Raw genomic sequence first — 113,859 nt, 5'->3', positions numbered from 1 at the left:
CGAGCTCGCCCGGCAGTACCCGGACGAGGTGCGGCCGATCTCGCGGGACCTGGTCCTCGCGGCCGTCGGCGGCATCAACGAGCTGATGCTGGCCCGGGTGGAGCGCGGCGAGGCCGAGCGGCTGCCGGAGGACGCCGGCGTCGCCGCGGACGTGCTGATCGGGTTGCTCGAACGGCGCTGAGGGATCAGCCGGTGGCGCGGACGACGTAGCGCCGCGCCGCCCAGTGCGTCTCCGGCTCGTCCACGGCCACGCTGTCGAGCACCTCGCCGCCCGCGGCGGTGACGATCTCGCGCACCCGGTCCTCGGGCAGCGCCGTCATGCGCATCGGCGCCGGGTAGTGCAGCACCGTCCGCTGCGCCCAGCAGACCAGCCAGGACGGCGCGAAGCGCCAGATCATCCCGCGCACGCTCCACAGCGGCCGCGTCGTGCAGTGCAGGAGAGCCACCCCGCCGGGCCGGAGCACGCGCACGAACTCGGCGAGGTAGGTCTCGAGCACCGGCCGCGGCAGGTGCTGGAGCACCCGCTCGGTGTAGACGAGGTCGAAGCTGCCGTCGGGGAACGCACGCAGGTCGGGGTCGGCCGAGAGTCGGAAGGAGCACCGCCCCTCGCTGCGGTCGAGGCTGCGCGCGGTGTCGAGCATCGGGGCCGAGACGTCCAGGCCGATCACCTCGTCGGCGTGCTGCGCGAGGGCCTGGCTGAGCCGGCCCGCCCCGCAGCCGAAGTCGAGCGCGCGGTCCCAGGTGGTCGGCAGGCCCAACCGGGCCAGGTGCTCCCGGGAGCGCTCGACGTCGCGCCGTCCGAGGGCGAGGAACTCCTCGGCGTCCCAGCGACCGCCGCGCTTGTCCTCCTCGACCAGGACCGCCCACAGCGGGTCCGCGGCGCCCAGCCGCGTCCAGTCCTGTCGCACCTGCTCGAAGCTCGTCCGGTCGGAACCCATGTGCCGCGCAACACCCCTCACCTGTTCGAGGGCGGACGCTACCGGCCGGTAACCGGCGCATCTAGGCTCCCGGGGGTTTGTCCACCCGAGGGAGTACGAGTGACCGCATCAGCCGGGCCCGAGGGCGGACCGGAGGGCCGCCCCCGAGCAGGCCCGATGCGGTCCTTCCCGTGCCTCGACGGCGCGCGGGCGATCGCCGCCTCCGCGGTCGTGCTCACCCACGCCGGCTTCTGGACCGGCAACTACACGCCCGACCTGCTGGGCCGGGTGCTCAACCGCGCCGAGGTCGGCGTCGCCATCTTCTTCGTGCTCTCCGGGTTCCTGCTGTCCCGCCCGATGTTCCGCGCCGCGGCCGAGGGACGCGACGCGCCCCGGGCCGCGGCCTACCTCTGGCGGCGGGCACTGCGGATCCTGCCCGCGTACTGGCTGGTCGTCGTCGCCGCGCTGCTCCTGCTGCCCGGCAACGCGGACGCCACGGCCGGCGACTGGCTCCGCCACCTGACGATGGTCCAGGTCTACGACGGCCGGTTCGCCGAGGGCTTGTCGCACACCTGGAGCCTGGCCACCGAGGTGGCCTTCTACCTGGTCCTCCCCCTGCTCGTCGCGGCGCTGCTGCGGCTGGCCGGGCGGGGTGTCTGGCGTCCGGGCCGGGTCCTCGCCCTGCTCGGGGTCGTGTCGGCGGCCGGACTGGCCTGGGTCTGGTGGGCGTCGGCGGCCGGTGGCGGGGCGGCCGAGCTGTGGCTGCCGGCCCACCTCGGCTGGTTCGCCGCGGGCATGGCGATGGCCGTCGTCAGCGTCTCCGACCGGGAGTGGGCCGTGGCCCGCCGGGCGCACGAGATCGGCGCCGACCTGTGGACCTGCTGGGCCGCGGCCGCCGCGCTGTTCCTGATCGCCGCGACCCCGGTCACCGGCCCGCCGGGGCTGGCGCCGTCCACCCCCGCCGAGGCGGTCACCGGCCACCTGCTCTACCTCGGCGTCGGGGCCCTGCTGGTCTGGCCGCTCGTCTTCGGCGACCAGCACGCCGGCCGCGCGCGACGCGTGCTGTCCAGCCGGCCCGTGGTGCGCCTCGGGGAGATCTCCTACGGGCTCTTCCTCTTCCACGTGCTGGTGCTGGTCGCCGGCTACCCCGCGCTCGGCATGCCGGAGTTCAGCGGCGACCTGGTGCTGGTCTTCACCGGCACCTGGCTCGGCGGCGTGCTGCTCGGCGGTCTGGTCTACGTGCTGCTCGAGCGCCCGATGCGCCGGTGGCGCACGGTGGTCCCGGAGCGCCCGCGGTCGGACAGCAGCGAGACGACGACGGCGGAGAGCGCGACCAGAATCAGCGTCTGACGCGCCGGCTCGCCCGCCGCGCCGGGGGCGAGCACCAGCAGCGGGCCCGAGGCCAGCACCGCGAGCGCGGCCACCACCCCGAGCGCCCCCGTGGCCCGTCCCCGGGTCAGCCGCCCGACGACGGTCACCGCGAGCACCGCCACCACGGCGACCGCGCCCACCAGGCCGCCGACGAGCACCACGCCCCCCACCGCCGCCGCGACGACCCACGCCCGGCCGCCGGGCCGGGCACCCGTCGCCGGCACGGCCCGCCGGACGGGGAGGACCGCCAGCCCGACGAGCACGAGGACCGCCACCAGGCCCGCGAGCAGCGCCCACCGGTAGGCGGTGCCGGGCGCGAAGTCCAGGTGCACCGCACCGGCCGCCCCCGCCGGGACGACGTACCCCTGCTGCCAGCCGTCGACCGTCCGGGGCTCCAGCACGGCACCGTCGAGCGTGGCCACCCAGCCGGCGTTGGCGTTCTCCGGCACCACCAGCAGGGCCGGCTCGCTGCGGGCCCCGACCTCGACGACGCGGTGCTCGGCGTCCCAGCGGCTGATCCCGGCCGCCTCCCGGCGGCCCGCCCCGCCCGCACCGGTCGACCTCTCGAGGGTCGCGGCGTCGACGGCGAAGGCGTCGGTAGCTGCCACGACCAGCCGGTGTTCGCCCGCAGCGAGCACCCCCGTCGACGTCCCGCCGCAGAGCTCGACCGGCACCGGCCGCAGGGCCCGCAGCTCGCCCACCGTCGTCCGCAGCCGGGTGCCGCGGGCCTCGCCGTCGACGGTGACCACCGGACCCTCGCCGCACGGCAGGTCGACCGCGGCGAACGGGTCGAGCGGCACGGCGCCCGGCACGACCAGTTCGGTGACGCCGACCCCCAACGTCGAGAAGGCCCGCGTCCAGGGGTCGAAGGAGGAGAACTCCGCCGGGAACGGGAAGGAGACGGTGAGCTCGTCGGTCACGATCGGCGGGAAGGTCGCGATGCCCTCCTCGTCCAGGACGAGCGTCTGCTCCAGCCAGCCGGCGTGCAGCCGCACCGCGCGGGGCACCGACGCCGCCGCGCCGGGCGAGGTCATGACGCGCACCGTGTCGAGGACCTGCAGCCCGGGCCACCGCATTGTCAGTGACGGCGAGGGGTCGTCGGCCGCGGCCGTCCAGGTGGTCGCCGCGTCCCGGTCGACGGCGGCCTGCGCGCCGGCGCGCGGGTCTGGCACGGCCGCGCTGCTGGCCGTGACGCGCAGACCGGTGACCGACTCCGGGCCGGCGGTCGTGGCGAGCAGCCGGTCGAGGGCCGGCCCGGGCCGGGGCACCGCGGTGACGGCGAGGTCGTAGCGCCCGGGGACGCCGACGGTGAAGGTCCGGTCGAGCCCGGTGGCCTCCTCCGCCCCGGTGACCAGCGCCGACCCGCAGCGAGGCGAGCCGTTCTCGTCGGCGACGCATCCCGACCCCGCGGGGTTGGCCGCGTCGAATGCGTAGGCCTCGACCGAACCGGGCATGGCCGGCGCCACGACCGACCGCCGCAGCTCCAGCCCCGGGACCCGGACCTCGGCCAGGCCGGCCGTGCTGCCGGGGTCCAGGGTCAGCCGCACCGTCCGCGTCGGTCCCGACGGCAGGGCCACCGCCTGCGGCCCGCCCCATCCCCGCAGGACGGCGGTGCGCTCCCCCGCGTCGGTCCGCACCCGCACGCGCACCGGTTCGTCGCCGGCGGCGGGTACGACCGCGATCGAGCGGACCTCCAGGACGGCGTCCGAGTCGACCTGCCACCACGGTGCCGACCGGTCCCCCGGCCGGGTCGCCGGCCGCCACGCGGTCGAGGCGTCGCCGTCGAGGGCGGCGAACGGCTGCTGGTCGGGCCGGATCGCGACGACGTTGTCGGCGTCGGCGCCCGAGCTCGAGGCGGTGACCGATCCGCCGTCGAACCGGACCACGCTCTCGGCCGCGTCCTGGGCGTCGAGCAGGTAGTCGCGGGCCGGCACGTCGAGGGTGAGCGGGGCATCGGCGGTCAGCCCGGCGGACTCGGCACCGGAGATGCGCCCGACGGTGCGTTCCCGCCGCACCAGCGCATCGCTCACCATCGCCGTGGCCTGCGGCTCGTCGTCCCCGGCCAGGAGCGCCGGCCGCCCGGTGAGCAGGCCACGCTCCTCGAGGGCCAGGACGCCGTCGGGGCCGCCGGCCACGGTGACGGCGTCGGCGAGCGGCGAGGTCCACGCCCGCGGGGCGACGTCCTCGACCGCGAAGATCTCGACCGCGGGCAGCTGCGGGGTGAGGTAGGAGTCCAGGGCCACGTCGAACAGCGAGGTCGCCGCCGGGAAGACCGGGCCGAACGTGGCGACCCGCGTGAGGCCGGGCGAGTCCTGCAGCGCGCGGTGCACCAGCAGCGGACGGGTCGCCCCGGCGACCCCCGCGTCGAGGTCGTTGCGGACGACGACGTGCGAGATGCCCGAGCGGGCGAGGAACCGGGTCAGGCCCGCCGATCCGGCGCCCTGCGAGAGCTGCTCCTCGACGGCGTCGAGCATGCGCACGTGCCCGGTCGGCGTGAAGGGGACGGCGTTGCGCACCTCCCACGGGCTGCTCGCCATCGCCTGCATCGGCTCGTCGCCGGTGCTCCCCCACGCGTAGGTGCCGAAGGCCGACGCCGGCAGCAGGAGGGCGCGGCCGTCGGGCTCGGTGCCGGCCAGCCAGTCGGCCGCCTCCTGCCAGTACCCCGGGACGGCCTCGTAGGAGTTCGGCGGCAGCAGCTGCCCGGCCGCCGGTGCGACCCCCGCGAGCAGAGCGACGGCCAGGACGGCACCGCCGGCCCGGGCCGAACCCTGTGTCAGGGGGCGGGCGTCCCGGGCACGCCGGACCAGGAGGGCCGCGAGGTGGGTCAGCGCCAGGGTCAGCGGGATCCGCAGGACGGGGTCGAACTTGTGTACGTTGCGCAACGGCGCGAGGACGCCGTCCAGGGCCGCGTTGACCGGGTCGGCGAGCAGGCCCTCGACCGTCGCGACGTGGCCGGCGGTGACCAGGCCCAGCCCGGCCAGCAGCCCGAGCACGAGCCAGCGCCGGTGCGGCAGGCCGCGCAGGGCGAGCGCGCCCAGGCCGGCGGCGGCGAGGACCACGGTGGCGAGCACCGGCAGGGTCTCGTAGGCCAGCGCCCAGCCGGCCGGCCACTTCGGCCCGGTGGGGGTGCCGAGGAACGCCACCCAGTGCGAGGTGCCGCGCAGGGCCTGCACGAGCTCGGTCTCGGCCGTCGTGGTCGCGGCCGACTCGATGTGGTCGAGGAACGGTGGGCTGTAGCGGCCGAGCAGCAGCAGCGGCCCGGCCCACCAGGCGGTGGCCAGCGCGACCGACGCCGTCCACCAGCCGATCAGCCGGCGCCGACGCGGGCCGGCGGGCCGGGTGAGGAGCCAGAGCCCGGCCAGGGGCAGCACCGCGGCCGTGGCGACGGCGTTCACGCCGCCGATGCAGAGGACGGCCAGCCCGGACAGGGCCGCCGCGCGGCGCGGCGACCCGCGGCGGGCGCCCGTCACCAGCGGGACGAGGACCCAGGGGGCCACGGCCATCGGCCAGACCTCGATCGACACCGCGCCGAGGCCGGTGAGCATGCGCGGGGCCAGCGCGTAGGCCACGCCGCCGAGCAGCCACGTGCCGGGCGTTCCGATGCCCAGCCGCCGGGCGAGCGCCACGAAACCGAGGAACGCGACGCAGAGGATCAGCGCCATCCAGAGCCGCTGGACCACCCACGCGGGCAGGCCCGCCGACTGCCCGAGCCCGAAGAAGGGCCCCATCGGGAACAGGTAGCCGTAGGCCTGGTTCTGCACCTGGCCGGCGAACCCCAGCGGCTCCCACATCTGCAGCGCCCGGCCCAGGAAGCCCCACGGGTCGACGGTCAGGTCGAGCTTGGTGTCGGCCACGACCCGGCCCGGCGCCTGGACGAGCGTCAGCGCCAGGAAGCCGAGGCAGACGGCGGCCAGCCGCGCGCGGTACGCCGCGGGGACGGCCGGACCGGCCGGCTCCGGACGCACGTCGGCCGCGCCGCCCCCCGGTGCGGGGGGCGGCGCGGCCGGCGCGCGGGCGGGGAGGAGCGCTGTGGTCAGGAGACCGGCACCGGCTGCCGTGCGGACGCGCCGGCGGCCGGGCGGTCGGTGTCACCGGCTCCTGCCCGGCGACCCACCAGGACGCCGCCGATCACCAGGAGCACGCCAAGACCCGCGAGCGAGAGCGGCACGGTCGTCTCGATCAGCACGATCTGCGACCGGGTGTCCTCCGCCCGCTCGACACCCTCGCGGGTGGTCTCCGCGGTGGCCGTGAAGGTGCCGGACAGCCAGGTGACGCCGGTGTTCCCCGCCGGCCCACGGAGCACGGTGACCGGCCGCTCCTCGGCGGTGACGATCACACCACTGGTCGGCTCGACCCAGAGAGTGCGGACGTTGCTGTACACGAACTCGCCGGCCACGGAGGTCTCGTCGGGCTCACCGGCCATGGCGCCGGGGATCTCCTCCTCGCGCACGACGGTCTCGGGGATCGTCTGCTCGAAGCGGTACACCTCGAGGCCGTCGATCTCCTCGACGGCGACGAACTCGGCGGTGAACGACGCGGCCGCGCTGAGGTTGAACAGCTCGTAGTCGCGCTGTTCGGTGTGGAACGGGAAGGTGAGGGTGAGCCCCTCGATCCGGGCCTCGGGGTACTTGTCGACGAAGGCCGCCGAGCAGTCGGGCGCGGACTCGGCGGTGCCGCGGTCGATGCAGGCGCGGTAGCTGCCCTCGTTGAGGATCGTGCCCTCGTCGTCCTCGATGACCGAGCCGAAGTTCCACACGGCTGTGTCGTCGTCGGCGTCCGGGTGCCCCGGCTGGCCTTCCACGGTCTGGTACACGGTGCCGGTCACGCCGTCGACCTCGGACATGGTCCCGAAGTCGAACATCGTGATGCCGGTGCCGTCGGCCTCGGGATACGCCGACTGGTCCAGGGGCAGCTTCACCAGCGACGGCGCCAGCACCAGGCGCACGGCGAGGGCGGCGACGAGGGCGAACGCACCCAGGCCCAGCAGGACGAAGCTGACGGTGCGTCCACGCATGCGGAGTTGCTCCTCGAAGTCGTGCGCGACGGCTTCTGCGGCGTCGCGGCCCCGACACCTTACTGGCGAGTAGGCGCCGCGCAAACAATGTCCGGTACCGATCGGTACCACGAATGGGTGAATTCCGCCTCCCGCTCGGATCCGACTGGTTCCGGTACCGGAACTCGCGGCTGACCAGCGGTGACTTCGCTCGGTGATCGAGCATTTCCCGAACGGGTGAATGATTTCCGGGCATCTCGGTACCCGGCGGTACTCTCCCGCGATGCCCATTCGGCCCCCGGCGATCGACGTCCTCTTCCTGAGCTGGCGGGACGCCTCGCACCCCGAGGGCGGCGGCTCCGAGCGCTACGTGCACCGGATGGCCGAGGGACTGGCCGCCCGCGGTCTCCGCGTGGAGCTGTTCTGCGCCGCCCACGACCGCGCCCCGGCCGAGGAGACCGTCCGCGGCGTCCGCGTCGTGCGCCGCGGCGGCCGGCTCGGCGTGTACGCCCGCGCCCTGATCCGCGTGGCCCTGCGGCGGCCCGGCGTCGTCGTCGACGTGCAGAACGGCCTGCCGTTCTTCAGCCGGCTGGTGTCCCGGTCGGTGGTCGTCCTCGTCCACCACGTGCACCGCGAGCAGTGGCCGATCGTGTTCGGCCGCATCGGCGGCGCGATCGGCTGGTGGATCGAGTCGGTGCTCTCGCCGCGGCTCTACCGCCGGTGCCGCTACGTGACCGTCTCGGGCTCCACCGCCGACGAACTGGTCGAGCTCGGGGTCGGGCGGGACCGCATCGCCATCGTGCCGAACGGCGTGGAGCCGGCCCCCGAGGTCGCCCACGGCCGGTCGGCGACGCCGCGCCTGGTGGTGCTCGGGCGGCTCGTGCCGCACAAGCGGGTGGAGCACGCGGTCGAGGTGCTCGCTCGGCTGCGCCCGCGCTGGCCGGAGCTGCGGCTCGACGTCGTCGGCGAGGGCTGGTGGGACGAGCGACTGCGGGAGCAGGTCGCCGAGCTCGGCGTCGTCGACGCCGTGACCTTCCACGGCTACGTCGACGAGCCGGTCAAGCACGGGCTCCTGGCCCGCGCCTGGGTGCACCTGTGCCCGTCGGTGAAGGAGGGCTGGGGTCTGGCCGTCAGCGAGGCCGGCAGCCACGGCGTCCCCACGGTGGGCTACCGGGCGGCGGGCGGGCTGCGCGAATCGGTGCTGGACGGCCGGACCGGCGTGCTCGTCGACGACCTCGACGAGCTGACCGCGGCCGTGGAGCGCCTGCTGGGCGATCCGGCCGGCCGGGAGGCGATGGGCGAGGCGGCGGAACGGCACGCCGCCTCGCTCACGTGGCCGGCGAGCGTCGAGGCGTTCGCGTCGACGGTGCTGCCGACCCTGCGGGGCTCAGCCGCGGTTGCCGTACCGGAGCACCTCGAGGGGCGCGGTGCCGGTGTCGGTGGTGCTGCTGCTCTGCTCGAGCGCGTTGTCCGGGTCGGCGATGGCCGAGGCCCCGGCGACCGCCGCGACGCCGAGCACGGCACCGACGGCGAGGGCGACCAGCGCTCCCATGAGCGACTTCATTCCTTGACCCGCTTTCCTCGAGGGCGACGACGAGCGGGAACCGTAGACGCCGATCTCATGATCCACAACGCCGAACCCACCACCGCACCGGCGGCCAGAGCGTGAGCGAGCACCACCGCTGTCACCCGAACGGGTGCCGGGCCGGCGGCGTCGACCGCCCCCGGGACGCGGTGCAGGACCAGGTCCGGACCGGTCACGACGGCGGGCAGCGCGGCGATCTCGGGGGGCACCGCCGGACCGGGGGTGCCGCGCTCGACGAGCACCCAGCCGACGCCCAGCCGGGCCAGCGCGGCCGGGTCGTCGACGGCGGCCCGGGCCGCCCGGGCGCGCCGGTCCTCGCCGGCGACGGTCAGCTCGCCGACGACGAGGGTGTCGTCGGTGACCACCGGCCGCGGCAGCCAGCGCGCCGCCGGGTCGAGCACGGTGCGGTCGTCGTTCCAGGCGAAGGCGCGGTAGGCGCCCAGCGGCAGCACGAGGACGTCGCCGGGCTGCGGATCGGCGGCGACGGCCGCGCGCACCCGGGCCCAGTCGTCCGGGTAGGTCACCGGCTGCAGCCGGCCGCCCACTCCCCAGGCCAGGTCGGGCACCGCCAGCAGCGGCAGCAGCAGCCCGGCGACGACGACGCCGGCCGCCGCGCCGCGTCCGGCGCGCTCCCGGGCCAGGGCGCCGAGCGAGCGCACCCCGAGCCCGGCGCCGACCGCGAGCGGCAGCGCCCACCAGGCGACCCACTTCTGCCCGTCGCGGAGCAGGCCGCCACCCGGCACGTGCGCGACGGTGACCTCGAGCAGGCCCGCGAGGCCCGGCAGCGTCCCCGCACAGCCCAGCAGCACGCCGACGCCGCCGAGCACGAGCAGTCCACGGGCCGGTCCGCGCAGCGGCCGGGTGGCCGCCCAGCCCGCGACGGCCAGGGCCACGAGCGCGACGGTCAGCACCGGCGCCATGACCGACGCGCGGCTCGGGGGGACGGCGCCGGCGTTCCAGATGCCGCCGGTGCCGAGCACCGACAGCACGCTCCCGCCCCAGTGCTCGGCGCGGGCCGCGAACGCCGCGACCCCGGTGGGATCGGACCCACCACCGGACGGGTGCAGCAGGCCGGCGGCCAGCCACGGCAGGGAGAGCACGAGGACGGCGACCAGCGCCCGCCCCGCGCGCCGGCCGAGCACCGCCAGCACCACCCCGGCGGCCAGCAGCGACCCGGTCGGCGAGAGGGCGGCCGGCGCGAGCGCCAGCACGAGGGCCGGCAGCGCCCGGGGCACGCCGTCGCGCACCCGCAGCGCGGCGCGGGCGATCCAGGGCAGGGCCGCGAAGGCCAGCAGGTGCGTCCAGTGGCCGAGCAGCAGGCGCTCGGCGAGGTACGGGCTCCAGCCGTAGACCAGGCCGGCGACCGCCGCGGCCGCCCCGCGCCGTCCGTCGGCTGCCGGCGGCACGAGCCGGGCCGCACCCAGGACGGCGGCGTAGACCAGCGCCAGGAGCACGGCCTTCTGCAGCAACTGGCCGGGCACGACCGCGGTGAGCACACCCATCACCGCGTCCACCGGCACGGCCCGCGGCAGGGTGCCGCCGAGGCCGAGGGCGTCGAGGTCGAGGTCCTGCCGGGGCACGAACACCATGTCGCGGAGCAGGACGTATCCCGGCGCCAGCGCCGGGCCCGTCACGACCAGCGCCACCACCAGGGCGAGCGCGCGCATCGGCCACGGCGCGGGCTCGGGCGCGGACCAGCGCGGCGTGCGGGGGGCCTGCGCCGCCCCGGCAGCCACCCCGGCAGCCACCGACCGTGCCACCTCGCCCTCCCCTCGCCCGCGGACCCCTCGGTGGCACAGCGGCACCGTCGGGCGACGGAAGCGTAGGTGGACGCCGTGGCAGAACCGGTCACCGTGCCGCCCACGGCCGCGCCGCCGTCCCCCGTCCGGGCGAGGATCGCGCCCGCTGCGGTGCTGTCGGTCACCCTCCTGGGCACCAACGCGCTGGCCTATGTCTTCACGATGCTGGCCGCGCGGCTCCTGGCCCCGGCGGCGTACGGCGAGCTCGCCGCGCTCATGGGCGTGCTGCTCGTCGGCGTCGTCCCGGCCACCGGTCTGCAGACCGCCGCCGCGCTGCACCTGGGCGCCCGCCGCGGCGCCGCTGGCGCCCTGCGGGAGGCGGACGTGCGGGCGCTGCACACGACGGCGCTGCTCGCGGCGCTCGCGGTCGGCGCGCTGGGGATCGCGGCGACCGCGCCGATCGTGCACCTGCTGCACCTGCCCGAGCCGGCCGCCGTCGGCTGGCTGGTGGCCCTGCTCGTGCCGCACACGGTCGTCGGCGGGTACGACGGCGTGCTGCAGGGCAGCGGCCGGTACGGCCGGCTGGCCGTCGTGACCGCCTGCTTCGGGGCCGCCAAGCTCGTCGGCGGCACCGCCGGCCTGGTCCTCGGCGGCTCGCCGACCACCGCGCTGGCCGGTATGGCCCTGGGCGCGACCGCGGGCGCCCTGCTCGGCTGGACCCTGTGCGGCCGCCCCGGCCTGGCCCGCGGCGTCGCGGCCCCCGCCCGCGCCGCGCTGCGCGCCTCCGGCGCCCTGCTCGGCTTCGTCCTGCTGCTCAACCTCGACGTGCTGCTGGCCCGGCACCACCTGCCCGGGCCGCTGGCCGGCGAGTACGCCGTGGCCGCGATCTTCGCCAAGGTGGCCTTCTGGCTGCCCCAGGGCATCGGAGTCGTGCTGCTCCCCCGGCTGGCCGACGCCGAGCACCGCCGTCGCCGGCTCGCGCGGGCGCTGGCGGTCGTGGCGGCGGCCGGCGCCCTGCTCACCCTGGCCACCGCCGCACTGGGGCCGCACGCGCTGCCTCTGGTCGGCGGGGAGGCGTACGGCGAGGCGCTCGGGTCGGCGTCGTGGCTGTTCGCCGCGCTCGGCACGCTGCTGGCGCTGGCCCAGCTGCTGCTCTACTCGGGCATCGCGGCCGCGGACCGCGCCGCGGTCCTTCTGGTGTGGACGGCGGCCGGCGCGGAAGTGGTGGTCGTCGGCGCGCTCGCCGCCGCCGGGCACCTCGCCGTCCTGACGCCCGTGCTCGTCGCGGGGGCGCTCGCGGCCCTCGTGGTCGTCGTGGGCCTGGTCCGGCTGGGCCTGCTGGGACGGTCACCCGGCCGGGGACTGTGATCGAGATCGACGACTAGCCGGCATCCCCCGCGGGCAGGACCCTGATCGAGCCCGTCCCCCGACGAGAGGAGCGCCGTCCATGGCGTCCGTCATCAACTACACGATCGCCACCGAGGCCGAGAAGAGCCCCGACTTCCGCCGGGTGCTCTGGACCGGCGAGTACACCCAGCTGGTGATCATGACGATCCCGCCGGGTGGGGAGATCGGCGAGGAGGTGCACCCCGACACCGACCAGATCCTCACCTTCGTCAGCGGCACCGGGAAGGCGATCGTCTCGGGCGCCGAGAAGGTCGTCGCGCAGGGCGACCTGGTCGTGGTGCCGGCGGGGAAGAAGCACAACTTCGTCAACACCGGCGAGAACCCGCTCATCCTCTACACCGTCTACGGCCCGCCGGAGCACGCCGACGGCGCGGTGCACAAGACCAAGGAGGAGGCCGACCGGCTGGAGGAGGAAGGCAAGGACGAGCCCCCGACCAGCTGAGGCGTCCGGGCCGGGCCGCCGTCGCGCGACGGCGGTTCCGGCTCGTCAGCGGCCTGTCGGGACGACCATCACCGGGCAGGGCGCGTGCAGCACGCAGTGCAGCGCGATCGAGCCGAGCAGCAGCTCCCGGACGGCGCCGTGCCCGCGCCCGCCCACCACGAGCAGCTCGGCCCCCTCGGCCTGGCGCACGAGCACCTCCCCGGCCACGCCCTCGACGGCCTGCACATCGACGGCCGGCGCGCCCGGGCCCGCGGCCTCCCGCGCCCGGGCCACCTCCTCCTCCGCCCCCCGCTGCGCGTCCTCCCGCAGCTGCTCGACCGGCGGGATGAACACCTCGTACGCGTCGCTCCAGTAGCTCTCCGGCGAGTACGCCGCGACGGCGGTGACCGCGGCGCCGAGCCGCCCGGCCTCGAGCAGCGCCCGCTCCAGGGCGTGCTGCGACGTCTCCGACCCGTCGAGTCCGACGACGACTCGCGGCGGGGTCAGCGCGGCCTCCGACCGGGGCCGCACCACGACGACCGGGCAGCGGGCGTGGGTCACGCAGTGCAGCGCCACCGAGCCGAATACGGTGCTGCGCACCGCGCCCCGGCCGCGGTTGCCGACGACGAGCAGGTCGGCGTCCTCCGACGCGAGCACCAGCTCCCGCCCCGCGCGGCCGGGCATGGCGACCACCTCCACCGCCACGTCGCTGCCGGCGGGAAGCTCGCCGCGCACCTCGTCGAGCACCGCCCCGGCCCGGGCCTCGGTGTCGGCGTGGACGGCTTCGATGTGCTGGGGGTCGATCAGGACGGGATCGCCCCAGTACACCTCCACCGGGAAGGCCGCCACGACGCGCAGCGACGCCCCCGCCCGGGCTGCGGCCGCCAGGGCCCACACCAGCGCGGCGCGACCGCCGGGTGATCCGTCGACCCCCACGACCACCCGCCCGCCGGCCAGCCCGTCGCCCGTCCCCGTCGGCATGCCCACGTCCGCTCCCTCGCCCCTCACCGGCCCGTTCCCCGGAGAGGCTGCCAAGATCGGTGCCGGCGCACAACCGTGCGCCCGACTGACGGCCCCCACGGCCGGGAGGGAGCACCCATGACCGTCGGCGGCCCGCACGTGCTGGTGGCCGTGGCGAGCCGGCACGGCGCCACGCGGGAGATCGGCGACTCGATCGCCCGGTGGCTGCCCGAGACCGCCGCCGGACGCCAGCTCGGGCTCTCCGCGGTGAGCCAGGCGATCGAGCATGCGTCGGATCCGTCCTCGTTCGACGCCGTCCTGGTCGGCAGCGCCGTCTACGCCGGCCGGTGGCTCGAGCCCGCCCGCGAGTACGTCGCCGCCCACGCCGCCGCGCTGCGCGAGCGGAAGGTCTGGCTGTTCTCCAGCGGCCCGATCGGCGAGCCGCCGTACCCGCCCGACGAGCCGCACGACGTGCGCCCGCTCGGCGACCTCGTCGGCGCCCGCGGCCACGCGGTGTTCCCGGGCCGCCTCGACCCGACGGTGCTGAGCTTCGGCGAGCGGGCCATGGTCACCGCGATGCGCGCGCCGCTGGGTGATTTCCGCGACTGGGAAGCCGTCCGTGCCTGGACGGAGGAGGTCGCCGCCGCCCTGGCGTGAACCGGCGCGGCGGGTGCGCCGGCTGCCACCATGGGCTCGTGTGCACCGTCGTCGTGCGCTGGTCCGACGGCCGGCCACCGCAGATCCTGGCCCTGCGCGACGAGTTGCTCACGCGTGAGTTCGACGACCCCGGACGGTGGTGGCCTGAGCTGCCGGACGTCGTCGGCGGTCGGGACCGCGTCGCAGGCGGTACGTGGTGCGCCACGTCCATCGGTACCGGGGCGACCGCGCTGGTGGTCAACCGGCCGCACAAGCAGCTCGCCGACCCCGGGGCGCCGAGCCGGGGCGTTCTCCCGCTGCTCGCGGTCGAGCACGGGGCGGACTGGCTCAGCCACGTCGAACTCGGCGGCATGGCGAGCTTCGCTCTGCTCCTGGCGACGCCGCACCGGGTCACCACCTGGGACTTCGACGGCCAGGACCTGGTGACGACGGAGCACCCGGAGGGAGTCCACATGCTGACCTCCGGCGGGGCCGAGAACCGCAAGGCGGATCTGCACCTCCAGGCCTTCGCAGAGTCCGGCTACCCGCACGGGTGGCGCGGGCTCGTCCAGAGTGGTGATCCGAAGGACGACCCGGCCGCACTCGTGGTCCGCCACGAGCTGGACGGTCTGGTGTTCGGCACCGTCTTCGGTGAGCTCATCGAGGCCGCGCCGGGTCGGCTGCGCCTGGAGTACAACCGGCAACCGTGGACGACGGAGCCGTGGCACGTCCTCGCGGCGGGGACGGGGCCTCCCTGACCTGCGACGGCGGCTGGCCCGGCCCCAGCGGGAACGGCTGCGGTCGGCCGGGGGTCACGCCGCTCCGAGAACCGCCAGCACCTGGCGGCGGATCTCGACGTCCTCCCGGGCGGTGACGACGACGGTGCGCGCCTCCGCGCCGGGGGCGGTGATGTCGCCGTCGGCGGTGGTGGCCCGGTTGCGCTCCGGGTCGACCGCCAGGCCGAGGTGGGCCAGCTCCGCGACCGCGGCCTCGCGCAGCTGCCACGAGTGCTCCCCGACTCCCCCGGTCATGACGAGCAGGTCGATCCCGCCGGTGGCGGCGGTCATGGCCGCGATCTCCCGGACCAGGCGGTGCACGTAGACGTCGAACGCCAGCGCGCAGTCGACGTCCCCGCGCGCCCGGCCGGCCAGCACCTCGCGCAGATCGCCGGAAGTGCCCGAGAGCCCCTTGAGCCCGGCGTGGTGCTCGAGGACGTCGGCGAGCTCCGGCTCCGGCACGTGCCCGTGCTCCAGCAGCCAGAGCACGAGGCCCGGGTCGACGGTGCCGGGCCGGGTGTTCATGACCAGCCCGGCCAGCGGGGTGAAGCCCATGGTGGTGTCGACCGAGACCCCGCCCCGGACGGCGGTCAGCGACGCCCCGGCCCCGAGGTGCGCCGAGACGATGCGCAGCTCGGCCGGCGGCCGGCCCACGATCTCGGCGGCCCGGCGCACCGCGTGGGCGTGGGACAGGCCGTGGAACCCGTACCGCCGCAGGCCCCACCGCTCGTTCCACTCGCGGGGCAGCGCGTAGGTGCGGGCGGCCGGCGGCAGGGCCGCGTGGAAGGCGGTGTCGAAGGCGGCCACGGTCGGCACGCCGGGCAGCAGGTCGCGCACAGCCCGGATGCCGGCCAGCGCCCGCGGGTTGTGCAGCGGCGCGAGGTGGCTGATCGAGTAGAGGTAGGCGACGAGCAGGTCGTCGACGAGCGCGGCCTCGGTGTGCCGCGGGCCGCCGTGCACCACCCGGTGCCCGACGGCGTCGACCGGGCCGCACGCGGCGAGCAACTCCTCCAGCGGGCCCAGCTGCCCCTCGCCCTGCCAGTGGTCCACGGTGGTGGCGGCGGTGACCGAACCGTCGGCGTCGGTGCGGGTGAGCTTCAGGCTGCTGGACCCCGTGTTGACGACGAGGACCCTCACGCCTCCGGCTCCCGCAGCGGGTCCGCCCCGGCGGTGACCGGACCGGCCTGCCCCGACTGTCCACTCCCACCCGACCACACCCAACCCCGGATCTCCGGCAGGTCCTCCCCGTGCGTGCGCACGTACTGGCGGTGCTCGGTGATCTGGTCGCGCAGCCGGTCGCGGGCGTGGGCGCCGATCGTGCGCAGCCGCGGCACCCGGTCGATGACGTCGATGGCCAGGTTGTAGCGGTCGATCCGGTTCATCACGCAGATGTCGAAGGGCGTCGTCGTCGTGCCCTCCTCCACGTACCCGCGCACGTGGAAGTTGTCGTGGTTGGTGCGCCGGTAGGTCAGCCGGTGGATCAGCCACGGGTAGCCGTGGTAGGCGAAGATCACCGGCTTGTCGCGGGTGAAGTAGGAGTCGAACTCGGCGTCGGACAGGCCGTGCGGGTGCTCCCGGTCGTCCTGGAGCCGCATCAGGTCGACCACGTTCACGAACCGGATCCGCAGGTCGGGGAAGTACCCGCGGAGGATCTCGACCGCCGCGAGCGTCTCCATCGTCGGCACGTCGCCGGCGCAGCCGAGCACCAGGTCGGGCTCGACGCCGTCGTCGGTGCTCGCCCACGGCCAGATCCCGATGCCCTTGGTGCAGTGCTCGACGGCCTCGTCGATCGCCAGGTACTGCAGCGCCGGCTGCTTGCCCGCCACGATCACGTTCACGTACTGCTGGGTGCGCAGGCAGTGGTCGGCGACCGACAGCAGCGTGTTCGCGTCCGGCGGCAGGTAGACCCGGATGACGTCGGCCTTCTTGTTGACCACGTGGTCGATGAAGCCCGGGTCCTGGTGGGAGAAGCCGTTGTGGTCCTGCCGCCAGACGTGTGAGGTCAGCAGGTAGTTCAGCGACGCGATCGGCCGCCGCCACGGGATGCCGTTGGTCGTCTTCAGCCACTTGGCGTGCTGGTTGAACATCGAGTCGACGACGTGGATGAACGCCTCGTAGCAGGAGAAGAACCCGTGCCGGCCGGTGAGCAGGTAGCCCTCGAGCCAGCCCTGGCAGGTGTGCTCGGACAGGATCTCCATGACCCGCCCGTCGGGCGCCAGGTGGTCGTCGCCGGGCAGCCGCTCGGCCGTCCACGCCCGGTCGGTGACCTCCAGGACGGCGCCGAGCCGGTTGGAGTTGTTCTCGTCGGGGGCGAAGACCCGGAAGGTCGCCATGTTCTCGCGCATCACGTCGCGCAGGAACGTGCCGAGCACGCGGGTCGCCTCCACCGCACCGGCGCCCGGCGACGGGACCGGCACGGCGTGCTCGCGGAAGTCGGGCATCCGCAGGGGGGTGAGCAGCTTGCCGCCGTTGGCGTGCGGGTTGGCGCTCATCCGCCGGTCCCCCGCCGGGTGCAGGTCGCGGACGGCGGGCACCGGGCGGCCCTCGGCGTCGAAGAGCTCCTCGGGGCGGTAGCTGCGCAGCCACTCCTCGAGCACCTTCCGGTGCCCGTCGTCCTCCCGGGCGTTCTTGAACGGCACCTGGTGCGCGCGCCAGGTGCCCTCCACCTGGACGCCGTCGACCACCCCCGGACCGGTCCAGCCCTTCGGGGAGGCGAGCACGATCATCGGCCAGCGCGGCCGCTCGATGACGCCGTCCTCCCGGGCGCGGCGCTGGGCCTCGGCGATCTCGTCGAGGCAGCGGTCGAGCACGGCCGCGAACTGCTGGTGCATCGTCTGCGGGTCGTCGCCCTCGACCAGGTAGGGCGTGTGGCCGTAGCCGCGCAGCAGGTCCAGCAGCTCCTCGCGAGGGATGCGGGCCAGCACCGTCGGGTTGGCGATCTTGTAGCCGTTGAGGTGCAGGATCGGCAGGACCGCGCCGTCGGTCCGCGGGTCGAGGAACTTGTTCGAGTGCCAGCCGGCGGCCAGCGGGCCGGTCTCGGCCTCCCCGTCGCCGACGACCGCCGCCACGACGAGGTCCGGGTTGTCGAGGGCCGCCCCGTAGGCGTGCGAGAGGGAGTAGCCCAGCTCCCCGCCCTCGTGGATGGAGCCGGGCGTCTCCGGGGCCACGTGGCTGGGGATGCCGCCGGGGAAGGAGAACTGGGTGAACAGCCGTCGCATCCCTGCCTCGTCCTGCGAGACGTCGGGGTAGGTCGTGCTGTAGCTGCCCTCCAGCCAGGAGGCCGCGACGGGACCGGGGCCGCCGTGCCCGGGGCCCATCACGTAGATCATGTCCAGGTCGCGCGCGGCGATGACCCGGTTGAGGTGCGCGTAGACGAAGTTCAGCCCGGGCGTCGTCCCCCAGTGGCCCAGCAGCCGGGGCTTAATGTGCTCGGGGAGCAGCGGCTCCCGCAGCAGCGGGTTGCCCATCAGGTAGATCTGGCCCACCGACAGGTAGTTGGCCGCCCGCCACCAGGCGTCGAGCGCCGTCAGTTCGTCGTCGGTGAGCGGGCCGTCCTGCGCTGACTTCCTCCGCATCTGCCGCACGCTAGCCGGTGCCGCAGGCCCGGGCGGTGCCCCGCTGCGTCAGCCGAAGCGGGCCTCCTCGACCGTCCAGCGGATGAACTGCCCCTGCGCCAGCGGTCGGTGCCGTAGTGCCAGCCGGCCGTGATCCTGCGCGGGATGCGCACGCCGTCGACCTCGAGCTCGCCGTGCACGGTCACGCCGAAGGGCTGCGGGCCGTAGGCGCCGTGGCCCAGCGGCCCCCAGCGCTGCAGCACCAGTTCGGTGAGCGCGCCGTCGGGACCGACGGTGACGGTCACCTCGTGCCGGTCCGTGCCGGTCTGCACGGTCGCGACGGCGCTGTGCGTGTCGTGCGAGCGCCAGCTGACCTCCGGACCGAGGGCGGCGGTCGGCAGCAGCAGGAGCAGCTCCCCGGCGTGCCGGCCGGCCGCGCTGCGGGTCACGTCGGCCCCGCTGCCCCGGAGGACCGGGACCCGCCCGAACAGCCGCCAGCGCATCTCACCCGAGCCCCGGGTCCACCGGTCGAAGCCGCGGACCGGCAGGCCGAGCGGCCGCGCGGTCGCCGCCCACACGAAGCCACCGCCGGCCGACAGGCGCTCGACGCCGGTGAACGGCGACCACCGGCCGAGCTTGATCTCCCCGCTCATGCGCAGCTCCACCGACCGGGCCAGCGGTGCGCCCTCGGCGATCGCGTGCATCAGCCACAGGCGCACGGGCTCCGGCAGACCCGACACGGCCGCGGAACCGAACACCGCCGGCTGCCCGCCGCCCTCGCCCAGGCGCACCCAGTCCCGCGCCACGTCGGGGGGAAGCCCGGCCGGCACGGTGCGGGCGGCGTCCGCGCGGTCCACGCCGCCGAGCATGGCACGCACCGACCCCCGGTTGCCCGCGGCCGGGAACGGGGACGCCAGACTCGTGACCATGACCGCTGCGCCGTCCCGCACCGTTCCCGCCGGCGGCGGCCAGAGCCGAGACCTGGTGGACGCGCTGCGCCGCGCCGGGATCGCGGACGTCGACGACTCGGGCCTGGCCCGGGCGCTGTACTCCTCCGACGCCTCGCTGTACCGGGTGCTGCCGCGCGCCGTGGTCCGGCCCCGGCACACCGACGAGATCGTCGCGACCCTCGAGGTCTGCCGCTCCCTGGGTGTGCCGCTCACCGCGCGCGGGGCGGGGACGTCGATCGCCGGCAACGCGGTCGGCCCCGGCGTCGTCGTCGACACCAGCCGGCACCTGCACCGGGTGCTCCGGATCGACGCCGAGGCCCGCACGGCGACGGTCGAACCCGGCCTCGTGCAGGCGGCCCTGCAGACCGCGGCCCGGCCGCACGGCCTGCGGTTCGGCCCCGACCCGAGCACGCACAACCGCTGCACGATCGGCGGGATGATCGGCAACAACGCCTGCGGCTCGCGGGCCCTGGGGTACGGCCGGACGTCGGACAACGTGGTCGGCCTCGACGTCGTCACCGGCACCGGGCAGCGGCTGCGGCTCGACGGCCCCCCGCCGGCCGGCACGCTCGACGACCTGCGCGCCCTGGTCGGACGCGAGCTCTCGACCATCCGCACCGAGCTGGGCCGCTTCGGCCGCCAGGTGTCGGGCTACTCGCTGGAGCACCTGCTGCCCGAGCGCGGGTTCGACGTCGCCCGGGCGCTGGTGGGCAGCGAGGGCACGCTCGCCCTGGTGCTCGGCGCGACGGTGCGGCTGGTCGCCGACGCCCCGTTCCGGGGGCTGGTGGTGCTCGGCTACCCGACGATGGCCGACGCGGCCGACGCCACCCCCGGCCTGCTCCCCCACGGCCCGACCGCGGTCGAGGGCCTGGACTCGCGCATCGTGCAGCGGCTGCGCGACGTGCCGGCGGCGACGGTGCCCGACCTGCCCCGCGGCGAGGGCTGGCTGATCGTCGAGCTGACCGGCGACAGCGTCGCCGAGGTGACGGCGAAGGCGCAGGGTGTGCTCGCCGACGCCGGGGCGCTGGACTCGCTGGTGGTCACCGACGTGGCCCAGGCCGCGGCGATCTGGCGGATCCGTGAGGACGGCGCGGGCCTGGCCGCGCGCACCAGCGACGGGCGCCCCGCGCACGCCGGCTGGGAGGACGCCGCCGTCCCGGTGGAGCAGCTCGGCGCCTACCTGCGCGAGTTCGAGGTGCTGCTGGCCGGGCACGGGCTGCAGGGCGTGCCGTACGGGCACTTCGGCGACGGCTGCATCCACGTCCGCATCGACTTCCCGTTCGGGGTCGATGCCCCCGACGGCGGCCGGGCCGCCTACCGGTCGTTCGTGGAGGACGCCGCCCGGCTGGTCGCGCGCTACGGCGGCTCGCTGTCGGGTGAGCACGGCGACGGCCGGGCGCGCAGCGAGCTGCTGCCGTTCATGTACTCCCCCGCCGCGATCGGGGCCTTCGCGCAGGTGAAGGCCCTGCTCGACCCGGACGACGTTCTCAACCCCGGGGTGCTGGTGCGGCCCGCGCCGCTGGACGCCGACGTGCGGGTCGCTGCCGCGCCGCGTCACCGCGAGCGGCTCGCGCTGGCCTACCCGCACGACGGCGGGGACTTCTCCGCCGCCGTCCACCGGTGCACCGGCGTCGGCAAGTGCCGGGCCGACCTGCAGAGCTCCGGTGGCGTGATGTGCCCCTCCTGGGTGGCCACCCGCGAGGAGAAGGACTCCACCCGCGGCCGGGCCCGCGTGCTGCAGGAGATGCTCGCGCCCGGCGGGCCGGTGAACGGGTGGCGGGCACCCGAGGTGCACGACGCCCTCGACCTCTGCCTGTCCTGCAAGGGCTGCTCGCGGGACTGCCCGACCGGTGTCGACATGGCGACCTACAAGGCGGAGGTGCTGCACCAGTCGTACCGCCGGCGGCTGCGGCCGCTGTCGCACTACACGCTGGGCCGGCTGCCGTTCTGGTCGGACCTCGCCGCCCGCGCCCCGAAGCTGGTCAACCGGGTGCTGGGTTCGGCGCTCGGCGGCCGGCTGGCCAAGGCCGGGGCCGGCATCGACCGGCGCCGCGAGGTGCCGCGCTTCGCCGCCCGCACGTTCCGCGAGGAGTGGGCGGCCCGGCCGTCGTTCCCGGCCGGCGGGGCCCCGGTGGCGCTGTGGGTCGACTCGTTCACCGACCACTTCGCCCCGCACGTCGCCTGGGCGGCGGCCCGGGTGCTCGAGGCGGCCGGCTACCGCGTGCACGTGCCCGGCGCCGACACCTGCTGCGGGCTGACGTGGATCACGACCGGCCAGCTCGATGCCGCGCGGCGGATCCTGTCCGGCACCGTCGAGTCGCTGGTCGCCGCCGCCGACGCCGGGTGGCCGATCGTCGGCGTGGAACCGTCGTGCACCGCCGTCCTGCGCGGTGAGGCCCTGGACCTGGTCGGCGGGCCGGCCGCCGAGCGGGTGGCGGCCGCGACGCGCACGCTGGCCGAGCTGCTCACCGCCACCCCGGGGTGGACGCCGCCGGACCTGACCGGCGTCGAGATCGTCGCCCAGCCGCACTGCCACCACGCCTCGGTGCTGGGCTGGTCGGCCGACGCCGCGCTGCTGGCCCGGGCGGGTGCGTCGGTGACCCGGCTCGGCGGCTGCTGCGGGCTGGCCGGCAACTGGGGCGTGGAGCGCGGGCACCACGACGTCTCGGTCGCGATCGCCGAGCAGCAGCTGCTCCCGGCGGTGCAGGACCTCGGGCCCGGTGCGGTCGTCCTGGCCGACGGCTTCTCCTGCCGCACCCAGCTCGACCAGCTGTCCGACCGGCAGGGACAGCACCTCGCCGAACTCCTGGCCGCCCGCCTCCCCTGACCGGCGAGATCTGCACACTCGCCCCCTTCAGCGCCCCGAAACGGGCCAGTGTGCAGATCTCGCCCGGGGGTGGTCTGCCACGATGCGGAGGTGGAGCTCGAGGAGACACTGCTGCCCGGGGTGGGCGTCCGGTACGAACTGACCACGCGCGCCGGGCAGGTCATCGGCATCGTCGTGCAGCGCGAGGGCGGCGCGGAGATCGTGGCCTACGACCGGCGCGACCCCGACCGCGCGCTCGGCGTCTTCCGGCTCAACCCCGAGGAGGCCGACGCGATCGCCGAGGTGCTGGGCGCGCCCCGGCTCACCCAGCGGTTCGCCGACCTCTCGCGCGAGGTGCCGGGGCTGCAGTCGGCCCGGTTCCCGATCCGCCCCGGGTCGCCGTTCGCCGACCGCCTGCTCGGCGACACCCGGGCCCGCACGCTGACCGGCTGCTCGATCGTGGCGATCGTGCGCGACGCCGACGTCGTCCCCTCCCCCACCCCGGCCGACGTGCTGCGCGCCGGTGACGTCCTCGTGGCGATCGGCTCCGGCCGCGGTCTCGAGCAGCTGGACCGGCGACTGTCCGGCGAGGACGAGGCGCCCCCGGCGTGAGCCACGTCGCCGCGCTGCTGGTCGAGCTGGGCCTGCTCTTCCTCGGCCTGTCGGTGCTCGGGCTGCTCGCCCGCCGGCTCGGGCTCTCGCCGATCCCGTTCGTGCTCGTCGCCGCGCTCACCCTCGGCGACGGCGGTCTGGTGCCGCTGACCACGGCCGAACCGTTCCTCACGGCGGCCGCCGAGATCGGCGTCGTCCTGCTCCTGCTGACTCTGGGCCTGGAGTTCTCCGCCGACGAGCTGTTCGGCTCGTTTCGCCGGCACGCGCCCTCGGGGGTGGTCGACCTGGTGCTGAACGCGCCGCCCGGGTTCGCCGCCGGGCTGCTCCTGGGGCTGCCGTGGGAGGGGGCGCTGGCGCTGGCCGGGATCACCTGGATCTCGTCGTCCGGGATCGTCGCGCGGCTGCTGGGCGACCTCGGCCGGCTGGCCAACCGCGAGACCCCCGCCGTCCTCTCGGTGCTCGTCCTCGAGGACCTCGCGATGGCCCTGTTCCTGCCGCTGCTCGTCGTCGCCCTCGCGGGAGGGGGACCGATCTCGGCGGCCGGCGGCGTCGCGCTGGCCGTCGGCGCGGTGGTGCTGGTGCTGGTCGCCGCGCAACGGCACGGGCACCGGCTGGGCCGGCTGCTCACCCACGACGACGACGAGCAGGTGCTCCTCCGCCTGGTGGGTCTGACCCTGCTCGTGGCGGGGCTGGCGCAGTCGGTCGGGGCCTCGGCAGCGGTCGGCGCGTTCCTCGTCGGGCTGGCCCTGCCCGCGTCCTTCGCCGACCGGGCGCGGACGATCCTCGGCCCGCTGCGCGACCTGTTCGCGGCCACGTTCTTCGTCGCGTTCGGCCTGAGCACCGATCCGGGCGCGATCCTGCCGGTGCTGCCCGCCGCGATCGCGCTGGCCCTGGTCACGACCGGCACGAAGATCGGCACCGGCTGGTACGCCGCACGGCGCGAGGGCGTGGCGGTCCCCGGCCGGCTGCGCGCGGGCACGGCGCTCGTGGCGCGGGGCGAGTTCTCGATCGTGATCGCCGGCCTGGCCGTCGCCGCCGGCATCCCGGAGGTGGGCCCGCTCGCGACCGGCTACGTGCTCCTGCTCGCCGTCACCGGGCCGCTGCTGACCCGGTTCGTCGATCCGCTGACGACCCGCTTCCGGCCCGCCGTCATCCCCTAGGCCGCCGCGTCGCCGTCGCGGCGGGCGATCGCAGCGGCCACGACGTGCGGGACCAGCGCCCCGGCGATGCGGGCGTAGCCGGCCGACGAGGGGTGGAACCGGTCCGCGGAGAACAGCGCCAGGTCGTCGGCGAACGCCCGGCCGATCAGCCCGCCGACGTCGGCGACCCGGGCGCCCGCGGCCTCGGCGGCCCGCGCCTGCCGCTGCTGGAGGAGCGCGCAGGCCGCCTGCACCGCCGGACGGAAGGCTGGCGGGACGAACGGCACCGCCGACATGTCCGGGGCCGGCACCACGACCACGTCCGCGCCACCGCGCCGCAGCGCGCTGACGGCGGACCCGAGGTCGGCGGCCGCGGCGTCGGCGGGGACGAAGCGGGCGAGGTCGTTGGCGCCGATCAGCACGAGGACGAGGTCTGCGGCCAGCGGCTCGGCCCGGCGCACCTGCGCCGACAGGTGGGCCGAGACCGCCCCGGGGACGGCGACGACGTGCAGGTCCACCGCGAACCCCTCGTCGGTCAGCGCGGCGGCGAGGCGTCGTCCGAGGGTGTCCTCGACCCGGTGCGCACCGGTGCCGTGGGCGATGGAGTCACCGAGGACGACGAAACGCAGTGGGGTCACGCCCCGTGCAACGCGCGGGGCTCAGCGGCCCTTCCAGACCGGCGCGCGCCGCTCGGCGAACGCCACCGACCCCTCCCGCGCGTCCTCCGAGACGAACACCGGTCCGATGATCTCCTGCTGGCGGTCCCATGCCTCGGCCGGCGCCCAGCTCGGCGCCTCCTGCACGATCCGCTTGGTGGCGGCGAGGGCGAGCGGACCGTTGGCCGCGATCGCCGTCGCCAGCTCCACGGCCGCCTCGAGGGCGCCGCCGTCGTCGACGACCCGGTTCACCAGCCCCATCGCCGCCGCCCGCTCGGCGTCGACCGGGTCGCCGGTCAGCAGCATCTCCAGCGCGAGTGCCCGGGGTACCCGCTGGGCGAGCAGCAGTGCCCCGCCCCCGGCGGCGACGAGGGACCGCTTCACCTCGGGGACGCCCATCCGCGCCGAGCGCCCGGCGACGACCAGGTCGCAGGCCAGCACGAGCTCGAATCCGCCGGCCAGTGCGCCCCCCTCGACGGCGGCCACCACCGGCTTCCGGGGCGGGGTGACGGTGATGCCGCACAGCCCGCGGCCCTCGATCGCCGGGGTCTCCCCGCGGAGGAACGCCTTGAGGTCCATGCCGGCGGAGAAGAACCCGCCGGCCCCGGTGAGCACGCCGGCCCGCAGCTCGTCGGATGCGTCGAGCTCGTCGACGGCCGCCGCCACCTGCTCGGCGACCGCGGCGTTCAGCGCGTTCTTCGCCTGCGGGCGGTTGATCGTGATGACCTGCACCGCACCGCGGCGCTCGACCAGGACCTCGTCGGCTGCGACCTCGTCCGGCACGTGCCCTCCTGGGGTGTGTGGTGGCGGGCCGGGCAACCGGTCGGTCGCCCGGCCCGGTGCGACTAGGCCTTCGGGCCGCCGGCGGCGTAGATCACCTGACCGGAGACGAACCCGGCCCCCTCGCTGACGAGGAACGAGACCAGGTGCGCGATGTCCTCGGGCTGGCCCACGCGCTGCACCGGGATCTCCTTGGCCGCGAACGCGATGAAGTCGTCGAACGCGATGCCCATGCGCTCGGCGGTCGCCTTGGTCATCTCGGTCTGGATGAAGCCCGGAGCGATCGCGTTCGCGGTGACGCCGAACTTGCCCAGCTCGATGGCGAGGGTCTTGGTGAACCCCTGCAGACCGGCCTTGGCGGTCGAGTAGTTGGCCTGCCCGCGGTTGCCCAGGGCGGAGACGCTGGACAGGTTGACGATCCGGCCGAACTTCGCGTCGATCATGTGCTTCTGAGCGGCGCGGCTCATGAGGAACGCCCCGCGCAGGTGCACGTTCATGACCGTGTCCCAGTCGGACTCGGTCATCTTGAACAGCATGTTGTCGCGGGTGACGCCGGCGTTGTTGACCAGCACGGTGGGCGCGCCGAGCTCGGCGGCGATCCGCTCCACGGCGGCCTCGACCTGACCGGCGTCGCTGACGTCGGCGCCGACGGCCAGCGCCCGGCCGCCGGCGGCCTCGATGGTCTCCACGGTGCCCTTCGCCGACGACTCGTCCAGGTCGAGGACGGCAACGGCGAAGCCGTCCTGGGCCAGCCGCACGGCGGTGGCGGCGCCGATGCCGCGGGCCGCTCCGGTCACGATGGCCACGCGGGCGCTTGCCTCGGTCATGGTCTTCCCTTCCCACAGAGTCCGGTGGTGCTCGCGCACCTCGCCCGACACGTTACGGGCGAGTAGCCGACGGCCGTCACGCGGCCGGGCGGCCGGGGCTCAGGGCCAGATCGACGCCACGATGATCAGCGCGACGGCGAGCTGCACAGCAGCGAGGACCAGGCTCGCCGGGTGGAACGCGACCTCGGTCACGTGCGAGCCCAGCTTCCCGGGGGTGATCAGGTCGAGCACCACGAAGGCGGCCGCCTGGAGCAGCACCCCGAGGACGCCGAACACCACCGTGTAGAGCAGCGCCTCGCCGAAGGCGCTGGTCGCGTTGGTCCAGATGCTGGCGAAGATGATCGCGCCCTGGCCGAGGAAGCCGGCCGCCAGCACGAGGCCCGCGTTGATCGAGCGCTGCTCGTGGATCTGCCGGCCCAGGTGCCCCGGCGTGAGCAGGTCGAGGGCGAAGAAGCCCAGCGTGAGCAGGGCGATGCCCACCCCCGTGTAGGCGACGGCGTAACCGATGCTCTCCAGCACGGGAGGACCTCCAGGGGCGGCGGGCGTGAACGGGCGTTTCGTGGTCTGACGGCCGTGCAAGGTCTACAGCACGCGACGCCCGCTCGTCACTCCGCCGCTCTGCGTCAGTGCTGGTCGGCCCCGGCGTCCCCGTGGTCACGCTCCCCGTGCCCGCGCTCCCCGTGCCCGGTCTCACCGTGCTCACCGCCCCGCCGCGGGTGGTGCAGCCGGCGGACCGACGCCAGCGCCGCCCGGCGGGCATGCATCCGGCGGCGGGCCCGCATGGTGCGGGGGGCCCGCGGCTCCTCGCGGAGGAGGGCGTCGAGCCAGTGCCCCCGCGGGTCGACGTCGACGATGAGCGCCTTCACCAGCAGGGTGAGCGGGATGGCCAGCAGCGCGCCGAGCGCGCCGAGCACCCAGCCCCAGAACAGCAGGGCGACGAACGTGACGGTCATCGACAGGCCCACCGAGTCGCCGACGAACCGCGGCTGGATCAGCGTCTGGACGACGAAGTTGAGCACCGAATAGACGATGACGACGGCGAGCAGTTCGCCCCAGCCACCGGCCAGCAGGCCGAGCAGCGCCGGAGGCAGCAGCCCGAGGACGAACCCGATGTTGGGCACGTAGTTCGTGATGAAGGACAGCAGGCCCCACAGCGCCGCGGCCGGGATGCCGATGATCTCCAGGGCGATCCAGTCACCGACGGCGACGATGGCGCCGAACACCGTGCTGACCAGCAGGTAGCTGCGCGTGCCCTGCGCGAACAGCGTCAGCGCGACCGGCAGGTGCGGGCGCTCGTCGCCCACCAGCGCCATGCGCCGTCCGAACCCGCTGGACTCGATCGTGATGAAGATCAGGGCCACGAGCAGCAGCACGAGCGTGCTCGCGGCGTCGGTGAGGCTGGCCAGCAGCCCGGTGGCCACTCCGACGACCTGGCTGTAATCGATCTGCGAGACCAGGTCCGACAGCTGACCGGAGACCAGCCCGGCGTCGTTGAGGTCGTTGACCACCGAGTTGATCAGTTCCTCGGCCGGTCCGGCGTAGTCGGGCAGCAGCGCCGCCATCTGCGCGACCGATGCGACCAGCAGCGCGACGAAGCCCAGCAGGACCGTCCACACCAGGACGAGCAGCACGGTGGTGGCCAGCCACCGGGGCACGCCCTTCCGGCGCAGCCAGCCCTGCACCGGCGCGAGCGCGATGACCACGACGAGGGCCAGGAACACGGGGGCGACCAGCCAGGCGATCTCGCGCAGGCCCGCGACGGCGATGGTGGCGGTGGCCAAGCCGACGAGCAGGAGCAGCCACCGCGGCAGCCCGCCGGCCGGCTGGCCGGCCAGACCCGGCGACAGCGCCGTCGCCCCCGAATCCGGGGACGGGGACGGGGCGGGGCTCACCGGCTCGGCAACGGGCTCGCCGTCGGCGGTCGCGACGGCAGGCTGCGGACGCGCGAGCGGGCGGGGACCGGTCTGCCCGGCTCCCGGCACGTCCGGTCGCACCGCCATGCTCGTCCCCCTCCCCCGTGCTGGCCCGTCCTACACCCGTCCGGTCGGTGCCGTGCGCGGCGTCCGCGCGGTCAGCCCGCTGTCGCGCGCCCGTCCAGCAGTTCGGTCATGACCGGCAGCCCGAAGAACTCCGCCGTCGCGCGGGCACTGGGTCCCCCGGCGTCGGGATCCGCGCCCGCCGCCAGCAGCCGCGTGACCGTTCCGGTCGACTGGCGGAACACCGCCGCGGCCAGCGCGGTCTGGCCCCGGTCGTTGACCCGAGCGTGGTCCGCGCCCCGGTCGAGCAGCGCGCCGACGGTGTCGGGGTGCCCGTGGTACGCGGCCAGGATCAGCAGCGTGTCGCCCTTGTCGTTGGTCAGGTTCACCGGCACGCCGGCGTCGACGTAGGCGGCGAGCTCGTCGGTGGCACCGCCGCGGGCGAGGTCGAAGACCCGCCCGGCCAGCTCGATGACGCCGGGGTCGATCGGTGCACCGGTCACCTCGCCAGCCTAGGCGCGGCGCCGCGTCGTGCCGGTCACCCTCGGGCGACCCGGTCGGTGAGCGCCAGCACGTGCTCCCACGCGTCGGCGCAGGCCTGCGCCCAGTCGCCGTACGCGCGGTCGAAGAAGGAGTGCGGCGCGCCGTCGTAGACCACCGCGTCGACCTCGGCGCCGGCACCGCGCATGGTCTCGGCGAGGGCGAGCTGGTCGGCGACCGGGGTGGCCGCGTCGGCGCCGGCGATGAGCATCACGGTGGGCAGGTGGGCGCGCTCCGCCGCCGTCCCGACGACGCCCGGCTTGCCGTAGAAGCCCGCGCAGCCGGCCAGGTCGAGGTCGCCGCCGCTCTGCCGCCACGACATGCTGCCCCCGAGGCAGAACCCGACGGTGACCACGGGCAGGTCCGGCTCGGTGCGCCCCCGCAGGTACTCGATTGCTGCGGCGAGGTCGATGTCGACCTGCTCGGGTTGGAGGGCCTCGACGTGCGGCCGGAACACGAAGTCCTCGCCCCGGACGCCGCCCTCGGCGACGCCCGCCGTCCGGCCGAAGTAGTCGATGGCCACCGTCGCCGCCCCGGTCTCGGCGAAGCGCTCGGCGAGGGCCACGTAGTACGGATGCAGCCCACGGACGTCGGGCAGCACGACGACACCGACGCGCGGCGTCCCGGACGGTGCGGCGTAGGCGGCGGTGAACTCGGTGCCGTCGGCCGAGGTCAGGGTGAGGACGCCGCGCTCGGCGACGTCCCCGCTGCGCGGCGGGGCGGGCGGCCGGCTGTCATGGTCGTGGCACATGCCCTCGTTCTACCGGGCGGACCCGGCGACGGCGACCGGCGGCCGCCCCCCGACGCTCAGCTGTCGGCGGCGGCGTCGGCCGGCCCGGGAGAGCCACCGAAGACCCCGGCGGCGACCTCCCGCCGGGCGTCGGCCAGCCACTGGTGCTGCTTGTCGGCCTGCGCGATCAGCCGCTCGAGCAGCGGCTCCTCGAGGCGGGGCTCGACGGTGGCGACCACCCGCAGCGTCTCGAAGCCGGCCCGCTTGGCCAGCACCGCGGTGGCGATGAACTCGAACTCCACCAGGTCGCTGAGCGGGGACCGGGAGATCAGGTGCCCGTTGAGCTTCGCCCGGGCGAGCTTCTCCCCGATCCAGGAGGCCACCTGCTTGTACTGGCGGACCGGGATGCCCAGCGCCGCCATGGACTGCCGCAGGGCGGCACGCTCCTCGCGGAGCTCCCCCAGCAGCTCCTCCAGGCGGGCCTCGAACGGGCTCCCCCGGTGCCGGCCGAGCATGCGGCCGACCAGCTCGATGCCACCGGTGGCGGCGGCGAGGTGGTCGTTGCAGTAGACGCCCAGCAGATCGGGATTGCGGAGGTCACCGGCTGCGGGCGACTCGGACACAGGGCCTCCAGGAGGACGACGACGGGACGACCGCCATTCTCCCCGGCCCGGCCCCGGGCCGCTCGGGACGCGGTCAGCCGCCGAAGGCCTGCTCGAACGCCTGCTCGAGCTGCGGCTCCGCCGGGCCGCTGAACCCGCACCCGTTGACGGTGCCGTCGGTCGCGGTGACGAGGTAGCGCTCGCCCTGCCGGAAGTCGACACCGTCGAGCGCGGCCGAGGTCTGCTGCGGGGGCACGGCCACGGTGACCAGGTCCGCGTCGCCACCGCGGTACCAGCGGTCCACGTCGAGGGTCACCTGGTCGGCGTCGATCGCGGTCACCGACCCGGCGAACGCGACCGGCATCTGGGCGAGGAACGCGACGTCGAACATCATGCAGGAGCCGGCCACGTCCGACGGGGGCAAGGACAGCGCGAGGACGGTCGGGTCCTGGTCCTGGCCGGGGACGACCCCGACGCGGTCGCTGCCGGTCAGTACCACGACGGCGCCCACCAGCGCGGCGACGAGCACGGCCGCCGCCGCGGCCGGGAGCAGCCACCGGCGGCGCCGGCGGGCGGCCAGCTCGTCGGTCGGGGCGTCGGTGTCGAGGGTCTGCAGCTCGGGTGCGTTCATGGCGCGCTCCACCAGTTCCTGAGCCCGCGGGCTCGTGACGGGGTCGACGGGACTCCCGGCGGGCGCCGGGTCGATCCGGGCCAGGCGGGCGCGCAGCTCGTCGTCCGACATGCCGCTCATCGCGCGCCACCTCCCCGTCTCGCCTGGTTCTGTCCGGACGGGTCGTCGTCCTTTCGCGCGGCCACCACATCCCTCAGCTTCTGCTTGGCCCGGTGCAGCCGGATGCTCACCGCGTTCGCGCTGATGCCGAGCACCAGCGCCAGCTCGCGTGGTGCGAGCTGCTCCCAGGCCCACAACCGCAGCAGCTCCCGGTCGGCGTCGGGCAGCGCTTCGAGCGCCTCGGCCAGGGCGGCGTCGTCGTCGCCGTCGTCGTCGTCGGCGTCGTCCCCCGGCCGGTGCTGCTGCGCCAGGCGCTGCACCACCCGCTCCTGTCGGACGGCGCTGCGCCGGCTGTTCGCCAGGCACCCGCGGGCCACCCCGTAGGCGTAGGGCAGGGGCAGCTCGGCCGGCACGTCGTCGAGGCGCCGCCAGAGCACCAGCAGCACGTCACCGAGCACGTCGTCGGCGGTGGCGGGATCGGTCCGCCGGCGCAGATACCGCTGGACCGGCTCGTACACCGCCGCGACCACCCCCTCGAAGCGGCGCCGCCGGTCCGCGTCGCTCTGGACAGCCGTCACGCGCACAGTGTGTCCGGCACGGGGCCGGATCTTTCGGTACCGCGACGGCGTGCCCGTCAGCCGGTCGGCGTCGCCTCCGCGGTCGACGTCGCGCTCGGGGTGCCGGCCTCCGTCGTCGACGCGGGGGCGCTCGTCGGCGCCGGGGAGGTGCTCGGGGCCGGGGTGGACGTGGCGGCGCCGGTGGTCGTCGCGGTCCCGGTCGAGCCCGACGAACCGTCGCCGTCGTCGGTGGTGCCGCCGCTGTCCGAGCCGGTCGGGCCGGCGGGATCGCCGTCGGTGATGGTCCCGTCGTCGGTGGTGGCCCCCGTCGCCGGGTCGTCGGCCTCGCCCGGCGGGCCGGCGTCCGTGCTCTCCTGCTGGACGACGTCGAGGATGCGCTTCTCGAACTCGGTCAGCCGGTCGCGCAGCTCGGCCAGCGGGATGCCCTCGATGCCTTCCCCGAACTCCTGGAGATCCGCCCAGATCTCGGCGAGCGCCCGCTGACCGTCCGCACCGAGCTCACCCGGGAGGCTCACGACCAGCTGCGTGGCCAGCGCGTAGGTCACGCACTCGACGCATGCGTAGTTGACCGCGGCCGAGAGGTTCTGCGGGACGACGACGTCGACCGAGCCGACCAGGAGGACGACCTGGAAGGCGACGGCGACCGTCTGGCAGTCGCGGCAGCTGGCCAGCGCGTAGGCCTCGTTGCGGTTGAGCGCGTCGTCGTCCTCGTCCACCCAGACGAGGGCGAACGTGACGTCGTAGAGCACCGAGCCGTCCTCGGTGTTGACCGCGAGCGCCTGGTTGTCGCCCTCCCCGGGCGCCGGGGGCCGGTCGAAGGGGAACACCCAGGTGGGCGCGGCGCCGTCGCCGCCGGTCGTGCCCTCGGTGCCCTCGGCGACCTGCTGGTCGGCCGGGACGAGGACCATCGCCAGCACCGGGCGGTCCGCGGTGGGCAGCGGGCCCGCGTCTGCCGGCCAGACCGTCGTCGCCGAGCCGAGGGAGCCCTCGGTGAGGGCGCTGCTGCTCGACGCGGGGACGGCGTCGAGGACCGTGCCGCCCTCCCAGGCGCGCACCGGGCGGTAGCGGTCGTCCGTCGGCCACCAGGCCCAGGCCAGACCCGCCACGAGCGCTGCCGCGAGGACGGCGGCCAGGGCCCGGCGGCCCGGACGCCCCTCCGTGCGGCGCGCCACGCCGGTCACCGCGCCCTTGACGAGGCGGACCACCACGTAGGCGAGGCCGAGGAACGGGACGACGACCGCCACCATGGCCAGCACGCGGGCCAGCGCGCCGAGGACGTCGCCGTCGTCGAACGCGGCACCGAGCAGGTCGGCCTGCTTCCCCAGCGCGGCCCACGCGGTGCCGAGCAGCCGCGGCAGGGACAGGACCACCAGCAGCAGCGACAGCGCCATCAGCGGTACCACGATCAGCACCCAGGCGATCACGACGACGCGCGCCCAGGTCTTCAGCGCGGTCGCCTCCGGCTGGTGCCAGTGCCCCGGGACGAGCCCCTTCAGGATCGGGCCGATGCGCTGGTAGAGATCGGGGACGCCGGTCAGGTCGGCGAGCACGTGGTACCCGTCGAAGCGCAGCAGCGGCAACAGCTGGCGGATCATCTGCAGGATCTGGGTTGCCACCAGGAGCAGCACCGCGTGCCAGCCGGTGAGCCACCAGACGCCGAACGAGGCGAGCACCACCAGCGCGTTGAAGTACAGGCCGCCCAGGTCGGTGCGCACCCGGCCGGCCCGGCCGAGGGTGTAGGAGTCGGTGACGTCGGTGTAGAAGGCCGGCCAGAAGAGGTAGAAGCCGAAGCCCATCGCACCGGGGGTCGAGCCGCCGTACCGGGCCGCTGCGGCGTGCCCGAACTCGTGGAAGCCGGCCGACAGGACGGTGAGGACGACGACGGCCAGGAACAGCGCCGGGTTCCCGAAGGCCTGCGCCGTCGCGGCCGCCAGCCCCTGCGAGAACAGCACCCAGGCCGAGACGGCGACGAAGGCCACGACCACGGGGACGACGATCAGCGGGCTGAACAGGACGGCGAACGGCGCGGTGATTCGCCGGGTGACGGCGGGATCGGTGACGACCCGGCGGAGCTTGAGGGCGAGCAGCGGGTTCGAGCGCCGGACCTCCGGCTCGGTCCCGTCGGCCCGGCGGAGCAGGCCCAGCGGGCGCAGGGACGCGTCGACCAGCTGACGCACGTCCTCCGGGCGCACCCCGCGCCCGGTCGCGGTGCTCACCTGCTCGGCGACCTCGGCGACGGTGCGCCGGTCGTCGACGGCGAGCAGCACCTGGTGCAGCAGCGGGGTCAGCGAGATGACCTGCCCGTCGCCCCGGCGGGCGAGCGCGGGCGGGCGCCGGTAGCCGGATCCGGGCACCTCGCCCAGCAACTGCACGCCGTCGGCGCGGACGAGGACGTCGGCGTCGGCCCCGGGTCCGGCGACGACCGGACCCGGGGCCTCCCCCGGGGTACTGGGTGGTGCGGTCACTCGGCGGCCGCCCGCATCACTGGGTGATGTCGGACTGCTGGTCGGCCGTCGCCGTGGCGTTCGCGTCGATGTCCTGCGTGATGATCGCGTCCTGCTGGCTGATCGCGGTGGCCTCGGAACCGACCGAGCCCACGTTGGCCGCGACGGCGGCGTCGATCGGCGCGGCCACGTTGGCGTTGGCCGCCACGGCGCCCGCGATCGGCGAGGCCAGGTCGAGGTCCGCCGCGAGGTCGACGTCGACGTTGAGCAGGTTGCCGTCGAGCATGCCGCCGGTGTCGGTGGGCAGGGCGCCCACCTCGGTGCTCGTGCCGTCGGTGCCCGTGCCGGCCGCCGCATCGGTGCTGCCGGTGGTGCCGTCGGCGGTGCCGGTGCCCACGGTGTCGTCGGACTGGTCGATGGTGCTGTCCTGGGGCGCGGTGGCCGTCGCCGCCCCGGTGATGCCCTGGTCGATGACCACGCCCTGGTCCGAGAGCGCCTGGGCGGTCGAATCGACCGACAGCACGTTGGCGCCGACGGCGGCGTCGATCGGGGCCGCGACGTTGGCGTTGGCCGCGACCGCGAGGTCGATGGGCGCCGCGGCGTCGAGGGCGATGTCGAGGTCGGCGTTGAGGTCGAGCAGGGAGATGACCTCCTTGTCCGGCAGCGCCGCGCCGGTCTCGGCGGCGAGCTCCTCGGGCGAGAGCGGTCGCAGTTCGTCGTTCTGGCTCACGGGTACCTCCTGGTCGGGGTCGCAGGCACCCCTTCCCGGTGATCCGCACCGGCAAACGAGCAGGTCCGGGGGCCACCCGATCGGGCGTCGCTCAGCGCAGGAGCAGGGCGACACCGACGCAGGCCGCCGCCCACAGCCCGCTGGCCAGCGTGCCGAGGATGAACCGCTCGGCGGCGGCGGGCGCACGCAGCTCGGCGTACCGCCCGAGACCCTTGACCGCGGCCAGCACGACCAGCCCCTCCGCGGAGCCGGCCAGCAGCGCCGCCGCGACGGTGGCGCGCTCGAGCACGCCGATCCAGGCGCCGCCGCGGAGGATGTCGGGGTCCTGCGGACCACCGGTCACCCCCACCGCCCGGGGGTCGGCCACGCGCAGCACCCCGGTCGCGACCGGGCCACCGGCGGCGATCGCGGCGAGGACGGCGGCCACGGCGGCCCCCTCGGCGAGCCCGTCGGACGCGTCCCCGCCGGCCCACGCCAGGGCACCGGCCACCGCGAGGAGCGCGGCGAGCCCGACCGCCCCCCAGGGCGTGCGCAGCCGTTCACCACGCGCGGTGAGGACCAGCCCGCCGGCCGCGGTGAGACCGAGGACCACCAGGACGGCGACGTTCATGCCGGCGCTCATGCGGCCTGCCCCGCGGCGCGGGCGAGCAGCCGGGCGGCCGTGGGGCGCAGCTCGCGCTCGAGCTCCCACAGGCCGGCAGCCAGCCGCTGCCCCACCGCCTGCCGGGAGATGCCGAGCTCGCCGGCGGCCTCGGCCTGGGTGCGCCCCGCGTCGACCAGGGCGATCGCCTCCCACGCCTGCTCGCTGCGGCGTTCGACGACCACCGCGAGGGCGCTGAGCACGGCCTGGGCGTCGCCGGCGTCGACCGGCACCGCCCCACGGACCGCCAGCCGGGTCGGCCGCTGCTTGGCCGCGTCGACCGCCCGCCGGGCACTGAGGAACGCCGGGCCCGCGCCGGCGCGGGTACTGGCGGGCAGCGGCGTCTGCACCGGCCCGGCCCCGACGCCGATGCTCCAGCCGCCGACCCGGACCAGCCGCAGGACGACGTCGACCACCTCGGCGGGGCCGGCGAGGACGCCCTGGAACTCGTCGCCCGCGGTGCGCTCGAAACCGAGCACCGCGGGAACGGTGGCGTTCAGGTCGCGGAGCACGTCGGCCACCCGGTCGGGCGTACGCCGGCTGGCCCGCTGGTCGACGGTCAACACGTACGGCACCCCGCAAGCCTGACAGCTTTCATGGACAGAAGCAAGGTTCAGAGCTTGTCGACTACCTCGGCGGGAAATCCGCCCGTCGCCACCGGCCCCCAGCGGGTCACGGTGATCCGCAGGAGGGACTTGCCCTGCCGGCTCATCGCCGCCCGGTACTCCGCCCAGTCGGGGTGCTCCCCGCTGATCGAGCGGTAGTAGTCGACGAGCGGCTCGAGCGCCTCGGGCAGGTCGAGCACCTCCGCCTCCCCGTCGACCTGCACCCAGGGCCCGTCCCACTCGGGCGAGAGCACGCACAGCGAGACCGCCGGGTCGCGGCGGGCGTTGGCGACCTTGGCGCGCTGCGGATACGTCGACACCACGATGCGCCCCTCCGGGTCGACGCCGCAGGTCACCGGGGAGAGTTGCGCGCCGCCATCGCGCCGACGGGTGAGCAGCACGGCCTGGTGGCGGGGGCGGAGGAACTCCAGCAGGGCGTCGCGGTCGACCCGGTCGGCGGTCGCTGTCTTCGGCATGGCACGACGCTACGACGCACCACCGACATGGGTGACGCGACGGGCGGAGATCCTTTCCCGGCCGGTCCGGCGGACGCTCGTGTGCTGAGATCGACCGCATGAGGCTCCGTCTTCCCGGTCGTTCCGCCGATCAGCCGGACGAGGCCGCCCCGAACCAGGCCGCTCAGAACGAGGCCGCCCCCGACCACACCGACTCGCGGCCGGGCCTCGAGCCGGGCGCCGAGGTCACGCAGGCACCGGCACCGACGACCGGCCGCGGCCCGAAGGTGCAGCGCGCCTCGCGCACGCTGGCGATGGCCTCGGCCCAGTTGCTCCTGATCGCCGCCGCGCTGTACCTGCTGTTCTGGGTCCTGGGCAAGCTCTGGTCGATCCTGCTGCCGATCGTGCTCGGCCTGCTGATCGCCACCGTGCTGTGGCCGGCGACCCGGTTCCTGCGCAACCACCGCTGGCCCCCGGCCCTGGCCGCGACCACCGTGCTGCTCGGCTTCATCGCCGCCTTCGCCGGCATCATCGCCGCCATCGCGCCGTCGGTGGCCGACCAGGTGACCGACCTCGCCGACGCGGCCACCGCGGCCCTGCAGGACGTGCAGCAGTGGCTGCAGGGCCCGCCGTTCAACCTGGGCGAGGACCAGATCGGCGATGCCGTCGACTCGGTCATCAACTCGATCCAGGGCAACGCCCAGAACATCGCCGGCTACGCCCTGACCGGCGCCTCGGCGGTGGGCAACAGCCTGATCAACCTGATCCTGGCGCTCGTGCTGGTCTTCTTCTTCCTGAAGGACGGCCCGCGCTGGGTCCCGTGGCTCTCGGCGCAGACCGGCCCGCGCGCCTCCCGGCACGTCGCGGCGCTGTCGTACAAGACCTGGGCGACGCTCTCGGAGTTCATCCGCCAGCAGGCCCTGGTCGGCTTCATCGACGCGTTCTTCATCGGCATCGGGCTGTGGATCCTCGGCGTCCCCCTGGTGATCCCGCTGGCCGTGCTGACCTTCTTCGGCGGGTTCGTCCCGATCATCGGTGCGTTCGTCGCCGGCGCCTTCGCGGTCCTGGTGGCGCTGGTGAGCAACGGCTTCACGACCGCGTTGATCGTGCTCGGGATCGTCGTCCTCGTGCAGCAGATCGAGGGCAACATCCTGCAGCCGATCATCCAGGGCCGGGGCTTCAACCTGCACGCGGCCGTGGTCATCCTCGCCGTCACGGCGGGCAGCAGCCTGGCCGGCATCACCGGGGCGTTCCTCAGCGTCCCGATCGCCGCGCTGATCGCCGTCGTCTACCGCTACGTGCGCGACGAGCTCGACGACCAGTCACCGGAGGTCGAGGACGACGGAACGCGGGCCCGGATCGAGGGCGACCGGTCGGGGGCGGAGCTCGTCCGCGAGCCGGCCGCCGTGCCACCCGACCGGCCCGCAGGCGACGAGGCGCCCCGCTGACCTCCGGCCGAAGGACGGCGGGAATGCGACGGCTCCCGCCGTGGCTGCACCGCACACATCCACTCTCCGAGGAGGACCGACCGTGGCCCAGCGACCGGAGGAGCTCGTCGAGCTGCTCCCCGAGGCCGAGCGCTTCCTGACCCGGGAGGCCGCCGTCGGCGAGCCGAGCGAGCGCCGGGGTCTGGTCCTGGTGCACGACCTCGCCGGCGAGTTCGACGCCGCCCATGCCGGCGCCATGGCCGGCGCCCACCTGCTGGCCAGCCTTCCGCACGAGACGATCGCGCGCTTCGACGTCGACAGCCTCGTCGACTACCGCGGGCACCGGCCGCGGATGACCTTCAACGGCGACCGGTACGTGTCGTTCAGCGCGCCGGAGATCCTGCTGTACGCGCTGGAGGACGACGCCGGCGAGCCGTTCCTGCTGCTGCACGGCGTCGAGCCCGACTTCGCCTGGGAGCGGTTCGTCGCGGCCGTGCGCGGGCTGGTGGACCGGCTCGGCGTCACGTCGCTGGTGGCCCTGCAGGCCATCCCCATGCCGGTCCCGCACACCCGCCCGGTCACGGTGACCGCGCACGCGACGCGTCGCCAGCTCATAGAGCCCTATCCCGTCTACTGGAGCGAGATGCGGATCCCCGGCAGCGTCGCCGCGCTGCTCGAGCTCCGCATGGGTGAGGCCGGCGTCGACGCCCTCGGGGTCGCGGCGCACGTCCCGCACTACCTCGCGCAGGCCACCTACCCGGCGGCGTCGATGACCCTGCTGGAGCACCTGGCGAAGCTGACCGGGCTGCACCTGCCGGTCGAGGCCCTGCGCGAGGCCGCCGAGGCCAACCGGACCGAGATCGACGAGCAGATCGCGGCGTCCCCCGAGAACACCGCCGTCGTGACCGCGCTCGAGCAGCAGTTCGACACGTTCACCGCCGCCCGGGAGGGCACCGGCCTGCTGAGCGAGACCGGCGAGGTGCCCAGCGCGGAGGAGATCGGCGCGGAGTTCGAGCGCTTCCTGGCCGACCAGGACCGCCGCCGCGATTGATCAGGCGAAGACGATCGTGCGGGGGCCCTCGACGATCACGCGGTCCTCGACGTGCCAGGTCACGGCCTGGGCGAGCACCTGGCGCTCCACGTAGCGGCCCACCCGGCGCATGTCCTCCACCGTGGCGCGGTGGTCCACGCGGGCGACCTCCTGCTCGATGATCGGCCCGGCGTCGAGCTCGGGCGTCACGTAGTGCGCCGTCGCGCCGATCAGCTTCACGCCGCGGTCGTGGGCCGCCTGGTACGGGTTCGCGCCGACGAACGCCGGCAGGAAGCTGTGGTGGATGTTGATCAGCCGCTCCGGGAACCGGCTGCAGAAGTCGGCCGAGACGATCTGCATGTAGCGGGCGAGCACCACCAGGTCGACGTCGCCGAGCAGGTCCAGCGCCCGCGCCTCGGCGTCGGCCTTCGTCGACGGCGTCACCGGGATGTGGTGGAAGGGGATCCCCGCGCCGCGGGCGACCGGCTCCAGGTCGAGGTGGTTGGAGACGACCATGGCGATCTCGGCGCGCAGGTCACCGGCGCGCACGCGGTAGATCAGCTCCTGGAGCACGTGGTCGGTCTTGCTGACGAACACCGCGAGGGTCGGGCGGTGCGCGGCGTCGGTCAGCCGCCAGGTCATCTGCCAGTCGGCGCCGAGTGCCGCCAGCCGCCGCTCCAGCTCGGGACGGCGCTGCGCGAGCCCCGCCAGCAGGAACTCCAGACGCAGCGTGAAGGTGCCGCCCGTCGGGTCCGACGAGTGCTGCTGGGAGTCGGTGATGTTGGCCCCGAGCTCGGCCATCAGTCCGCTGAGGACGGCGACGATCCCGGGCCGGTCGGGGCAGCGGACGACCAGCCGCCCGATGTCGGAGGAGGCAGGCGCGGACACGGTGGGACATCCTCCCAGACGCCCCTGCCCGCGATCAGGCCTCCGGCAGCTCCACCCGCCGGGCGCCCGCGACGTCGAACAGGTCGCCGTACTCCTCGACCCGGGCCAGCACCTCGTCGGTGGTGAACCGCAAGGTCGCCGGATCCGCCCCCTCGCGGACGGCGTCGACCTCGTCCCACCCGATCGGCGTCGACACCGTCGCCCCGTCCCGCGCGCGCAGCGAGTACGGCGCCACGGTGGTCTTCGCCGGGTTGTTCTGGCTCCAGTCGATGAGCACCTTGCCCGGCCGCAGCACCTTCTCCATGCGCCAGACGACGTCGTCGGGCGTCTGCGCCGAGAGCTCCTGGGCCAGCGCCTTCGCGTACCGGCTGGCGTGCTCCCGGTCGGCGGAGACGATCGGCGCGTAGACCTGCATGCCCTTCGAGCCGGAGGTCTTGACGACCGGGTCCAGCCCGTCGGCCTCCAGGCGCTCCCCCAGCCGCTCGGCGACGGCGCAGCACTCGGCCAGACCGGTCTCCGGTCCGGGGTCGAGGTCGAGCACCAGCAGGTCGGGCAGCTGCGGGACGCCGTCGTCGTCGACCTGCCACTGCGGCACGTGCAGCTCCAGCGCGGCGAGGTTCGCCGCCCACGCCAGGTCGGCGACCGACTCCAGCACGACCATGTCGAGCGTCTCCCGGCCGGTCGAGCTGCCGGGGCTGGGGATGGTCACCCGGCGGACCCAGGCGGGGGCGTGCCGCGCGCTGTTCTTCTCGAAGAAGGTCTGCCCGTCGACCCCGTCGGGCCACCGGGTGAACGTGACCGGCCGGCCGGCCAGGTGCGGGAGCAGGACCGGCGCGACGCGGACGTAGTAGTCGATCACCTGCGCCTTGGTGAACCCGACCTCGGGGAAGAGCACCTTGTCCAGGTTCGACACCGACAGTGTCCGCCCGTCGATCTCGACCCGCTGCTTGGCCGGGCTCACGACTCCATCACCACGTCGTCGGGTTCCAGGTCCTCGCGCACGCCGCGCCACGACGGGTGCCGCAGCCGCCCCTCCGCCGTCCAGACGGCGTAGGCGACCTCGCCGACCAGGTCCGGCTCCACCCAGTGCGCGTCGCGGGTCACCTCGCGCGGGAGCGTGCCCTCGAACGGTGAGGTCGCGCGCGAGGTGAGCATCCGCTTCAGGTCGGCGAGGTCCTGGTCGCTGAAACCCGTGCCCACGTGCCCGGCGTAGACCAGCCGCCCCTCGTCGTCGGGCACCCCGAACAGCAGCGACCCGATGCCCCCGGCCCGCCGCCCCTGGCCGGGCCGCCACCCGCCGACGACGACCGACTGGGTGCGGAAGTTCTTGACCTTGCGCCAGTCGGGGCCGCGCACGCCCGGCCGGTAGACCGAGTCCAGCCGCTTGGCGACGACGCCCTCGAGGCCGTTCTCCTGGCTGGCCGCGAGCACGTCGGCGCCCACCCCCGAGCCATTGCCCTCGAACCACGGCGTCGCCACCCAGCGGTGCCCGGCGATCCCCAGGGCGTCGAGCCGGGCCCGGCGCTGCGCGTACGGCACGGCGAGCAGGTCCTCCCCGTCCCAGGACAGCAGGTCGAACACCAGGTAGGTGACCGGGTTGGCGGCGGCCAGCCGCGCCACCTCCGGGCCGGTGCGGTGCATCCGGTTCTGCAGGGCGCCGAAGTCGGGGCGGCCCCGGTCGTCCATGGCCACGATCTCGCCGTCGACGACGGCGTCGTGCCCGGCCAGCGCGTCCGGCAGCCGCCCGAGCTCCGGGTACCGGACGGTGATGTCGGTGCCCTTCCGCGACGTGAGGGCCAGGTCGCCGCCGCGCACCGCGGCGACGGCGCGCACGCCGTCCCACTTGAACTCATAGCCCCACGCGGCGTCGTCCTCGGGCAGGTCGCCGCTCGCCGCGGCGAGCATCGGCAGGGGTGCCGGCGGCGGCTCGTCGGCCTCGGGCGGGCGCGTGGCGTCGAGCTTGCGGATGTTCCAGGCACCGTCGTCCACCGGGAACAGCGCGTAGCGGCCGGCGAGCCGTCGCCCGTCGAAGGCGACGATGATGTGCCGCTCGTCCCACTTCTCGGTGGCGTAGCGGCCGGCGTCCCAGAGGGTGACGTGCCCGCCGCCGTACTCGCCGGCGGCGATGGTGCCGCGGAACGACGCGTACTCGAGCGGGTGGTCCTCGGTCGGCACCGCCAGCCGGTTGGTGCCCTGCTCGAGCGGCGGCCCCTTGGGCACCGCCCAGCTTTTCAGGACGCCGTCGCGCTCCAGGCGCAGGTCCCAGTGCACCCGCTCCCCCGCCCCGCGCGGCGTGTGGTGCTCCTGGACGACGAAGGTGTCGTCGTCGCCGGCCGGGAGCGGGGTGCCCGCCTCCGGCACCGGCTCGGCGGTCCGTCCGGGGTCCCGCTTCGCGCGGTACTCGGCGAGCGGGTCCTCCCGCCGGGACGGCACGTCAGGCTCTGCGGCGGGCGCGCTTGGCGGGAGCCTTCTTCGCGGCCGGCTTCTCCGCCGTCGTCTTCTCCGCCGTCGCCGTCTTCTTCGCCGCCGTCGTCTTCTTCGCCGCGGCGGTCTTCGCCGCCGGCTTCGCGGCCGCCTTCTTCGCCGGGGCCTTCTTCGCGGCCGGCTTCTCCGCCGGCGCCTCGTCCTCCGCGGCGGAGTCGTCGGCACCGCCGCGGGCCCGCTCGACGCTGCGCCGCAGGGCGCTCATCAGGTCGACGACGGCGGCGCCCTCGTCGGCCACCTCGGGCACCTGCTGGACCTCGCCGCCGCTCTGCTTGGCCTCGAGCAGCGCGGTCATCGCCTCGCGGTAGTCGTCGCTGAACTCGCTCGCGTCGAACTCGCCGGTCATCGAGCTGATCAGCGCCTCGGCCATCTTCAGCTCCTGCGGCCGGACGCTGATGTCCTCGTCGAGGAAGGCGAAGTCGGGACGGCGGATCTCGTCGGGCCAGCGCATCGTGTGCAGCACCAGGACGCCGTCGCGGACCCGCAGCGCCGCGAGCGACTCCCGCTGGCGGATGGCGATCTTCGTGATCGCCACCTGGCCGGCGTTCTCCAGGGCCTCGCGCAGCAGCACGTAGGGCCGCGCGGCGGGACCGTCGGGCTCGAGGTAGTAGGTCTTCTCGAACATGATCGGGTCGATCTCGTCCTGCGCGACGAACTGCAGCACCTCGATCTCGCGCCGGGTGCTCAGCGGGAGGTCGTCGAAGTCCTCGTCGGTGAGGACGACGACCTGACCGTCGGGCAGCTCGTAGCCCTTGCCGATGTCGCCGTACTCGACCTCCTCGCCGTCGATCGAGCACACCCGCCGGTATTTGATGCGGCCGCCGTCGGCCACGTGCACCTGGTGGAAGCGGATGTCCTTGTCCTCGGTGGCCGAGTACAGCTTCACGCCGATGCTGACGAGTCCGAAGGAGACGGCCCCGCGCCAGATCGATCGCATGCCTGCCCCGCCTCCCAGCGGCGCCGGACTCCCGGCGCCCTTCTCAAGATCGCAGGATAGGCGCGGGGAGTGCGTCTCGGCAGGTCCGGCGGTGCGCCGGGTCCCCCCGAGGGAGGACGCGCCGGCGATCAGCGCGGCGGCGCGGGGTCGTGGTCCTCGGGGTCGAGGCTGCCCTTCTGGATCGCGTCGTAGGCGAACTGCAGCACGTCGGACCCGGCGACCATCGACATGGTCAGCGCCGCCAGCCGGGTCGCCTTCGGCGCGGTCGCGTACCCGAACACCAGCCCGGTGGCCACCCACTGAGCCAGGCAGAACGGGCAGGTGAGCAGCTCGCCGACGGCGTGCTTGGCGCCCCCGTGCTCCCGCACCTCCTCGGCGACCTCCGCGTGGCCGGACGGGCCCTCGAACGTCGTGAACGGCGCGCGCAGCGGGCTGGTCACGGGGTCCTTGGCGATGCGGCGGGACAGCCGGAAGGTGGCCACCGTCAGCAGCGCCAGGTCACCCAGCGGGATCCGGGCGGGAAGATCCGTGCCCCGGGCGCGGACCGTCGCGATGCCGGCGGTCACCAGGCCCAGGTAGACGCCCATCGCACCGAGGTCGCCGGCGAGGGGCCGTTCGGCGCCCCGGGTGTACTCGCGCTGCTGCGTGCGGGCCCACCGCCGCACCGGGCGGGCGAGCCGCTGGACGTCCTCTGCGAGTGCCATGGGAGCGCGCTACCCCCGGGCACCGTCCCCCATGCCGGACGCGGGAAGGACCACATCAGGCATGCACCGGCGGGGCACGGGTAGGGCGGGTCGGGAGCACGGAACGACACACCGACGAAAGGCACGACAGTCATGACGCAGCCGGAGGGCCAGACCGCTCGCGACGTCTCCCCGGAGGCCGAGGGCCTCCCCGAGGTCGCACAGGACGACTCGCCCGGCATGGCCGCCGCCGAGGACCCGGAGTTCGCCCCGTTGCCCGGCGAGCGACCGGGCGCCAGCGTGGACTTCGGCACCACCTCGGTCGAGCAGGCCGAGGGCGAGTCGCTCGACGGCCGACTGGCCCGGGAGATCCCGGACGACGCGCCCGGCGTCCGTCCGGCCGAGGACCCCGCCCGCGGGCGAGGCCCCGAGGAGGCCGCGCTGCACGTGACCGACGGCTGACCCGCTCCCGGCCACTCAGCGGAACCGCCCAGACCCGCTTCCGGGGGACACGCGTCCCCCGGGGGCGGGTTGGCGCGTCTGCGATCGGTTGTCTACGTTTGGGATCACGGTTGAGCAGTCAGCCGCCACGGGACCGGGTCCGCCAAGACCCTGCCCCGACACGTTCGACCACCCGCGGCGACCGGGACCTCCGGGGTCCGGCGTCGCACAGCGGTAGATTGTCCGGGCGGTCCGCCATCCGGGTACCGCCGAGAGGAGCACTGTCCGTGACGACTTCCGACCTGCCTGCCGAGGGGCAGCCCGACGTGTCGACCGAGGGCACCGAAGCACCCTTCGACGACGTGATCACGCTCTCCAGCTCCACCGGTGAGGACGGCGTGGTGACGGTGACGGTCGTCGGCGAAGTCGATACGTTCACCGCTCCGGTCCTGCGCTCGACTCTCGACACCCAGCTCGAGCAGCAGCCGCCCGAGCTGATCATCGACCTCTCCGGCGTCCAGTTCCTGGGCTCCGCCGGTCTCGCCGTGCTGGTCGAGACCCAGAAGTCGGCCCGGTCCCGCGAGGTCGGCCTGCAGCTGATCGCGACCACGCGCGCGGTCACCCGCCCGCTCGAGGTGACCGGTCTGATCGATCTGTTCACGATCGCCGACAGCCCCACCCGCTGAACCGCCGACGAGGGGCCCCGCCGGATCCGGCGGGGCCCCTCGTCGCGTCTCAGGCCGACAGCATCCGGCAGACCGCCTGCTCGAGCGCCCGCTGGGCGTCCCGGTCCCCCTCCGCCGCGGCGGCGTCCTGCAGGGCGGCGGCGACCGTCTCCCCGTGCTCGAACCGGTCGACGACCCGGGGGTCGACGTAGCTGGCCTTGCAGACCGCCGGGGTGTTGCCCAGGTGCTCGGAGACCCGCACGTACGCGGCCTGGATCGCCTTCTTGCGCGCCGTCCGGGAGGCCGGCGGCGGAGTCTCGGCGAGGGTGGCGGCCATGAGCACCGTCGCGTTCCAGGTCCGGAAGTCCTTCGCGGTGATCTCCGCGTCGCTGATCTCCTTGAGGAACACGTTGATCTCGTCACTGGTCACGTCCCGCCAGGAGCCGTCGTCCAGCTGGTAGGCGAGCAGGTCCTCCCCCGCGTCGTCCGGACGCTCCAGCAGCTGCCGGACGACGGTGGCCGTCGGCCGGTCGGTGATCTCGACCTCGCGCTCCAGCCCGCCCTTCGCCGTGTAGGAGAAGAAGGTCCGCTCGCCGCGCACGTGCACGTGCTCGCGCTTGAGCGTGGCCAGCCCGTAGGTGCCGTTCTCCTCGGCGTACTGCTCGCTGCCGATGCGGAACGTGCCGAGGTCGAGCAGCCGGACGGCGGTGGCGAGCACGCGCTCCCGGTTCAGCCCGCGGGTGCGGATGGCCGCCACCACAGCATCCCGGACGTCGGGCAGCTGGTGGGCGATCGACAGCACCCGCTCGTGCTTCTCCGCGTCGCGGCGGGCCCGCCACTGGTCGTGGTAGCGGTACTGGCGCCGGCCGGCGGCGTCGACGCCGGTCGCCTGGATGTGGCCGTGGGGCCATGGGCAGATCCAGACGTCCTTCCACGCTGGCGGGATCGCCAGCGCGCGGATGCGGTCGACGCGCTCGTCCTTGATGAGGGCGCCGTCGGTGTCGTAGTAGGCGAAGCCGCGGCCCGCCCGGCGACGTCGGTACCCGGGGCCGTTCACGTCGCTCCGCCGCAATCTCACCCCGGGGTGATGAGCACCGGCGCGTGCGGGCAAACCCCGACGGACCGGAACTCGCCCGACCGGGCCCGGTTCAGTGGAGGTCGACCAGCTCAGTGAGGCCGCTGATCTCCAGCACGTGGCGGGTCACACCGCCCACCGGTGCCCGCGCGACCAGCCGCCACCCCTCGTCCCGCGCGATGCGGGCCAGGGCCAGCACCTCGCGGACGGCGGCGCTGCTGAACAGCCCGACGTCGGTGACGTCGAGCTCGATCGGCGTGGTGCCGCCGCGGCTGGCCTCCAGCATCCGGATCCGGAGCTGATCGGCCGCACCCTCGTCGACGACGCCGCTCACCCGGACCACCGGCAGCTCCCCCGACCGCTCCACGGAGACGGCCGCGTTGCCCACGGCGACCTCCCGCTCGTCCTCCTCCCCGGCGGTGCGGCGCAGCCGGAGGCTGAGCGTGAGCGTCGTGCCCTGCTCCTCCTGGAGGACGACGGCGTCGACCAGCTGCCGCATGATCAGCAGGCCGCGCCCCCGGTCACCCGGGTCGCGGTCCGGCGGCCGCCAGGTGCCCTGGTCCTGCACGGTCACGGTGAGCACGCCGTCGACGTCGACCGCGGCGACCACGGTCAGCGGTCCGGGCTCGCGACCCCGGTAGGCGTGCTCGGCGGCGTTGGCGCACGCCTCGCCGACGGCGACCATCACGCCCACCCGGTCCTGCTCGCCCATGCCGAGCCCGGCCAGCCAGTCACCGAGCCGCCGGCGGACGCCGGGCAGCGCCGACGGGACGGCGACGAGTTCGAGCCGCAACGGCTCCAGCCCGTCCTCGCACCGGTGCGCGACGAGGACGGCGACGTCGTCGAGCCAGCCCTGCGGGCGGCGGACACCTTCGGCGATCGCCTCGGCCAGCCCGGCCGACCCTGCGGCGTCGAGCGCGTCGGGCCGGGCCAGCACCTCGCGGGCCGCCTCGGCCAGGCGGTCGAGGGCGGCCACCGGTCCCGGGCTGCCCCCGGCGAGGGCGCCGTTCGAGTACAGCACCAGGGTGGCGCCCTGGTCGAGGACGGTCTCGGCGACGGGCGTCTCGGCGCCGGGCACGCTGCCCAGCGGCGGTCGCGGCACGACGGGCAGGAACGACGTGCGGCCGTCGGCTTCGACGATCAGCGGGGCGGGGTGCCCGGCGGCGCCGTAGACGAGCCGACCGGTACCGGCGTCGAGCACGCCGTAGAAGACCGAGGCACCTTCGACGTCGTCCATCTGCCGGGCGAAGTCGTCGAGGGCCGCGAGCACGACCGACGGCGAGGGGTCGCGCAGCGCCGTGGACCGCATCGCGCCGCGCAGCCGGCTCATGGCCCCCGCTGCGGGCACTCCGTGCCCGACGGCGTCACCGATGACGAGGGCGAGCCGGCCGTCGCCGAGCGGCACCGCGTCGTACCAGTCCCCGCCGGCCGCGCCGGCCAACGAGGCCCGGTGGTAGCTGCCCGAGAGCCGGAGATCGGGCATGAGCGGCAGGGAGGGCGGGAGCAGCGAGAGCTGGGCCAGCTCGACGACGTCGGGCCGTCGCGGCCAGGCCGGCGTCGTCCCGGCCGGCGGATCGGGCTCCAGGACGAGCAGGACGGCCGGGCCGCCGTCGATGCGCAGCGGGCGGACGACGGCGGTCGCGGGCGGCCCGCCGTCACCCATCGGACCGCTGAGGGTCTCCGGGCGACCCGAGCGCAGCACGCGTTCGACCACGTCGGCGACGTGGCGGCCGTCGATGGTCGGCAGGTGCTCGGAGCGCGGCGCCAGGGCCCGCGCCTGTGCGTTGGCCCAGACCGGCTCCGCGTCGGACGCCGTGAAGCAGAAGATCGCCGACGGCGCGTCCTCCATGGCGGCGAGCAGCACGGTGGCACCCGCGTCCTCGGCACGCTCGGAACGGGGTGGCACATTGCCGGGGCTGGCGCTCATCTCCGGCCAGCCAACCCCAGGGTGTGCGCCCCGGCAACCGCGCCACGACGTCGGATCTGCGACTGTGATCACCGGTTTACCGGGTCATCGAGGGGGGTACCCGCCCCCTTCGGGCGATTTGCGGGACCATGGTGTTCGGACCATGGTGCAACGCCTCCGCACGAGGGCCGGGAACGGCCTGGCGGGGTTGATGGAACGCGACGCCTCGATGGCGAGCGCGCGCGAACGTAGAGGAGCGGACGACGGATGGTCGACTCGAGGGGTGCCCTCGCGCCGGAGGGACGGCGCGCGGACCGGCTGGAGCTGCGGGTGCCCACGACGGCCACCCAGCTGCCGGCAGTACGGGCCATGGCCGGTGACCTGGCCATGCGGATGGACTACGACCTCGACGCGGTCGAGGACCTGCGCCTCGCCGTCGACGAGGCGTGCGCGACGCTGGCCGCGATCGCGACCGGCGACTCCCCGCTGACCGTCGTCTTCGAGACCACGCGCGCCGGGCTGCACATCGAGGCGTGGGTGCCCACCGCCGACGGGCAGGACGTCCCGCGCGACGGCTTCGGCTGGGCGGTGCTCGCGACGCTGGTCGACGCGGTCGACGGCCGACCCGCCACCCAGGCCGAGGTCCCGGGCGGCAACGGCAGCCCCTCGCCGGTCGCGGTGATCGCCATGGACAAGTTCCTGCCGGGCCAGCGTCCGAGCGGGCTCGGGAACGGGGCCGGCCAGAACCTCTCGGTAGCCCGGTGACCCGTGCGACGCCCGGCGGTCACGACACCCTCCCGGAGGGCCTGACCGTCATCCCCCGATCCCCGGAGGACGACATCCCCGCGCCCCAGGAGCAGGCCGTCGACGTCCCCGTCGACGTCACCGAGCCGGAAGCGGCGCCCGCCGCGGTGGCCGAGGACGAGGCCCCCGCCGCCGACGCCGTCCCGATCTCGGAGAACCGGCGGCGGGCCGAGCGGACCGCGCCCCTGTTCGCCGAGCTCGCGACCCTCGAGAAGGACGACCCCCGCCGGGAGCGGCTGCGGGAGATCCTCGTCGAGGAGCACCTGCCGCTGGTCCGGCACTTCGCCCGCCGGTTCAGCAACCGCGGCGAGCCGTTCGACGACCTGCTGCAGGTCGGCACCCTCGGCCTGATCGCGGCCATCGACCGGTTCGACCCGACCCGGGGTGTGGAGTTCCTCTCCTTCGCCGTCCCGACGATCACCGGCGAGATCAAGCGGCACTTCCGCGACCAGGGCTGGTCGGTGCGCGTGCCGCGCCGGCTGCAGGAGCTGCACCTGTCGCTCAACGCCGCGGTCGGCGAGTTGGCGCAGAAGAACGGCCGCGCGCCGACGCCGTCGGAGCTGGCCGCGCACCTGGGCATCCCGCGCGCGGAGGTGCTGGAGGGCCTCGCCGTCGCCAACGCCTACCGCAGCAGCTCCCTCGACGAGCGGCTCTCCGGTGAGGACGACTCCCCCACCCTCGCCGCCACCCTGGGCGAGGAGGACGCCGCGCTCGAGGGCGTGGAGTACCGCGAGTCGCTGCAGCCGTTGCTGGCCACCATCCCGGCCCGCGAGCGCCGCATCCTCATCCTGCGGTTCTTCGGCAACATGACCCAGTCGCAGATCGCCGCCGACATCGGCATCTCGCAGATGCACGTGTCGCGGCTGCTCAGCCAGACCCTCGCCAAGCTCCGCGAAGGCCTCCTCAAGGACTGAACCGGGCAAAGGATCCTCTGCCTGCGTTCTCGCTCGCAGAACGTAGGCAGAGGATCCATTGCCCAGGGGGTCAGGACGTGGGCGGTGGGAGCTCGGCGTTCCCGATCTCGCGGACCTCGTCCTTCGCCTGCGCCAGCGACGGGGGTGGCGGCATGGGGGCGTCGGCGATGCTCGACAGCTCGATCCGGGCCTCCGGCTGCTCGGCGGCCGGCGGCAGCTGCGACTCGAACCAGCCGGTGGTGTCCATCTCGGCCGTCGGGCGGGTGCCGCCGTTGGCCGACGGCTCGACGTCGAGCCACGACCGCGACCCCTCGCCCCCGGCACCGCCGAGGCTGGCCAGGCCCTCCAGCGCCTTGCTGAACTCGCTGGGCACGATCCACATCTTGTTGGCGTCGCCCTGAGCGATCTTGGGCAGCGTCTGCAGGTACTGGTAGGCCAGCAGCCCCTGGTCGGGCTTGCCGTCGTGGATCGCCTGGAAGACCGTCTCGATCGACTTCGCCTGGCCCTGCGCCTGCAGGAACAGTGCGGCCCGCTCGCCCTCGGCGCGCAGGATCCGGCTCTGCCGCTCGGCCTCCGCCTCGAGGATCGCCGCCTGCTTCTTGCCCTCGGCCGACAGGATCGCCGCCGCCTTCTGGCCCTCGGCTGTGGTGATCGCCGACTGCCGGGCGCCTTCGGCGGTGAGGATGATCGCGCGCTTGTCGCGGTCGGCGCGCATCTGCTTCTCCATGGAGTCGCGGATCGACGGCGGCGGGTCGATCGCCTTGATCTCCACGCGCGCGACCCGCAGCCCCCACGGGCCGGTCGTGCCGTCGAGGACCTCGCGCAGCTGGCTGTTGATGCCGTCGCGGCCGGTCAGGGCGCCCTCGAGGTTCAGCCCGCCGACCACGTTGCGCAGGGTCGTCGTGGTCAGCTGCTCCATGCCGGTGATGTAGTTCGCGATGCCGTACACGGCCAGCCGCGGGTCGGTCACCTGGAAGTAGACGACGGTGTCGATGCCGACCTGCAGGTTGTCCGAGGTGATCACCGGCTGCGGCGGGAACGAGATGACCTGTTCGCGGAGGTCGATCGTCGCCCGCACCCGGTCGACGAACGGCACCAGCAGGTTCAGGCCGGGCGCGAGCGTGCGGCTGTAGCGGCCGAGCCGCTCGATGACCTTCGCCTGCGCCTGCGGCACGATGGTCACGCTCTTGGCCAACACGACGATCACCAGCAGGGCGATCACGATCAGCGCGATGAGGGCCGGTTCCACGGCGGGCTCCCTTCCTCGGAGTCACCGCCGATCCTCCCGCGCGCGGGCCTCGCGGTCACGCTCCTCGGGCGCGGTTCACTCCAGCGCGGTCATTCGAGCGCGTCGCCCACGACGGCGGTGGCGCCGTCGACCTCCAGGATCCGCACTGTCTGGCCGATGGCGAACGCCTCGCCGCTGTGCTGGCTGCGGGCGGTCCACTCGTCGGCGCCCATGCGGATGCGGCCGCCGGATGAGTCGACCGCCCGGGTCACCTTCGCGGTGCGGCCGATCAGCGTGTCGACGCCGTCCAACTGCAGCGGCGTGCGCTCGGTGAGGTGCCGCTGGGCGATCGGCCGGACCAGGGCGAGCAGGACGCCGGAGACCACGATGAAGGCGATCATCTGCAGCACGGTGGCGCCGCCGAGCAGCGCGACGGTCATGCCGCCCAGCGCACCTCCGGCGAACATGAGCAGGACCAGGTCGAGGCTGGCCATCTCGCCGGCGGCGAACAACCCCGAGGCGATCAACCAGAGCAACCAGGCGGGCACGCCCCGCAGTCTCCCAGACCGAGGCGGGCTGGCGGCCGTGTCGCGTCACAGTCACCGAGTCGTGATCCCCGGGTCGCCGTCATGGCGTCGCCGTCATGGCGTCGTAGCCTCGACACGATGCACGAGTTCCCCGCCGGCCGGTTCGCGGTCTGGGCGACCGCCTGGCTCACCGGCCGCACCTCCTACGACGAGGCGCTGGACGCGGTGCTCGGCGAGACCGCGCACCGCGTGTCCGGTCTGCCCGGGACGGCAGGCGCGATGCCGATGGGCCCGGCGCTGAGCGCGCTGCGCGGGCTCGGTGAGCGCCGGTTCCGGCTGGTGCTGCCCGTGCCCGGCAACGTCGTGGGAGTGCCGGCCGTGCCGGGGCTGGCCGCCGCGGCGCTGGAGGCCGGGCAGGTCGCCGTGGGCGAGCGACTGGCCGTCGTCCCGGAGGCCGCCGGCCCCGAGGTGGTCGAGTGGACGGCGTTCCCCCTCGACGGCGCCGCGCCGCCGCCCCCGCCGGTGGAGGGCACCCTGCGTCAGGTCTCGGGGGCGCTGGACCTCGCCGTCGCCGATGCCGCCCGCACCCTCGCCGGACTGGACCTCGCCCGCTGGCACCCCGAGGTGCCCGCGCTGCTCGCCGGGCTGGCGCGGCCGGTCGACGCAGCGGGCCTCCCGGCCGACCACGACCCGCTCGCCGTCTCGGTGCTCGGCCGGGCGCAGCGGCTGGCCACGGTGCTGGACCTGGCCATGGCCGACGCTCCCGGCGGGGCGGTCAACCAGAGCCAGGCGGCCGCCCGCGACGTCGCCCTCCGGCCGCTCGCCGACGCCGTCCGGGAGGCGACCGTCGCCGCGTTCAACGCCGTCCCGCGCGGGGCCGCAGGTCGCTAACCTGCCGCGGCATGACCGCGCCGATGACGATGAACCAGTTGATCCATGCGGCGGTACGCCGCGACCTGGGGCGACTGGACACCGCGCTGGGGCAGGTGCGCGACGGTGACCGGGAGCGAGCCGCGGGCCTGGGACGGGCGTTCGGCAACCTGCGCACGCAGCTGACCCAGCACCACGAGGGCGAGGACGCCCACATCTGGCCCATGCTCGCGACGAAGGGCGTCTCCGCCGACCTCCTCACCGCGATGGAGTCCGAGCACGCCGCGATGTCCGCCGCGCTGGCCGAGACGGACACGGCGATGAGCCGGTACGCGTCGAGCGGCTCCGCGGCCGACGCCGCGGCAGCCCGCGAGAGCGTCGCCCGCACCCGGGAGGTCGTCGAGCAGCACCTCGCGCACGAGGAGGACGAGCTCGAGCCTCAGCTTCGACCTCACGTCGAGACACCCGAGTGGCAGGCCGTCGAGAAGAAGCTCAGCCGTCAGCCGCCCGGGATCGCGGGGCGCTTCTTCGCGTGGCTCACCGACGGGCTGACCGACGCCCAGCGCTCGTTCCTGCGGGCGACCGTGCCCACGCCGGTCGTGTTCGTGCTGTCCCGCACGTTCGGCCGCTCCTACTACCGCGAGGTGGCCCCTGTCTGGCGGGACGGGCGCCCCCGGGGTTGATCATCGGCAGATGGCCGCCCTCGACAGCGTGTCGGGCGGCCACCTGCCGATGGTCAACTGCGCCGCGGGCGGGCGACGAAACAGCACGCGGCCGGGCAATTCGTGCCCAGGCGCGGCTGCCCGCCGGCGCGGCGCTCCTCCAGCAGGTCCCGCACCGCGGCCACGAACGCGGGGTGAGTGCCGGCCGTCGCGGCGCGGGCGAAGGCCAGCCCCAGCTCCTCGGCGGTCTGCCGGGCCTCGTTGTCGAGGTCCCAGATCACCTCGAGGTGGTCGCTGACGAAGCCGACGGGGAAGAGCACGACCGCCCGCTCCCCCTCCGCGGCGAGTGCCCTCAGGTGGTCGTTGACGTCGGGCTCCAGCCACGGCACCGACGGCGGGCCGCTGCGGCTCTGCCAGACCAGGTCGAACGGGCGGCCGGGGGCCGCCGCGTCGACGACGGCCTGCGCCGCGGCGGTCAGCTCGGCCTCGTAGGCGTGCCCCTCCGGCCCGGCGACGGCGGCCATCGCGTGCGGGATGCTGTGGGCGGTGGCCACCAGGCGCGCGTCGTCGCGGACGTCCTCCGGCAGGCCGGCGATCGCTGCGGCGAGCGCGTCGGCGTTGGCCCGGACGAAGCCGGGCGCGTCGAAGTAGTGCGGCAGCTTCTCCGCGGTGGGCCCTCCCCCGAGCACGGCTCGGGCCCGGGCGACGTCCTCGTGGTACTGCCGGCACCCTGACGCCGAGGCGTAGGCCGACGTCGCGAAGACGTAGACGTGCTCGATGCCGTCGTCGGCCATCTGCTGCCAGGTGTCCTCGACGTACGGAGCCCAGTTGCGGTTGCCCCAGTAGACCGGCAGGTCGATGCCGGCCCCGGCGAGCTCCTTCTCGACGGCCGCGATCAGCGCCTTGTTCTGGTCGTTGATCGGGCTGACGCCGCCGAAGTGGTGGTAGTGCTCGGCCACCGCCTCGAGCCGCTCGCGCGGGATGCCGCGACCGCGGGTGACGTTCTCGAGGAACGGCATGACGTCGCCCGGCCCCTCGGGGCCGCCGAACGAGAGCACGAGCAGCGCCTCCCGCCGTCGCGACGGCGCGGGCGCGGTCGAGGGCGGGACGCCGCCGTTGTTGCGCACGGCGAGCGACGGTTCCTCGTCGGGTCGCTGGCCGGGGTGGATGTCGACGTCGCTGGCGCGGGGCACGGTTGTTCTTCTCTCGGTGGTGCGGAAGCGGATGCGGTTCACACGCCGACGGCGTGGCTCTGTGACCTCACACGCCTACGGCGTGGAACCCTCCGTCGACGTGCACGATCTCGCCGGTGGTGGCGGGGAACCAGTCCGACAGGAGCGCGACGACGGCCTTGCCCGCGGGCTCCGTGTCGGTGACCGACCAGCCGAGCGGCGCGCGGCCCTCCCAGGCCTCCTCGAACTGCACGCTGCCCGGGATGGACTTCATGGCCATGCTGCGCAGCGGCCCGGCGGCGACCAGGTTGGACCGCACCCCGTCCGACCCGAGCTCGCGCGCCAGGTAGCGGGAGGTGGACTCCAGCGCCGCCTTGGCCGCCCCCATCCAGCCGTAGACCGGCCACGCGACGGTGGCGTCGAAGGTCAGTCCGACGACGGAGCTCGGGTTGCCCAGCAGCGGCCGGCAGGCCTGGGTGAGCGAGGCGTAGGACCAAGCCGAGACCTGGAACGCCGTCGCGGCGTGCTCCCACGCCACCTCTGGGAAGCCCTCGCCCATGGCCTCCTGCGGCGCGAAGCCGATGGAGTGGACGACGCCGTCGAGGGTGTCGAAGCCCTGCTCGCGCAGCCGGTCGGCGAGCGAGGAGAGGTGCTCGGTGTTCGTGACGTCGAGCTCCACGACGGCGGCCTCCTGCGGCAGCCGCTTGGCGATCCGCTGGCACAGCGACAGCGCCCGCCCGAAGTTCGAGAGGACGACGGTGGCGCCCTGCTCCTGGGCCAGCCGCGCCGTGGCGAAGGCGATCGACGCCTCGGTCAGCACGCCGGTGACGAGGATCTTCTTCCCCTCGAGAATGCCCATCAGTGACCCATCCCCAGTCCGCCGTCGACCGGGACGACCGCCCCGGTGATGTAGCCCGCGTCGTCGCTCGCGAGGAAGCGGACGACGCCGGCGATCTCCTCCACCTGGCCGTACCGGCCGAGCGGGACCTGCCCCAGGATCTCCTGGGTCCGCTTCTCCGACAGCTTCGCGGTCATGTCGGTGGCGACGAAGCCCGGTGCCACCACGTTCGCGGTCACCCCCCGGCTGCCGAGCTCGCGGGCGATGGCCCGCGCGAGGCCGACCAGCCCGGCCTTGCTCGCGCCGTAGTTCGCCTGGCCCGGCGCGCCGCTGAGCCCGACCACCGACGAGATGAAGATCATCCGCCCCTTCCGGGCGCGGACCATCTTCGCGGCAGCGCGCTTGGCCACCCGGTAGGCCGCGGTGAGGTTCGCGTCGACGACGTCGGTGAAGTCCTCTTCCTTCATCCGCATCAGCAGGCCGTCGCGGGTGATCCCCGCGTTGCTGACCAGGATCTCGACCGGCCCCTGGTGCTGCTCCACCTCGGTGAAGGCGCGGTCGACGGCGTCCCCGTCGGTGACGTCGCACTCGACGCCGAAGAGCCCCTCGGGCGCTCCGCTGCCGCGGTGGGTGACCGCGACCTTGTCCCCGGCGTCGGCGAACGCGCGGGCGATGGCCAGCCCGATGCCGCGGTTGCCGCCGGTCACCAGCACCGATCTGCCGCTCGCTGCCACCGCGCCCACCCCTTCTCACCGCCGTGCCGGATGCGACGAACCTAGCCGGTGGGCGCAGGTCACACCCGGTGCAGGCCTTGGGGCAGCAGGCTCAGCGGGCCGTCAGAGGTTCCGGCCGCACGTCGGCCAGGCGCCCGGCCCCTGAACCGCCAGGACGCGCTCGGCGACGGCGATCTGCTCGCTCCTCGTGGCCAGGTCGGCCCGCGGGGCGTAGGTCGCGCCCCCGAAGCCGGCCCATGTCTGCTGGCTGAACTGCAGGCCGCCGTAGTAGCCGTTGCCGGTGTTGATGCTCCAGTTGCCGCCGGACTCGCACATCGCCACGGCGTCCCAGTCGTGCGCCGACGGCGCGGGGGCCGGCGGACCCGCGGCCGGCGGGGCCCCGGCGGGCGGCGGGGACGGCGGCGGTGCCGGCGCGGCCGGGGGCAGCTGGGTCTGCAGGTCCACGAGCGTGGTCCGCGCCTCGTCGAGCTGGGCCTGCACCACGTCCCGCTCGGCCTGCAGCCCCTCGGCCCGCTGCACCGCCTCGGCCTCGGCGGTCTCCGCCGTCGCCCACGCCGCCTCCGCGACCCGGCGCGAGCGGTCGGCCTCGTCGACCGCCGCCCGCGCGGCGGCCTGCGCGTCGATGGCGCGCTCCCGCGCTGCCCGGACGTCGACGAGGACGGTGGTTCGGTGGTCCCCGACGACATCGAGGAGGGCGGCCCGCTCGATCATCTGCGCGGGGCTGCCTGCCGTGATGAAGCTCTGCAGGGCCGGCGAGGTCGTGCCGGCCATGTAGCTGCTCCGGGCGAACGTGGCGAGGTCCTCCTGCGCGGCGGACAGCTCCGCCTGCGCCTGCTCCGCCGTGGCCCCGGCTGCCCGCGCGTCGGCATGCGCCCGGTCATAGGCCCGTTGCTCGGCGTCGTGCTGCTCGCGCGCGGCGGCGGCCCGTGCCGACGCCTCGTCGGCGGCGGTCTGTGCGCTGCCGATCTGCTCCAGCAGCTGCTGGACCCGTGCTGCGGCGGCGTCGACGGCCTGCGCGGCGTCGTCCACGTGCGCCGGCTCGGCCGACGCCACGCCGGGGACGCCGAACACGACGGCGGCCAGAGCCGCCGCGACCGCGCCGGCGGCGCAGCGACGGCGCGCGGCCAGGACCTTTCCGTTGTGCACGCGCGTCTCCCTCCCGGTCCACGGTCCCGGTACGAGATCGACATCCCCGGCCGCGAACTTGAGGGCGCGGCGAGGTCGGGGACCCTGCGGTTCGAACGCCTCCCCAGGATGCACGCCGCGCGATGTGGCGGCCCGGCGGGGGCGACCGGACGTCCCGGTTCCGGATGCCCTGCATTCCGCCCGCGCCCCGCGCCAGCCGGCACCCGGTGCTTGTCAAGCACAGTCGGCCCAGGAAGACTCACACGCGTCGCGGCATCGCGGCCACGAGCAGTGGGCGAGGGATGACGCACGACGACGCGGGGTCGACGACGTATGCACCGGGCGAGGCCACCGGCGCACTGACGGGGCTCGGCTTCGCCGACCCCGACGGCCGGTCCCGAGGGGAGAGCCTCGGCGAGCGTCTCCTCGGCTCGCTCCTCGACCGCGCCCACCTGATGCCACCCCGGCTGGTCGGTCCCCTGGTCGCCCAGGAGATCGCGGCGATGGGCGGGCGCGACGTGGCCATCTACCTCCAGAACTTCGAGCACGCCCTCCTCCAGCCCCTGCAGGGACCGGGCCTCGTCGGGGTTCCCGAGCCGATCGACAGCAGCCCCGCAGGGACGGCGTTCCGCACCGACAGCCCGTGCGAGGTCCCGCAGGCCGACGGCGCCGTGCGCCTGTTCGTGCCCATGCTCGACGGGTCCGACCGCGTCGGGGTCCTGGGCCTGACCCTCCCGCGGGTCGACGACAACGACCGGCGGCTGGCCCAGCGGATCGCCGGCCTGACCGCCGACCTGGTGGTCACGAAGTCCGGTTACACCGACACCTTCGCCCGCGCGCGGATGACCAAGCCGATGAGCCTGTCGGCACACCTGCAGTGGCAGATGCTGCCACCGCTGGTCATGACCACGCCCGACATCGCGCTCGCCGGGGCGCTGGAACCGGCCTACGACGTCGGCGGCGACAGCTTCGACTACGCCCTCGACGAGCACACGCTGCACCTGGCGGTGTTCGACGCCATGGGCCACGGCGTGGAGGCGGCCACCATGGCCACCCTGCTCATCGCCGCCTACCGGCACGGCCGGCTCAACGGCAGCGACCTGCCCGACATTTACGCCGAGATGGACGCGGTCATGGCCACGTCCTTCCCGGGGCGCTTCGCGACCGCGCTCATCGGTCGCCTCGACACGACCTCCGGTCGGCTCACCTGGATCAACGCCGGTCACCCGCCGGGCCTGCTCATCCGAGGGGGCCGCGTGATCGAGGAGCTGTCGGGACCGGTCAGCCGTCCGGTCGGGCTCGGGGACGCCGAGCCCGACATCCACTCGGTCCAGCTGCGCCCCCACGACCGGGTGCTCTTCTTCACCGACGGCGTGGTCGAGGAGCGCCTGGAGGGCGGCGTCCAGTTCGGCGAACAGCGGCTGCGGCAGTTCATCGAGGACAACGCCGTCCAGGCGCTGCCGCCCGCCGAGACGGTCCGGCTGCTCTCGCACGCACTCTTGCAGGGCCGCGGCGGGCGGACGTCGGACGACGCCTCGCTGCTCATGGTCGAGTGGACGGGCCCGCCGCGGGACGACGAGCTGGCCCGCGGCATGGCCGACACGGTCCCGGCCGGCACAGTGCTCGACTGAGACCGCCCGATCAGCCGGCGGGCGGGTAGTCCAGCTCGAACCAGACCGTCTTGGCGGGGCTGTGCCGACGGCGGCGGGCGCCCCAGCGGTCGGCCAGCGTGCTGACCAGTCGGATGCCCCGGCCGTGCTCGGCGGTGACGGCGGGGTTCCGCAGGACCGGCAGTCCGCTGTCGGTGTCGGTGACGCCGACCCAGACCCGCCCCTCGTCCGGGGAGACCTGCACCTCCACCACGAACTCGTGACCGCCGGCATGGCGCACGGCGTTGGTGGCGAGCTCCGAGACCAGCAGTGCGGCGGTCTGGCCGAGCTCGGCAGGCACCCGGTCCAGGGCGTCGCTGACGTAGCGACGCGCGGCCGGGATCGAGTCCGGCCAGGCCGTGAACGCCTGGGAGGCCATGTCAGGCCCCGTCCAGGCCGAAACGCCCGGCCAGCCCGAGGACCTCGATGACCCGGCGCACCGGCTGGGTGGCCGAGCGGGTGCGCACCTGGCCGAAGTGGTTGGCGATCCGGACGAGGATCGCGACGCCGGAGGAGTCGAGGAACGTCAGGTTGCCCATCTCCAGCACCACCGGCTGCGGTGGGCGGGTCAGCAGGTCGTCGAGCGCCCCAGCCAGGTCCGGCAACGCGGCGAGGTCGAGCTCGCCGGCCAGTTCGAGCACCAGCCCCTCGGGTCCCTCGATGATGTCGAGGCGTCCCCGCCGTCCGTCGGTCAGTCCCATCGCAACCCCAGCAGCACGGTGTCGTCCTTGTTGCCATCGGTGGCCAGTGCCTCGACCAGGTCGTCGAGCATGCCGTCCAGCGGCCTCGATCCGGCGACGGCGGCGGCGGTCCGCAACCGCTCCAGACCGGTGTCGATGGTCTCCTCCCGGCGCTCCACCGCACCGTCGGTGAACGCCAGCAGCGTGGCGGCCCCAGCCACCGGCACGACCGCGGCGGGTGCGGGATCGGGATCGGGCACGCCGACGGGGGGCGCGATCGGGCAGTCGAGCAACCTCGCCCGGCCGTCGGTGATCAGCACCGGCGGGAGGTGGCCGGCGGAGACGAGGCGCAGGCGGCCGGCGCTGGTGTCCAGCTCACCCAGCAGGACCGTGGCGAACTGGTGGTCGGTCCCGATGTCGAGCAGCTTGCGCACCTCGGCCAGCACGGCCTCGATGTCGTGCCCCTCGGACACGTAGGCGCGGACGGCGAAGCGCAGGGCCGCCATCGTGGTCGCCGCCGGCAGTCCTCGGCCGGAGATGTCGCCGACGACGAACACGCAGCAGCCGGGCCCGCGCGAGATGACGTCGTACCAGTCGCCGCCCACCTCCAGCTCGTCGACGCCCGCCACGTACCGCGCCGCGACCTCGAGGCCGCCGATCTCGGGCACGACGGGCAGGAGGGCGTGCTGCAGGGTGCCGGCGATGCCCCGCTGCTGTCGGTAGAGCCGCTCGTTCTCCACGGCCAGCCCCTCGGCGACCAGCCGCCGCCGGGACACGAATTCGAACGTCGCACCGCCGCCGATCGCCAGCGCGCCGCCTACTCCGAGGACGATCCACGGCAGCGCCGCCGACAGCGCACCGGTCAGGGGCTCCGGGGAGGAGCCGACGATGGTGATCGAGGTGTTGCCGAACGGCACCGTCGTCGTCTCGGTGTCGCCCCGGACGGGCGTGGGCACCGTCGCCTGCAGCAGGGTCCCGGGCCCCACGTCGTCGCCGAGGTACAGGGCCAGATCGAGGCCGTACAGCGGCGAGCCTTCCTGCACCGTCAGCCGGCGTTCCGGAGGCAGCGGCGACTCGGCGTAGACCACCAGGTCGGTGTTGTCCTCCGCCGGCATCAGCGCGTAGGCGAGCCGGTCCGGCTCCCCGGGCAGGATCCCCAGGATCACCAGCTCGCCCGTGGGCTCCAGCTCGGCGATGGACTCCGGCCCGTCCTGCGGCAGCAGCGGCTCGACGCCCTGCACGGTCAGCATCTCCGCACCGCCGTCGGCGGTCCGCCACAACGACAGCGACTGGCCGGTGTCGTTCAGCTCCTCGTCGGCGAACCGGGCGAACGCGTTCGGATTCGCGTCGGTGGCGACCGCGACCAACCCCATGTCGGACAGCTGGACCTGCAGCACCGCGGCCTGGTTGCCCAGCAGCGAGCCCACCTGCGCCAGCTGACGGCGCAGCAGGCTCTCCTCGCTGTTGGCGTTGACCTGCCAGGTCAGGAAGCTGAGGGCCACCGTGATCGTCAGGAGCACCAGAGCGACGACGACGCTCAGTTTCCGGGGGGCCTTCGTCAGCATGACCCCGCGAGGCTAACCCGGACCGGATGGAGACGTCCGGAGCCTCGCGGACCGGGCGGGAGCTCGGCCGGCGACGACCGGAACCACCGTGCCCTACGGTCGGACGATGCGAGCCGTGCAGATCACCGAGTTCGGCGGGCCCGAGGTCCTCAAGGTCGTCGATGTGCCGGAACCGGCGCCCGGCGACGGCCAGCAGCTCTACGACGTCTCCACCGCCGGCATCAACTTCGCCGACACCCACCAGATCGAGAACTCCTACCTCTCCGCCCAGAAGCTGCCGCTCACGCCGGGCGCCGAGTTCGTCGGCACGCCGGTCGGCGGTGGGCAGCGCGTGGTCGGGCTGCTCGACGGCGGCGGCTACGCCGAGCGGGTGGTCGCGCACGACTTCCTCACCTGGGCGGTGCCCGACGGGGTCAGCGACGAGCAGGCGCTCGCGGTCGTCCTCCAGGGGTCGACCGCCTGGCACCTCCTGCGCACGTGCGCGCACCTGGCCGAAGGCGAGACCGTCGTCGTCATCGCCGGAGCCGGCGGCGTCGGGTCGCTCGCGGTCCAGCTGGCCCGCCGCTGGGGCGCCGGCCGGGTGATCGCGACCGCCTCCAGCCCGGAGAAGCGGGCCCTCGCGGAGGAGCTCGGCGCGCACGCCACCGTCGACCCGGCGCTGGCGACCGACGACCCGAAGACCTTCACCGGCGCCCTGCGCGAGGCCAACGGCGGCAAGCCGGTCGACATCGTGCTGGAGATGACCGGCGGCAACGTGTTCACCGGCTCGCTGTCGGCGCTGGCCCCGTTCGGCCGCCTGGTCACCTACGGCATGGCCGCCCGCCAGGAGACGGCGCCGGTGCCGCCGGGGGCGCTCATGCAGAAGAGCCGCGCCGTCATCGGGTTCTGGCTCGCCCACTGCATGGCGCGGCCGCAGATGATGGACGCCGCCATGCACGACCTCCTCCCGATGGTGGCCGAGGGCGCGCTGAAGCCGGTCGTCGGCGGGCGCTACCCGATGTCCGCCGTCCGCGAGGCGCACCAGGACCTGCTCGCCCGCCGCACCACCGGCAAGCTCGTCCTCGACCCCGCCCGTTGAGCTTTCTGTACCGAAAGCTGGGCGGGACGCCGCAGCTTTCGGTACAGAAAGCTTGATCAGACGAGGCGGTTGGTCCAGAACAGGCTGAGGACGGCGCCGACCAGCAGCACCAGGACGCCGCCGCGCACGAACCACGGGCTGATGTCCTTCGGCTCGGTCGTGTAGCCGATCTGGCTGCCGAGGTCGGCGTAGACCTGCTCGAGTTCCGCGGCGCTGGCGGCCTCGCTGTAGGACCCGCCGGTCTCGTCGGCGATCCGCTCCAGGGTCGCCCGGTCGACCGGCACGGGCACGGTCTCGCCGTCGAGGTCGAGGGTGCCGTAGTCGGTGCCGAACGCGATCGTGGAGACCGGGATCCCGGCGGCGATCGCGGCGTCGACGGCCTGGGTGTCGTCGCGGCCGACGGTGTTGTAGCCGTCGGACAGCAGCACGACCCGGGCCGGCGGCGCCTCCTCGCCCTGCTCCCCCAGGCTGGTCTGGAAGTTCTGGATCGCCGTCAGCGAGGTGAACACCGCCTCGCCGATCGCCGTCGACTCGGCCAGCTGCAGGCCGTCGATCGCGGTGCGCACCTGCTGGCGGTCGGTGGTCGGCGGCACCACCGTCGTGGCGGTGCCGGCGAACGACACCAGGCCGAGGTTGATCCGCTCGGGCAGGACGTCGACGAACTCCTTCGCCGCGGTCTGCATCGCCTCGAAGCGGTTGGGCTCGATGTCGCGGGCCTGCATCGACAGCGACACGTCGACGGCCATGATCACCGTCGCCCGCTCCCGCGGCACCCGCACCTCGCTGCTGGGCACGGCCAGCGAGACGATGAGCGTCGCCAGGCCCAGCGCGACCACGCCGAACGCGAGGTGCCGGCGCCAGCCGGGGCGCTTGGGCACGATCGAACCGAGCAGCGCGACGTTGGTGAACCGCGCGGCGTAGGCCTTGCGGCGCAGCTGCAGGACCACGTAGACGGCGACCAGCGCGGCGACGGCCAGCAGTGCGAGCAGCCACAGCGGGGACTGGAAGGTCATCGCGACGCCCCTCCGGACCCGGCGCGGCGGCGGTCGGCGACGAACCTCACGACGTCCATCAGCCAGTCGCGGTCGGTGCGCAGCTGCAGGTGGCCGGCCCCGGCGCGGCGCAGCCCGGCGGCGATCTCGGCGCGCTGGGCGGCGGCACCCTCGGCGAACCGGGTGCGGAACTCGGCGTTGCCCGTGGGGACCTCCAGTGTCTGCCCGCTCTCGGGATCGACGACGGTCAGCAGCCCGACGTCGGGCAGCTCCAGCTCCCGGGGGTCGAGCACCTCGATCGCCAGCAGCTCGTGCCGGGCCGACAGGCCGCGCAGCGGCCGCTCCCAGTCGCTGTCGCCCAGGAAGTCGGAGATGACGACGACGAGGCCCCGGCGCCGCGGCGGCCGACGGAGCGTCTCCAGGGCCGCGGTGAGGTCGCCCCTGCGCCCACCGGCCGCCCGAGGGGTCGCGACGACCGAGCGCAGCAGCCGCTCGGCGGCCAGCCGGCCGGGCATCGCCGGGTAGCGGTCGACCCGCTCCCCCGTGGTGACGACGGCGCCCAGCCGGTTCCCCCCGTGGACGGTGAGGTGCCCGACCGCGGCCAGCCCCGCGATGGCCAGGTCACGCTTCTGGCAGTCGGCGGTGCCGAAGTCGAGGCTGGCCGAGAGGTCCACGACGGCCCACGACTCGAGTTCGCGGTCGGCGATCGTCTCCCGCACGTGCGGCACCTGGGTGCGCGCCGTGACCGGCCAGTCCATCCGGCGGACGTCGTCGCCCGGGTGGTAGGTCCGCGAGTCCCCGGCCTCAGAGCCCGAGCCGGGCACGAGGCCGAGGTGGTCGCCCTGCAGCAGGCCGTCGAGGCGCCGCCGCACCGTCAGCTCGAGGCGGCGCAGCAGCACGTCGGCCGGCCCATCGGCGAACCGTGGTGGCGCGCCGTCACCGGCGCCGGGCTCGATGCCCGACCCCGGGGTGGCCGGGTGCAGCAGCAGTCCGGGGTGGGCGGGACCGGCCGCCGGGCGGTCCGCCTCCCGTCGACGGGGGCTCACGCCGGCCGCTGGGGCCCGAAGCCGTTGGGAGCGGGAGCGCCGTTCCGGCCGCCGTCCTGGGGGCCGGGACCGTAGCCGCCGGGACCCTGCGGGGCGGTCGGGTACGGGCCGGTCGGCCCGGGGCCGTACCCGGGGGCTCCCTGCGGGGGCCCGGGAGCTCCCTGCGGGGGCAGCGGCACCGAGGGCCCACCGGGCGCGCTCGGCCCGAAGCCGCCGGCCCGCTGGCGGGGAGCCACCTGCGGCAGCGGCACGGTCTGCACGATCCGCTTGACGATGTGGTCGGCCGGGACGCCGTCGGCGATGGCGTCGTAGGAGAGCACCAGCCGGTGGCGCAGCACGTCAGCGGTGACGTCGAGGACGTCCTGCGGCAGCACGTAGTCCCGGCCGCGCACCAGCGCCAGGGCGCGGCTGGCCGCGATCAGCCCGAGCGAGGCGCGGGGGCTCGCGCCGTAGGACACCCACGTGGCGACGTCGTCCATGCCGTGCTCGCGCGGGGTACGGGTGGCGACCACCAACCGGACGACGTAGTCGACCAGCGCATGGTGAACGAAGACACGCGTCGCCGTCTGCTGCAGCCGGCGCAGCTCGTCGGGCCCCAGCACCGTCTCGGCGACCGGCGGCTCGGCGCCCATCCGGTAGACGATCTCGCGCTCCTCCTCGGGGCTCGGGTAGTCGACGAGCACCTTCATGAGGAACCGGTCGCGCTGCGCCTCGGGCAGCGGGTACACGCCCTCGGACTCGATCGGGTTCTGCGTGGCCAGCACGAGGAACGGGTCGGGCAGCGGGTGGGTGACGCCGCCGATGGAGACCTGGCGCTCGGCCATCACCTCGAGCAGCGCCGACTGCACCTTGGCCGGCGCGCGGTTGATCTCGTCGGTGAGGACGAAGTTGGCGAAGACCGGGCCCAGCTCGACGTCGAAGGCGTCCTGGCCGGCCTTGTAGATACGGGTGCCGATGATGTCGGCCGGCACCAGGTCGGGGGTGAACTGCAGGCGCGCGAACGTGCCGCCGACCGCCTTCGCCAGCGTCTCGACCGCGAGGGTCTTCGCGACGCCCGGCACACCCTCGAGCAGCACGTGCCCCTTCGCCAGCAGGGCGACGAGCATGCGCTCGACCAGGCGGTCCTGACCCACGATGACGCGCTTGATCTCGAACAGGACCCGCTCGAGCCGAGCCGCGTCGACCGACGGCGGAGTCGGCGTGCTCTCGATCGGGGTGGCAGCAGTGCTCACGGAACTCCCTGGTCGTGCCGGTCCACGGCCGCTCCGGGCTGCCGTCGAGGGGAACGGTGGCGTCCGTCCCTGCCGCCAGTGTCCTACACCTTGCTGCGGCGGCCACCCGCGAAGCCGACGCGTCGGGGGAACCTGTGAGTTCGCTAGGAACCGCGAGCAGCCCCCTGCCAGCAGGCAGGCGTGACTGCTAACCTCGTCCACGCGTCGGGCAGCTCCCCCCGTGGCTGCCCGACGCCTCTATGCCTGCGGAGGCTTACGCGCTACTCATTGCCTGACTCCGCGCTGCGGTCCGCTCCTCGCTCGTTCCTCGCTGCGATGCTCCCGCGGCTGTCGTCAGGCGGAAGGGCGCACCGCGCCCGCGTAGCCCGCCCACCACATGTTCGACACCTTCACGACGTCGCCGCTCTCCGGCGCCTGCACGATCCGACCGTTGCCGAGGTAGATCGCGACGTGGTGGATGGTCGCCGGGTTGCCCGGGTTGCTCGCCCAGAAGACCAGGTCCCCGGGCTGCAGGTCGTCGGCCGACACCTTGGGCAGGGCGGCGTACTGGGCACGGCTGTTGCGCGGGATGGAGATGCCCGCCTGCGCGTAGGCGTACTGGGTCAGCCCGCTGCAGTCGAAGCCGATGACGCCCTCGTCCGGGGCGAGACCCGGGCCGGGGCCGTTCCGGCCGCCACCACCCCACGCGTACGGAGTGCCGAGGTAGCGCATGGCGGCGTCGATGGCCGTCTGGGCGGCCGACGAGTTGCCGGGGCCGGCCGGGGTGTCGTCGCCGGACGACGCCGGCGGCGGACCCGCGGGCGGGGCGGCCGGCGGCGGCGTGACGGCAGCGGCCCGCTCCGCGGCCTCCTGGGCGCCGACCAGGTCGCGCAGTTCCTCCTGCACGGCGGCCAGCTCGGTCTCGAGCCCGGCCTGCTCGGCGGCGACGGTGGCGGCCTGGTCGCGCGCCGACACCTCGGCGGCCTGGGCCACCTCGAGCGCGGCGGCGGCGGCGGCCTGCAGCTGGTCGGCCTCCACCACGGCGGTCCGGGCGACGACGTCGGCCCGGGCGGCCTGCTCCTGCAGGACGGTGACCGTGTCGAGGACGTCGGAACGGTGGCTGCCGGCCGCCTCGAGGAGTGCGGCGCGCTCGATCAGCTGCGACGGGTCCGCGGCGGTCAGCAGCGCGGCGACCTCGGGATAGGTGCTGCCCTGCATGTAGCTGCGGCGGGCGAACGCGACGACGTCCTCCCGGGCCACGCCCAGGGAGGCCGTGGCGGCGGCGGCGTCCGCGGCGGCGACCTCGGCCCGCTGCTGCGCGGCCTGGTAAGCGGCCTGGGTGGCCTGGTAGTCGTCCAGCGCGATCGCCGATGCGGCGTGCGCGGCGTCCGCGGCGGCCTGTGCATCGGCCAGGGTCTGGTTCAGCTCGCCGATGCGGGCCTCGAGCTCGTCGGCGGTGCGCTGCGCGTCGGCGATGCTGCCGGGCGCGGCGGCGGCCGGGGCGGCGGCAACACCCACCGAGAGTCCGACGGCGAGCACGCCCGCCACCAGGGCGCGCGCGATCGTGCTCCGGGTACCGCTGTCCACGATCAGACCTCCACTGCCTGGCGCCGGGGGGCGCCACTGCAGGTGAGATCGGTCGGATGGGGCGGCCCGTTGAGCCCCGCCTCACCCCTCGGGGTGAGAGGTCACGATCGGGTGATCCGCCCAGGCCCGCGACCGCCGGACGGTGCGCGCAGACCGGCACATCCGCGCACCGATGCCGCGGCTAGAGGGTCAGCAGCAGGACGACGATCGCCACTGCGAGTGCCAGTGCACCTCCGAGCAGCAGCAAGCGAACTCGACTCCTGCTCGCGGGCGGCTGTCCGTATCCCCCAGCCCCGGGCTCGTAGCCCGGCTGGCCGTACTGCGGTTGCTGGCCGTCCTGGCCGGGCTGGCCATAGTTCGGCCCACGCCTCATTTCCAATGGCTCGCCGCTGGCAGTCTGGTCGTCACCAGTGGTCACGGTCATCACTTCCCGGCCAAGATCAGAGCCACGACGAGCAAGCCGATCTCCAGCATGAGTACCAGCACCGTCGCCCGGTATACCGCCACGCGTTGCTCCAGCAAGCGGCCATTCGAGGCTATCGCCGAAGCCATGCCTTCGATAGCCGCACGCAGCACTGCATCCACGCCGTCGTCGACCCTCGTCGCGAGTGCGCTCGGACTCGGTCCGAAGGTCCACGCGCGGATCGGCCAGAGAACCGCCATCACGCCGACCGCGATCAGGATGATCACGATGAGGAGCAGCCAGGCTGCCCACTCCGGAAACGTCCGGCCGCGTCCAGGATCGGTGTTGAGCAAGCCGGCCGTTGCAGAGAACGACGTCCCGACGACGGCAGCGGCCAACAGGCCTGTGGCTCGGTTCCGGATGTTCGACAGGGTCGTGTCCTGCTCCCGGAGAGCGGACCGCGCCTCGTCATAGGCGAGTTTCAGCACCTCATCGGCCATGAACCATCCTGCCCTGCTGCCATGTCCTGGGGCTCGGACCGGCGACCGCGCGCGATTCTGCTCAGTGGCCGAACGGTGTGCGCCGAACGGCAGTTCCGGGCTGCACAACTGCTGCCTAGCGCCCATCGTTCGAGCAGCGACGCCTCCGCCCCGACATCAGGGCGTCGGCCGCTGGACTCGGCCTCAGTTGACCTGCCGTTCCGAGTCGGCCCAGAACGACTCGCGCAGCTTGAACTTCTGGATCTTGCCGGTGGCGGTACGGGCCAGCTCGTCGCGGAACTCGATCCGCTTGGGGATCTTGTAGCCGGCGATCTTGCCGCGGCAGTGGGCGATGATCTCCTCCCCCGTGACCGTCTCGCCCTCGGCGAGCACGACCAGCGCGGTGACCATCTCGCCCCACTTGTCGTCGGGGACGCCGATGACGGCGACCTCGGCGACGGCCGGGTGGCTGAAGACGGCGTCCTCCACCTCGATCGAGGAGACGTTCTCGCCGCCGGTGATGATGACGTCCTTCTTGCGGTCGGAGATCGTCAGGAAGCCGCCGTCGTCGATCGAGCCGCCGTCGCCGGTGTGGAACCAGCCGCCGTCCAGCGCCTCCGCCGAGGCGTCGGGGTTCTCCCAGTACCCCTCGAGGACGACGTTGCTCCGCGCCAGCACCTCACCGGACTCGCTCACCGACAGCCGGGTGCCGAGCCCCGGCACCCCCGCGCGGGAGAGCTTCTTGGCCCGGTCCTCCGGCGCGAGGTCGTCGTACTCGGCCCGCGGCCGGTTGATGGTGAGCAGCGGCGCGGTCTCGGTGAGGCCGTAGATCTGGTTGAACTCCCAGCCGAGCTCGGCCTCGACCCGCGCGATGGTCTTCGAGGGGGGCGGGGCACCGGCGACGATGATCCGCACCCGGTCGCGGCCCGGGATCTCGCCGTCCCACTCGGCGGCGGCCTCGAGGACGGCGTTCCAGACGGCGGGAGCCCCGGCCATGATCGTGACCCCGTGCCGCTCGACGCGGCGGAGGATCTCCGGGCCGTCGACCTTCCGCAGCACCACCTGCGTGGCCCCCACCCCGGCCATCGTGTACGGCAGACCCCAGCCGTTGCAGTGGAACATCGGCAGCGTGTGCATGTAGACGTCACGGTCGCTGACCTGCATGTGCATGCCGAAGGTGACCGCGTTGACCCACAGGTTCCGGTGCGTCATCTGCACGCCCTTGGGCCGCGCCGTCGTGCCGCTGGTGTAGTTGATCGTGGCGGTGGCGTCCTCGTCGGGCGCCGACCACGGCCGCGGTTCGGTGTCGAAGCGGAGCAGCTGCTCGTACTCCTCGCCCGTGCCGAACCGGTGCTCGGCCTGCACGCCCTTCAGCGAGGTCTCGAGCTCCGGGTCGACGAGCAGGACCTTCGCGCCCGAGTGGCCGACGATGTAGGTGACCTCCTCCGGGGAGAGCCGGAAGTTGATCGGGACGGCGATCCGCCCCGACGACGGGACGGACAGCAGCAGCTCGAGCAGCCGGCCGGCGTTGTGGCTGACGATCGCCACCCGCTCGCCCTCCCCGACGCCGAGCTCGTCGAGCCCGGCCTGCAACGCTCGCCCGCGCCGGGCGACCTCGCGGTAGGAGACGTCGCCGAGCGAGGGCGCCGGCTGGGCCGGTTCGTCGACGATGCCGACCCGGTCGCCGTAGACGAGCTCGGCACGGTCGAGGAAGTCGCGGGTGGTCAAGGGCACGCGCATGCCGGCTCCCGGGGTCGGAGAACGTGGTCCCCGTCACGCTAACGGCCGAGGCCCGTGCCGACGACCCCGATGCAACCTCGCTGCGACCTGCGCTCAGGCGGGCGCGACCAGCCGCGGGAGCGACGTGCCGATCGGCTCCCGGACGACGAGGTCGGCGACGTCGTCGTACGGCGTCGGCTGGGCGTTGACGACGACGAGGCGCGCGCCCGCCCCGACGGCGACGTCGGCCAGCCCCGCGGCGGGCCACACCTGCAGCGACGTGCCGACGGCGAGGAACAGGTCGCAGTCGGCGGCGGCCGCGGTGCAGGCCGCCACGACCTGCTCGTCGAGCATCTGGCCGAAGTACACCGTCGCCGACTTCAGGACGTCGCCGCAGGCCCGGCACGGCGGGTCCGGCTCCCCCGCCGCCACCCGGGCCAGCGCGTCGCGCATCGCCGTCCGGTCGCCGCAGCCGACGCAGACGACCTCGTGCACGGTGCCGTGGATCTCCAGCACCCGGTCCGGCGACGAGCCGGCCGCCTGGTGCAGGCCGTCGATGTTCTGGGTGACCAGGGCGCGCAACCGTCCCTGCCGCTCGAGGTCGACCAGCGCGCCGTGCCCCGCGTTGGGCTGCGGGTCGGCGTCGTGCAGGGCCCGGCGCATCAGCCACGAGCGGCGGCGGATCTCCGGGTCGGCGAGGTAGTAGCCGAGGGTCACGAGCTTCTCGGCGTCCGGGTCGCGGGTCCAGACGCCGTCCGGGCCGCGGTAGTCGGGGATGCCGCTGTCGGTGGAGATGCCCGCGCCGGTCAGGACCGTGACGCGCCGGGCGCCGGCCAGCCAGTCGGGCAGGGGGTCGGGGACGCCGTCGCTCACGCCGCCACGGTAGGGACGACGGCCGTGCGTCGCCGCCACACGCGGCGCAGGCCCGCCGCGGCGAGCACCACCCCGCCGGCGTAGGCGGCCCCCAGGAGGGTGTCGATCACGTAGTGCTCCCCCGACCAGACCAGGACCAGCGGCATGAGCACCGCGTAGGCGACCAGGCCCACGCGCTGCCACACCCGCCGCGCCACCGGGAACAGCACGAGGCAGATGAGCACCGCGAACGCCGTGTGCAGCGAGGGCACCGCCGCCACCTGGTTCACCTGCCCCTGGCTGTCGGCGAGCAGCGCCCCCGCGCGGGGCAGGCCGAGCACCTCCCAGCCGGAGCCGCTGAGCCGCCGCACGGGATCGATGACCCCGTCCTTGGCCGCCAGCCACGGCGGCGCCGCCGGGTAGAGCACGTAGGTGACCAGTCCGGCCGCCGACAGGGCGATGACCATGCGGGCGAACCGCGCCCACGAGCCGCGGTCGCGCACCCAGAGCACCCCGAGGAGCAGCGGGGTCGCGACGAAGTGGCTGGCGTAGACGAGGGAGGCCACCGCGTGCCACCAGTCGGCGTCCCACTGCTGCTGCAGCACGACCGTGGGCAGCGCGCCGCCGGCCAGCCACCGGTCGGCCGCCGCGAGCTCGGCCACGTGCACCGTGGCGCCCAGCCCGTCGGCGAGGCCGCGGCTGGCGTCGTACACGAGCAGCAGCCCTCCCAGCGGCACCCAGTCGGCGAGCAGCCGGCCCACCCTTCGCAGGCCGTCGGTGGCGGCGTGCACCCCGAGCCCGGCCACCACCCAGGCGAGCAGCACCACGCGGTCGGTGGGCAGGCCCTCGACGGCGCAGGTGACGACGAAGGCCAGTGCCAGGGCGCCGGCCAGCGGCAGCCGGAGCAGCCGTCGCCGGGACGGCCGGCCCTCGAGGACGAGGTCGGCCGGCAGCGGCATGGCGGTCGGGATCGCCGGGTCCGTCACGGGTCGGCGCGGGGTGGGCAGCGCCGCAGGGAGCGCCGTGGTCTCGGCCGCGGTCATGGCGGGGGACGCTAAGCGCCCGAGGCCCCGCCCACCAGGACATCGGCCCCGTGTTCACCCCTCGGCGTCACCTCTGGTGCGGCAGGGACGGCTGTGGGGTCTGCGGGCCCGCCGACCGGCCCCGGGTGACGGAGGTCACGGGGTGAGGCAGAGTCCGACCCACCCGGTGCCGTCCGAGGTGAGCTGGGATGATCAGGGGGTGGACGACGCAGCGCGGACGAAGACGACGCAGCGCGGACGAACCAGCGAGGGGTAGGCGCAGAAGAGTGGCAGCCAGCAAGGACAGCTTCGGAGCCCGGTCGACGCTCAGCGTCGACGGAACCGACTACGACATCTACCGGCTCGACGCGGTGGAGGGCTCCGAGAAGCTGCCCTTCAGCCTGAAGATCCTCCTCGAGAACCTGCTGCGCACCGAGGACGGCGCGGACATCACCGCCGACCACATCCGCGCGCTCGCCGGCTGGGACCCGCACGCGGAGCCCGACCAGGAGATCCAGTTCACCCCGGCGCGGGTGATCATGCAGGACTTCACCGGCGTCCCCTGCATCGTCGACCTCGCCACGATGCGCGAGGCCATGGCCGAGCTCGGCGGCGACCCGCAGAAGATCAACCCGCTGGCCCCGGCCGAGCTGGTCATCGACCACTCGGTCATCGCCGACATCTTCGGCACCGAGGACTCGTTCCAGCGCAACGTCGAGATCGAGTACGAGCGCAACGGCGAGCGCTACCAGTTCCTGCGCTGGGGCCAGGGCGCCTTCAGCGACTTCAAGGTCGTCCCGCCGGGCACCGGCATCGTCCACCAGGTCAACATCGAGCACCTGGCCCGCGTGGTCTTCCCGCGGCAGGAGGGTGACCGCGTGGTCGCCTACCCCGACACCTGCGTGGGCACCGACAGCCACACCACGATGGTCAACGGCCTCGGCGTGCTGGGCTGGGGCGTCGGCGGCATCGAGGCCGAGGCCGCCATGCTCGGGCAGCCGGTGTCGATGCTGATCCCGCGCGTCGTGGGCTTCAAGCTGTCCGGCCAGCTCCCCGACGGCGCCACCGCCACCGACCTGGTCCTCACCATCACCGAGATGCTCCGCGAGCACGGCGTGGTCGGGAAGTTCGTCGAGTTCTACGGCGAGGGCGTCTCCGCCGTGCCGCTGGCCAACCGCGCCACCATCGGCAACATGAGCCCCGAGTTCGGCTCCACCGCGGCGATGTTCCCCATCGACGAGGAGACCATCACCTACCTGGAGCTCACCGGCCGCAGCCCGGAGCAGGTCAAGCTCGTCGAGGCCTACGCCAAGGAGCAGGGCCTCTGGCACGACGCCTCCCGCGAGCCGGCGTTCTCCGAGTACCTCGAGCTCGACCTCTCCACCGTCGTCCCCTCCATCGCCGGCCCGAAGCGCCCCCAGGACCGCGTGGCCATCACCGACGCCAAGGAGGCGTTCCGCGAGGTCCTGCCGACCTACGCGGGCGCTCCGGACGGCGACCCGGATGCCGCGGCCGACGCCAGCGCCTCCAGCGTCGACGAGTCGGTCGAGGAGACGTTCCCCGCGTCCGACCCCGCCAGCCCGTTCGCGCACGGCAACGGCGAGGCCGGCAAGCCCCACGAGGCGGTCACCGGCACCGGCGGCAGCCGGCGGGCCTCCAAGCCGACCCGCGTGGTCATGGACGACGGCACCGAGACCGAGATCGACCACGGCCACGTCGTGATCGCGGCCATCACCTCCTGCACCAACACGTCCAACCCGCAGGTGATGATCGGCGCGGCGCTGCTGGCCAAGAAGGCCGTCGAGCGCGGTCTGTCGTCCAAGCCGTGGGTGAAGACGACGCTGGCCCCCGGGTCCAAGGTCGTCATGGACTACTACGAGAAGGCCGAGCTCACCCCGTACCTGGAAAAGCTGGGCTTCTACCTGGTCGGCTACGGCTGCACGACCTGCATCGGCAACTCGGGCCCGCTGCCCGAGCCGGTCAGCAAGGCGGTCAACGACGCCGACCTCGCCGTCGTCTCGGTTCTCTCGGGCAACCGCAACTTCGAGGGCCGGATCAACCCCGACGTCAAGATGAACTACCTGGCGTCGCCGCCGCTGGTCATCGCCTACGCGCTGGCCGGGTCGATGGACGTCGACCTGAACAACGACCCGCTGGGTCAGGACGCCGACGGCAACGACGTCTTCCTGCGCGACATCTGGCCCTCGCCGCAGGAGGTCCAGCGAGTCATCGACCACGCCGTCTCCGCGGAGATGTTCAGCAAGGACTACGCCGACGTCTTCGCCGGCACCGAGCAGTGGCAAAACCTGCCCACGCCCACCGGTGACACCTTCGACTGGGACGCGCAGAGCACCTACGTCCGGCGTCCCCCGTACTTCGACGGCATGCCGGCCGAGCCCGCCCCGGTCGAGGACATCACCGGCGCCCGCACCCTCGCGGTGCTCGGCGACTCGGTGACCACCGACCACATCTCCCCGGCCGGTTCCATCAAGGCCGACTCCCCCGCCGGGAAGTACCTGCGCGAGCACGGCGTCGACCGCCGCGACTTCAACTCCTACGGCTCCCGGCGCGGGAACCACGAGGTGATGATCCGCGGCACCTTCGCCAACATCCGGCTGCGCAACCAGCTGGTGCCCGGCACCGAGGGCGGCGTCACCAAGAACCACCTCACCGGCGAGACGACGACGATCTACGAGGCGTCGGAGGCCTACGCCGAGGCCGGCATCCCGCTGGTCGTGCTCGCCGGCAAGGAGTACGGCTCGGGCTCCTCGCGCGACTGGGCGGCCAAGGGGACGGCGCTGCTCGGGGTCAAGGCGGTCATCGCCGAGAGCTACGAGCGCATCCACCGGTCGAACCTCATCGGCATGGGCGTGCTGCCGCTGCAGTTCCCCGAGGGCCAGAATCGCGAGTCGCTCGGGCTGTCCGGCGACGAGGAGTTCACGATCACCGGGATCACCGCGCTGAACGACGGCGACACCCCCCGCACGGTGAAGGTCAAGGCCGGGGACGTGGAGTTCGACGCCCGCGTCCGCATCGACACCCCCGGTGAGGCGAACTACTACCGCAACGGCGGGATCATGCAGTACGTCCTGCGGTCGCTGCGGGGTTCTGCCGCCTGATGGCTACAGCACCATGAACCTGGGCCTGGGCGGTCGCGGTTACCTGCTCACCGGCGCGAGCCGGGGGCTGGGCTTCGCGACCGCCCGCGCCCTGGTCGACGACGGTGCCCGGGTGCTGCTGAGCGCCCGGAAGCCGCACGACGTGTCGGCCGCCGTCGACGCGCTGGGCGGCGCGCCGTCGGCCCACGGCTCGATCGCCGACCTCGGCGACCGGGGAACCGCCGGTCGGCTCGTCGCCGAGAGCCTGGAGGCCCTCGGCCGGCTCGACGGCGCGCTGATCAGCGTGGGCGGTCCGGCTCCCGGCACGGTCCTCGAGGCGGCGGAGGATGACTGGCGGGCCGCCGTCGACTCGGTGCTCCTCGGCACCGTGCGGCTGATCAAGGCACTCGTCCCGCACCTCGGCGACGGCGCGGCGATCGGGCTGGTGCTCTCCACCTCCGTGCGCGAGCCCATCACCCACCTGGCCATCTCCAACGGCCTGCGCCCCGGGTTGGCGATGACCGCGAAGGCGCTCGCCGACGAGCTCGGCCCCCGCGGGATCCGGGTGTTGGGGCTGATGCCCGGCCGGATCGCCACCGACCGGATCATCGAGCTCGACGAGCGGAGTGGGGACGCCGAGGCCGCCCGCACGGCGTCGGAGGCGGCCATCCCGCTGCGCCGCTACGGCCGCCCCGAGGAGTTCGGCCGGGTGGCGGCGTTCGCGCTCTCCCCCGCTGCCTCCTACCTGACCGGAGTGATGATCCCGGTCGACGGCGGCGCGCTGCGTTCGCTGTGAACCCGGTTCTGGTCGCCTGTGCCCACGGCACCCGCAACCCCACCGGCCGCCGGCTGATCGCCGAGCTCGCCCTGGCCGCCCGGGCGCAGCGGCCGGGCCTGACGACGACGGCGGCGTTCGTCGACGTGCAGCCCCCGACCGTGGTCGACGTCGTGGCCGGGCTCGCAGCGGCCGGGCAGGCGGCGGTCGTCGTCCCCCTGCTGCTGTCGGGCGGCTACCACGTGCACGTCGACATCGCCGGCGCGGTCGCCGGAGCTCCCGGGGCGGTGGCCGCGCGGCCGCTGGGGCCCGACCCCCGGCTGGTGGGCGTGCTGCTCGACCGGCTGGCCGAGGCCGGGGCCGACCCGCGTGATCCGCTGACGGCCGTCGTGCTCGCCGCGGCCGGCTCCAGCGACGCCCGCTCGGTGGCCGACGTCGAGGACACCGCCGACCTGCTCCAGCGCTCGTGGGCGGGCGCGGTGACCACCGGCTACGGCTCCGCCGCGCGGCCGACCGTGCCCGACGCCGTGGCGGCCGCCCGCCGGGCCGGCGCGAAGCGGGTCGTGGTCGCCGCCTACCTGCTGGCGCCGGGCCACTTCCACGACAAGCTCGCCGGCGCGGGCGCCGACGTCGTCACCGCTCCCCTGCTGCCCGACGAGCGGATCGCCGCCGTCCTGCTCGACCGCTACGACGCCGCGGTCGGCTGACCGCCGCGGGTCACGCCGTCCAGCCCAGCAGCTCGCCACCGCCGAGGACCACGAGCACCCAGGTGACCGCTGCGACGACCGGGACCACCGCCGTCCACCACGACCGACGGGCTGCCAGCCGCGCCAGGACCCCGGCCAGCACCAGCCACCACGCCCACAGGGGAAACAGCGCGTAGAACGGGACCGCCAGCCCGGAGACCAGGTACACGTAGCCGACCAGCAGGTGCGCGACGCCCGCCACGACGGCGACCCCGATCACCGGCCATGCGGGGCGGGGGCGGACGGCAGGCCCGGGCGTCGTCACGACCGAAGTATCGCCGAACCGCCCCGCTACCGACGGGCCTTGGTCTCTGGTGGGCGCGCACCCCGCCGCCGAGAGTCGGGTCCACGAGCAGGACCGGTACGGGCGAGGAGGTCGGCATGGAGATCGCAGTGGTGTACGAGAGCGTGTACGGCAACACCCACGAGGTGGCCGACGCGATCGCCGAGGGCGTGCACGAGGCCGAGCCCGAGGCGACCGTGGCGTGCCTGCGGGTGGGCGACGCCGTGCCCGACCGGGTGCGGTCGGCCGACCTGCTGATCGTGGGCGGGCCGACGCACATGCACGGCATGTCCTCCGGGATGAGCCGCAAGATGGCCGTCCAGGGCGAGGCGAAGAAGGCAGCCGAGGGCACCGAGACGGTCCACGAGATCGAGCCGGGCGCGGAGAGCCCCGGCCTGCGCGACTGGTTCCACCAGCTGCCCGACACGACGAAGGGTCACTTCGCGGCGGCGTTCGACACCCGGGCGGAGTTCAAGCTGGCCGGTGGTGCCGCGGGCGGCATCGCGCACCGCCTGCACCGGCACGGGTACGACATGGTCGGCGAGGAGGGCTTCCTGATCGACCAGGCCGAGGGTCCGCTCCGGGACGGCGAGCGCGACCGCGCCCGCGCGTGGGGCGCCGCCCTCGTCCACCAGCTGGCGACCGCCGGCCGCTGATCGATGCGCCAGGGACTGCTGGTCGGTGTCGGCGTCCTCGTCGTCGTCGTGGTGCTGGTCGCCGGCACCCGGCGGCAGGAGCCCGCCGCCGCCGCCCGCTTCCTCCGCTGGGCCGGGTTCGGCCTGGTGGTCGGTGTCGCGGGGTTCTTCGCCCTGTTCGTCGTCGGTGAGACGCTCACTGATCCGGGTGGCTGGCGCGCCGTCGCGCTTCTCGCGTCCTGGCTGGTGCCCCTGGCGGTCACCTGCGCGATCGTCCGGTGGCGACCGGACGCCGGCGTCTGGCTGCTGGCCGCCCTGACCGTCCTGGTCCTCGCTTGGAGTGTGTGGCTGGCGATCGACCCCGCGTTCTGGCGCCGCGTCGAGGACGAGAACGGCCCCGTGCACGCGATCGCCGTGCTGGCCCTCGCGGCCGCGGTCGCGCTGCTCGGGCTCGAACGGACGCGGATCGCCGGGGTGCTGCTGGTGCTCATCGCCGTCGGGACGGGGCTCGCCGTCGGGACGGGGCTCGCCGCGGGCGGAGGCGTCGGCGGCGCCACCCTGCTGGTCTTCGTGACCGCCGTGCCGCTGATCTCCGGCGCGCTCTACCTGGTGTCCGCGGCGATGAGTTCCCACGCCGCCGGCGCGTCGACGCTCCAGTCGCTGTAACGACCGGTCACTGCGACGCCAGGAGGCCCCGCAGTTCCGCGGTCAGGGCCTCGCGGGCCTCCGGGTGCTGGTGCCACGACGCCGGCGTCGCCTGCAGCAGCGAGATGCGCCAGCGGCCTCCGCCCTCGTCGACCGCGACGACCGTGTGCAGCGTGTGGAAGCGCGGGTCGATGTCGTTGCCGCCCGGCGGGATCATCCCGGCGTGCGCGAGCAGCAACGCGACGCCTGGTGCGACGGGCCGAACGGAGCGGATCACCGCGACGTAGGACGCCGTCTCGTGGCTGGTGAAGATCTGCCGGAGGTCGGCGGCGATAGCCAGCCGCCCGTGGTGGTGCGTGCCGTCGTACCCGACGATGTCGCCGTCGTCGGCGAAGCCGGCCGCCACCGCCGCGCCGCTCCGCCTGTTCCAGCCGTCGAGGAAGCCGGCGTACAGGGCCCGGATCTGGGCGTCGTGCGGATGCGCTGATGTCACGCGTCAAGTCTCCTCTGCGAGTACCGGGACAGGAGTGACGCTAGTGGTCAGGCGACGGGGACCGTTCGACGCTCGCCGTCGGCGAACTGGGTCCGGTACAGGTCGGCGTACCGCCCCCCGAGCGCCAGCAACTCCTCGTGAGTGCCCGACTCCGCGATGCGACCGCCGTCGACCACGAGGATCTGGTCGGCGGCGCGGATCGTGGACAGCCGGTGCGCGATCACCAGCGAGGTGCGGCCCGCGAGCGCGGTGTCCAGGGCGTGCTGGACAGCCACCTCGGACTCGCTGTCGAGGTGCGCGGTCGCCTCGTCGAGGATCACGATGCCCGGCGCCTTCAGCAGCACCCGGGCGATCGCCAGCCGCTGCTTCTCACCGCCCGACATCCGGTAGCCGCGGTCACCGACGACGGTGTCCAGGCCCTCGGGCAGCGACCGCACCAGGTCGGCGATCCGGGCGCCCTCCATCGCCGTCCAGAGATCGGCCTCGGTGGCCTCGGGGCGCGCGTAGAGCAGGTTGGCGCGGATCGAGTCGTGGAACAGGTGCGCGTCCTGGCTGACCACGCCGATGCTGTCGCGCAGCGAGTCGAGGGTGAGCCGCCGGACGTCGACCCCGCCGACGCGCACCGACCCACCGGTCACGTCGTACAGCCGCGGCACCAGGTTGGCGATCGTGGACTTGCCGGCGCCGGAGTGGCCGACCAGCGCGACCAGGTGGCCGGGCTCGACGCGGAAGGACACGTCGTGCAGGACGTCGACGGGGCCGCCGTGCTCGGGCAGCGAGACCTCTTCCAGTGACGGCAGCGAGACGTCGGACGCCGAGGGGTAGCTGAACGAGACGCCGTCGAACTCGACCGACCGGTCGCCGGCCGGGACGGGGACGGCGTCGGGCGCCTCGCGGATCATCGGCTCGAGGTCGAGCACCTCGAAGACGCGGTCGAAGCTGACCATCGCGCTCATGACGTCGACGCGGACGTTGGCCAGCGCCGTCAGCGGGCCGTAGAGGCGGGACAGGAGCAGCGCCAGGGCGACGACGTCACCGGCGCTGAGCGAGCCGGTGAACGCCAGCCACCCGCCGAGCCCGTAGACCAGGGCGGTGGCCAGGGCCGCCACCAGGGTGAGCGCGGTGAAGAAGGCCCGGCCGTACATGGCCGAGAGGACGCCGATGTCGCGGACGCGGGCGGCCCGGCCACGGAAGGCGTCGGCCTCGGCGGACGGCCGGCCGAACAGCTTGACCAGCAGGGCGCCGGCGACGTTGAACCGCTCGGTCATCGTCGCGTTCATCGACGCGTTGAGCCCGTAGGACTCCCGGGTGATCTCCGACAGCCGCTTGCCCACCCGGCGTGCGGGCAGCACGAACAGCGGCACCATGACCAGCGAGAGCAGGGTGATCTGCCAGGACAGCGTCAGCATCACGCCGGCGGTCAGCACCAGGCCGATCACGTTGGAGACGACGCCGGACAGTGTCGAGGTGAACGCCTGCTGCGCCCCGATGACGTCGTTGTTGAGCCGGCTGACCAGCGCGCCGGTCTGGGTGCGGGTGAAGAACGCCACCGGCATCCGCTGCACGTGCTCGAACACGCGGCCGCGCAGGTCGTAGATGACGCCCTCGCCGATCCGCGCGGAGAACCAGCGCGTGGTCAGCGAGATGCCGGCGTCGACGACCGCCAGGCCGGCGATGATCAGCGCGATCCGGACGATGCCACCGGCCGTGCCGTCGAGCCCGGCGATCCGGTTGACGATGTCGCCGGCCAGCAGCGGGGTGATCACGCCGATGACCGACGAGGCGACCACGAGCACCAGGAAGCTGATCAGCTCGCGCCGGTACGGGCGCGCGATGCCCAGGATGCGACGGACCGTGCCCTTCGGCAGCTCCCGCCCGGTGACCGACGGATCGCGCCGGAAGGACCGCATCGCGGCCATGGACGTCATGGAATGGCTCACGTCCACACCGCCTCCTTCCTGTCCACCGGCCAACACGCTCGAGGACCGGCCTGTTCCGGAGGCAGTCTGTCAGCGACCTCCGACGAGTTCGTGCAGCCGGCGCACCTGGGCGGCCCGCTCGGCGGCGTCCTGGACGTCGGGTGCGTTGCGGACGGCAGAGCGCACCAGCGCCGCCGTCTCCCGGCTCGCGCCCACCGGGGGCGCGACGAGCGCGGCCACCAGGTCGGCCACCGTGCCGTCGAGGTCGGCCGCCGGGACGACGACGTTCGCCAGCCCGATCGCGTGTGCCTCGGCCGCGCCGACCGCTCGGCCGGTCAGGCAGATCTCCATGGCCCGCGAGTAGCCGACGAGCTCGACCAGGTTGCTCGTGCCGGTGAGGTCGGGCACCAGGCCGAGCGTGGCCTCGGGCAGCCGGAGCTGCGCGTCGTCGGTCATGACCCGCAGGTCGCAGGCGAGCGCCAGCTGGGCGCCGGCACCGATCGCGTGCCCCTGCACCGCCGCGACCGACACGATCGCCGGCGAGCGCAGCCAGCGGAAGCCGGCCTGGTAGCCGCGGATGCGCTCCTGCGCCTCCTCCGCCGAGAGCCGGCCGAGGTCGCCCAGGCCACCGGCGACGCCGGGCTCGGGGCTGAACAGGCTGCGGTCGAGGCCCGCCGAGAACGACCTGCCCTCCCCCCGCAGCACCACCACGCGGACGTCGTCGTCCAGGGCGTCACCGACCGCGGCGAGGGCGGCCCAGGTCGCGGGCGTCTGGGCGTTGAGCTGGTCGGGCCGGTCCAGGGTGACGGTGACGACCGCACCGTCCCGGCTCGTGCGGACCCAGCCGTCGTTCTCGAGTTCTCCGGAGCTCACGCCTTCTTACTATTCCGGTTGGCCCCACCGCGGCTGCGCAGGGAGGCCCCGGACTCCGAGAGGAGCCGGTGCACGAACCCGTAGGACCGGTTCGTCGACGCGGCCAGGGACCGGATGCTCTCGCCGCCGTCGTAGCGCTTGCGCAGGTCGTCGGCCAGCGACGACCGGTCCCCGCCCGTGATGCGCTTGCCCTTGCCCAGGTCCGCAGTGCTCGAGTCGGCCATGTCTCCCCTCCGTGCCAGCGGCCGGCCCGGGTCGACACCCGCAAGCCGGTGCAGACATGATCACCCACGAAGCGGCGCACCGCGACGCGAACGGGAACTGGCTGGTTACGCCAGTTCGACCAGGTCGGCGAGGTCCTCGCTCCAGGTGTCCTCGGTGCCGTCGGGCAGCAGGATCACCTTGTCGGGGTTCAGCGCGCGGACGGCGCCCTCGTCGTGGGTGACCAGCACGATCGCGCCGGTGTAGGTGCGCAGCGCGTTCAGCACCTGCTCGCGGCTGGCCGGGTCGAGGTTGTTGGTCGGCTCGTCGAGCAGGAGCACGTTCGCCCCGGAGACGACGAGCGTGGCCATGGCCAGCCGCGTCTTCTCACCGCCGGAGAGGGTGCCCGACCGCTGGTCGACGGCCTCGCCGGAGAAGAGGAAGGCCCCGAGGATCCGCCGCAGCTCGGTGTCGGTGCTGTCCGGCGCCGCCGACCGCATGACCTCGAGCAGCGACCGGTCGAGGTCGATCGTCTCGTGCTCCTGGGCGTAGTAGCCGACGCGCAGGCCGTGCCCGGCCTTCACCTCGCCCGTGTCGGGCACCTCGGTGCCGGCCAGCATGCGCAGCAGCGTCGTCTTCCCCGCGCCGTTGAGCCCGAGGACGACGACCCGCGCGCCCCGGTCGACGGCGAGGTCGACGTCGGTGAACACCTCGAGCGAGCCGTAGCTCTTCGACAGGCCCTCGGCCGTCAGCGGGGTGCGGCCGCACGCCGTCGGCGTCGGGAAGCGCAGCTTCGCCACCCGGTCCTGCACCCGCACGGCCTCCAAGCCCGCGGCCAGCCGCTCGGCCCGCTTGTCCATGCTCTTGGCGGCCTTGGCCTTGGTGGCCTTGGCGCGCATCTTGTCGGCCTGCGCCGAGAGGGCGTCGATCTTGCGCTCGGTGTTGGCCCGCTCCTGCTTGCGGCGCCGCTCGTCGGTCTCCCGCTGCAGCAGGTAGGGCTTCCAGCCGAGGTTGTAGACGTCGACCTCGGCGCGGTTGGCGTCGAGGTGCCACACCTTGTTGACGACGGCGTCGAGCAGTTCGACGTCGTGGCTGATGACGATCAGGCCGCCCTTGTGCGACGCCAGGAACCCCTTGAGCCAGGTGATCGAGTCGGCGTCGAGGTGGTTGGTGGGCTCGTCGAGGAGCAGCGTCTCGGCGTCGGAGAACAGGATGCGGGCGAGCTCGACGCGGCGGCGCTGGCCACCGGACAGCGTGCGCAGCGGCTGGGCGAGCACGCGGTCGGGCAGGCCGAGGTTGGTGCAGATGCGGGCGGCGTCGCTCTCGGCGGCGTAGCCACCCAGCGCGGCGAACTGGTCCTCGAGCCGGCCGTAGCGCCGCACCGCCTTGTCCCGCTCGGCGTCGTCGGCCGGCTCGGCCATGGCGACCTGGGCCTTGACCAGCTGCGCCCGGAGGACGTCGAGGCCGCGGCCGGAGAGCACCCGGTCGCTGGCGGTGATGTCGAGGTCGCCGCTGCGGGGATCCTGCGGGAGGTAACCGATCTCGCCGACGACGTCGACCTTGCCCGCGTGCGGGAGCCGCTCACCGGCCAGCGTCGTGAGAGTGGTCGTCTTGCCGGCGCCGTTGCGCCCGACCAGACCGATGCGGTCGCCGGGCTGCACGCGCAGGCTCGCACCGCTGATGAGGATCCGGGCGCCGGCGCGCAGCTCCAGGCCGGTCGTCGTGATCACTGAGCCCAGGGTAGGCGCTCTCCGGCCCCCGGACGAACGCATTCGGGGTGAGATCGGCTGCACCACCCGGACGAGCGTGTCGACCCGCACGAGTGCCCTGCTCAGCGGCTCGGAGCGCCAGACTGCGCTCATGCATCCGCCGAACGGCGCGTGGAGCCCACCGTGCCCGGTCTGCGGCCGTCCGTCGGCCGACGCCGGTCCCGGACCGTGCCGCACGTGCGGGCTGCCGGCGGTCGGGCAGGCCGCGCTGGTCGTCGCCCGCATCGGGGTCACCCTCACCGAGCTCACCCGCGACCGGGACGCCCTGCTGGCCACCCTGCGCGCCGCCGCGCCCGGCGCGCCCGTTGCTGCTCCGCCCGCTGTGGCCCCCGCTCCCCCGCCCATCCAGCCGTCGGCCCCATGGGCCCCGGCGCCCCCTGCCCCACCGCCGTGGACGCCACCCCCGCCTCCCCCGCCCGGGCCACCGCCGCGCCCCCGCCGCCGGCTGAGCCCCCCGCAGGTGCTCGGCGGCCTGGGCGCCCTCCTGCTGGTCGCCGCCTCCATCACGTTCGTCGCCGTCGCATGGACCCGCCTCGGCGTGGTCGTCCAGTCCGCGGTGATGCTGCTGGTCACGGGCCTGCTCTGCGGTGCGTCGGCCTGGACGGCCCGGAAGGGGCTGCGGGCCACCGAGGAGGCGCTGGCCGCCGCCGGGGCCGCCCTGCTGGCCGTCGACCTCGGCGCGGCACGGGCGCTCGGGCTGTTCGAGCTCGAGGACGTCCGACTCCGCTGGTGGTGGGTGATCTCCTGCGCGGTCGTCGTGGCGGTCACCGCCGTCCTGGGCCGGCTCACCCGGTCGACGGCGACCTGGCCGCTGGTCGCCCTGCTGGCCGCCCAGCCACTCCCGTTCCTCGTGCTCCCCACAGACCTGCTGACCGGCCCGGCCGGTGTCGCGGCGGCCCTGCTCGTCGCTGCCGGCGACGCCGTGGCCGCCCGGTCGCTGCGCCGCTACCTCGCGCCGGTGGCATGGGTCCTGGCCGGGCTGGCGACGTCTGCCGCCGTGTTCGGCGGCCTGACGGTGGCCGTCGAGGGCCCGGTGGGCGACTCGTGGGCGACGACGGCGCTGCTGACCCTGGCGGGAGCGGCCGCGGTCGCGCTCACCCGGTTCCCCCGCCCCGGCGGACTGCTCCCCGCGCCGGTGACCACGACCGCTGTCGCGGCGGTGATCGCCGGTCTGGCGCTGGCCGGGTCGCTCGAGCTCACCGCGACCGTCGGTGCGGTCGTCGCCGCAGGCCTGGGCCTCGTGCTGCTCACGCTGGCCGTGTTCGCCGTCCGCCTGCCCGTGCCGTGCGCGGCGCTGACCTCCGCGGGCGCGGCCCTGGCCTTCATGGGCGCCGCGTTCCTCTCCGACGACCGCGACGCCCGGCCGCTCGCCCTGGTGATCCTCGCCGCGACGGTCCCGGCCGCCCTCGCCGCCGTCCGGCTGCCCGCGCTGCGGCGTCCGGCCACCGGCGCCGCGCTGCTCGCGCCGGGCCTGTCGATCCTGCTGGCGCGGGCCGACGGCGTCCTGCCCGTCACCGTCGCGGGGCTGCTGCTGGCCCTGCTGGCCGCCACCGCCTTCGCCCTCGCCGCGCTGCGCGCCGGGCGCGGGGAGGAGTGGGTGTGCGCCGCCGGCGGCACCCTCGCCGGCGTCGCGGCGGGGGTGACCTCCGCCGACGTCGGCGCCTGGGGCCAGGTCGGCATCCAGCTCGGCATCGCCGGCGCCGCGGCGGGCTGCTACGCCGTCGTCGCCGGACGGCGGTGGGTGGGCGTCCTGGCGGTGGCCGATCTGGTGCTCGCGTCGTGGATCGCCGTCGCCGGCGCCCGGGTGGAGACGCCGGAGGCATACACGCTGCCCGCCGCGCTCGGTCTGCTGGTCATCGCGATCCCGCAGCTGCGCGCACGGGCGCGGTCCTGGGCCGCCGAGGGCGCGGCCACCGCCGTGGCGCTGGTGCCCTCGGCGGTGGTCGTCGTCGCCGACCCCACCGCACTGCGGCTGGTGCTGGTGGTCGCCACCGCCGCCGGGCTGACCGTCGCGGGCACGTTCCTGCACCGGCAGGCCCCGTTCGTCGTCGGCTCGGTGGTCCTGGCGTTCGTCGTCGTCGGCCGGCTGGCGCCCTACACGCCGCTGCTCCCCCGCTGGCTCACCCTCGGTGCTGCGGGGCTGCTGCTGCTCGTCGTCAGCGCCACGTACGAGCGGCGCCTCCAGCAGGCCCGGGAAGCCGTCGCCTGGGTCGCGCAGATGCACTGAGCGACGGCTGTGGGTCGGCCCTACGGTGGACCCGTGGGCACTCCTCCCCTGCCCTACCGCGTGCGGCCTCCGCAGGTGCTGCTCGGCGTCGGTGCGGTGTTGCTGGTCAGCGCCGGTGCGACGCTCGCCTCCGCCCACGGGGGCCCGTGGGCGCGCGCGCTGCTGCTGGTGCTGGCCGTGGTGGCGGCCGCCGTCTCCGTGCTCGCGGCCCGCGCCCGGCTGCGCAGCGCGCCCGAGGTGCTCGCCGCGACCGCGGCCGCGCTCGCCCTGGCCGGCAGCGCGTCCGCCGGGATCTCCCTCGACGGCGAACCGGTCACCGCCGCCGGCCTCGCCGGGGTGTTCCTGGGCCTCCACCTGGTCAGCCGGCGCGTCGCCGCCTGGCCGCTGGCGTCCTGGGCCGCCGCGCAGATCGCCGTCCTCCGCACGCTGGACGACGTGCCGGAGGCGCTGCACACGGCGACGTACCTGACCGTGGCCCTGGTCGGTCTCGCCGGGGCGCTGTTCGCCCGTCCGCTGATCGGCCGCCTCGCGATCGCGACGACGGCGCCCTGGTGGGTGGCGGGCGTGGTCACCGGCATCGGGTCGGCGTGGAGCGACACGGGGGTCCGCCCCTGGCTGTCGGTCCTGCTGGTGCTGGGCGCCGCCGCCGGCCTGCTGCTCGCCCGGCTCCGGGCGCCGCTGGACCCCCTGCTCGGCCCCCCGCGGGCGGTCCCGGTCGTGGCCGGCGTCGTGTCCGGGGTGGCCGCCGTGGGACCGATCTCGGCGCTCGGGCCGGTTCCCGTCGCCGTCACCGGGTTCATGGGCGTGCTGCTGGCGACGGTGCCGCCGAGCGTCCTCACCGGATGGCGGCGGGGTCTCTTCGAGCCGGTGGCCGTCACCGCGGGCGTCGTCGTCAGCGGGCTCTGCGTCGTCCAGCTGGCCGTCGACGGCCGGTGGGCCGCCCTGAGTCTGCTGTTGCTCCTGACGGCGCTGCCCACGGCCGGGGTCGCCGCCCGGCGGCCGGACGAGCGGCCGGTGACGCTCCCGACGGCGGTCGGCTGCCTGGCCGCCTCGGTGCTGCTGGCGCTCCCGGACGGGATCCTCGGTGCCGGGGTCGCGGCGGCACTGCTGACCACGCTGTACGCCGTGGCGATGGTCGTCGGCTCGGCGCTCGACCCCGGTTCGCGGCTGGCCACCGCGCGGGCCGCGGCCCTGGCCGGGGTGGCGGCGGTGGCCGTGCTCGCTGCCGAGGGCGATCGGCCGGCGCTGGCCGTCCACCTCGCGCTGCAGGGCGCGTTCACGCTCGGCTGGGCGTGGCGGACGGGCGCGCGGGACGCTCCCCTGGCGGCCGCCGCCTGGCGGGTCGCCGCCGGTCAGCTGGTGCTGGCGGCCTGGGTCGGCGCGGCCACGGCCGGGCTGGCCGCCGTCGAGTGGTACTCGCTCCCGGCCGCGGCCGGGCTGCTGATCGCGGCCGGCCGGGGCCTCGCCCACGGGCGGTCGTGGCCGGCCTGGGGCCCCGGGCTGCTGGTCGCCGCGGTGCCGTCGGCCGTGCTGGCCGTGGTGACCTCGGACGGCGCCCGCGCCGTCGCGGTGCTCATCGCCGCCTCGGTCGCGCTGGTGGTCGGCGCCCGGACGGGCCTGCGGGCGCCGCTGATGATCGGCGCCTTCACCGCGCTGTGGCTGGCCGTCGGGTTCGCCGTCCGGGCGCTGCCCTGGCCGCTGGGTACCGCACTGGTCGTCGGCAGCCTGCTGCTGGCCCTCGGCACGCGCCGGGAACGCCGCCCGGTCGCCGGATTCGGCGCCCGCCTCGCCGACCTGCGCTAGTCAGACGCGGAAGCCCAGCGCCCGCAGCTGCTCGCGGCCGTCGTCGGTGATCTTGTCGGGACCCCACGGCGGCATCCAGACCCAGTTGATCCGGATGTCGTCGACCAGCCCGGGGCCGGGCCCGCCGGTCAGCGCCTGGCGGGTCTGGTCCTCGATGACGTCGGTCAGCGGGCAGGCTGCCGAGGTCAGCGTCATGTCGATGATCGCGACGTTGTTGTCGTCGACGTCGAGGCCGTAGACCAGGCCCAGGTCGACGACGTTGACGCCCAGCTCGGGGTCGACGACGTCGCGCATGGCCTCCTCGACGTCCTCGATCAGCGCCGACTTGTAGGCCGGCAGCTCGGCAGCGGTCTCGTTCTCGGTGGTCTCGCTCATGACTGGCCTCCAGCCGTCGACAGGGCTCGGGCGCTGGCGTCCTTGAGGGCCATCCAGCTCATCAGCGCGCACTTGATCCGCGCGGGGTACTTGGACACGCCGGCGAACGCGACGGCGTCCTCCAGCTCGTCCTCGAGCTTCTCGGCCACGGACGGGTCGCCCTTGGCCTGCATCAGGGTCATGAAGTGCTCACCGGTCTCCAGCGCCTGCGGCACCGTCTTCCCGATGACCAGGTCGTACATCGCCGACACCGAGGCCTGGCTGATCGAGCAGCCCATGCCCTCGTAGGAGACGTCGGCGATCGTGTCGCCCTCCAGGTGCACCCGCAGGGTCACCTCGTCACCGCAGGTCGGGTTGACGTGGTGCACCTCGGCCTCGAACGGCTCCCGCAGGCCGCGGCCGTGCGGGTTCTTGTAGTGGTCCAGGATGATCTCCTGGTACATCGACTCCAGCTGCATCAGCTCACCCCGAAGAACTTCTGGGCCGCGCGGACGCCGTCCGCGAGCGCGTCGATGTCGTCGTAGCCGGTGTGCACGTAGAACGTCGCGCGGGTGGTCGCGGGGACCCCGTAGCGCCGCACGACCGGCCACGCGCAGTGGTGCCCCACGCGCACGGCGATGCCGAGGTCGTCGAGCACCTGCCCGACGTCGTGCGGGTGGATGCCGTCGACGGTGAAGGAGATCGCACCGCCGCGGGCCACGGTGTCGGGCGGGCCGATCACGGTGACGCCGGGGATCTCGGCGAGCTTCTCCAGCGCGTAGCCGGTGAGCGCGTGCTCGTGGGCCTCGACCTTGTCCATGCCGAGGGCCTGCAGGTACTCGACGGCCGCGGCCAGGCCGATCACCTGCGCGGTCATCGGGACGCCGGCCTCGAACCGCTGGGGCGGGGCGGCGAACGTGCTGCCCTCCATGCGGACGACCTCGATCATCGAGCCGCCGGTGAGGAACGGCGGCAGCTTGTCGAGCACCTCGTAGCGCCCCCAGAGCACACCGACGCCGGTGGGCCCGAGCATTTTGTGACCGGAGAACACCAGGAAGTCCGCGCCGAGCTCGGTGACGTCGACCGGCGAGTGCGGCACCGACTGGGCGCCGTCGACCAGGACCAGGGCCCCGACCTCGTGCGCGCGGGCGATGATCTCGCCGAGCGGGTTGATCGTGCCGAGGATGTTCGACTGCTGCGTGACCGCGACCAGCTTGGTGCGCTCGTTGACGACGGCGTCCAGGTCGGAGAGGTCCAGCCGCCCGTCGTCGGTGAGACCGAGCCAGCGCAGGGTCGCCCCGGTGCGCTCGCACAGCTGCTGCCAGGGCAGCAGGTTGGCGTGGTGCTCCATCTCGGTGACCACGATCTCGTCGCCCTGGCCGACCGCGTAGGTGCGGAGCTCGGGCTCCTTCGCCGTCGCGGCGTTGGACAGCGCGTAGGCCACCAGGTTGATGCCCTCGGTGCTGTTGCGGGTGAAGACGATCTCCCGCTCCGGGGCGCCGATGAACGCGCCGATCGTGGCGCGGGCGGCCTCGTACGCGCTGGTCGCCTCCTCGGCGAGCTGGTGGGCCCCCCGGTGCGGCGCGGCGTTGACGTTCTCGTAGAACCAGCGCTCGGCGTCGAGCACCTGGCGCGGCTTCTGCGAGGTGGCCCCGGAGTCGAGGTAGACCAGCCGCTTCCCGTCGCGCACCGTGCGGGACAGGATCGCGAAGTCGGCCCGGATCGCCTCGACGTCCAGGGGAAGGGGCGTGCGCGCCCCAGCAGGACGCGAGACGGTCTGGGTCATGCGTTCGCACCCTCCGCGGCGGCCTTCTCCAGGCTGGCCTGCTCGTTCGAGTCCTTGACGTAGGCGGCGTAGCCCTCGTTCTCGAGCTTGTCGGCGAGCTCGGGCCCGCCCTCGTCGACGATCCGGCCGGCCACGAAGACATGCACGAAGTCGGGCTTGATGTAGCGCAGGATCCGCGTGTAGTGGGTGATCAGCATGACGCCGACGTCGCTGTCCTCGCGGCTGCGGTTGACCCCCTCCGAGACGACCCGCAGCGCGTCGACGTCGAGGCCGGAGTCGGTCTCGTCGAGGATCGCGATGCGCGGCTTGAGCAGCCGCATCTGCAGGATCTCGTGGCGCTTCTTCTCACCACCGGAGAAGCCCTCGTTGACGTTGCGCTCGGCGAAGGCCGAGTCCATCTCGAGGGAGGACATCTCGGCCTTGACGTCCTTGACCCACGTGCGCAGCTTCGGCGCCTGGCCGGTGACGGCGGTTGCCGCGGTGCGCAGGAAGTTCGACACCGAGACGCCGGGGACCTCGACCGGGTACTGCATGGCGAGGAACAGGCCGGCGCGGGCGCGCTCGTCGACGGTCATCGCGAGGACGTCCTCGCCGTCGAGGGTCACCGTGCCGCCGGTGATCGTGTACTTCGGGTGGCCGGCGATCGAGTAGGCCAGGGTGGACTTGCCCGACCCGTTCGGGCCCATGATCGCGTGCGTCTCGCCCGAGCGGACGGTCAGCGTGACTCCGCGGAGGATCTCCTTCGCGTCGTCACCCTCCCCCACGCTCACGTGCAGGTCGCGGATCTCCAGGACAGACACTCGTGCTCCTCAGTTGCTGGCCGCGAGCGGGAGGGCGCCGTCTTCTTCGGTGTCGACGAAGACGTCATCCCCCTCCACCCGGACCGGGTAGACGGACACCGGCTCGGTGGCCGGAAGGTTGGTGGGCTCGCCGGTGCGCAGGTCGAAGCACGACCCGTGCAGCCAGCACTCGATCGTCGGGGCGCCCTTGAACTCCTCGACCTCGCCCTCGGAGAGGGCGACCTCGGCGTGCGAGCAGACGTCCTCGACGGCGTAGATCTGCCCCTCGAAGCGGACGACGGCGATGTCGATGTCGTCGAGCTCGACCCGAAGCGCGCCGGGCTCCTTCACGTCGGACAGCGCGCAGACCCGCTCGAAGCTCACGCGGGGACCTCCTGCTCCTCCAGACCCGGAAGGGCGCCGAGGCGGGCCTCGATCGTGCCCATCAGCCGGTCCTGGAGCTCCGGGATCCCGACGTGCTGGACGACGTCGGCGAAGAAGCCGCGGACGACGAGCCGGCGGGCGGTCTCGGCGTCGATGCCCCGCGAACAGAGGTAGAACAGCTGCTCGTCGTCGAACCGCCCGGTGGCGCTGGCGTGGCCGGCGCCGACGATCTCGCCGGTCTCGATCTCCAGGTTGGGCACCGAGTCGGCGCGGGCGCCGTCGGTGAGCACCAGGTTGCGGTTGAGCTCGTAGGTGTCGGTGCCGGTCGCCTCCGGCCGGATGCGGACGTCGCCGATCCAGACCGTGTGCGCGTCCTCGCCCTGCAGCGCGCCCTTGTAGAGCACGTTGCTGCGGCAGTTGGGGACGGCGTGGTCGACCCAGAGCCGGTGCTCGAGGTGCTGGGTCTCGTCGGCGAAGTAGACGCCGTACAGGTCGGCCGAGCCGCCGGGGCCGGCGTACTGCACGTTGCTGACCAGCCGGACGAGGTCGCCGCCGAGGGTGACCACGACCTGCTTGAAGGTGGCGTCCCGGCCGACGACGGCGTCGTACTGGCCGCCGTGGATCGCGCCCGCCGCCCAGTCCTGCACCGAGACGAGCGTGACCTGTGCGCCGTCGCCGACGAGCACGGCCACGCCGCCGGAGTACTTCCCGAGCCCCGAGTGGTCGAGCACGACGGTCGCCTTCGCGAACGCGCCGACCTCGACGACGAGCTGGCCCCACACCACGTCGTCCGAACCGGTGCCGGCCAGGCCGAGCGTGACCGGCCGGTCCAGCTGCGCCTCCGCGGGCACACGGACGACGGCGGCGCCGCCGCTGCGCTGCCGGGTGAGCGCGGCCAGCCGGTCGACCGGCTCGGGCAGCCCCTTGAGCAGCGGGTCGTCGGCCTCGACGCTGGTCAGCTCGACGCCGTCGGGCAGGTCGGTCGTCCAGGTGAGGTGGGCGTCCGACGACTCGCCGTTCAGCAGCGGACGGATCTTCCGCATGGGCGTGAAGCGCCAGGTCTCCTCGCGCCCGGTGGGCACGCCGAAGGCCTCCGGGTCGAGCGAGGTGAAGCGCTCCGCCGGCGAGCCGGTCGGGGCCGGGCCGCCGTGCGCATGGGCGCCCGGGGGCAGGTCCTGGATCTGTGTACTGGCCGACATCAGCCGACGGCACCTTCCATCTGCAGTTCGATGAGCCGGTTGAGCTCGAGGGCGTACTCCATCGGCAGCTCGCGGGCGATCGGCTCGACGAACCCGCGCACCACCATCGCCATGGCCTCGTCCTCGGACATGCCACGGCTCATCAGGTAGAAGAGCTGGTCCTCGCTGACCCGCGAGACCGTGGCCTCGTGGCCCATGGCGACGTCGTCCTCGCGGACGTCGACGTAGGGGTAGGTGTCGGACCGGCTGATCGTGTCGACGAGCAGCGCGTCGCACTTCACCGTCGACTTCGAGCCGTAGGCGCCCTCGTCGATCTGGACCAGGCCGCGGTAGGACGTGCGCCCACCACCCCGGGCCACCGACTTGCTGATGATGTTCGAGGAGGTGTGCGGCGCGGCGTGCACCATCTTGGCGCCGGCGTCCTGGTGCTGGCCCTCGCCGGCGAAGGCGATGGAGAGCACCTCGCCCTTGGCGTGCTCGCCGGTCATCCACACGGCCGGGTACTTCATCGTCACCTTGGAGCCGATGTTGCCGTCGACCCACTCCATGGTCGCGCCCTCGTGGGCCACGGCCCGCTTGGTGACCAGGTTGTAGACGTTGTTCGACCAGTTCTGGATGGTCGTGTACCGGCAGCGCGCGTTCTTCTTGACGATGATCTCGACGACGGCGGAGTGCAGCGAGTCGCTCTTGTAGATCGGCGCGGTGCAGCCCTCGACGTAGTGCACGTAGGCGCCCTCGTCGATGATCATGAGCGTGCGCTCGAACTGGCCCATGTTCTCGGTGTTGATCCGGAAGTAGGCCTGCAGCGGGATCTCGACGTGCACGCCCGGCGGCACGTAGATGAACGAGCCGCCCGACCAGACGGCGGTGTTCAGCGCGGCGAACTTGTTGTCGCCGGACGGGATGACCGAGCCGAAGTACTCCTTGAAGATGTCCTCGTGCTCGCGCAGGGCCGTGTCGGTGTCGAGGAAGAGGACGCCCTGCTCCTCGAGGTCCTCACGGATCTTGTGGTAGACGACCTCGGACTCGTACTGGGCCGCGACACCGGAGACCAGGCGCTGCTTCTCCGCCTCGGGGATGCCGAGCCGGTCGTAGGTGTTGCGGATCTCCTCGGGGAGCTCCTCCCACGACGCGGCCTGCGCCTCGGTCGACTTCACGAAGTACTTGATGTTCTGGAAGTCGATGCCGGAGAGGTCCGACCCCCAGTCGGGCATGGGCTTCTTGCCGAAGATCTTCAGCGCCTTGAGACGACGCTCGAGCATCCACTCGGGCTCGTTCTTGCGCGCCGAGATGTCACGGACGACGTCCTCGCTCAGTCCGCGCTTGGCCGAGGCGCCGGCGACGTCGGCGTCCGCCCAGCCGTACTGGTAACGGCCGAGCTGGTCGATCTGCTCGTCCTGCGTCAGCGGCGTGCTGGTCACCGGCTGCGTCGTGGTCATGCGGGCGTCCTCTCCCGGGCGTTCGTGGGCGTGCTGCTCGTGGACGTGCTGGTGGTGGACGGTGCGGTGCGCGATCCGATCACGGACCGGTGCGCTGCTCGCTCACCTGGTACAGGGCCTGCGGGGGTCGATCTGTTCCCTGTGCGGAGTGGTTGCGGGCCAGGAATGTGGGTGGTGCAGATGCCGTCACCGTGGGCGATCGTGGCCAGCCGCTGCACGTGCGTGCCCACGAGCCGGCCGATCACCGCGGTCTCGGCCTCGCACAGCTGGGGGAACTCCGCGGCCACGTGCGCCACCGGGCAGTGGTGCTGGCAGAGCTGCCCCCCGCTGGAGATCGCCGAGGCCGTGGCAGCGTAGCCCTCGGCCGTGAGGGCCGCGGCGAGCACCTGTGCCCGGTCGACCGGCGCCCCGTGGGCGTCGTGGGTCGCGTGCTCGACGGCGGTGGAGCAGCGCTCCTCCAGCCCGGCGAGCTGCAGCTCGGCGACGGCGCGCACGGCGTCGGGGCCGCCCGATGCGGCGACGTAGCGGAGCGCGGTCAGCGCCAGGTCGTCGTAGGCGTGCGGGAAGGTCGAGCGGCCGGCGTCGGTCAGGTGGAACCGGCGCGCCGGGCGCCCGCGACCACGATGCGCGTCCCGCGTGAGCCGCTCCTCGACCCGGCCGGTGGCCAGCAACGCGTCGAGGTGCCGGCGGACGGCGGCGGGCGAGATGCCCAGGAGAGCGGCGAGCTCGGCGGCCGTCTGCGGCCCGTGCTCGAGCAGCAGCCCGCTGACGCGGTCGCGCGTGCGCCCGTCCTCGGCGGTCGCCGGGACGCGGTGCGACGAGACCGCAGCGCTTTCCACAACACAAGTGTGACCTATTTCCACGATCGCGCAACCACCGGGGTCGGTCGGCTCTCCACGATCGCGCAACCACCGGGGTCGGTCGGCTCTCCACGATCGCGCAACCACCGGGGTCGGTTCCGTGACGAAGGGCCCGCCGCATCGCCCCCCGTTGGCCCCTGGTGACCGTCCGTGCTCGGCCGCACCGTGGGGGAAGGACGACGACGAGGCCCGGGAGCAACGCGATGACCCAGATGACCGAGGGCTTCCGGGCGCCGGCGGGCTGGTACCCCGATCCCGGGGGCGCGCCGGGGCAGCGCTGGTGGGACGGCACCAGCTGGACCGGCCAGTTCCAGCCCCTGGCCGGGCCGGGCTCGTGGGCACCCCAGGGTCCGAGGCCGCGGCGGCGCTGGTCGCCGTGGGCGGTCGTGGGCGGCGTCGCGCTCCTCGTCCTGGCGCTGGCGGTCGGCCTGATCGTGGCGCTGGGCGGCAGCCCGGCCGAGCCCCCGGAGGTCTTCCCGACGGACTTCGGGCAGCAGGACCCGCCCACCACCGACTACCTGCTCTCGCTGATCGGGCAGGACTCGTCGAGTGACGCCGTCCGGCAGCTCGACGAGCAGTGCGGCAGCAACCTCGACGCGATGGGCAACCTCGAATGTCCGTCGCTGGGGTTCGAGATCGCCTTCGACACGTCGCTGACCGCGACCCGCGTGATCCTCTACCCGTTCCAGGAGAACTCGATGGCCGAGTACACCGGCGCGCTGCCCGGTGGCGTGGCCTGGTCGGACGGTTACCCCGACGTCGTGGCCCGGCTCGGGGAGCCCGTCGAGCTGGAGGGCGGGTTCGGTGCGATCGACATCACCGCGCACTACCGGCTGGACGGCTACGACGTCGGATTCGGCCTGGACACCTGGTACAACAGCCCGGACGACCTGCAGAACGCCCACCTGACCAGCATCACGATCCAGCCTGTGTGACCGGCTCGCGCGAGCGGGACCGGGCCGGGCGCCGTCGTCCCACCACCTAGCATCGGGGCGTGCCGGTCCTGCCCACCGCCTTCTCCCCCGCCGCCGTCTCCCGCGTCGCCCTGGCCAACGCGGTCGCCAACGGCGTCATCGTCGTCACCGGGGGGCTCGTTCGGCTGACCGGCTCGGGGCTGGGCTGCCCGACCTGGCCGCGGTGCACCGACGACAGCTTCGTGGCGACCCCGGAGCTGGCCGGACACGGCGCCATCGAGTTCGGCAACCGGCTGCTCACGTTCGTCCTCACCGCGGCCGCCATCGCGATCGTCGTCGTCGTATGGCGCTCCGCCCGCCGCGACCTGCGGACGCTGGCGGTCGTGAGCTTCCTCGGCATCCCCGCGCAGGCCCTGCTCGGCGGGATCACCGTGCTCACCGAGCTGAACCCGTGGACGGTCGCCGCCCACTTCCTCGTCTCCATGGTGCTGGTCGCGGTCGCCACGACGCTGTGGCTGCGCTCCCGCGAGCCGGGGGTCGGGCAGCCGCTGCTCCGCCGGCCGCTCGAGCTGCTGATCCACGGCATCGCCGCCGTGACCGCGGTCGTCCTGGTGCTCGGGACCGTCGTCACCGGCGCCGGACCGCACAGCGGCGACCGGAACGCCGCCGACCGCATGGACTTCGACCCCGCGTCGGTGAGCCAGCTGCACGCCGACGTGGTCTTCCTTCTCGTCGGTCTCACGGTGGCGCTGCTGGTCGCCCTCCACGCCGTCGACTCCCCCGGCCGCCTGCGCCGGGCCGCCCGGGACCTGCTGGTCGTGCAGCTCGCCCAGGGGGTCGTCGGGTTCGTGCAGTACTTCACCGACCTGCCGATCGTCCTGGTGCTCGTGCACATGGCCGGCGCCGTCCTGATCACCGCGTACACCGCGCGGCTGGTGTGGGCCGTCCACGGCCCGGCGAGCGAGCTCCCGCTGGACACCCCGGCCTCGCAGGTCACCGCCACCCGCTGAGCTGAGCCGCCGGACAGCTGCGAGAGCCGCGCTACAGGGCGGCCTCGGCGACTGCGCGGCGGCTCTCGTGCGCGGACGGCGCACACGCGGTAGCGCACACGCCTCAGATGAAGACGTCGACGATGATCGCGACCGACAGCAGCGCCAGGTACGAGATCGAGATGTGGAACAGCTGCATCGGCCGGGTGTTCTCGCCGCGCGCGATGCGGCGCAGCAGCTTGTGCGCCTCCAGCACGAACCACGCGCCGAGGACGGCCGCCGACACCGTGTAGATCCAGGCGATCCCCTGCTCCACCGACAGCGGCCACAGGGTCAGCGAGACCGCGACGGTCACCCACGTCCAGACGACGGTCTGCCGGCCCACCGACAGCGCCGGGGCGACGACGGGCAGCATCGGGACGCCGGCCCGCGCGTAGTCCTCGCGGAAGCGCATCGCCAGCGCCCAGAAGTGCGGCATCTGCCAGCAGAAGACGACGGCGAAGAAGACGACCGCGGGCCAGTCGAGCGACCCGGTGACCGCGGCCCAGCCGATCAGCACCGGCGCCGCTCCCGGCACCCCGCCCAGCTCGGTGCTGCGCCGGGTGTGCCGCTTGGCCACGACCGTGTAGAGGACGGCGTAGTAGAAGATCGCGCCCGCCGCGAGGGCGGCGGCCAGCAGCGTCGTCGTCGCGGCGAGGAGGGCGATCGACGTGACCGACAGCACGATCCCGAAGGTCAGCGCCTCGCGCGGGCTCACCAGGCCCATCGGCAGCGGCCGGCGCTGCGTCCGGTGCATCAGGCGGTCGATGTCGCGGTCGTAGTAGCAGTTGAAGACGTTGGCCGCCCCGGCCGCGAGGGTGCCGCCGACCAGCGTCGCGGCCAGCAGCCGCCACGAGGGCCAGCCCTCGGCGGCCAGCATCATCGCCGGCACGGTGGTGACCAGCAGCAGCTCGATGATGCGGGGCTTGGTCAGCGCGACGTACGCCCCGACCTTGGTGCGGACACGGCCGGGCCGGCGGGTGGGCGCGGGGGTCGGCCGGGCGGAGAGCGCCGTCATCGGAGGACCTCGTGCACCGGGGCCTCGGACGCGTCGCGGGAGCAGCCGGATCCCGCCGGGCACCTGGACAGCACGGGCCTCTTTCGAACCGGGGACGGGACGCCCCACTGTAGCCCGCGCGAGGAACGCTCATGGGGACGGCACAGGCCCGGATGACTAGGGTTGTTCCCGCTGGATGCTGCGCAGAACGCGGGCGGTCGTTCGGCTGCAATGCACGGCACAACTCGAGGGAGCACCGACCACATGGGAACGCAGAGCACCGGGCCCGAGGCCCCCGCCGAGGCCGCCTCCGACGCCCCCACCGGCAGCCCGGCCCAGCCGCGGCCGACCCTGCCGGACGGGTTCGGCGACCTGGACCGCCGCGCGATCGACACGGCCCGCGTCCTGGCCATGGACGCCGTCCAGAAGGTCGGCAACGGCCACCCCGGAACGGCGATGAGCATGGCCCCGACGGCCTACCTGCTGTTCCAGAAGTGGCTCCGCCACGACCCCAGCGACCCGAACTGGGTCGGCCGCGACCGGTTCGTGCTCTCGATGGGCCACTCGAGCCTGACCCTCTACGTGCAGCTGTACCTCTCCGGCTACGGCATGGAGCTCGACGACCTGAAGGCCCTGCGTACCTGGGGGTCGAAGACCCCGGGCCACCCCGAGGTCAACCACACGCCCGGCGTCGAGACGACGACCGGCCCGCTGGGGCAGGGCGTCGGCAACGCCGTCGGCATGGCCATGGCCGCCCGCCGCGAGCGCGGCATGCTCGACCCCGACAGCCCTGAGGGCGAGAGCCCGTTCGACCACACGATCTGGGTGTTCGCCTCCGACGGCGACCTGGAGGAGGGCGTCAGCGGCGAGGCCTCTTCGCTGGCCGGCACCCAGCAGCTGGGCAACCTGGTCCTCGTCTACGACGACAACAAGATCTCCATCGAGGACGACACGAACGTCGCGTTCACCGAGGACGTCGGCAAGCGCTACGAGGCCTACGGCTGGCACGTGCAGCACGTCGACGACGGCGAGGACCTCGCCGCGGTCGACGCGGCGCTGGCGGCCGCCAAGGCCGAGACCGGCCGCCCCTCGATCGTCGTGCTGCGCACGATCATCGGCTGGCCGGCGCCGAACAAGCAGAACACCGGCGCCGCCCACGGGTCCGCGCTCGGCGACGACGAGGTCGCGGCCACCAAGGGCGTCCTCGGCCTGGACCCGGCGCAGACCTTCGAGGTGGCGCCCGAGGTCATCGAGCACGCCCGCAAGGTCGTCGCCCGCGGCCAGGAGGCCCACGCCGAGTGGCAGAAGGGCTTCGACGCCTGGACGCAGGGCAACCCCGACGGCGCCGCGCTGCTCGAGCGCATGCGGACCCGTACCCTCCCCGACGGCTGGGCCGAGAAGCTGCCCAGCTGGCCGGCCGACCCCAAGGGCGTCGCCACCCGCAAGGCCTCCGGCGAGGTGCTGGCCGCGCTGTACCCGGCGCTCCCCGAGCTGTGGGGCGGGTCGGCCGACCTCGCGGAGAGCAACAACACCGCGGTCAAGGGCGAGCCCTCGTTCCTGCCCGCCGACCGCCAGACGAAGATGTGGACCGGCGGCCCCTACGGGCGCACGCTGCACTTCGGCGTCCGCGAGCACGCCATGGGCGCGGTCATGAACGGCATCGCGCTGCACGGGGGCACCCGGGTCTACGGCGGCACGTTCCTGACGTTCTCCGACTACATGCGCGGTGCGGTGCGGCTGGCCGCGCTCATGCAGCTGCCGGTCACCTACGTCTGGACGCACGACTCGATCGGCCTGGGCGAGGACGGCCCGACCCACCAGCCGATCGAGCACCTGGCCGCGTTGCGCGCGATCCCGGGCCTCGACGTCGTCCGGCCCGCCGACGCCAACGAGGTCGCCGTCGCCTGGCGCACGATCCTCGAGAACAACGACCGGCCGGCCGGGATCATCCTGTCCCGCCAGAACCTGCCGGTCTTCGACCGCGACACCATGGCCTCCGCCGAGGGCGTCGCCCGCGGCGGCTACGTGCTCGCCGAGGCGTCGTCCGGCAGCCCCGAGGTGATCCTGATGGGCACCGGCTCCGAGGTGCAGATCGCCGTCGCCGCGCGCGAGGCGCTCGAGGCCGATGGCATCCCCACCCGCGTGGTGTCGCTGCCCTGCGTCGAGTGGTTCGCCGACCAGGACCGCGCCTACCGCGAGCAGGTGCTGCCGCCCGCGGTGCGCGCCCGGGTGAGCGTCGAGGCGGCCGTGCCGATGGGCTGGCGCGACTTCGTCGGCGACGCCGGGCGCATCGTGGGCCTGAACCACTACGGGGCGAGCGCCGCGTACACCGTGCTCTACGAGGAGTTCGGGCTCACCGCCGACGCCGTCGTCGCCGCGGCACGGGAGAGCATCCAGGCGGCAGGCGCGCAGCCGAGCGCGCCGATCGGACCCGAGGCCTCCGCCGGCGGACTGGAACAGGCCACCGGCGACCGCTAGCAGACAGACGTACCGACACCCTCCAGCCCGAAAGGCACCGTCATGGCACAGAACGAGAAGCTGGCCGAGCTCTCCGCCGCAGGGGTCGCCGTCTGGCTCGACGACCTCTCCCGCGACCGCATCCGCAGCGGCAACCTGCAGTCGCTGGTCGACGAGCACTCGGTCGTCGGCGTCACCACCAACCCGACGATCTTCGCCGCGGCGATCAGCGGCTCGGACTCCTACGACGACCAGGTGCACGCACTGGCGGTGCGCCGGGTCAGTGTCGAGGAGGCCCTGCGCACGATCACCGCGTCCGACGTCCGCGACGCCTGCGACCTGCTCGCACCGGTGGCCGCGCGCACCGGCACCGACGGGCGCGTCTCGCTGGAGGTCGACCCGCACCTGGCGCACGACACCGACGCGACCGCCGCCGAGGCCGCGCACCTGTGGTGGCTGGTGAACCGGCCCAACCTGTTCATCAAGATCCCCGCCACCGAGGCCGGCCTCCCGGCCATCACCACGACCATCGGCCGCGGCATCAGCGTCAACGTGACCCTGATCTTCAGCCCCGAGCGGTACCGGGCGGTCATGGACGCGTACATGAGCGGGCTGGAGCAGTGCATCGACACCGGCGCGGGCTTCGACGGCATCGAGTCGGTGGCGTCGTTCTTCGTCTCCCGCGTCGACACCGAGATCGACAAGCGACTGGACGCGCTGGGCGCCGACCCCTCGCTCAAGGGCAAGGCCGGTATCGCCAACGCCCAGCTGGCCTACCAGGCCTACGAGGAGGTCGTCGCCTCCGACCGCTGGCGCGCGCTGGAGGTGCGGGGTGCCCGGCCGCAGCGCCCCCTGTGGGCCTCGACCGGCGTGAAGAACCCCGAGTACTCCGACACGATGTACATCAGCGAGCTCATCGCGCCGGGAACGGTCAACACGATGCCCGAGAAGACGATGATGGCCTACGCCGACCACGGCGCCCCGGGGCTCCCGATCGAGAAGAGCTACGAGGACGCCGCGGCGCACATGCAGGCGCTGCGCGACGCCGGCATCGACCTCGACGACGTGTTCCGGGTGCTCGAGGAGGAGGGCGTCACCAAGTTCGTCGACTCCTGGACCGAGCTCACCGACAGCGTGCGCAGCGAGCTGGAGAAGAAGGCATGAGCTTCGCGGTCGACGCCAACGGCCTCGACGTCCCCGATCAGCTGCGCAGCCAGCTGGCCGCCGACGACGTCGCCGCGCGGCTGGTCGCCAAGGACGCCACGCTCTGGGGCCCCGAGGCGGAGAGCGAGGCCGCGATCCGGCTGGGCTGGCTCGACCTGCCGGCCACCTCGCGCGAGGTGGTGGCCCGGCTGGCCGACCTGAGGGCCGAGCTCGCCGCCGAGGGGCTGGACCGCGTCGTGCTCTGCGGCATGGGCGGCTCGTCGCTGGCGCCGGAGGTGATCTGCCGGACGGCGGGGGTCCCCCTGGTCGTCCTCGACACCACCGACCCGGGCCAGGTCTCGGCCGCGATGGCCGATCTGGACCGCACCGTCGTCGTCGTCAGCTCCAAGTCCGGGGGCACGGTCGAGACCGACAGCCAGCGACGGGCCTTCATCTCGGCCTTCGCCGCGGCCGGGCTCGACGAGAAGGAGATCGGCGCGCGCTTCGTCGTCGTCACCGATCCCGGGTCCCCGCTCTCGGAGACGGCGGCGGCCATGGGTGCGCGGGCGGTGTTCCTGGCCGACCCGAACGTCGGTGGCCGGTACAGCGCCCTGTCGGCGTTCGGCCTGGTGCCCTCGGCCCTGGCCGGGGTCGACGTCGGCGCGCTGCTCGACGAGGCCGAGGAGCTGGCCGCCCGGCTGGCCGAGCCCGGCAACCCGGCCCTGGAGCTGGGGATCGCGCTCGGCGGGGCGTTCCGGGCGGGGCGCGACAAGCTGGCCCTCGCCGACGGTTCGGGCTCCCCGATCCAGGGCTTCGGCGACTGGGCCGAGCAGCTGATCGCCGAGTCCACGGGCAAGGAGGGCCGCGGCATCCTCCCCGTCGTCCTCGAGTCCGCCGACGCACCCGGCGCGCAGGCCGACGACGTGCTGCTGGCGGTCGTCGGGGACGGCGCCCCGGCGCGGCAGCCGTCGCTCGGGGTCACCGGCCCGCTCGGTGCGCAGTTCCTCGGCTGGGAGTACGCCACCGCGGTGGCCGGGCGCGTGCTCGGGATCAACCCGTTCGACCAGCCCAACGTCACCGAGAGCAAGGACAACACCAACCGGATCCTGGGCGAGGGGCTGCCGGTGGATCCGCCGGCGGCGAAGATCGGCGCGATCGAGATCCGCGGCAGCGGCGGCGCCCTCGACGGGGTCGACCTGAGCGCGCACGACGGGGTCGTGCTCGCCCTGGACGCGCTGCTGTCGGCGATCCCGCCGCGCGGCTACCTCGCCGTGATGGCCTACCTGGACCGGGAGCAGGACGCCGCCGCCGGTGAGCTGCGGGCGCTGCTGGCCCGCCGCACGGAGCACGCGGTCACCTTCGGCTGGGGCCCGCGGTTCCTGCACTCGACCGGCCAGTACCACAAGGGCGGCCCGCAGGTCGGCGCGTTCCTGCAGGTCACGGGCGTCGTCGACCAGGATCTCCCGGTGCCCGACAGGGACTTCGACTTCGCGACCCTGCAGGCCGCCCAGGCGGCCGGCGACCGCAAGGCGCTGGCCGACCGCGGCCGGCCCCTCCTGCACCTGCACCTCACCGACCGCGCCGCCGGTCTGGCGCAGCTCCGGGACGTGCTGGCCTGAGGGCCCGATCCACCGCCCGCTCCGACCTCGAGGACGGACCCATGATTCCCAACCCGCTGCGGGATCCGCGGGACCGGCGGCTGCCCCGGGTGCCCGAGCCGTGCGCGCTCGTGGTCTTCGGCATCACCGGCGACCTGGCACGCAAGAAGCTGCTCCCGGCGGTGTACGACCTCGCCAACCGCGGTCTCCTGCCGACCAACTTCGCCCTGCTGGGCTTCGCCCGCCGCGACTGGGGGGACGAGGAGTTCGCCGACCTCGCCCGCTCGGCCGCCCGGGCCGCGGCCCGGACCCCGTGGCGAGAGGAGGTCTGGGAGCGGCTGGCCGCCACCGTGCACTTCGTCCCGGGCTCCTTCGACGACGACAACGCCTTCGACCAGCTGACCACCGCCCTCGACGACCTCCAGGGCAGCCACGGCATCGGCGGCAACGCCGCCTTCTACCTGTCGATCCCCCCGGCGATGTTCCCCACGGTGCTCAAGCAGATGCAGCGGACCGGGATGGCGGAGACCACGCCCGAGCGGTGGCGGCGCGTGGTCGTCGAGAAGCCGTTCGGCGAGGACCTGCCCTCGAGCCGCGAGCTCAACGAGCTGGTCGACTCGGTGTTCGGGGCGGAGGACGTCTTCCGCATCGACCACTACCTGGGCAAGGAGACCGTCCAGAACCTGCTGGCGCTGCGGTTCGCAAATGCGCTGTTCGAGCCGATCTGGAACGCCCAGAACGTCGACTCGGTGCAGATCACCATGGCCGAGGACGTCGGCATCGGCGGGCGGGCGCAGTTCTACGAGAAGACCGGCGCCGCCCGCGACGTGCTGCAGAACCACCTGCTGCAGCTGCTCGCGCTCACCGCCATGGAGGAGCCCGTCGAGTTCTCCGCCGAGGAGATCCGCACCGAGAAGCTCAAGATCCTGCGGGCGATCTCGCTGCCGACCGACCTGGAGACCTTCGCGATCCGGGGCCAGTACGAGCAGGGTTGGCTCGCCGGGCAGCGGGCGCACGGTTACCGGCAGGAGGACGGCGTCGCCGAGGACTCCACCACCGAGACCTACGCCGCGGTGCGGCTGGGCGTCGAGACCCGGCGCTGGGCCGGGGTGCCGTTCTACGTGCGGGCCGGCAAGCGGCTGCCGCGGCGCGTCACCGAGATCGCGCTGGTGTTCAAGCGGGCGCCCCACCTGCCCTTCGCCGACACCGACACCGAGGAGCTCGGCAACAACCAGCTCGTCATCCGGGTGCAGCCCGACGAGGGCATGACCCTGAAGTTCGGGTCGAAGGTGCCGGGCAGCGTGATGGAGGTCCGCGACGTCGCGATGGACTTCCTCTACGGCGAGCAGTTCACCGAGGCCAGCCCCGAGGCCTACGAGCGGCTCCTCCTCGACGTCCTCCTCGGCGACGCGACGCTGTTCCCCCGCAACGCCGAGGTCGAGGCGTCCTGGTCGGTGATCGACCCGCTGGAGGAGTTCTGGGCGGGCACCACCCCGCACCCGTACCGGGCCGGCGAATGGGGCCCCCGCGCCGCCGACGAGATGCTCGCTGCCGAGGGAAGGAGGTGGCGCCGACCATGACCACGCTCTGGGACACGACCGGATCCGCCGTCGTCAAGGAGCTGGCCGCGCAGCGGCGCACCGGCGGGGCGGTGCTCTCCGGGGTGGCGCTCACCCTGGTCGTCGTCGCCGACGAGAGCCGGGTCGCCGAGGCCGAGGAGGCGGCGACCCACGCCGCCGAGGCCCACCCCTGCCGGCTGCTGATCGTCGTCCGCCGGCAGCTCGACGCGCCGGCTCCCCGCCTCGACGCCGAGGTCGTCCTGGGCGGGCGGCTCGGCCCGGGCGAGGCGGTCGTCATGCGCATGTACGGGCGGCTGGGGCTGCACGCCGAGTCGGTCGTCCTGCCCCTCCTGGCCGCCGACGCCCCCGTCGTCACCTGGTGGCACGCCGCTCCCCCCGAGCAGCTGGCCACCGACGCGCTGGCGGTCTTCGCCGACCGGCGGATCACCGACAGCTCGATCTCCGACGACCCGATGACCGCGCTGCGCACCCGCGCCACCGACTACGCGCCCGGCGACACCGACCTGGCGTGGACCCGGGCCACCGCGTGGCGGGCGATCCTCGCCTCCAGCCTCGACGCGATCTCCGGCCGCCGCGGCGAGCCGGTGCGCGTGAAGGGCGGCCGGATCGAGGGCGACCCGAACAACGGCACGGCCCAGCTCCTCGCGGGCTGGCTGTCCTCCCGGTGCGACTGCTCGATCAGCGTCGAGTCGGGCCCCCGCACGCCCGGACCCAGCGGCGTCGACTCGGTGGTCCTCCAGCTCGACCAGGACGAGACGGTGGAGCTGCACGCCGACCGCCGCGGCGGGGCGGTCGTCTCCCAGCCGTACCGGCCCGACGCCACCGTGGCGCTGCCCGAGCGCTCGCTGGGTGACCTGCTCAGCGAGGAGCTGCGCCGGCTGGACACCGACGAGCCGTACCGGGACTCGCTGGAGGCCGCGACGGGCGTCACCGACCTCGCCGACCGCCCGCCGACCCGCGAGCACATCTGGTTCGACCCGGCCGAGCCCGACGGCAACGGCAAGGCGCCGGCCAAGAAGGCAGCGAAGGCCGCTCCGAAGGCGGCGGCGGCCAAGGCCGAGCCGAAGACCGAGGGCAAGACCGAGCCGACACCGTCGGCCGAGAACAAGCCGAAGAAGGCGACGACGAACCCGCCCGCGGGCTGGAAGGTCGTCGAGAAGTGACGCCGGTGCCCGACGTCGTCGTCGAGCCCGACGCCGACCGGCTCGCGCGCGCCGTGGGCGAGGCCCTCGTCGCCCGGTTGGCCGCGGCGCAGGCCGTGCACGGCACGGCGTCGGTGGTGCTGACCGGGGGCGGGATCGGCATCGCCGTGCTCGAGCAGGTCGCCGCCCTGGCCGAGGAGCCGGTCCGGGAGCGGGTCGACTGGACCGCCGTCGACGTGTGGTGGGGCGACGAGCGGTTCGTGCCCGCCGACAGCGACGAGCGCAACGAGCGGGGCGCCCGGCGGGCCCTGCTGGACCGGGTGGGGGTGCCCGAGGAGCGCATCCACGCCATGCCGCCGTCCGACGGCCGCTTCGCCGAGCCGGAGGACGCCGCCGACTGGTACACCGGCCAGCTGGCCGCCGCGGCCGACCCGGGGCGGTCGTGCCCCCGCTTCGACGTCCTGCTCCTGGGGATCGGTCCGGAGGGGCACACGGCGTCGATCTTCCCGGGCTCGCCGGCCGCCCGAGACGAGCGGCCGGTGTTCGCCGTCCACGACTGCCCGAAGCCGCCGCCGACGCGGATCAGCCTCGGGTTCTCGGCGATCAACAGCGCCGAGGAGGTCTGGCTGGTCGTGTCCGGCGAGGGCAAGGCCGACGCGGTCGCGCGGGGGGTCGGCGGGGCGGACCCGGACGAACTCCCGGCCGGCGCGGTGCACGGCACCAGGGCCACGCGGTGGCTGCTCGACGAGGCCGCGGCGAGCCGTCTCGGGAGCCGGTGACAGGAGCGCAAGCGGGCTGCAAGCTGTGCGCAAGGTCTCGTCGGCACCCTCTGCACCACGAGGAGTGCACGACGAGGTCCCGACCAGAGGAGCACGGCCATGACCGCACCCGTCCCCACCGGCACGCCCGAGCGATCCCGGCAGCGCCGCACCCGCCCGCCGACGGAGTACTGGGACGTCTTCACCGCCTCGTGGCGGCGCCGGGAACCCGTCGTCCCGACGCCCCGCCGCGGCGACTGAGGCAACTACCCCCGGCCGCGGGCGGCGCCGGCGTCAGGCGCCGCGGCGCCCGCGCAGCCGGGTGAGGGCCTCCTCGAGGAGGGCGTCGCCGTCGGCGTCGCTGCGCCGCTCGCGGACGTAGGCCAGGTGGGTCTTGTACGGCTCGGTGCGCGGCGCCGGCGGGGGGTTCTCCTGGTCCTGACCGGCCGGGAGGCCGCACCGGGGGCAGTCCCAGAGCTCGGGCACGTCGGCGTCGGAGGCGAAGGCGACCCGGGTGTCGTGGCCGTTCGCGCACCAGAAGGGGATGCGGCGCCGAGGAGCTGCCTCGCCGCGTTCGGCCTCACCCATCGGACCTGCGCCGACCCGGGTCCCCCGGATCGCGTTGCCACCAGCCATGAACGCCCCCTGCATCTGCCGTACGGGTAGCGCGGCAGGCCTCTGCCGCGCGGGCAGTCTAGGGCCTGGAGGGCCGATCTCCGGTCACGTTTTCGCCCGGACCTCAGCTGACCTTGATGAGGATCCCCAGGCCGACGATGCAGACGGTCCAGATGAGCGCCGTGAAGACGGTGAGCCGGTTCAGGTTCTTCTCGACCACCGAGGAGCCCGACAGCGCCGAGGACGCCGCGCCGCCGAACATCGAGGACAGCCCGCCGCCCTTGCCCCGGTGCAGCAGGATCAGCACCACGAGGAGCGCACTGGTGACCACCAGCAGCACGTTCAGGACCAGCTCGATCATGCGCCGAGCCTAACCGACGTTCATTCCACGCCGGCGGTGGCGAGGTCGTAGCCCCCGTAGGGCTGCATCACCAGGCCGTTGCGCAACCGCTGTCCCGCGACGAGCTGAGCGCGCGTCTCGGCCAGCGGCACGTAGGCCCGGGTGTCCCGCGCCGCGGCCGCGACCTCGCGCCACAACGCGCGGCCCTCCGGCGTGTCGCCGGCCGCCCGCGCCTGGTCGATCAGCGCGTCGATCTCCGGGACGCTCAGCCGGGCGTAGTTCGTGTTGGCCGATCCCTGGATGCTCCGACCGTCGACGAGCGGCACCAGGAAGGCCCCCGGGGTCGGGTAGTCCGCCGTCCAGGTGGTCAGCACCAGGCCGAAGCCGTTGGCGGTCACGTTGTCCGGGCGGCCCACGTCCGACGAGTAGAACGACCCGATGTCGAACGTCTGGATCTCCACCTCGATCCCCACCTCGGCCAGCTGGTCGGCCAGGCTGTTGGCCACGTCGACGCTGCTGGGCACGTCCGGCGCCGCGAGGACGGTGCTGAACCCGTCGGGCTGGCCGCACTCCTCCAGCGCGGCGCGCGCCGCGTCGAGGTCGGGGCGCGGGTCGGGATCGTCGGGCCCGCCCTCGAGGGCCCGGGGCCACAGCTGCGAGGTGCGGACGGCGTTGCCCGCTCCCCCGAGGCGTTCCTGGACCGCCGCCCGGTCGACGACCGCGGCCACGGCCTGGCGGCACGCGGGGACGTTCATCGGCGCGACGTCGGTGGGCATGGCCAGCAACCGCAGCGCGCCGGTGGTGATGTCGTCGAGGCGGTCGTGCAACAGCTCGTCGTCGCCGTCCTCGTCGGACAGGCGGGCGGTCGTCTGCGGCTGGATGCCGGTGCCGGAGATGTCGACGTCGGCCGAGCCGGCCAGCAGGGCCTGATCGCGCTCCAGCCCGCTCATGCCCAGGCGCACCACGATCCGGTCGGGCAGCGCGGTGCGGACCTCGTCGGTGGCCGGGTCCCATCGCGGGTTGCGCTCGAGCACGACGCCGGTCGCCGGGTCGACCGAGGTGATCGCGTAGGGCCCGCTGGACACCGGGTCGGTGCCGTAGGCGGCGCCCGTGTCGGCCGCGATCGGCACGGGGCTGCTCGACGGCAACGCGAGCACGTAGGGCAGCTCGGGGGCGGGCCGGCGCAGCCGGAAGATGATCGTCGCGTCGTCCGGGGTCTCGATGGAGGCCAGACCCAGCCGGCCCTCGGACTCGTCCAAGTAGGGGCCTGCATAGGGGTTGGCCGGGTCGTCGAGCAGCTCGACCACGTGCGTCGGGCCGCCGACGACGACGTCGGAGGCGAACGTGCGCTCGATGCCGTACTTGATGTCGCGCGAGGTGATCGGCTGGCCGTCCTCGAACGTGACGCCGGTCTTGAGCGTGAACGTCCAGCTCAGCCCGTCCTCCGACGGCGTCCCGAGGTCCGTGGCGAGATCGGGGACGAGGTCGCCGGTCCGGCCGGGCTCGCTGGCGTAGGTGACCAGGGTGCGGGTGTAGAGCCGCATGAGGTTCCACACGCCGGGCTGGTAGGAGCGCTGCGGGTCGAGGCTGGTGATCTCGGGGGCGACGACGCGCAGCGTGCCGCCCGCCTCGTCGGACGGGGACCGGACGCCGGTGATGCCGGTGTCGGCACCGTCGGCCAGGACCGGGACGTCGGCCCGCCCGCCGGAGCCCCCGGCGCAGCTGACCGCGACGACCACGACGAGGACCACGACGGCCGCGGCGGCGATGATCCGCCGCCGTGACCAGTCGTGCGCCCAGCCGGGCAGCCGCTGCGAGAGCCGCTCGAGTGTCTTCTCCACCGCGTGCTGCTCCGCCCCCACCCCTGTGCGGCCGGCGGGCAGCGATGGCTCAGCTGCCGCCGGCGGCGATCCGACAGATCTGCGCGAACTCGTCGGCGTCCAGGCTGGCCCCGCCGACGAGCGCACCGTCGACGTCCGGCCCGGCCAGGATCCCGGCCGTGTTCGCGGCCTTCACCGACCCTCCGTAGAGGATACGGACGACGTCGGCCGTCTCTTGCCCGAACCGCTCGGCGAGCCGCGCCCGCAACGCCCCGCAGACCTCTTGCGCATCCTCCGGCGTCGCCACCTCGCCGGTCCCGATCGCCCAGACCGGCTCGTACGCGACGACGATCCCCGCCACCTGCTCGGCGGTGACGCCCTCCAGGGACGCGTCGAGCTGCGTGGTGCAGAAGATCACGTGCTCGCCGGCGCGGCGCACGTCCAGCCCCTCCCCCACGCAGACGATCGGCACGATGCCGTGCCGCAGCGCCGCGGTGGTCTTGGCGGCCACGACAGCGTCGTCCTCGGTGTGCATCGCCCGGCGCTCGGAGTGCCCGGTGACGACGTACTGGCAGGCCAGCGCCGCGAGCATCGCGCCGCTGATCTCGCCGGTGTAGGCGCCGGAGTCGTGCACCGAGACGTCCTGCGCGCCGTAGCCGACGTCGAGCTTGTCGCCGGTGACCAGCGTCTGGACGCTCCGCAGCGCGGTGAACGGCGGCAGGACGACGACCTCGGCGGCCTCGAGCTCGGTCTCCTTGAGGGAGAACGCGAGCTTCTGGACCAGGCCGATGGCGTCCAGATGCGTCATGTGCATCTTCCAGTTGCCGGCGATGAGCGGCCGTCGCCCCTCCCGCTGGACGGGTGCGCGGTCCTTGCGTGCCATGGTCAGTGCCCCGTTCCGTCGGCGAGCACCGCGATGCCCGGGAGCTCCCGGCCCTCGAGGTACTCCAGCGACGCGCCGCCGCCGGTGCTGATGTGGCCGTAGGCGTCCTCGTCGAGGCCGAGCTGCCGCACGGCGGCCGCAGAGTCCCCGCCGCCCACGACGGACAGCCCGTCGATCGCGGCAACGGCCTGCGCGACGCCCCGGGTGCCCTCCTGGAAGGGCGCGAGCTCGAACACGCCCATCGGTCCGTTCCAGAAGACGGTGCGGGCACCGGCCAGCTCTGCCGCGAAGGCCTCCACCGTGCGCGGGCCGACGTCGAGCCCCATCTGGTCGTCGGGGATCTCGGCCACCGCGACGGTGGTGGTCGGCGCGTCCGCGCTGAACTCGGGTGCGCACACGACGTCGACCGGCAGCACGATGCGGTCGCCGGCCTCGTCCAGCAGCCTGCGGCAGGTGTCGACCTGGTCGGCCTCCAGCAGGGACGAGCCGACCCCGTGGCCCTGCGCGGCGAGGAAGGTGAAGCACATCCCGCCGCCGACCAGGAGCTTGTCGACCTTCGGCAGCAGCGCCTCGATCACGGCCAGCTTGTCGCTGACCTTCGAGCCGCCGAGCACGACCACGTAGGGGCGCTCGGGGTCGCTGGTCAGCCGGGTCAGCACCTCGACCTCGCGCTGGACCAGCCGGCCCACCGCGTGCGGCAGCCGCTGGGCGACGTCGAACACCGAGGCGTGCTTGCGGTGCACGGCGCCGAACGCGTCGTCGACGTAGACCTCGGCGAGGGCGGCCAGCCGGTCGGCCAGCTCGCCGCGCGCCGCGTCGTCCTTGGACGTCTCGGCGGCCTCGAAGCGGACGTTCTCCAGCAGCAGGACGTCACCGTCGCCGAGGGCGGCGGCCTTGGCCTGCGCGTCGTCCCCGGCCACATCGGAGGCCAGGGGGACGGTCGTCCCGAGCAGCTCCCCGAGCCGCGCCGCGACGGGCGCGAGCGAGAACTGCGGGTCGGGCGCGCCCTTGGGGCGGCCGAGGTGTGCGGCGACGATCACGCGGGCGCCGGCGTCGCGGAGCGCCTGCAGCGTGGGCAGGCTGGCCCGGATGCGGCCGTCGTCGGTGATCTTTCCGGTGGTCTTGTCCAGCGGGACGTTCAGGTCGGCGCGCAGCAGCACGCGCCGACCCGAGACGCCCTGCTGCAGCAGGTCGTCGAGGGAGCGCATTACAGCGACTTACCCACCAGCGTGGTCAGGTCGACGAGGCGGTTCGAGTAGCCCCACTCGTTGTCGTACCAGCCGAGCACCTTGACCATGTTGCCGAAGACCTTGGTCAGCTTCGCGTCGTAGATGCACGACGACGGGTCGGTGACGATGTCGCTCGAGACGATCGGGGCGTCGGTGTAGGTCAGGTACTTGCCCAGCGGGCCGGCGGCGGCCTCGCGGTAGGCGGCGTCGATCTCCTCGGCCGAGGCCTCGCGGCCGACCTGCACGGTGAGGTCGGTGGCCGAGCCGGTGGGCACCGGGACACGGATCGCGTAGCCGTCGAGCTTGCCCTTGAGCTCCGGCAGGACGAGGCCGATCGCCTTGGCGGCGCCGGTGGAGGTCGGCACCATGTTCAGCGCGGCGGCGCGGGCGCGGCGCAGGTCCTTGTGCGGGCCGTCCTGCAGGTTCTGGTCGGCGGTGTACGCGTGGATGGTGGTCATCAGGCCGCGCTCGATGCCGAAGGCGTCGTTGAGAACCTTGGCCAGCGGCGCCAGGCAGTTGGTGGTGCAGGACGCGTTGCTGATGATCGTCTGCGAGCCGTCGTACAGGTTGTCGTTGACGCCCATCACGATCGTGATGTCGTCGTCGGTGGCGGGCGCGGAGATGATGACCTTCTTCGCGCCACCGGCGTCGACGTGCTTGCGGGCGTCGGCGGCCTTGGTGAAGAAGCCGGTGGACTCGACGACGACGTCGACGCCCAGGTCGCCCCACGGCAGGGCGGCGGGGTCGCGCTCGGAGAGGACCTTCATGGTCGCCCCGCCGATCTTGATGCCCTCGCCGTCGGCGGCGATGTCCTCCTTGAGGACGCCGAGGATGCTGTCGTACTTCAGCAGATGGGCCAGCGCCTCGGGGCTGGTGAGGTCGTTCACCGCCACGATCTCGATGTCCTGGCCGCTGGCCGCCACGGCCCGCCAGAAGTTGCGCCCGATGCGGCCGAAACCGTTGATGCCTACCCGGACCGTCACTGCAGACCTCCACGTGTGGATCGGGGGCCGCAGAGCCCTGCGGCCTCGCTCGTGGAAACCCTATCGGGCGCCTGGGAAGTCGGCTCCGGCCGTCCGAGCGGCTACTGCGCCAGCATGTCGTCGGTCACGACTGACTCGGTGTCCGGGATCCCCAGATCCTTCGCCCGCTTGTCGGCCATCGCCAGCAGACGCCGTATGCGGCCTGCGACGGCGTCCTTGGTCATCGGCGGGTCGGCGCGCTGGCCCAGCTCCTCCAGCGACGCCTGGCCGAACTCCAGGCGCAGCCGCCCGGCGACCAGCAGGTGCTCGGGGGCGTCACCGGCCAGGATCTCCAGCGCGCGCTCCACGCGGGCACTGGCGGCCACGGCGGCACGGGCGGAGCGGCGCAGGTTGGCGTCGTCGAAGTTCGCCAGCCGGTTGGCGGTGGCCCGGACCTCGCGGCGCATCCGCCGCTCCTCCCAGGCCAGGACGGCGTCGTGGGCGCCCATGCGGGTGAGCAGCGCGCTGATCGCGTCGCCGTCACGGACGACGACCCGGTCGGCGCCGCGGACCTCGCGGGCCTTGGCGGCGATGCCGAGGCGCCGGGCGGCACCCACCAGCGCCATGGCGGCCTCCGGGCCGGGGCAGGTGACCTCGAGCGAGGACGAGCGCCCGGGCTCGGTCAGCGAGCCGTGCGCGAGGAACGCACCGCGCCAGGCCGCCTCGGCGTCGTTGATGCCGCCGGAGACCACCGCCGGCGGCAGGCCGCGCACCGGCCGGCCCCGCTGGTCGACCAGCCCGGTCTGCCGGGCGAGGCCCTCACCGTGCTTGGCGATCCGGACGAGGTAGCGGACCCCGCGGCGGATGTTGCCGCCGGCGAGCACGCTCACGCCGCTGGTGTAGCCGTACACCTCGCTGATGTCGCGCCGCAGCCGCCGGGCCACCGAGCCGGTATCGAGCTCGGCCTCGATCACCACGCGGCCGCCCACGATGTGCAGCCCGCCGGAGAAGCGCAGCAGCGCGGTGATCTCCGCCTTGCGCTCCGACGTCTTCGTGCACTCCACGCGGGAGAGCTCGTCCTTGACCATCGCGGTCATCGCCATGTACGGCGTCCCCTTCCCCCTCGTCCCGACTGCGTCGGTCCGGTCACTGCCGCTGCCGGTACCGATACCCGGCCGTACACCTGCACCTCGTCACGCCACTGCCACTGTCACCGGCCTCTGTCACCGCGCCCCGACCACGGAGGCCAGAGCGGCGGCGAGACGAGCCGGATCGTGCCGCGCGGTGCCGTCGAGCGCGGCCACCGGAGCCAGGACGAGCTCGGCACCGCACTCGTGCACCGCAGACAGGAGACCACGGCGGTCAACAACCGATTCAGCATCCGCGATCACGGTGTGCAACGCCACTCCGCCCAGATGCGCCTGCAGGACATTCAGATGCTCCTCGGGGGAGAACCCGTCGGTCTCGCCGGGCTGCGGTTCGAGATTGAGCACCACGACCACCTTGGCCTGCGCCGCAGCCAGAGCGGCACGCAGCTGGGGCACCAGGAGGTGTGGCAGAACAGAGGTGTACCAGGATCCCGGCCCGAGGGAGACGACGTCCGCCCGCCCGATGGCCTCGAGCACGGCAGGAGACACCGGCGGGTCGGGCGGTGAGACGAGGATCTCGCGCACCCGTCCCGGTGTGGTGGCGATCGCCACCTGCCCGCGGATCGTGCGCGTGCGGGACGGGTCGTCGGGGTCGACGCTCTCCACCCGGGCGACGAGGTCGAGCGGGACGTCGGCCATGGGCAGCACCCGCCCGCGGGCCCCGAGGAGCTCGCAGAGGTCGTCGAGGGCGCGGACGGTGTCGCCGTCGTGCAGTTCCGCGAGACCGGTCAGCACGAGGTTGCCGACCGGGTGACCGGCGAGCACACCGGTGCCGCCGAGGCGGTGCTGGAGCAGGCGGGCCATCGCCTGGGTGCGCTCCCCCTCACCCGCCAGCGCGGCCAGTGCCATGCGCAGGTCACCGGGCGGGAGCACCGGCATCTCCCGGCGGATGCGCCCCGAGGAGCCGCCGTCGTCGGCGACGGTGACCACGGCGGTCACGTCCGGGGTGATCCGCCGCCAGGCCGCCAGCGCCGCCGCCAGGCCGTGCCCGCCGCCGAAGGCGACCACCCGGGGCGGGTGCCCGACCGGGGCTGCCCCGCCCACTACTCGCGGCCCAGGTCGCGGTGGCGGGCGACGGCGGCGATGCCCTCGGCCGAGAGCCGGCGGGCGAACTCCTCGGCGATCGCGACGCTGCGGTGCTTCCCGCCGGTGCAGCCCACCGCGAGGGTCAGGTAGCGCTTGCCCTCCCGCCGGTAGCCGGGCACCAGCAGCCGCAGCACGTCGGTGTAGCGGTCGAGGAACTCCGCCGCGTCGGCCTGGCCGAGCACGTAGGCCCGCACGTCGGGGTCCTGCCCGGTGTGCGGCCGGAGCTCGGGGATCCAGTGCGGGTTCGGCAGGAAGCGGGCGTCGACCACGAGGTCGGCGTCCAGGGGCAGGCCGTACTTGAAGCCGAAGCTGAGCACGGTGGCCGTCAGCGGGGCGGTCTTCCCGTCACGGGCGAACGCGTTCTCGAGCGTGGCCCGCAACTGGTGGACGTTGAGGTCACTGGTGTCGACCCACAGGTCGGCCTCGTCGGCGATCCCGGTGAGCAGCGCCCGCTCGGCCTCGATGCCGTCGATCAGCCGGCCGGACCCCTGCAGCGGGTGCTCGCGGCGGTTGGACTCGTAGCGGCGGATCAGCACGTCGTCGCGGGCGTGCACGTACACCAGCCGCGGCCGGTGACCGGCGTCCGCGAGGGTCTTCAGCGCCTCCTCGAGGTCGCTGGAGAACGCCCGGCTCCGGACGTCGACGACGGCGGCGAACCGCCGCAGGTCACCGCGCGCCCCCAGCTCGACCATGGGCAGCAGCAGCCCCGGCGGCAGGTTGTCGACGACGAAGAAGCCGAGGTCCTCGAGCACCCGCCCCGCGCTGAGCTTGCCGGCACCGGAGAGTCCGGTGACGACGACGACCTCGAGCGGCTGGGTCTCGGTGGACGCCGGATCCACCGAGGGCGCGGGCGGGCGCGGACCGCTCACGAGGCCACCCTCCCGGCCGCGGGGGCGGTCGTCTTCTCCCCCACCGGGTCCGTCGGTGGCTCGGCGACCGCGGCCTGGACCGCCTCCGCCGTCCGCCGGCCGATGCCGGGCACCGCCATCAGCTCCTCGACGGTGGCGGCCCGCAGCCGCTTGAGCGATCCGAACTGCTT

Annotated in this window: 108 protein-coding genes and 1 pseudogene (2 of these 109 cut by a window edge); 36 read left to right on the top strand and 73 right to left on the bottom strand. The window is 74.2% G+C overall.

The features are described 5' to 3' along the window. Window positions 1-181 carry the end of a TetR/AcrR family transcriptional regulator gene (locus ABD644_RS06140; protein WP_344687780.1) on the top strand. It extends 443 nt beyond the left edge of the window, so the window shows 181 of its 624 coding nt (coding positions 444-624); the start codon falls outside the window, past its left edge; it ends in the stop codon at window positions 179-181. Window positions 182-185: 4 nt separating this feature from the next. Here the strand turns inward: ABD644_RS06140 and ABD644_RS06135 are convergent, their stop codons facing one another. Further along, window positions 186-938, bottom strand: coding sequence for a class I SAM-dependent methyltransferase (locus ABD644_RS06135; protein ID WP_344687779.1), 753 nt, complete (start codon window positions 936-938; stop codon window positions 186-188). A 156-nt stretch (window positions 939-1,094) separates the two neighbouring features. Here ABD644_RS06135 and ABD644_RS06130 point away from each other — a divergent pair, with 156 nt between their 5' ends. Beyond that, window positions 1,095-2,267 (top strand): acyltransferase family protein, encoded by a 1,173-nt coding sequence (locus tag ABD644_RS06130; RefSeq protein ID WP_344687778.1) that lies wholly within the window; start codon window positions 1,095-1,097, stop codon window positions 2,265-2,267. Here the strand turns inward: ABD644_RS06130 and ABD644_RS06125 are convergent. Both ABD644_RS06125 and pgfA read right to left on the bottom strand, forming a co-directional pair. After that, window positions 2,153-6,253, bottom strand: a complete 4,101-nt coding sequence (locus ABD644_RS06125; protein WP_344687777.1) for an alpha-(1->3)-arabinofuranosyltransferase domain-containing protein — start codon at window positions 6,251-6,253, stop codon at window positions 2,153-2,155. The genes ABD644_RS06130 and ABD644_RS06125 overlap by 115 nt on opposite strands. 68 nt (window positions 6,254-6,321) lie before the next feature. Next, window positions 6,322-7,302: a cell envelope lipid trafficking protein PgfA gene (gene pgfA / locus ABD644_RS06120; protein WP_344687776.1), complete on the bottom strand. Its 981-nt coding sequence runs from the start codon at window positions 7,300-7,302 to the stop codon at window positions 6,322-6,324. A gap of 220 nt (window positions 7,303-7,522) precedes the next feature. Here pgfA and ABD644_RS06115 point away from each other — a divergent pair. Beyond that, a pseudogene (locus ABD644_RS06115) lies at window positions 7,523-8,623 on the top strand (glycosyltransferase family 4 protein); the annotation flags it as partial. Between the two features lie 45 nt (window positions 8,624-8,668). Here ABD644_RS06115 and ABD644_RS22690 read toward each other — a convergent pair. Both ABD644_RS22690 and ABD644_RS06110 read right to left on the bottom strand, forming a co-directional pair. Beyond that, window positions 8,669-8,833, bottom strand: coding sequence for a DUF2613 family protein (locus tag ABD644_RS22690; protein ID WP_425547396.1), 165 nt, complete (start codon window positions 8,831-8,833; stop codon window positions 8,669-8,671). An 8-nt stretch (window positions 8,834-8,841) separates the two neighbouring features. Beyond that, window positions 8,842-10,626 carry an MmpA family trehalose lipid delivery protein gene (locus tag ABD644_RS06110; RefSeq protein ID WP_344687772.1) on the bottom strand — a complete coding sequence of 595 codons (1,785 nt, stop codon included), beginning with the start codon at window positions 10,624-10,626 and terminating at the stop codon, window positions 8,842-8,844. Window positions 10,627-10,701: 75 nt separating this feature from the next. Here ABD644_RS06110 and ABD644_RS06105 point away from each other — a divergent pair, with 75 nt between their 5' ends. Continuing rightward, a complete protein-coding gene (locus tag ABD644_RS06105; RefSeq protein WP_344687771.1) occupies window positions 10,702-11,973 on the top strand; it encodes a hypothetical protein in 1,272 nt (423 codons plus the stop codon). Between the two features lie 79 nt (window positions 11,974-12,052). Beyond that, the gene (locus ABD644_RS06100; protein ID WP_344687769.1) at window positions 12,053-12,454 is read left to right on the top strand and encodes a cupin domain-containing protein; all 402 of its coding nucleotides are present in this window, start codon (window positions 12,053-12,055) and stop codon (window positions 12,452-12,454) included. A 45-nt stretch (window positions 12,455-12,499) separates the two neighbouring features. Here the strand turns inward: ABD644_RS06100 and ABD644_RS06095 are convergent, their stop codons facing one another. Then, entirely contained in the window at window positions 12,500-13,414 is a 915-nt protein-coding gene (locus ABD644_RS06095) for a universal stress protein (protein WP_344687767.1), read from the bottom strand. A 117-nt stretch (window positions 13,415-13,531) separates the two neighbouring features. Between ABD644_RS06095 and ABD644_RS06090 the strand changes: the two genes are divergently transcribed. After that, complete coding sequence (locus ABD644_RS06090; RefSeq protein WP_344687766.1) at window positions 13,532-14,050, top strand: flavodoxin domain-containing protein; 519 nt, start codon at window positions 13,532-13,534, stop codon at window positions 14,048-14,050. Between the two features lie 38 nt (window positions 14,051-14,088). Then, window positions 14,089-14,787 carry an NRDE family protein gene (locus ABD644_RS06085; RefSeq protein WP_344687765.1) on the top strand — a complete coding sequence of 233 codons (699 nt, stop codon included), beginning with the start codon at window positions 14,089-14,091 and terminating at the stop codon, window positions 14,785-14,787. A gap of 54 nt (window positions 14,788-14,841) precedes the next feature. On the opposite strand, the gene ABD644_RS06080 is transcribed toward ABD644_RS06085, so the two are convergent. The 3 genes from ABD644_RS06080 to ABD644_RS06070 are packed head-to-tail and all read right to left on the bottom strand — an operon-like array spanning window position 14,842 to window position 19,288. Beyond that, on the bottom strand, window positions 14,842-15,942 hold the full coding sequence (locus tag ABD644_RS06080; protein ID WP_344687763.1) for an acetate/propionate family kinase: 1,101 nt from the start codon (window positions 15,940-15,942) through the stop codon (window positions 14,842-14,844). Then, window positions 15,939-18,380, bottom strand: coding sequence for a phosphoketolase family protein (locus ABD644_RS06075; protein ID WP_344687762.1), 2,442 nt, complete (start codon window positions 18,378-18,380; stop codon window positions 15,939-15,941). The genes ABD644_RS06080 and ABD644_RS06075 overlap by 4 nt, the downstream gene beginning before the upstream one ends. Continuing rightward, window positions 18,332-19,288 carry a DUF6544 family protein gene (locus tag ABD644_RS06070; RefSeq protein WP_344687761.1) on the bottom strand — a complete coding sequence of 319 codons (957 nt, stop codon included), beginning with the start codon at window positions 19,286-19,288 and terminating at the stop codon, window positions 18,332-18,334. Before ABD644_RS06070 ends, ABD644_RS06075 begins: the two co-directional genes overlap by 49 nt. Here ABD644_RS06070 and ABD644_RS06065 point away from each other — a divergent pair. From ABD644_RS06065 to ABD644_RS06055, 3 genes are all read left to right on the top strand, one after another. After that, a complete protein-coding gene (locus ABD644_RS06065; protein ID WP_344687759.1) occupies window positions 19,287-22,136 on the top strand; it encodes an FAD-binding and (Fe-S)-binding domain-containing protein in 2,850 nt (949 codons plus the stop codon). The two genes, ABD644_RS06070 and ABD644_RS06065, sit on opposite strands and share 2 nt — an antisense overlap. Before the next feature lie 90 nt (window positions 22,137-22,226). Then, complete coding sequence (locus tag ABD644_RS06060) at window positions 22,227-22,727, top strand: cation:proton antiporter regulatory subunit (RefSeq protein ID WP_344687758.1); 501 nt, start codon at window positions 22,227-22,229, stop codon at window positions 22,725-22,727. After that, window positions 22,724-23,887, top strand: coding sequence for a cation:proton antiporter (locus tag ABD644_RS06055; RefSeq protein ID WP_344687757.1), 1,164 nt, complete (start codon window positions 22,724-22,726; stop codon window positions 23,885-23,887). Before ABD644_RS06060 ends, ABD644_RS06055 begins: the two co-directional genes overlap by 4 nt. Here the strand turns inward: ABD644_RS06055 and ABD644_RS06050 are convergent. The 15 genes from ABD644_RS06050 to ABD644_RS05980 form a co-directional block, all read right to left on the bottom strand. Continuing rightward, window positions 23,884-24,504 (bottom strand): GDSL-type esterase/lipase family protein, encoded by a 621-nt coding sequence (locus tag ABD644_RS06050; RefSeq protein WP_344687756.1) that lies wholly within the window; start codon window positions 24,502-24,504, stop codon window positions 23,884-23,886. The two genes, ABD644_RS06055 and ABD644_RS06050, sit on opposite strands and share 4 nt — an antisense overlap. A gap of 21 nt (window positions 24,505-24,525) precedes the next feature. After that, a complete protein-coding gene (locus ABD644_RS06045) occupies window positions 24,526-25,305 on the bottom strand; it encodes a crotonase/enoyl-CoA hydratase family protein (protein WP_344687755.1) in 780 nt (259 codons plus the stop codon). A gap of 62 nt (window positions 25,306-25,367) precedes the next feature. Beyond that, complete coding sequence (fabG, locus tag ABD644_RS06040; RefSeq protein WP_344687754.1) at window positions 25,368-26,129, bottom strand: 3-oxoacyl-ACP reductase FabG; 762 nt, start codon at window positions 26,127-26,129, stop codon at window positions 25,368-25,370. A 99-nt stretch (window positions 26,130-26,228) separates the two neighbouring features. After that, entirely contained in the window at window positions 26,229-26,648 is a 420-nt protein-coding gene (locus ABD644_RS06035; RefSeq protein WP_344687753.1) for a DUF350 domain-containing protein, read from the bottom strand. 104 nt (window positions 26,649-26,752) lie between these two features. After that, window positions 26,753-28,129: an AI-2E family transporter gene (locus tag ABD644_RS06030; RefSeq protein WP_344687752.1), complete on the bottom strand. Its 1,377-nt coding sequence runs from the start codon at window positions 28,127-28,129 to the stop codon at window positions 26,753-26,755. A 71-nt stretch (window positions 28,130-28,200) separates the two neighbouring features. Further along, window positions 28,201-28,608, bottom strand: a complete 408-nt coding sequence (locus ABD644_RS06025) for an ankyrin repeat domain-containing protein (RefSeq protein ID WP_344687750.1) — start codon at window positions 28,606-28,608, stop codon at window positions 28,201-28,203. 35 nt (window positions 28,609-28,643) lie between these two features. After that, window positions 28,644-29,396 carry a dienelactone hydrolase family protein gene (locus ABD644_RS06020; RefSeq protein ID WP_344687749.1) on the bottom strand — a complete coding sequence of 251 codons (753 nt, stop codon included), beginning with the start codon at window positions 29,394-29,396 and terminating at the stop codon, window positions 28,644-28,646. Between the two features lie 56 nt (window positions 29,397-29,452). Next, window positions 29,453-29,998 (bottom strand): hypothetical protein, encoded by a 546-nt coding sequence (locus ABD644_RS06015; RefSeq protein ID WP_344687748.1) that lies wholly within the window; start codon window positions 29,996-29,998, stop codon window positions 29,453-29,455. 73 nt (window positions 29,999-30,071) lie between these two features. Continuing rightward, on the bottom strand, window positions 30,072-30,728 hold the full coding sequence (locus ABD644_RS06010) for a hypothetical protein (protein WP_344687747.1): 657 nt from the start codon (window positions 30,726-30,728) through the stop codon (window positions 30,072-30,074). Beyond that, window positions 30,725-31,285 carry an RNA polymerase sigma factor gene (locus ABD644_RS06005; protein ID WP_344687746.1) on the bottom strand — a complete coding sequence of 187 codons (561 nt, stop codon included), beginning with the start codon at window positions 31,283-31,285 and terminating at the stop codon, window positions 30,725-30,727. Before ABD644_RS06005 ends, ABD644_RS06010 begins: the two co-directional genes overlap by 4 nt. A gap of 56 nt (window positions 31,286-31,341) precedes the next feature. Next, complete coding sequence (locus ABD644_RS06000; RefSeq protein ID WP_344687745.1) at window positions 31,342-33,750, bottom strand: hypothetical protein; 2,409 nt, start codon at window positions 33,748-33,750, stop codon at window positions 31,342-31,344. Between the two features lie 16 nt (window positions 33,751-33,766). Next, window positions 33,767-34,459, bottom strand: a complete 693-nt coding sequence (locus ABD644_RS05995) for a hypothetical protein (RefSeq protein ID WP_344687744.1) — start codon at window positions 34,457-34,459, stop codon at window positions 33,767-33,769. A 91-nt stretch (window positions 34,460-34,550) separates the two neighbouring features. Beyond that, on the bottom strand, window positions 34,551-35,081 hold the full coding sequence (locus ABD644_RS05990; RefSeq protein WP_344687743.1) for a hypothetical protein: 531 nt from the start codon (window positions 35,079-35,081) through the stop codon (window positions 34,551-34,553). Then, window positions 35,078-35,674, bottom strand: coding sequence for an RNA polymerase sigma factor (locus ABD644_RS05985; protein WP_344687741.1), 597 nt, complete (start codon window positions 35,672-35,674; stop codon window positions 35,078-35,080). The genes ABD644_RS05990 and ABD644_RS05985 overlap by 4 nt, the downstream gene beginning before the upstream one ends. A 38-nt stretch (window positions 35,675-35,712) precedes the next feature. After that, window positions 35,713-36,180: a PPOX class F420-dependent oxidoreductase gene (locus tag ABD644_RS05980; protein WP_344687740.1), complete on the bottom strand. Its 468-nt coding sequence runs from the start codon at window positions 36,178-36,180 to the stop codon at window positions 35,713-35,715. A gap of 98 nt (window positions 36,181-36,278) precedes the next feature. Here ABD644_RS05980 and ABD644_RS05975 point away from each other — a divergent pair, with 98 nt between their 5' ends. Both ABD644_RS05975 and ABD644_RS05970 read left to right on the top strand, forming a co-directional pair. Next, the gene (locus tag ABD644_RS05975) at window positions 36,279-37,607 is read left to right on the top strand and encodes an AI-2E family transporter (RefSeq protein WP_344687739.1); all 1,329 of its coding nucleotides are present in this window, start codon (window positions 36,279-36,281) and stop codon (window positions 37,605-37,607) included. Between the two features lie 82 nt (window positions 37,608-37,689). Beyond that, window positions 37,690-38,637: a proteasome assembly chaperone family protein gene (locus ABD644_RS05970; RefSeq protein ID WP_344687738.1), complete on the top strand. Its 948-nt coding sequence runs from the start codon at window positions 37,690-37,692 to the stop codon at window positions 38,635-38,637. Here ABD644_RS05970 and purU read toward each other — a convergent pair whose 3' ends face one another. From purU to ABD644_RS05945, 5 genes are all read right to left on the bottom strand, one after another. Continuing rightward, the gene (gene purU / locus ABD644_RS05965; RefSeq protein ID WP_344687737.1) at window positions 38,638-39,504 is read right to left on the bottom strand and encodes a formyltetrahydrofolate deformylase; all 867 of its coding nucleotides are present in this window, start codon (window positions 39,502-39,504) and stop codon (window positions 38,638-38,640) included. A gap of 34 nt (window positions 39,505-39,538) precedes the next feature. Next, a complete protein-coding gene (gene ligD / locus ABD644_RS05960; RefSeq protein ID WP_344687736.1) occupies window positions 39,539-40,465 on the bottom strand; it encodes a non-homologous end-joining DNA ligase in 927 nt (308 codons plus the stop codon). Continuing rightward, on the bottom strand, window positions 40,462-41,937 hold the full coding sequence (ligD, locus tag ABD644_RS05955; protein WP_344687735.1) for a non-homologous end-joining DNA ligase: 1,476 nt from the start codon (window positions 41,935-41,937) through the stop codon (window positions 40,462-40,464). Before ligD (ABD644_RS05955) ends, ligD (ABD644_RS05960) begins: the two co-directional genes overlap by 4 nt. Window position 41,938: 1 nt before the next feature. Continuing rightward, a complete protein-coding gene (gene ku / locus ABD644_RS05950) occupies window positions 41,939-42,925 on the bottom strand; it encodes a non-homologous end joining protein Ku (RefSeq protein ID WP_344687734.1) in 987 nt (328 codons plus the stop codon). 128 nt (window positions 42,926-43,053) lie between these two features. After that, window positions 43,054-43,629 (bottom strand): DUF1360 domain-containing protein, encoded by a 576-nt coding sequence (locus ABD644_RS05945; protein WP_344687733.1) that lies wholly within the window; start codon window positions 43,627-43,629, stop codon window positions 43,054-43,056. A 132-nt stretch (window positions 43,630-43,761) separates the two neighbouring features. Between ABD644_RS05945 and ABD644_RS05940 the strand changes: the two genes are divergently transcribed. Both ABD644_RS05940 and ABD644_RS05935 read left to right on the top strand, forming a co-directional pair. Further along, window positions 43,762-44,070, top strand: a complete 309-nt coding sequence (locus ABD644_RS05940; protein WP_344687732.1) for a hypothetical protein — start codon at window positions 43,762-43,764, stop codon at window positions 44,068-44,070. 266 nt (window positions 44,071-44,336) lie between these two features. Next, complete coding sequence (locus ABD644_RS05935; protein ID WP_344687731.1) at window positions 44,337-44,735, top strand: STAS domain-containing protein; 399 nt, start codon at window positions 44,337-44,339, stop codon at window positions 44,733-44,735. 49 nt (window positions 44,736-44,784) lie between these two features. On the opposite strand, the gene ABD644_RS05930 is transcribed toward ABD644_RS05935, so the two are convergent. Further along, entirely contained in the window at window positions 44,785-45,771 is a 987-nt protein-coding gene (locus ABD644_RS05930) for a DNA topoisomerase IB (protein ID WP_344687729.1), read from the bottom strand. Window positions 45,772-45,862: 91 nt separating this feature from the next. Then, entirely contained in the window at window positions 45,863-47,716 is a 1,854-nt protein-coding gene (locus ABD644_RS05925) for a SpoIIE family protein phosphatase (protein ID WP_344687728.1), read from the bottom strand. Window positions 47,717-47,962: 246 nt separating this feature from the next. Here ABD644_RS05925 and ABD644_RS05920 point away from each other — a divergent pair, with 246 nt between their 5' ends. Together ABD644_RS05920 and ABD644_RS05915 are read left to right on the top strand one after the other, a co-directional pair. Further along, window positions 47,963-48,460: an ATP-binding protein gene (locus ABD644_RS05920; RefSeq protein WP_344687727.1), complete on the top strand. Its 498-nt coding sequence runs from the start codon at window positions 47,963-47,965 to the stop codon at window positions 48,458-48,460. After that, window positions 48,457-49,413 (top strand): RNA polymerase sigma factor SigF, encoded by a 957-nt coding sequence (locus ABD644_RS05915; RefSeq protein WP_344687726.1) that lies wholly within the window; start codon window positions 48,457-48,459, stop codon window positions 49,411-49,413. The genes ABD644_RS05920 and ABD644_RS05915 overlap by 4 nt, the downstream gene beginning before the upstream one ends. A 70-nt stretch (window positions 49,414-49,483) precedes the next feature. Here ABD644_RS05915 and ABD644_RS05910 read toward each other — a convergent pair whose 3' ends face one another. Then, on the bottom strand, window positions 49,484-50,662 hold the full coding sequence (locus tag ABD644_RS05910; RefSeq protein WP_344687725.1) for an SPFH domain-containing protein: 1,179 nt from the start codon (window positions 50,660-50,662) through the stop codon (window positions 49,484-49,486). 89 nt (window positions 50,663-50,751) lie between these two features. Further along, window positions 50,752-51,189, bottom strand: coding sequence for an NfeD family protein (locus tag ABD644_RS05905; RefSeq protein ID WP_344687723.1), 438 nt, complete (start codon window positions 51,187-51,189; stop codon window positions 50,752-50,754). A 117-nt stretch (window positions 51,190-51,306) separates the two neighbouring features. Between ABD644_RS05905 and ABD644_RS05900 the strand changes: the two genes are divergently transcribed. Beyond that, window positions 51,307-52,059: a hypothetical protein gene (locus ABD644_RS05900; protein WP_344687722.1), complete on the top strand. Its 753-nt coding sequence runs from the start codon at window positions 51,307-51,309 to the stop codon at window positions 52,057-52,059. 11 nt (window positions 52,060-52,070) lie between these two features. Then, window positions 52,071-52,721, top strand: coding sequence for a hemerythrin domain-containing protein (locus tag ABD644_RS05895; protein ID WP_344687720.1), 651 nt, complete (start codon window positions 52,071-52,073; stop codon window positions 52,719-52,721). Between the two features lie 53 nt (window positions 52,722-52,774). Here the strand turns inward: ABD644_RS05895 and ABD644_RS05890 are convergent, their stop codons facing one another. The 4 genes from ABD644_RS05890 to ABD644_RS05875 form a co-directional block, all read right to left on the bottom strand. Beyond that, window positions 52,775-53,893, bottom strand: coding sequence for a ferrochelatase (locus ABD644_RS05890; protein WP_344687719.1), 1,119 nt, complete (start codon window positions 53,891-53,893; stop codon window positions 52,775-52,777). A gap of 67 nt (window positions 53,894-53,960) precedes the next feature. Further along, on the bottom strand, window positions 53,961-54,731 hold the full coding sequence (gene fabI / locus ABD644_RS05885) for an enoyl-ACP reductase FabI (RefSeq protein WP_344687718.1): 771 nt from the start codon (window positions 54,729-54,731) through the stop codon (window positions 53,961-53,963). Beyond that, window positions 54,731-55,444 (bottom strand): 3-oxoacyl-[acyl-carrier-protein] reductase, encoded by a 714-nt coding sequence (fabG, locus tag ABD644_RS05880; RefSeq protein WP_344687717.1) that lies wholly within the window; start codon window positions 55,442-55,444, stop codon window positions 54,731-54,733. The genes fabI and fabG (ABD644_RS05880) overlap by 1 nt, the downstream gene beginning before the upstream one ends. 102 nt (window positions 55,445-55,546) lie before the next feature. Continuing rightward, window positions 55,547-56,590: a transglycosylase family protein gene (locus ABD644_RS05875; RefSeq protein WP_344687716.1), complete on the bottom strand. Its 1,044-nt coding sequence runs from the start codon at window positions 56,588-56,590 to the stop codon at window positions 55,547-55,549. 281 nt (window positions 56,591-56,871) lie between these two features. On the opposite strand from ABD644_RS05875, the gene ABD644_RS05870 reads away from it, so the two are divergent. Further along, entirely contained in the window at window positions 56,872-58,200 is a 1,329-nt protein-coding gene (locus tag ABD644_RS05870) for a PP2C family protein-serine/threonine phosphatase (RefSeq protein WP_344687715.1), read from the top strand. A gap of 10 nt (window positions 58,201-58,210) precedes the next feature. Here the strand turns inward: ABD644_RS05870 and ABD644_RS05865 are convergent, their stop codons facing one another. From ABD644_RS05865 to ABD644_RS05855, 3 genes are read right to left on the bottom strand one after another with little or no spacing between them, the layout of a single operon-like run. Next, window positions 58,211-58,597 (bottom strand): ATP-binding protein, encoded by a 387-nt coding sequence (locus ABD644_RS05865; RefSeq protein ID WP_344687714.1) that lies wholly within the window; start codon window positions 58,595-58,597, stop codon window positions 58,211-58,213. Window position 58,598: 1 nt separating this feature from the next. After that, window positions 58,599-58,919 (bottom strand): STAS domain-containing protein, encoded by a 321-nt coding sequence (locus ABD644_RS05860; protein WP_344687713.1) that lies wholly within the window; start codon window positions 58,917-58,919, stop codon window positions 58,599-58,601. Continuing rightward, window positions 58,910-60,463, bottom strand: coding sequence for a PP2C family protein-serine/threonine phosphatase (locus tag ABD644_RS05855; protein ID WP_344687712.1), 1,554 nt, complete (start codon window positions 60,461-60,463; stop codon window positions 58,910-58,912). Before ABD644_RS05855 ends, ABD644_RS05860 begins: the two co-directional genes overlap by 10 nt. Window positions 60,464-60,569: 106 nt before the next feature. On the opposite strand from ABD644_RS05855, the gene ABD644_RS05850 reads away from it, so the two are divergent. After that, window positions 60,570-61,541: a quinone oxidoreductase family protein gene (locus tag ABD644_RS05850; RefSeq protein ID WP_344687711.1), complete on the top strand. Its 972-nt coding sequence runs from the start codon at window positions 60,570-60,572 to the stop codon at window positions 61,539-61,541. A 56-nt stretch (window positions 61,542-61,597) separates the two neighbouring features. Here ABD644_RS05850 and ABD644_RS05845 read toward each other — a convergent pair whose 3' ends face one another. The 8 genes from ABD644_RS05845 to ABD644_RS05810 form a co-directional block, all read right to left on the bottom strand. Next, window positions 61,598-62,554, bottom strand: a complete 957-nt coding sequence (locus tag ABD644_RS05845; protein WP_344687710.1) for a VWA domain-containing protein — start codon at window positions 62,552-62,554, stop codon at window positions 61,598-61,600. Continuing rightward, complete coding sequence (locus ABD644_RS05840; RefSeq protein WP_344687708.1) at window positions 62,551-63,579, bottom strand: DUF58 domain-containing protein; 1,029 nt, start codon at window positions 63,577-63,579, stop codon at window positions 62,551-62,553. Before ABD644_RS05840 ends, ABD644_RS05845 begins: the two co-directional genes overlap by 4 nt. Next, complete coding sequence (locus tag ABD644_RS05835; protein ID WP_425547390.1) at window positions 63,576-64,811, bottom strand: AAA family ATPase; 1,236 nt, start codon at window positions 64,809-64,811, stop codon at window positions 63,576-63,578. The genes ABD644_RS05840 and ABD644_RS05835 overlap by 4 nt, the downstream gene beginning before the upstream one ends. 333 nt (window positions 64,812-65,144) lie before the next feature. Further along, window positions 65,145-66,377 (bottom strand): C40 family peptidase, encoded by a 1,233-nt coding sequence (locus ABD644_RS05830; RefSeq protein WP_344687706.1) that lies wholly within the window; start codon window positions 66,375-66,377, stop codon window positions 65,145-65,147. 423 nt (window positions 66,378-66,800) lie between these two features. Next, window positions 66,801-67,280, bottom strand: coding sequence for a hypothetical protein (locus tag ABD644_RS05825; protein ID WP_344687705.1), 480 nt, complete (start codon window positions 67,278-67,280; stop codon window positions 66,801-66,803). Window positions 67,281-67,463: 183 nt separating this feature from the next. Next, entirely contained in the window at window positions 67,464-68,999 is a 1,536-nt protein-coding gene (locus tag ABD644_RS05820; protein ID WP_344687704.1) for an AMP-binding protein, read from the bottom strand. 93 nt (window positions 69,000-69,092) lie between these two features. After that, the gene (locus tag ABD644_RS05815; RefSeq protein ID WP_344687703.1) at window positions 69,093-69,851 is read right to left on the bottom strand and encodes an SIR2 family NAD-dependent protein deacylase; all 759 of its coding nucleotides are present in this window, start codon (window positions 69,849-69,851) and stop codon (window positions 69,093-69,095) included. Next, window positions 69,848-70,873, bottom strand: coding sequence for a phosphatase PAP2 family protein (locus ABD644_RS05810; protein WP_344687702.1), 1,026 nt, complete (start codon window positions 70,871-70,873; stop codon window positions 69,848-69,850). Before ABD644_RS05810 ends, ABD644_RS05815 begins: the two co-directional genes overlap by 4 nt. A 266-nt stretch (window positions 70,874-71,139) precedes the next feature. Here ABD644_RS05810 and ABD644_RS05805 point away from each other — a divergent pair, with 266 nt between their 5' ends. From ABD644_RS05805 to ABD644_RS05795, 3 genes are read left to right on the top strand one after another with little or no spacing between them, the layout of a single operon-like run. After that, window positions 71,140-73,971 (top strand): aconitate hydratase, encoded by a 2,832-nt coding sequence (locus ABD644_RS05805; protein WP_344687701.1) that lies wholly within the window; start codon window positions 71,140-71,142, stop codon window positions 73,969-73,971. 13 nt (window positions 73,972-73,984) lie between these two features. Further along, the gene (locus tag ABD644_RS05800) at window positions 73,985-74,746 is read left to right on the top strand and encodes an SDR family oxidoreductase (RefSeq protein ID WP_344687700.1); all 762 of its coding nucleotides are present in this window, start codon (window positions 73,985-73,987) and stop codon (window positions 74,744-74,746) included. After that, entirely contained in the window at window positions 74,743-75,432 is a 690-nt protein-coding gene (locus ABD644_RS05795) for a sirohydrochlorin chelatase (protein WP_344687699.1), read from the top strand. The genes ABD644_RS05800 and ABD644_RS05795 overlap by 4 nt, the downstream gene beginning before the upstream one ends. A gap of 10 nt (window positions 75,433-75,442) precedes the next feature. Here the strand turns inward: ABD644_RS05795 and ABD644_RS05790 are convergent, their stop codons facing one another. After that, window positions 75,443-75,736, bottom strand: a complete 294-nt coding sequence (locus tag ABD644_RS05790; RefSeq protein WP_344687698.1) for a hypothetical protein — start codon at window positions 75,734-75,736, stop codon at window positions 75,443-75,445. A 116-nt stretch (window positions 75,737-75,852) separates the two neighbouring features. Between ABD644_RS05790 and ABD644_RS05785 the strand changes: the two genes are divergently transcribed. Further along, the gene (locus ABD644_RS05785) at window positions 75,853-76,410 is read left to right on the top strand and encodes a flavodoxin family protein (RefSeq protein WP_344687697.1); all 558 of its coding nucleotides are present in this window, start codon (window positions 75,853-75,855) and stop codon (window positions 76,408-76,410) included. 3 nt (window positions 76,411-76,413) lie between these two features. Then, the gene (locus ABD644_RS05780) at window positions 76,414-77,055 is read left to right on the top strand and encodes a hypothetical protein (protein ID WP_344687696.1); all 642 of its coding nucleotides are present in this window, start codon (window positions 76,414-76,416) and stop codon (window positions 77,053-77,055) included. A 7-nt stretch (window positions 77,056-77,062) separates the two neighbouring features. Here the strand turns inward: ABD644_RS05780 and ABD644_RS05775 are convergent, their stop codons facing one another. From ABD644_RS05775 to ABD644_RS05755, 5 genes are all read right to left on the bottom strand, one after another. Then, on the bottom strand, window positions 77,063-77,527 hold the full coding sequence (locus ABD644_RS05775) for an SgcJ/EcaC family oxidoreductase (protein WP_344687695.1): 465 nt from the start codon (window positions 77,525-77,527) through the stop codon (window positions 77,063-77,065). A gap of 47 nt (window positions 77,528-77,574) precedes the next feature. Next, window positions 77,575-79,467, bottom strand: coding sequence for an ABC transporter ATP-binding protein (locus tag ABD644_RS05770; protein ID WP_344687694.1), 1,893 nt, complete (start codon window positions 79,465-79,467; stop codon window positions 77,575-77,577). Window positions 79,468-79,536: 69 nt separating this feature from the next. Beyond that, window positions 79,537-80,319, bottom strand: coding sequence for an enoyl-CoA hydratase/isomerase family protein (locus tag ABD644_RS05765; protein WP_344687692.1), 783 nt, complete (start codon window positions 80,317-80,319; stop codon window positions 79,537-79,539). After that, window positions 80,316-80,543, bottom strand: a complete 228-nt coding sequence (locus tag ABD644_RS05760) for a helix-turn-helix domain-containing protein (RefSeq protein WP_344687691.1) — start codon at window positions 80,541-80,543, stop codon at window positions 80,316-80,318. The genes ABD644_RS05765 and ABD644_RS05760 overlap by 4 nt, the downstream gene beginning before the upstream one ends. A gap of 105 nt (window positions 80,544-80,648) precedes the next feature. After that, a complete protein-coding gene (locus ABD644_RS05755; RefSeq protein WP_344687690.1) occupies window positions 80,649-82,250 on the bottom strand; it encodes an ABC-F family ATP-binding cassette domain-containing protein in 1,602 nt (533 codons plus the stop codon). A 130-nt stretch (window positions 82,251-82,380) separates the two neighbouring features. Between ABD644_RS05755 and ABD644_RS05750 the strand changes: the two genes are divergently transcribed. Next, window positions 82,381-84,516 (top strand): SCO7613 C-terminal domain-containing membrane protein, encoded by a 2,136-nt coding sequence (locus ABD644_RS05750; protein ID WP_344687689.1) that lies wholly within the window; start codon window positions 82,381-82,383, stop codon window positions 84,514-84,516. A gap of 33 nt (window positions 84,517-84,549) precedes the next feature. Further along, window positions 84,550-86,319: an SCO7613 C-terminal domain-containing membrane protein gene (locus ABD644_RS05745; protein WP_344687688.1), complete on the top strand. Its 1,770-nt coding sequence runs from the start codon at window positions 84,550-84,552 to the stop codon at window positions 86,317-86,319. Here ABD644_RS05745 and ABD644_RS05740 read toward each other — a convergent pair whose 3' ends face one another. Genes ABD644_RS05740 through ABD644_RS05705 form a run of 8 tightly spaced genes read right to left on the bottom strand, consistent with a single transcriptional unit; the run spans window position 86,320 to window position 93,099 of the window. Then, complete coding sequence (locus ABD644_RS05740) at window positions 86,320-86,694, bottom strand: metal-sulfur cluster assembly factor (protein ID WP_344687687.1); 375 nt, start codon at window positions 86,692-86,694, stop codon at window positions 86,320-86,322. It abuts the gene before it with no gap. After that, window positions 86,691-87,152 (bottom strand): Fe-S cluster assembly sulfur transfer protein SufU, encoded by a 462-nt coding sequence (sufU, locus tag ABD644_RS05735; RefSeq protein WP_344687686.1) that lies wholly within the window; start codon window positions 87,150-87,152, stop codon window positions 86,691-86,693. The genes ABD644_RS05740 and sufU overlap by 4 nt, the downstream gene beginning before the upstream one ends. Continuing rightward, window positions 87,152-88,459 (bottom strand): cysteine desulfurase, encoded by a 1,308-nt coding sequence (locus ABD644_RS05730; protein WP_344687685.1) that lies wholly within the window; start codon window positions 88,457-88,459, stop codon window positions 87,152-87,154. The genes sufU and ABD644_RS05730 overlap by 1 nt, the downstream gene beginning before the upstream one ends. Beyond that, window positions 88,456-89,259, bottom strand: coding sequence for a Fe-S cluster assembly ATPase SufC (gene sufC / locus ABD644_RS05725; RefSeq protein ID WP_344687683.1), 804 nt, complete (start codon window positions 89,257-89,259; stop codon window positions 88,456-88,458). The genes ABD644_RS05730 and sufC overlap by 4 nt, the downstream gene beginning before the upstream one ends. A gap of 9 nt (window positions 89,260-89,268) precedes the next feature. Continuing rightward, window positions 89,269-89,622 carry a non-heme iron oxygenase ferredoxin subunit gene (locus tag ABD644_RS05720; RefSeq protein WP_344687681.1) on the bottom strand — a complete coding sequence of 118 codons (354 nt, stop codon included), beginning with the start codon at window positions 89,620-89,622 and terminating at the stop codon, window positions 89,269-89,271. After that, window positions 89,619-90,821 carry a Fe-S cluster assembly protein SufD gene (gene sufD, locus ABD644_RS05715; RefSeq protein ID WP_344687680.1) on the bottom strand — a complete coding sequence of 401 codons (1,203 nt, stop codon included), beginning with the start codon at window positions 90,819-90,821 and terminating at the stop codon, window positions 89,619-89,621. The genes ABD644_RS05720 and sufD overlap by 4 nt, the downstream gene beginning before the upstream one ends. Continuing rightward, window positions 90,821-92,260, bottom strand: coding sequence for a Fe-S cluster assembly protein SufB (gene sufB / locus ABD644_RS05710; protein ID WP_344687679.1), 1,440 nt, complete (start codon window positions 92,258-92,260; stop codon window positions 90,821-90,823). The genes sufD and sufB overlap by 1 nt, the downstream gene beginning before the upstream one ends. After that, the gene (locus ABD644_RS05705; RefSeq protein ID WP_344687678.1) at window positions 92,257-93,099 is read right to left on the bottom strand and encodes a helix-turn-helix transcriptional regulator; all 843 of its coding nucleotides are present in this window, start codon (window positions 93,097-93,099) and stop codon (window positions 92,257-92,259) included. Before ABD644_RS05705 ends, sufB begins: the two co-directional genes overlap by 4 nt. Window positions 93,100-93,323: 224 nt before the next feature. Between ABD644_RS05705 and ABD644_RS05700 the strand changes: the two genes are divergently transcribed. Continuing rightward, window positions 93,324-94,055, top strand: coding sequence for a DUF2510 domain-containing protein (locus ABD644_RS05700; RefSeq protein ID WP_344687677.1), 732 nt, complete (start codon window positions 93,324-93,326; stop codon window positions 94,053-94,055). Window positions 94,056-94,114: 59 nt separating this feature from the next. Next, entirely contained in the window at window positions 94,115-95,044 is a 930-nt protein-coding gene (locus ABD644_RS05695) for a COX15/CtaA family protein (RefSeq protein WP_344687676.1), read from the top strand. 103 nt (window positions 95,045-95,147) lie between these two features. On the opposite strand, the gene ABD644_RS05690 is transcribed toward ABD644_RS05695, so the two are convergent. After that, a complete protein-coding gene (locus tag ABD644_RS05690) occupies window positions 95,148-96,080 on the bottom strand; it encodes a heme o synthase (protein WP_344687675.1) in 933 nt (310 codons plus the stop codon). Between the two features lie 243 nt (window positions 96,081-96,323). On the opposite strand from ABD644_RS05690, the gene tkt reads away from it, so the two are divergent. The 7 genes from tkt (at window position 96,324) to ABD644_RS05655 (ending at window position 104,998) form a co-directional block, all read left to right on the top strand. Then, window positions 96,324-98,537, top strand: a complete 2,214-nt coding sequence (tkt, locus tag ABD644_RS05685) for a transketolase (protein WP_344687674.1) — start codon at window positions 96,324-96,326, stop codon at window positions 98,535-98,537. A 42-nt stretch (window positions 98,538-98,579) separates the two neighbouring features. Further along, a complete protein-coding gene (gene tal / locus ABD644_RS05680; protein WP_344687672.1) occupies window positions 98,580-99,680 on the top strand; it encodes a transaldolase in 1,101 nt (366 codons plus the stop codon). After that, window positions 99,677-101,278, top strand: a complete 1,602-nt coding sequence (locus tag ABD644_RS05675) for a glucose-6-phosphate isomerase (RefSeq protein WP_344687671.1) — start codon at window positions 99,677-99,679, stop codon at window positions 101,276-101,278. The genes tal and ABD644_RS05675 overlap by 4 nt, the downstream gene beginning before the upstream one ends. A 41-nt stretch (window positions 101,279-101,319) precedes the next feature. Then, complete coding sequence (gene zwf, locus ABD644_RS05670; protein ID WP_344687669.1) at window positions 101,320-102,837, top strand: glucose-6-phosphate dehydrogenase; 1,518 nt, start codon at window positions 101,320-101,322, stop codon at window positions 102,835-102,837. Further along, complete coding sequence (locus tag ABD644_RS05665) at window positions 102,834-104,000, top strand: glucose-6-phosphate dehydrogenase assembly protein OpcA (RefSeq protein WP_344687668.1); 1,167 nt, start codon at window positions 102,834-102,836, stop codon at window positions 103,998-104,000. The genes zwf and ABD644_RS05665 overlap by 4 nt, the downstream gene beginning before the upstream one ends. After that, window positions 103,997-104,758, top strand: a complete 762-nt coding sequence (gene pgl, locus ABD644_RS05660) for a 6-phosphogluconolactonase (protein WP_344687667.1) — start codon at window positions 103,997-103,999, stop codon at window positions 104,756-104,758. Before ABD644_RS05665 ends, pgl begins: the two co-directional genes overlap by 4 nt. A 99-nt stretch (window positions 104,759-104,857) precedes the next feature. Then, window positions 104,858-104,998 (top strand): hypothetical protein, encoded by a 141-nt coding sequence (locus ABD644_RS05655; RefSeq protein WP_344687666.1) that lies wholly within the window; start codon window positions 104,858-104,860, stop codon window positions 104,996-104,998. A 33-nt stretch (window positions 104,999-105,031) separates the two neighbouring features. Here the strand turns inward: ABD644_RS05655 and ABD644_RS05650 are convergent, their stop codons facing one another. The 10 genes from ABD644_RS05650 to uvrC form a co-directional block, all read right to left on the bottom strand. Continuing rightward, window positions 105,032-105,373, bottom strand: a complete 342-nt coding sequence (locus ABD644_RS05650) for an RNA polymerase-binding protein RbpA (RefSeq protein WP_344687665.1) — start codon at window positions 105,371-105,373, stop codon at window positions 105,032-105,034. A 103-nt stretch (window positions 105,374-105,476) separates the two neighbouring features. After that, complete coding sequence (gene secG, locus ABD644_RS05645) at window positions 105,477-105,713, bottom strand: preprotein translocase subunit SecG (RefSeq protein ID WP_344687663.1); 237 nt, start codon at window positions 105,711-105,713, stop codon at window positions 105,477-105,479. Window positions 105,714-105,733: 20 nt separating this feature from the next. Continuing rightward, a complete protein-coding gene (locus ABD644_RS05640) occupies window positions 105,734-107,533 on the bottom strand; it encodes an ABC transporter substrate-binding protein (protein WP_344687662.1) in 1,800 nt (599 codons plus the stop codon). 49 nt (window positions 107,534-107,582) lie between these two features. Continuing rightward, window positions 107,583-108,395: a triose-phosphate isomerase gene (gene tpiA / locus ABD644_RS05635; RefSeq protein WP_344687661.1), complete on the bottom strand. Its 813-nt coding sequence runs from the start codon at window positions 108,393-108,395 to the stop codon at window positions 107,583-107,585. A gap of 2 nt (window positions 108,396-108,397) precedes the next feature. Beyond that, window positions 108,398-109,603, bottom strand: coding sequence for a phosphoglycerate kinase (locus ABD644_RS05630; RefSeq protein ID WP_344687660.1), 1,206 nt, complete (start codon window positions 109,601-109,603; stop codon window positions 108,398-108,400). Next, window positions 109,603-110,607, bottom strand: coding sequence for a type I glyceraldehyde-3-phosphate dehydrogenase (gap, locus tag ABD644_RS05625; protein WP_344687659.1), 1,005 nt, complete (start codon window positions 110,605-110,607; stop codon window positions 109,603-109,605). The genes ABD644_RS05630 and gap overlap by 1 nt, the downstream gene beginning before the upstream one ends. 101 nt (window positions 110,608-110,708) lie before the next feature. Then, window positions 110,709-111,689 carry a DNA-binding protein WhiA gene (gene whiA, locus ABD644_RS05620; RefSeq protein WP_344687658.1) on the bottom strand — a complete coding sequence of 327 codons (981 nt, stop codon included), beginning with the start codon at window positions 111,687-111,689 and terminating at the stop codon, window positions 110,709-110,711. 120 nt (window positions 111,690-111,809) lie between these two features. Beyond that, window positions 111,810-112,778, bottom strand: a complete 969-nt coding sequence (locus ABD644_RS05615; RefSeq protein ID WP_344687656.1) for a gluconeogenesis factor YvcK family protein — start codon at window positions 112,776-112,778, stop codon at window positions 111,810-111,812. Further along, window positions 112,778-113,689, bottom strand: coding sequence for an RNase adapter RapZ (rapZ, locus tag ABD644_RS05610; RefSeq protein WP_344687655.1), 912 nt, complete (start codon window positions 113,687-113,689; stop codon window positions 112,778-112,780). The genes ABD644_RS05615 and rapZ overlap by 1 nt, the downstream gene beginning before the upstream one ends. Next, window positions 113,686-113,859, bottom strand: partial view of an excinuclease ABC subunit UvrC gene (uvrC, locus tag ABD644_RS05605; RefSeq protein ID WP_344687654.1) — the final stretch only. Its footprint extends 1,794 nt past the window's final position; only the last 174 of its 1,968 coding nucleotides appear in the window; its start codon lies beyond the right edge, outside the window — the gene reads right to left on this strand; it ends in the stop codon at window positions 113,686-113,688. The genes rapZ and uvrC overlap by 4 nt, the downstream gene beginning before the upstream one ends.

Origin of the sequence: Blastococcus jejuensis (assembly GCF_039534705.1) — a bacterium.
Taxonomy (GTDB): domain Bacteria; phylum Actinomycetota; class Actinomycetes; order Mycobacteriales; family Geodermatophilaceae; genus Blastococcus_B; species Blastococcus_B jejuensis.
This window is presented reverse-complemented; position numbering and strand designations above follow the sequence as displayed.

Bases quoted from the DNA above. Each gene is read 5' to 3' on its own strand.
- ABD644_RS06135 (WP_344687779.1), bottom strand. From the start codon at position 938: ATGGGTTCCGACCGGACGAGCTTCGAGCAGGTGCGACAGGACTGGACG.
- ABD644_RS06130 (WP_344687778.1), top strand. From the start codon at position 1,095: ATGCGGTCCTTCCCGTGCCTCGACGGCGCGCGGGCGATCGCCGCCTCC.
- pgfA (WP_344687776.1), bottom strand. From the start codon at position 7,302: ATGCGTGGACGCACCGTCAGCTTCGTCCTGCTGGGCCTGGGTGCGTTC.
- ABD644_RS22690 (WP_425547396.1), bottom strand. From the start codon at position 8,833: ATGGGAGCGCTGGTCGCCCTCGCCGTCGGTGCCGTGCTCGGCGTCGCG.
- ABD644_RS06100 (WP_344687769.1), top strand. From the start codon at position 12,053: ATGGCGTCCGTCATCAACTACACGATCGCCACCGAGGCCGAGAAGAGC.
- ABD644_RS06095 (WP_344687767.1), bottom strand. From the start codon at position 13,414: ATGCCGACGGGGACGGGCGACGGGCTGGCCGGCGGGCGGGTGGTCGTG.
- ABD644_RS06090 (WP_344687766.1), top strand. From the start codon at position 13,532: ATGACCGTCGGCGGCCCGCACGTGCTGGTGGCCGTGGCGAGCCGGCAC.
- ABD644_RS06075 (WP_344687762.1), bottom strand. From the start codon at position 18,380: ATGCGGAGGAAGTCAGCGCAGGACGGCCCGCTCACCGACGACGAACTG.
- ABD644_RS06065 (WP_344687759.1), top strand. From the start codon at position 19,287: ATGACCGCTGCGCCGTCCCGCACCGTTCCCGCCGGCGGCGGCCAGAGC.
- ABD644_RS06070 (WP_344687761.1), bottom strand. From the start codon at position 19,288: ATGGTCACGAGTCTGGCGTCCCCGTTCCCGGCCGCGGGCAACCGGGGG.
- fabG (WP_344687754.1), bottom strand. From the start codon at position 26,129: ATGACCGAGGCAAGCGCCCGCGTGGCCATCGTGACCGGAGCGGCCCGC.
- ABD644_RS06030 (WP_344687752.1), bottom strand. From the start codon at position 28,129: ATGGCGGTGCGACCGGACGTGCCGGGAGCCGGGCAGACCGGTCCCCGC.
- ABD644_RS06020 (WP_344687749.1), bottom strand. From the start codon at position 29,396: ATGTGCCACGACCATGACAGCCGGCCGCCCGCCCCGCCGCGCAGCGGG.
- ABD644_RS06010 (WP_344687747.1), bottom strand. From the start codon at position 30,728: ATGAGCGGCATGTCGGACGACGAGCTGCGCGCCCGCCTGGCCCGGATC.
- ABD644_RS05990 (WP_344687743.1), bottom strand. From the start codon at position 35,081: ATGAGCGCCGGCATGAACGTCGCCGTCCTGGTGGTCCTCGGTCTCACC.
- ABD644_RS05980 (WP_344687740.1), bottom strand. From the start codon at position 36,180: ATGCCGAAGACAGCGACCGCCGACCGGGTCGACCGCGACGCCCTGCTG.
- ABD644_RS05975 (WP_344687739.1), top strand. From the start codon at position 36,279: ATGAGGCTCCGTCTTCCCGGTCGTTCCGCCGATCAGCCGGACGAGGCC.
- ku (WP_344687734.1), bottom strand. From the start codon at position 42,925: ATGCGATCGATCTGGCGCGGGGCCGTCTCCTTCGGACTCGTCAGCATC.
- ABD644_RS05945 (WP_344687733.1), bottom strand. From the start codon at position 43,629: ATGGCACTCGCAGAGGACGTCCAGCGGCTCGCCCGCCCGGTGCGGCGG.
- ABD644_RS05940 (WP_344687732.1), top strand. From the start codon at position 43,762: ATGACGCAGCCGGAGGGCCAGACCGCTCGCGACGTCTCCCCGGAGGCC.
- ABD644_RS05925 (WP_344687728.1), bottom strand. From the start codon at position 47,716: ATGAGCGCCAGCCCCGGCAATGTGCCACCCCGTTCCGAGCGTGCCGAG.
- ABD644_RS05920 (WP_344687727.1), top strand. From the start codon at position 47,963: ATGGTCGACTCGAGGGGTGCCCTCGCGCCGGAGGGACGGCGCGCGGAC.
- ABD644_RS05900 (WP_344687722.1), top strand. From the start codon at position 51,307: ATGCACGAGTTCCCCGCCGGCCGGTTCGCGGTCTGGGCGACCGCCTGG.
- ABD644_RS05895 (WP_344687720.1), top strand. From the start codon at position 52,071: ATGACCGCGCCGATGACGATGAACCAGTTGATCCATGCGGCGGTACGC.
- fabI (WP_344687718.1), bottom strand. From the start codon at position 54,731: ATGGGCATTCTCGAGGGGAAGAAGATCCTCGTCACCGGCGTGCTGACC.
- ABD644_RS05870 (WP_344687715.1), top strand. From the start codon at position 56,872: ATGACGCACGACGACGCGGGGTCGACGACGTATGCACCGGGCGAGGCC.
- ABD644_RS05865 (WP_344687714.1), bottom strand. From the start codon at position 58,597: ATGGCCTCCCAGGCGTTCACGGCCTGGCCGGACTCGATCCCGGCCGCG.
- ABD644_RS05860 (WP_344687713.1), bottom strand. From the start codon at position 58,919: ATGGGACTGACCGACGGACGGCGGGGACGCCTCGACATCATCGAGGGA.
- ABD644_RS05855 (WP_344687712.1), bottom strand. From the start codon at position 60,463: ATGCTGACGAAGGCCCCCCGGAAACTGAGCGTCGTCGTCGCTCTGGTG.
- ABD644_RS05850 (WP_344687711.1), top strand. From the start codon at position 60,570: ATGCGAGCCGTGCAGATCACCGAGTTCGGCGGGCCCGAGGTCCTCAAG.
- ABD644_RS05845 (WP_344687710.1), bottom strand. From the start codon at position 62,554: ATGACCTTCCAGTCCCCGCTGTGGCTGCTCGCACTGCTGGCCGTCGCC.
- ABD644_RS05825 (WP_344687705.1), bottom strand. From the start codon at position 67,280: ATGGCCGATGAGGTGCTGAAACTCGCCTATGACGAGGCGCGGTCCGCT.
- ABD644_RS05820 (WP_344687704.1), bottom strand. From the start codon at position 68,999: ATGCGCGTGCCCTTGACCACCCGCGACTTCCTCGACCGTGCCGAGCTC.
- ABD644_RS05810 (WP_344687702.1), bottom strand. From the start codon at position 70,873: ATGACCGCGGCCGAGACCACGGCGCTCCCTGCGGCGCTGCCCACCCCG.
- ABD644_RS05800 (WP_344687700.1), top strand. From the start codon at position 73,985: ATGAACCTGGGCCTGGGCGGTCGCGGTTACCTGCTCACCGGCGCGAGC.
- ABD644_RS05785 (WP_344687697.1), top strand. From the start codon at position 75,853: ATGGAGATCGCAGTGGTGTACGAGAGCGTGTACGGCAACACCCACGAG.
- ABD644_RS05780 (WP_344687696.1), top strand. From the start codon at position 76,414: ATGCGCCAGGGACTGCTGGTCGGTGTCGGCGTCCTCGTCGTCGTCGTG.
- ABD644_RS05760 (WP_344687691.1), bottom strand. From the start codon at position 80,543: ATGGCCGACTCGAGCACTGCGGACCTGGGCAAGGGCAAGCGCATCACG.
- ABD644_RS05750 (WP_344687689.1), top strand. From the start codon at position 82,381: ATGCATCCGCCGAACGGCGCGTGGAGCCCACCGTGCCCGGTCTGCGGC.
- ABD644_RS05740 (WP_344687687.1), bottom strand. From the start codon at position 86,694: ATGAGCGAGACCACCGAGAACGAGACCGCTGCCGAGCTGCCGGCCTAC.
- sufU (WP_344687686.1), bottom strand. From the start codon at position 87,152: ATGCAGCTGGAGTCGATGTACCAGGAGATCATCCTGGACCACTACAAG.
- ABD644_RS05730 (WP_344687685.1), bottom strand. From the start codon at position 88,459: ATGACCCAGACCGTCTCGCGTCCTGCTGGGGCGCGCACGCCCCTTCCC.
- sufD (WP_344687680.1), bottom strand. From the start codon at position 90,821: ATGTCGGCCAGTACACAGATCCAGGACCTGCCCCCGGGCGCCCATGCG.
- sufB (WP_344687679.1), bottom strand. From the start codon at position 92,260: ATGACCACGACGCAGCCGGTGACCAGCACGCCGCTGACGCAGGACGAG.
- ABD644_RS05700 (WP_344687677.1), top strand. From the start codon at position 93,324: ATGACCCAGATGACCGAGGGCTTCCGGGCGCCGGCGGGCTGGTACCCC.
- ABD644_RS05690 (WP_344687675.1), bottom strand. From the start codon at position 96,080: ATGACGGCGCTCTCCGCCCGGCCGACCCCCGCGCCCACCCGCCGGCCC.
- tkt (WP_344687674.1), top strand. From the start codon at position 96,324: ATGGGAACGCAGAGCACCGGGCCCGAGGCCCCCGCCGAGGCCGCCTCC.
- tal (WP_344687672.1), top strand. From the start codon at position 98,580: ATGGCACAGAACGAGAAGCTGGCCGAGCTCTCCGCCGCAGGGGTCGCC.
- ABD644_RS05675 (WP_344687671.1), top strand. From the start codon at position 99,677: ATGAGCTTCGCGGTCGACGCCAACGGCCTCGACGTCCCCGATCAGCTG.
- zwf (WP_344687669.1), top strand. From the start codon at position 101,320: ATGATTCCCAACCCGCTGCGGGATCCGCGGGACCGGCGGCTGCCCCGG.
- ABD644_RS05665 (WP_344687668.1), top strand. From the start codon at position 102,834: ATGACCACGCTCTGGGACACGACCGGATCCGCCGTCGTCAAGGAGCTG.
- ABD644_RS05655 (WP_344687666.1), top strand. From the start codon at position 104,858: ATGACCGCACCCGTCCCCACCGGCACGCCCGAGCGATCCCGGCAGCGC.
- ABD644_RS05650 (WP_344687665.1), bottom strand. From the start codon at position 105,373: ATGGCTGGTGGCAACGCGATCCGGGGGACCCGGGTCGGCGCAGGTCCG.
- secG (WP_344687663.1), bottom strand. From the start codon at position 105,713: ATGATCGAGCTGGTCCTGAACGTGCTGCTGGTGGTCACCAGTGCGCTC.
- tpiA (WP_344687661.1), bottom strand. From the start codon at position 108,395: ATGGCACGCAAGGACCGCGCACCCGTCCAGCGGGAGGGGCGACGGCCG.
- ABD644_RS05630 (WP_344687660.1), bottom strand. From the start codon at position 109,603: ATGCGCTCCCTCGACGACCTGCTGCAGCAGGGCGTCTCGGGTCGGCGC.
- whiA (WP_344687658.1), bottom strand. From the start codon at position 111,689: ATGGCGATGACCGCGATGGTCAAGGACGAGCTCTCCCGCGTGGAGTGC.